71 protein-coding genes and 1 pseudogene are annotated in these 86,664 nt (G+C 62.4%); 39 read left to right on the forward strand and 33 right to left on the reverse strand.

The features are described from left to right. The first annotated feature begins 897 nt into the window (after positions 1-897). Entirely contained in the window at positions 898-1,269 is a 372-nt protein-coding gene (locus tag ACFQEY_RS09950) for a hypothetical protein (RefSeq protein ID WP_379767984.1), read from the forward strand. Positions 1,270-2,066: 797 nt separating this feature from the next. Next, positions 2,067-2,693 carry a rod-determining factor RdfA gene (gene rdfA / locus ACFQEY_RS09955; RefSeq protein ID WP_379767987.1) on the forward strand — a complete coding sequence of 209 codons (627 nt, stop codon included), beginning with the start codon at positions 2,067-2,069 and terminating at the stop codon, positions 2,691-2,693. A gap of 1,242 nt (positions 2,694-3,935) precedes the next feature. Here the strand turns inward: rdfA and ACFQEY_RS09960 are convergent. The 5 genes from ACFQEY_RS09960 to ACFQEY_RS09980 all read right to left on the reverse strand — a co-directional run bounded on the left by ACFQEY_RS09960 (position 3,936) and on the right by ACFQEY_RS09980 (position 6,482). Continuing rightward, positions 3,936-4,181, reverse strand: a complete 246-nt coding sequence (locus ACFQEY_RS09960) for a hypothetical protein (RefSeq protein ID WP_379767990.1) — start codon at positions 4,179-4,181, stop codon at positions 3,936-3,938. A gap of 167 nt (positions 4,182-4,348) precedes the next feature. After that, positions 4,349-4,702 (reverse strand): hypothetical protein, encoded by a 354-nt coding sequence (locus tag ACFQEY_RS09965; protein ID WP_379767993.1) that lies wholly within the window; start codon positions 4,700-4,702, stop codon positions 4,349-4,351. A 184-nt stretch (positions 4,703-4,886) separates the two neighbouring features. Further along, entirely contained in the window at positions 4,887-5,636 is a 750-nt protein-coding gene (locus ACFQEY_RS09970; RefSeq protein WP_379767996.1) for a GNAT family N-acetyltransferase, read from the reverse strand. Between the two features lie 118 nt (positions 5,637-5,754). Next, a complete protein-coding gene (locus tag ACFQEY_RS09975) occupies positions 5,755-5,997 on the reverse strand; it encodes a PRC-barrel domain containing protein (protein ID WP_379767999.1) in 243 nt (80 codons plus the stop codon). A gap of 167 nt (positions 5,998-6,164) precedes the next feature. Further along, entirely contained in the window at positions 6,165-6,482 is a 318-nt protein-coding gene (locus tag ACFQEY_RS09980; RefSeq protein ID WP_379768002.1) for a DUF5789 family protein, read from the reverse strand. Positions 6,483-6,722: 240 nt separating this feature from the next. Between ACFQEY_RS09980 and ACFQEY_RS09985 the strand changes: the two genes are divergently transcribed. The 4 genes from ACFQEY_RS09985 (at position 6,723) to ACFQEY_RS09995 (ending at position 8,864) form a co-directional block, all read left to right on the forward strand. Continuing rightward, positions 6,723-7,022, forward strand: coding sequence for a DUF7130 family rubredoxin-like protein (locus tag ACFQEY_RS09985; protein ID WP_379768005.1), 300 nt, complete (start codon positions 6,723-6,725; stop codon positions 7,020-7,022). Between the two features lie 251 nt (positions 7,023-7,273). Continuing rightward, positions 7,274-7,486: a dodecin family protein gene (locus ACFQEY_RS09990; protein WP_379768008.1), complete on the forward strand. Its 213-nt coding sequence runs from the start codon at positions 7,274-7,276 to the stop codon at positions 7,484-7,486. 87 nt (positions 7,487-7,573) lie between these two features. Continuing rightward, positions 7,574-7,972, forward strand: coding sequence for a DUF7972 family membrane protein (locus tag ACFQEY_RS18785; protein ID WP_465261634.1), 399 nt, complete (start codon positions 7,574-7,576; stop codon positions 7,970-7,972). A gap of 223 nt (positions 7,973-8,195) precedes the next feature. Further along, positions 8,196-8,864 (forward strand): helix-turn-helix domain-containing protein, encoded by a 669-nt coding sequence (locus ACFQEY_RS09995; RefSeq protein WP_379768011.1) that lies wholly within the window; start codon positions 8,196-8,198, stop codon positions 8,862-8,864. A gap of 419 nt (positions 8,865-9,283) precedes the next feature. Here ACFQEY_RS09995 and ACFQEY_RS10000 read toward each other — a convergent pair whose 3' ends face one another. Continuing rightward, a complete protein-coding gene (locus ACFQEY_RS10000; protein WP_379768014.1) occupies positions 9,284-11,182 on the reverse strand; it encodes a transposase in 1,899 nt (632 codons plus the stop codon). Between the two features lie 463 nt (positions 11,183-11,645). Continuing rightward, positions 11,646-12,110 carry a hypothetical protein gene (locus ACFQEY_RS10005; protein ID WP_379768017.1) on the reverse strand — a complete coding sequence of 155 codons (465 nt, stop codon included), beginning with the start codon at positions 12,108-12,110 and terminating at the stop codon, positions 11,646-11,648. A gap of 495 nt (positions 12,111-12,605) precedes the next feature. On the opposite strand from ACFQEY_RS10005, the gene ACFQEY_RS10010 reads away from it, so the two are divergent. The 5 genes from ACFQEY_RS10010 to ACFQEY_RS10030 all read left to right on the forward strand — a co-directional run bounded on the left by ACFQEY_RS10010 (position 12,606) and on the right by ACFQEY_RS10030 (position 17,893). Then, positions 12,606-13,850, forward strand: a complete 1,245-nt coding sequence (locus ACFQEY_RS10010) for a tyrosine-type recombinase/integrase (RefSeq protein ID WP_379768020.1) — start codon at positions 12,606-12,608, stop codon at positions 13,848-13,850. A gap of 529 nt (positions 13,851-14,379) precedes the next feature. Next, positions 14,380-15,261 (forward strand): ParA family protein, encoded by an 882-nt coding sequence (locus tag ACFQEY_RS10015; RefSeq protein ID WP_379768023.1) that lies wholly within the window; start codon positions 14,380-14,382, stop codon positions 15,259-15,261. After that, positions 15,261-15,728 (forward strand): DUF7970 domain-containing protein, encoded by a 468-nt coding sequence (locus tag ACFQEY_RS10020; RefSeq protein WP_379768026.1) that lies wholly within the window; start codon positions 15,261-15,263, stop codon positions 15,726-15,728. The genes ACFQEY_RS10015 and ACFQEY_RS10020 overlap by 1 nt, the downstream gene beginning before the upstream one ends. 117 nt (positions 15,729-15,845) lie before the next feature. Further along, positions 15,846-16,853 (forward strand): hypothetical protein, encoded by a 1,008-nt coding sequence (locus ACFQEY_RS10025; protein WP_379768028.1) that lies wholly within the window; start codon positions 15,846-15,848, stop codon positions 16,851-16,853. Between the two features lie 755 nt (positions 16,854-17,608). Then, complete coding sequence (locus ACFQEY_RS10030; protein WP_379768031.1) at positions 17,609-17,893, forward strand: hypothetical protein; 285 nt, start codon at positions 17,609-17,611, stop codon at positions 17,891-17,893. 296 nt (positions 17,894-18,189) lie between these two features. Here ACFQEY_RS10030 and ACFQEY_RS10035 read toward each other — a convergent pair whose 3' ends face one another. After that, on the reverse strand, positions 18,190-18,831 hold the full coding sequence (locus ACFQEY_RS10035; protein ID WP_379768034.1) for a hypothetical protein: 642 nt from the start codon (positions 18,829-18,831) through the stop codon (positions 18,190-18,192). Between the two features lie 123 nt (positions 18,832-18,954). Further along, a complete protein-coding gene (locus tag ACFQEY_RS10040; RefSeq protein WP_379768037.1) occupies positions 18,955-20,313 on the reverse strand; it encodes a hypothetical protein in 1,359 nt (452 codons plus the stop codon). Positions 20,314-20,589: 276 nt separating this feature from the next. On the opposite strand from ACFQEY_RS10040, the gene ACFQEY_RS10045 reads away from it, so the two are divergent. After that, positions 20,590-21,012, forward strand: a complete 423-nt coding sequence (locus ACFQEY_RS10045) for an arsenate-mycothiol transferase ArsC (protein ID WP_379768264.1) — start codon at positions 20,590-20,592, stop codon at positions 21,010-21,012. Between the two features lie 164 nt (positions 21,013-21,176). Continuing rightward, entirely contained in the window at positions 21,177-22,130 is a 954-nt protein-coding gene (locus ACFQEY_RS10050; RefSeq protein ID WP_379768040.1) for a halo transducer protein, read from the forward strand. A 90-nt stretch (positions 22,131-22,220) separates the two neighbouring features. Here the strand turns inward: ACFQEY_RS10050 and ACFQEY_RS10055 are convergent, their stop codons facing one another. The 12 genes from ACFQEY_RS10055 to ACFQEY_RS10110 form a co-directional block, all read right to left on the reverse strand. Then, positions 22,221-23,240, reverse strand: a complete 1,020-nt coding sequence (locus tag ACFQEY_RS10055) for an AbrB/MazE/SpoVT family DNA-binding domain-containing protein (protein ID WP_379768043.1) — start codon at positions 23,238-23,240, stop codon at positions 22,221-22,223. Between the two features lie 2 nt (positions 23,241-23,242). After that, entirely contained in the window at positions 23,243-23,911 is a 669-nt protein-coding gene (phoU, locus tag ACFQEY_RS10060; protein ID WP_379768046.1) for a phosphate signaling complex protein PhoU, read from the reverse strand. 5 nt (positions 23,912-23,916) lie between these two features. Beyond that, complete coding sequence (gene pstB / locus ACFQEY_RS10065) at positions 23,917-24,831, reverse strand: phosphate ABC transporter ATP-binding protein PstB (RefSeq protein WP_379768049.1); 915 nt, start codon at positions 24,829-24,831, stop codon at positions 23,917-23,919. Then, positions 24,828-26,396, reverse strand: coding sequence for a phosphate ABC transporter permease PstA (gene pstA, locus ACFQEY_RS10070; RefSeq protein WP_379768052.1), 1,569 nt, complete (start codon positions 26,394-26,396; stop codon positions 24,828-24,830). Before pstA ends, pstB begins: the two co-directional genes overlap by 4 nt. Then, entirely contained in the window at positions 26,393-27,520 is a 1,128-nt protein-coding gene (pstC, locus tag ACFQEY_RS10075) for a phosphate ABC transporter permease subunit PstC (RefSeq protein WP_379768055.1), read from the reverse strand. The genes pstA and pstC overlap by 4 nt, the downstream gene beginning before the upstream one ends. Before the next feature lie 45 nt (positions 27,521-27,565). Further along, positions 27,566-28,753, reverse strand: coding sequence for a substrate-binding domain-containing protein (locus ACFQEY_RS10080; protein ID WP_379768058.1), 1,188 nt, complete (start codon positions 28,751-28,753; stop codon positions 27,566-27,568). Between the two features lie 244 nt (positions 28,754-28,997). Next, positions 28,998-31,304 (reverse strand): ATP-binding protein, encoded by a 2,307-nt coding sequence (locus ACFQEY_RS10085; RefSeq protein WP_379768061.1) that lies wholly within the window; start codon positions 31,302-31,304, stop codon positions 28,998-29,000. Continuing rightward, a complete protein-coding gene (locus ACFQEY_RS10090; protein ID WP_379768064.1) occupies positions 31,301-32,386 on the reverse strand; it encodes a metallophosphoesterase family protein in 1,086 nt (361 codons plus the stop codon). The genes ACFQEY_RS10085 and ACFQEY_RS10090 overlap by 4 nt, the downstream gene beginning before the upstream one ends. Before the next feature lie 263 nt (positions 32,387-32,649). Next, positions 32,650-33,024: a hypothetical protein gene (locus ACFQEY_RS10095; RefSeq protein ID WP_379768067.1), complete on the reverse strand. Its 375-nt coding sequence runs from the start codon at positions 33,022-33,024 to the stop codon at positions 32,650-32,652. A gap of 126 nt (positions 33,025-33,150) precedes the next feature. After that, positions 33,151-34,683 carry an ATP-binding protein gene (locus tag ACFQEY_RS10100; RefSeq protein ID WP_379768069.1) on the reverse strand — a complete coding sequence of 511 codons (1,533 nt, stop codon included), beginning with the start codon at positions 34,681-34,683 and terminating at the stop codon, positions 33,151-33,153. A gap of 83 nt (positions 34,684-34,766) precedes the next feature. Beyond that, positions 34,767-37,043: an AAA domain-containing protein gene (locus tag ACFQEY_RS10105; protein WP_379768072.1), complete on the reverse strand. Its 2,277-nt coding sequence runs from the start codon at positions 37,041-37,043 to the stop codon at positions 34,767-34,769. A gap of 250 nt (positions 37,044-37,293) precedes the next feature. Further along, on the reverse strand, positions 37,294-37,962 hold the full coding sequence (locus tag ACFQEY_RS10110) for a hypothetical protein (protein ID WP_379768075.1): 669 nt from the start codon (positions 37,960-37,962) through the stop codon (positions 37,294-37,296). 593 nt (positions 37,963-38,555) lie between these two features. Here ACFQEY_RS10110 and ACFQEY_RS10115 point away from each other — a divergent pair. The 9 genes from ACFQEY_RS10115 (at position 38,556) to ACFQEY_RS10155 (ending at position 50,970) form a co-directional block, all read left to right on the forward strand. Continuing rightward, positions 38,556-38,774 (forward strand): hypothetical protein, encoded by a 219-nt coding sequence (locus ACFQEY_RS10115; protein WP_379768078.1) that lies wholly within the window; start codon positions 38,556-38,558, stop codon positions 38,772-38,774. A gap of 159 nt (positions 38,775-38,933) precedes the next feature. Beyond that, positions 38,934-39,428, forward strand: coding sequence for a metal-dependent hydrolase (locus tag ACFQEY_RS10120; protein ID WP_379768080.1), 495 nt, complete (start codon positions 38,934-38,936; stop codon positions 39,426-39,428). A gap of 154 nt (positions 39,429-39,582) precedes the next feature. Beyond that, on the forward strand, positions 39,583-42,288 hold the full coding sequence (locus ACFQEY_RS10125; protein ID WP_379768083.1) for a PD-(D/E)XK nuclease family protein: 2,706 nt from the start codon (positions 39,583-39,585) through the stop codon (positions 42,286-42,288). Beyond that, a complete protein-coding gene (locus ACFQEY_RS10130) occupies positions 42,285-45,137 on the forward strand; it encodes a UvrD-helicase domain-containing protein (protein ID WP_379768086.1) in 2,853 nt (950 codons plus the stop codon). Before ACFQEY_RS10125 ends, ACFQEY_RS10130 begins: the two co-directional genes overlap by 4 nt. Before the next feature lie 68 nt (positions 45,138-45,205). Continuing rightward, complete coding sequence (locus ACFQEY_RS10135) at positions 45,206-46,063, forward strand: universal stress protein (RefSeq protein ID WP_379768089.1); 858 nt, start codon at positions 45,206-45,208, stop codon at positions 46,061-46,063. A gap of 783 nt (positions 46,064-46,846) precedes the next feature. Next, positions 46,847-47,449, forward strand: coding sequence for an LURP-one-related/scramblase family protein (locus ACFQEY_RS10140; RefSeq protein ID WP_379768092.1), 603 nt, complete (start codon positions 46,847-46,849; stop codon positions 47,447-47,449). 224 nt (positions 47,450-47,673) lie between these two features. After that, on the forward strand, positions 47,674-48,696 hold the full coding sequence (locus ACFQEY_RS10145; RefSeq protein WP_379768095.1) for a two-component system sensor histidine kinase NtrB: 1,023 nt from the start codon (positions 47,674-47,676) through the stop codon (positions 48,694-48,696). Between the two features lie 70 nt (positions 48,697-48,766). Further along, complete coding sequence (locus ACFQEY_RS10150; RefSeq protein ID WP_379768098.1) at positions 48,767-49,546, forward strand: sulfite exporter TauE/SafE family protein; 780 nt, start codon at positions 48,767-48,769, stop codon at positions 49,544-49,546. A 656-nt stretch (positions 49,547-50,202) separates the two neighbouring features. Beyond that, the gene (locus tag ACFQEY_RS10155; protein ID WP_379768101.1) at positions 50,203-50,970 is read left to right on the forward strand and encodes an IclR family transcriptional regulator; all 768 of its coding nucleotides are present in this window, start codon (positions 50,203-50,205) and stop codon (positions 50,968-50,970) included. 365 nt (positions 50,971-51,335) lie between these two features. On the opposite strand, the gene ddh is transcribed toward ACFQEY_RS10155, so the two are convergent. Then, entirely contained in the window at positions 51,336-52,274 is a 939-nt protein-coding gene (gene ddh, locus ACFQEY_RS10160) for a D-2-hydroxyacid dehydrogenase (RefSeq protein ID WP_379768104.1), read from the reverse strand. A 146-nt stretch (positions 52,275-52,420) separates the two neighbouring features. On the opposite strand from ddh, the gene ACFQEY_RS10165 reads away from it, so the two are divergent. From ACFQEY_RS10165 to ACFQEY_RS10175, 3 genes are all read left to right on the forward strand, one after another. After that, a complete protein-coding gene (locus ACFQEY_RS10165; RefSeq protein ID WP_379768266.1) occupies positions 52,421-54,052 on the forward strand; it encodes a thiamine pyrophosphate-requiring protein in 1,632 nt (543 codons plus the stop codon). A gap of 424 nt (positions 54,053-54,476) precedes the next feature. After that, complete coding sequence (locus tag ACFQEY_RS10170) at positions 54,477-56,735, forward strand: NADP-dependent malic enzyme (protein WP_379768107.1); 2,259 nt, start codon at positions 54,477-54,479, stop codon at positions 56,733-56,735. 196 nt (positions 56,736-56,931) lie between these two features. Continuing rightward, the gene (locus ACFQEY_RS10175; RefSeq protein WP_379768110.1) at positions 56,932-59,895 is read left to right on the forward strand and encodes an FAD-binding and (Fe-S)-binding domain-containing protein; all 2,964 of its coding nucleotides are present in this window, start codon (positions 56,932-56,934) and stop codon (positions 59,893-59,895) included. 120 nt (positions 59,896-60,015) lie between these two features. Here the strand turns inward: ACFQEY_RS10175 and ACFQEY_RS10180 are convergent, their stop codons facing one another. Beyond that, the gene (locus ACFQEY_RS10180; RefSeq protein WP_379768113.1) at positions 60,016-61,221 is read right to left on the reverse strand and encodes a CaiB/BaiF CoA transferase family protein; all 1,206 of its coding nucleotides are present in this window, start codon (positions 61,219-61,221) and stop codon (positions 60,016-60,018) included. After that, positions 61,218-62,000: an enoyl-CoA hydratase/isomerase family protein gene (locus ACFQEY_RS10185; RefSeq protein WP_379768116.1), complete on the reverse strand. Its 783-nt coding sequence runs from the start codon at positions 61,998-62,000 to the stop codon at positions 61,218-61,220. Before ACFQEY_RS10185 ends, ACFQEY_RS10180 begins: the two co-directional genes overlap by 4 nt. 110 nt (positions 62,001-62,110) lie before the next feature. On the opposite strand from ACFQEY_RS10185, the gene ACFQEY_RS10190 reads away from it, so the two are divergent. Beyond that, positions 62,111-63,166, forward strand: a complete 1,056-nt coding sequence (locus ACFQEY_RS10190) for an isocitrate/isopropylmalate dehydrogenase family protein (RefSeq protein WP_379768118.1) — start codon at positions 62,111-62,113, stop codon at positions 63,164-63,166. Here the strand turns inward: ACFQEY_RS10190 and ACFQEY_RS10195 are convergent, their stop codons facing one another. Then, a complete protein-coding gene (locus ACFQEY_RS10195) occupies positions 63,167-63,598 on the reverse strand; it encodes a universal stress protein (protein ID WP_379768121.1) in 432 nt (143 codons plus the stop codon). It lies immediately after the preceding gene. Positions 63,599-63,951: 353 nt separating this feature from the next. Here ACFQEY_RS10195 and ACFQEY_RS10200 point away from each other — a divergent pair, with 353 nt between their 5' ends. The 5 genes from ACFQEY_RS10200 (at position 63,952) to ACFQEY_RS10220 (ending at position 69,169) form a co-directional block, all read left to right on the forward strand. After that, a complete protein-coding gene (locus tag ACFQEY_RS10200; RefSeq protein WP_379768124.1) occupies positions 63,952-65,121 on the forward strand; it encodes a Bug family tripartite tricarboxylate transporter substrate binding protein in 1,170 nt (389 codons plus the stop codon). A 158-nt stretch (positions 65,122-65,279) separates the two neighbouring features. Further along, positions 65,280-65,831, forward strand: a complete 552-nt coding sequence (locus tag ACFQEY_RS10205) for a hypothetical protein (protein WP_379768127.1) — start codon at positions 65,280-65,282, stop codon at positions 65,829-65,831. After that, the gene (locus ACFQEY_RS10210; protein WP_379768130.1) at positions 65,832-67,331 is read left to right on the forward strand and encodes a tripartite tricarboxylate transporter permease; all 1,500 of its coding nucleotides are present in this window, start codon (positions 65,832-65,834) and stop codon (positions 67,329-67,331) included. A 387-nt stretch (positions 67,332-67,718) separates the two neighbouring features. Next, positions 67,719-68,846: a thiolase C-terminal domain-containing protein gene (locus ACFQEY_RS10215; RefSeq protein ID WP_379768268.1), complete on the forward strand. Its 1,128-nt coding sequence runs from the start codon at positions 67,719-67,721 to the stop codon at positions 68,844-68,846. Beyond that, positions 68,843-69,169, forward strand: coding sequence for a Zn-ribbon domain-containing OB-fold protein (locus ACFQEY_RS10220; protein WP_379768132.1), 327 nt, complete (start codon positions 68,843-68,845; stop codon positions 69,167-69,169). The genes ACFQEY_RS10215 and ACFQEY_RS10220 overlap by 4 nt, the downstream gene beginning before the upstream one ends. A 26-nt stretch (positions 69,170-69,195) precedes the next feature. Here the strand turns inward: ACFQEY_RS10220 and ACFQEY_RS10225 are convergent, their stop codons facing one another. Then, a complete protein-coding gene (locus ACFQEY_RS10225) occupies positions 69,196-69,585 on the reverse strand; it encodes a VOC family protein (protein ID WP_379768135.1) in 390 nt (129 codons plus the stop codon). 131 nt (positions 69,586-69,716) lie between these two features. On the opposite strand from ACFQEY_RS10225, the gene ACFQEY_RS10230 reads away from it, so the two are divergent. Beyond that, positions 69,717-70,700 carry an NADPH:quinone reductase gene (locus ACFQEY_RS10230; protein WP_379768138.1) on the forward strand — a complete coding sequence of 328 codons (984 nt, stop codon included), beginning with the start codon at positions 69,717-69,719 and terminating at the stop codon, positions 70,698-70,700. 16 nt (positions 70,701-70,716) lie between these two features. Here the strand turns inward: ACFQEY_RS10230 and ACFQEY_RS10235 are convergent, their stop codons facing one another. The 3 genes from ACFQEY_RS10235 to ACFQEY_RS10245 form a co-directional block, all read right to left on the reverse strand. Then, positions 70,717-71,973: a CaiB/BaiF CoA transferase family protein gene (locus ACFQEY_RS10235; RefSeq protein ID WP_379768141.1), complete on the reverse strand. Its 1,257-nt coding sequence runs from the start codon at positions 71,971-71,973 to the stop codon at positions 70,717-70,719. A 188-nt stretch (positions 71,974-72,161) separates the two neighbouring features. Further along, a complete protein-coding gene (locus ACFQEY_RS10240) occupies positions 72,162-73,364 on the reverse strand; it encodes an MFS transporter (RefSeq protein ID WP_379768144.1) in 1,203 nt (400 codons plus the stop codon). A gap of 105 nt (positions 73,365-73,469) precedes the next feature. After that, positions 73,470-74,231, reverse strand: coding sequence for an IclR family transcriptional regulator (locus ACFQEY_RS10245; RefSeq protein ID WP_379768147.1), 762 nt, complete (start codon positions 74,229-74,231; stop codon positions 73,470-73,472). 910 nt (positions 74,232-75,141) lie between these two features. On the opposite strand from ACFQEY_RS10245, the gene ACFQEY_RS10250 reads away from it, so the two are divergent. Further along, entirely contained in the window at positions 75,142-75,291 is a 150-nt protein-coding gene (locus ACFQEY_RS10250) for a DUF2080 family transposase-associated protein (RefSeq protein WP_379768150.1), read from the forward strand. A gap of 3 nt (positions 75,292-75,294) precedes the next feature. After that, positions 75,295-76,520, forward strand: a pseudogene (locus ACFQEY_RS10255) (RNA-guided endonuclease InsQ/TnpB family protein). 13 nt (positions 76,521-76,533) lie between these two features. Here ACFQEY_RS10255 and ACFQEY_RS10260 read toward each other — a convergent pair. Further along, entirely contained in the window at positions 76,534-78,042 is a 1,509-nt protein-coding gene (locus ACFQEY_RS10260; RefSeq protein WP_379768153.1) for a CARDB domain-containing protein, read from the reverse strand. An 832-nt stretch (positions 78,043-78,874) separates the two neighbouring features. After that, the gene (locus tag ACFQEY_RS10265) at positions 78,875-79,060 is read right to left on the reverse strand and encodes a DUF7511 domain-containing protein (RefSeq protein ID WP_379768156.1); all 186 of its coding nucleotides are present in this window, start codon (positions 79,058-79,060) and stop codon (positions 78,875-78,877) included. Positions 79,061-79,199: 139 nt separating this feature from the next. Here ACFQEY_RS10265 and glmU point away from each other — a divergent pair, with 139 nt between their 5' ends. Further along, positions 79,200-80,408: a bifunctional sugar-1-phosphate nucleotidylyltransferase/acetyltransferase gene (glmU, locus tag ACFQEY_RS10270; protein WP_379768159.1), complete on the forward strand. Its 1,209-nt coding sequence runs from the start codon at positions 79,200-79,202 to the stop codon at positions 80,406-80,408. 30 nt (positions 80,409-80,438) lie between these two features. Here glmU and ACFQEY_RS10275 read toward each other — a convergent pair whose 3' ends face one another. Both ACFQEY_RS10275 and ACFQEY_RS10280 read right to left on the reverse strand, forming a co-directional pair. Beyond that, entirely contained in the window at positions 80,439-80,672 is a 234-nt protein-coding gene (locus ACFQEY_RS10275) for a hypothetical protein (protein ID WP_379768162.1), read from the reverse strand. 87 nt (positions 80,673-80,759) lie between these two features. Further along, positions 80,760-81,641, reverse strand: coding sequence for a hypothetical protein (locus ACFQEY_RS10280; RefSeq protein ID WP_379768165.1), 882 nt, complete (start codon positions 81,639-81,641; stop codon positions 80,760-80,762). Positions 81,642-81,774: 133 nt separating this feature from the next. Here ACFQEY_RS10280 and ACFQEY_RS10285 point away from each other — a divergent pair, with 133 nt between their 5' ends. The 4 genes from ACFQEY_RS10285 to ACFQEY_RS10300 all read left to right on the forward strand — a co-directional run. Beyond that, positions 81,775-82,053: a helix-turn-helix domain-containing protein gene (locus tag ACFQEY_RS10285; RefSeq protein WP_379768168.1), complete on the forward strand. Its 279-nt coding sequence runs from the start codon at positions 81,775-81,777 to the stop codon at positions 82,051-82,053. 67 nt (positions 82,054-82,120) lie between these two features. Next, the gene (locus ACFQEY_RS10290; RefSeq protein ID WP_379768170.1) at positions 82,121-83,524 is read left to right on the forward strand and encodes a hypothetical protein; all 1,404 of its coding nucleotides are present in this window, start codon (positions 82,121-82,123) and stop codon (positions 83,522-83,524) included. Between the two features lie 90 nt (positions 83,525-83,614). Beyond that, positions 83,615-85,453 carry a hypothetical protein gene (locus tag ACFQEY_RS10295; RefSeq protein ID WP_379768172.1) on the forward strand — a complete coding sequence of 613 codons (1,839 nt, stop codon included), beginning with the start codon at positions 83,615-83,617 and terminating at the stop codon, positions 85,451-85,453. Between the two features lie 74 nt (positions 85,454-85,527). Next, the coding region (locus tag ACFQEY_RS10300) for a carboxylate--amine ligase (RefSeq protein ID WP_379768174.1) at positions 85,528-86,664 on the forward strand (1,137 nt) is incomplete at its 3' end.

The following is an 86,664-nucleotide window of genomic DNA, read 5'->3' on the forward strand; positions in this document are numbered from 1 at the left end:
TCTCGAAAAGTAGCCTCGATAAGCCGCCGCTGTCACGTGGTCCTTCGCTTAGCTAAAGACGGATGGTTCCGAACCTCACCTAAAGTGTGTTTGTGAAATGTGAATTGTGCTGGCAGTCCGTAATTCGTTCAGGAACCACGAACAAGCGGCGATGTGGGTGTTACGTGAGATCCCTTGGAAATCTGTGCAGTCGTGAGCCGAACGAGTACTGCGGTTTTGCTATTCTCTATTTGTTTGTATTTATCAAACAAACATGCGTCTGATTTGCCGCCTCAATGCGGAGTCGAAACTGAATATAGTCGCCGAACGATGGGTCCTACAAAACATATAAGATCCACGGCTACGTTATTTTATCGCTATTCGGGATCGAGTTCGGATCAACAACTTACATTCCACGAACGATTTCATGGTACTCGTCTCATCGACTGGTGCCCGGTCCTGAGAGTTCCTGTTCCGGTCGATTGCTGTAGTATACCGAACAATTTTACCGTTATTGGTTCAGGGACAGGTCGGTGCGACATATCGCTGATAACGAATTCTATACAAGATAGGCGTTTTCTTTTCGCGTACGTTCGAGACCAGAATATCGTAGTTATCTCGCGAGGAGGACGACTCCTAATTCCGGAGAGACACAGAAGGTGCTGTCCCGAATAGTGTCTCAGTCAGTCTTTGGTACGCGAGTGAAATGTAGCCGGACGTGGAGACACCTACTCAATGATCTGAGGTCCAAGACGACCGTCCGGTATACGGTAGTCCTCGTCGCAATCAATAAGCAGTGAGAGTAGGGTAGTTCATATCGCTTTCCACGGTACCACTACGTATTAATCATTCAATTATTCCCGTATCGGACTCGTAACAATGGGTACGGAGCACAGATGGGTCGGTGGAGTTCAACATATGGTACGAAAAGAGCTCGATCGCCGAAAGTTCGTTAGCATCGTCGGTGCGGCCGGAATAATCGCCGTCGCCGGCTGTTCAGACGATCCGGAAGCGCCTTCGGATGGCCCAGAAAACGACCCCGATGGCGGTACCGACGACGAAACGGACGACGGAATGGACGACGAAACCGGAGGCGGTACCGACGACGAAACGGACGACGGAATGGACGACGAAACCGGAGGCGGTACCGACGACGAAACGGACGACGGAATGGACAACGAGACGGATGACGGTGCAGGCAATGAGACGGATGACGGTCCAGGCAATGAGACGGATGACGGTGCAGGCAATGAGACGGACGACGGAATGGACAACGAAACGGACGAGTAATCAATGCGGCAGCGAGGAACGCGCTAGAATCTTCGGTATTTTTAACGAGAAAATCTCGCTTCTTGTGGGCGGGGCCAAATCAAACAACCCTGTCACACCTCGGTCGATAGTAGATCGGATGGTTTACACGAGATCGGACGAGGCCGCGGCCGACGAAACGAGAAACAGTTTTTCGGTATCGGGGTGCACCTCCACCTCGTGCACAGGTATCTGGTTCGGCAGCTACGGAACGAGGCAAATACGGATGAGGCGGTCGCTCACAAAGGCGAGGATTCCCGAGCACCCCTCCGTCATGGCTATTTCGCCGAGAACAGCGTCTGATCGATCGAATTGCAACGGATTCTGAGCGCTCCATTTACCACATGTCGCGGGTAGGACGCAGTTTGAACCATCGAAACGGAGTCGAAGGACCAGATTGAGGAGCGGGCAGCGGCGGTTCAGGGGCCCCGCTGAATCCCGCGCTCGGTGCCGAGGAAATTGATTGCTACTGGCGCACCGTAGAGAGGAAGAGATCATAATTCCGAGCACTTAAGCGGCGGTGAGCACCCAACTTGTACGATCATATTCCATATATTTTTGATGTTTTATCATCGAGTACACTGATATTATTAGGGAGTAAGGCCGTAATAAGGTGAGTTCCGTGCCCCAATGCGTGTTGGACCAGATCCATCGACTCACCGAGCCGCTCTACGCCCACCGTCTCGACTCGCTCGATCTCCGTCCCTGTGAGTCCTAATTCCTAACAGCAGTTCTATTGTGATGGAAAGAGTTACTTGTTCGTGTCCGCACGATCGCATGTGTCCGATCACGAACGGCGTTCTTCCAAGCCCGGACGGGAATCGAAGGTGGCCCAACTGATACGGAAGTACGAGCTGGAGCCGCTGGGAGAAGAGCTCGAACACCTGTGGACGCGGGAGGCGGATCGGTGGAGTCTGAGAGCGCTCGCCGACCGATTCAACCGAGAGCTTCTGCGTACCGCGATGCGGGAGGCTGGAATGGCCGACCTCGACGGCGAGGCGGCGAACTATTACCGACTCCTGACGGACGACGACGTGACCCCAGGCGATCGAGTCGAGGCGGTTCGGTGGCTCGAGCGGGCGGGTGTCGACGTCGAACGGCTTCGGGAGGAGTTCGTCAGCTACCAAGCCGTGAGGACGTATCTGAAGACGTACCGAAACGCAGAGTACGAGCGGTCCGAGGAGGACAGGGTCGGCCGCGAAGCCGAGAGCATTCGACGGTTCGCCGCCCGAACCGAAGCGATCGTCCAAGACAAGATCACCCGGCTCCATCGACAGGGTTACCTCGAGATCGGATCTCCCACCGTTACCGTCCAAGTCCAGGTCTACTGCTCGGAGTGTGACTCGCAGTATTCCGTGGATCGGCTCCTCGATACCGGACAGTGCGCCTGTACGACCACGCAGTAAGCCGGTCGGAAGCCCGAACTCCGATGGAGACGATTCCGCCGTCGAAACGAGGGTAGTCCTCAGAACAGCGCGCGTTCGACTCCGATTCCAGAAACCGATCACCCGGCTCTGTTGCAATCATCTTATTCAGACATATTCTGTCCGAAATAGTTGGTCGCTGAACGGACCCTCTTGATCGATTACGGGAGTAAGTATGTCAATTCTGAGGTGTGGTCGTTTATAAGTGAGAAAGAGGTGTTGCTGGCGGCTATTTATAAATCGTTGCTGGCGCGGTGAACACGTTCACAGCCCCAGCCGCGACGACTCGCGCGGCTTGCTGCGCTCCTCGCTCAGTCGCTAACACTCCTTCGCTGCGGTGCTTACTGCGCCGGGCTTCGCCCTCGCGGCTGCCCCTTTGAATCCCACCCTACACAACAACAGCCCCGCACCTCACGCCTCCCCAACCTCGCCGTGGCCGCTTATAAGCGGCCACGGGCTCCCTCGCGGGCTCCTCGCGCCCTGCGGGCGCTCGGAGGCACGCCAACAGCATCGTTCATTTATAAGCAGTCGTCGCCGTCGCGCTCGCCTGTTTAAATACCACGTCGCCGACGGCGGTCTGCAATACCCACTCCCGAAATTACTCGCCGCTCTTCCCATATTGACCGTGCCCTGGGGAGGATGTGTCTCTTGTTGAGGATTTCAACAGACCCGTTCTCCTTGTTGAAGACTGAGTGACGTTTTTAGCCATAACAATAGTACTCTTGTTATTGATCACTGTTCGGTTCGGTGCGTGTGTTCGCGATCGGACTCGGATCACTGGCAGCCTGTGCATCGGCTATCCTTCGGATCGAAGCCGATGATAGGCCGGAGTACTTCTCGTCCATCGGCCAGCGGCCGATACACTCCTCCACCCTCCGTGTGCACATCGGACGAGGGGGGACGGTGGACGCGGTCGGTGTTCCGGTCGGTTGCGACACGAAGATACCGGTCCGCCCACGGGCCGGTAACCGGAGTGCACAGCGAACTGCGATCGCCGGCTGACGGCACCGGTCGCTGACGAGGGGAAAGCCGTGCTTACGGAGAGAGGACACTCTCTAACAATGTGACGGCAGCGCGAGTTGAATCCCCATTTCTCGACCGATCCTACTCGCTTCAGACGGAGGAATGCGGAAACATCACGCTCAGCGATCGGGTTCTGACGTCTCGATCCGCGATACGTTCGAGAATCACAGTGACCGACGTTTTGAGATCGGTGACGTCCCCTCATTCGTACACCTCACCAGGGCGGTCGCTGAAGCTCATCCACGTCTCCAGGGTCAGTCCGTAAATGGTGTGTCCGACGTGGAATATCACCGCCTCGTCCGGTTCGACCTCCTCGTCAAGGAGATTTCGAAAGACGAAGCGCGTGCCGAAATCGGAGAGAGAGAGGCCGTACGCGGGGGAGAGCCCGATCACGCCGAGGCTGCCCTCACGTTCGCGCTGGAGATCGAGCGCGTTCCGTGATCTCAACTATCGCTGCAAGTGCGGGGACTTTCTCCGCCAATCGAGGCTTGAGATAGACCACGCCACCGATAATGACCGCGGTGATGAGCAGTGCGCCGACGGGACCCACCCGTCTCCTCGCCAGTTTCCAGACAGTCCACGCGGTCCCGATGAGTTGAATGGGTACCATCGAATTACACCCCCGGAACCCCGAAGGCACCGATCCCGAGTCCGAGGAACCCGTTCAGGACGAAGAGGATTGCGAGCGCCGAAACCCAAGCGACGAGGCCGATGAGTACGGCTTGGAGCCAGCCGCCCGGATACCGCCAGTTGATGACGGTGATCCACACGATCAGCGCGACGATGGGCCCGAAAAGCGGGATCCAGGCCGTCAGCGCCCACGCGATGGCACCGATCAGCGCAGTGATAACGGCGTGGCTGTAGTCGTCGGTGTCTGCGATTACGCGGCCACTGATGTAGATAGCGAGCCCTCCGATCAGGAGGGCGACGACGAATGCAACTATCGAACCGATGAATCCTGTTGCCATACTTTCTTTTCGCCGACTACCTCAATAAAACCTCGCCAATATGTACTAGATCTGTCGAGAACGATCTCAAGTCTCACGCAACCCGGAGGACCGCCTACGGCCGGTCGCGACGACGAGGTCGTACGGCCGACGGATCGGGTCGCTCCGGACGCGTCGCCTGTGCGCCGTCCGTCATCAGTCGGTGTCAGAGGTACGCATCGTCCCATTCGTCGGCCAGATGAGTGTTGCCACAGTTCCCGCACTCGAGCCTGTCGAGCCCGTCGACGGAGACATCCGTACTGCCGCACTGTGAACAGAAGTACCCGTACGCTTCCTCCTCGTCGTCCGCACAGTACACCGTGAAAAATGGGGCCTCACTGCCTGGAACGCTGTCGTCGTGATCGACGGGGCGATCGACCCCGTCGACGGTGACGGATTCCGGGACGGTGACCGGAGGTTCGTTCGGCGTCTCCGTCGATTGGCCTTCCGTGAACATCGTGACAGCGAACTCCTCCCCGCCGACCAGTATCTGGTCATGGTCGCCTCGTTTAAGGCCGAATCCTTCGAGGAACTCGCCGCCCTCGACGGCGTCGTCGAGGATACACGCCGCGATCGGCTTCCCGGAAAACCGTTCGCGGACGCGTTCGAGCAGCGCCGTGGCGACGCCCCCACCTCGCGCCGTCGGATCCACGTGGAGCCACCGGATCGTCGCTTCCGTACCGATTTCGACGGTGACGAAGCCGCGGACCGTCTCCGTCCCGTCGATCGTCTCGTCGACGACGAGTACCACCGTATCGGCGTCGTCGAGCAAGTCGGACAGCGACGCGTCGTCGAACTCCTCTTCGAGTATCGTCTCGATCTGCTCGGGGCTGAGCGAGTACGACGATCGCAGCGAGTCCCGCGCGATCGCTCTGATCTGTTCCCGATCGTCCGACTCCGCGGTACGAACGTTCATGTCATTTGTTAACATTGAATTGGCAATCGTCGTCCGGTGATGTGCGTCGCCGCATCGCAATCTCGGGCTGAAAAGACGGATCCAGCAAGAGACTGACCGGTAAGGGCCGAGGGCGATGCTACCTGCTCAGGTGAATCTCGCCGTCGGAGACGCGTTCGATGCTGGAGCTGTCGAGTACGTAGTCCCCCTCGTCGGCCTCGCCCCAGCCCAGTTTGGATCGGATCCTGTCCGTCAACCCCGGATCGGGATCGACGTGAGCCTTGCCGTGTTCCACGTTGACGACGCGACCAATTTTGTCGCCGTTGGAGTTTATTACGGTCTTGCCTTCGTCGTCCTCTGTCAACGTCACACTATCTTGCATTGTGATCCCACCAACGACTGTTTCGAGGCTAAGGATTCTGCTTGCCTGTGCCGGGCGTATATGAGTGGGTAGGGGTCTGATCGAATCGAATCCTCCTGCTGTCACCATCAGAAAGTTTGCTCGGTGCTACCACTCGATTTCAGGACGCCCAGCCACGTTGCCCCAATTCAGAACGACTCCGACTCGGTGGGATCGTCGTCCGTTGCATTCCCGCCCCGATCGCTGTACCTCTCTCGGCCCACCGCTTCGTCGCCGACCATATTCAATATGGCCTGTCGGACGCTCTCGGTGTCCTCGTATTGTTGCTCATTCTCCGGGGAGAGTACCTCGCGTAGCGTGACCTGATCGTTGATGAGTCCAAGCTCGCGGTCACCGTACCGGCTGAGGAGCGTCTCGTGAGACAGCGGGTACGACTCCTCCTCGAGGTCGCTGATCAGACCGCCGAACTCGATACCGTGTTCTCGGGTGTCGTCGGGATGTGTCATAGTAGTCCTTCGACAAGTCGAGGTGGAAAGGCTTCTGCAGGCGTTTGCAAGGTGATATGTACCGCCTTCAGCGTCCGGTACTCATTCACCGGAGACCGACCGACGCGGTTGCGAGGCGATCACACACGGCACCGGGACAGCAGAGCCGCGACGGGGCGGCCGATACTCACATCACTCATCGACGGGATTCCACGTATATTGTCCCCCAAGTTGATTAGACGGGCGAACCAAAGGGAGGGTATGGACGACCAGATTGAAGTCCGGAGTGTGTCGGTCGAACCGGGAGAACTGGTGTACGACAGCGACCGCCAGGTGGTTGGACGTGTGAGCGGTGTCACCGACACTGGATTCGAAGCTGAAGCGATACCCCCCGACGAGAGCGAGGTCGAGGAAGTACCGGGACAGGAGTTCGGCGAGGGCTATCTGATGTGGCGGTGTGCCGAATGCGGAGAGATGGGCGAACTGGAGGAGGGGTTGCCGGAGTCGTGCCCGAACTGTACCGCTCCCCGGGAAGCAATTTCCGCCGTCGAAGAGGATTGATCTGGACCCGCCCACGTGCGAATCGGGGCGTGTGCTCGTCGGGAAGGACCGCGGGAGTGCGAAACGCGATTCACTCATGCGATGAGGCGATTACCAGGACTGCCGGATGCTCGAGTGAGTCGATCCCTGGGTTGAGACATCTCGCCGACGTGACCACGCGGTAGCGGCCTCTTATCTCCGGTAACCCAACCCAACGTTCAGTAGCATATTTATAATTAATAAGTCACGTCGTGTGGACGAATGCGGACAACATGACAGCAGTCAAAATTATCAAAGTGCTAGGAACCTCGTCCGAATCGTGGGAAGACGCGGCTCGCGAGGCGGTCAGCGAGGCGAGCAAGACCGTCGATGACATCAGCGGCGTCGAGATTCAGGACCACACGGCGAACGTCGAAGACGGCTCGATCACCGAGTACAAGGCCACCGTCGAAGTGGCGTTCCCGGTCCGGGACGGCGGCCAATAATCGGAAGGACGATCCCGCGTGCCGCGGAGTTCCAGTGGGATCGGTTCTCCTCGCAAACTCGACGCAAGTCCCAAATCCAACGCGGGGGTGAACACCGTCCTCGGTGCCGTTCTGGGAGTCGAGTACGCGCAAAGTATGATCGCTGTTCGATACCTTCGGAACGAGTACGCGGCGTCGATTCCCAAAGGGATTTCGGAGGGGTTCCGGATCATCGAGGAAGTCCTCGAGTCGATCACCGTCCTTCGGCAGTTCTACAAAACGATAGCCATTCAGCGAAATCTCGCGACGCTCTCGCGACTGCTGGGGACCGAACGACGAGCACTCACAGCTTTCAGGGGCCCCGCTGGGCTGCCGGCTGTTCGAGTATCGAGAGAAACACAACAATCTTCGGACGCTTACCGCGGTGGATCTGGGATCGGGGACCGGCTCACGTCGGACCGTCGCAGCGCAGTGAATCGGGTCACCCAGCCCATCGCCTCGCGGTAAGCAAGGGCACACTCTCGCTGTTGGTTTGGCAGCGAATCTCCACGAAACGGTCTCACCCCGGTCGCTCGATTCGATTTAAGGGAGCGATACAAAAGATAAGACGTGCGTATTCGATCGTGAGTTGCGGGGTCACAGATGCGGACTTTTATCCCTTCAGCGTCTCCCGACCAGAGGCTCGTCTACGCAGTTCATACTAAAACTCCGTCACGGACAGTAACTGCATATGGAGACCGTCGTCGATGCCACTATCCCAACCGACCGGTTCGTTCTCGAGGAGACCATCGCACAGGTTCCGGATGTAGAACTGGAATTTGTTCGCTTTGCCATTCACAGTTCGGCGTGTACGTCGCCGTTCCTCTGGGTATCGACGAGCCGCCCGGACCGACTGGAGGCCGCCATGCGGAACGATTCGTCTACGGAACGCGCGCGATGCTTGTCCAGAGACGACGGTCGAGATCTGTACTCGATCGACTGGACAGCACGCGCGGCGTGTCGTATCGACGGATTCGCCGAGATCGACGGTTCGGTACTCGGCGTCCGGAGAACGTCCGGTGGATGGACGTTCCGGATTCTGTTCCCCGACCGCGCGACGGCGTCCAAGACGTTTCAAACGTGGCGTGACGACGGTATCGGCCCGTCGCTCTCTCGCATCGGTAATCTCTCCTGTCGAGAAGGCGACAAGGGAGGGCTGTCGGCGACACAGTACAGCACCATCGCCCACGCGTTCCAGACCGATTACTACAGCGTCCCACGGAGCACGACGCTGAAGGAGTTAGCAATGGATTTCGACGTGTCACATCAAGCCGTCTCCGAACGCCTCCGTCGAGGCCACTCGCATCTCGTCGAGCAGATGCTTGCGGAGTCGGCGATCGGAATGGAAACTCGACAGTAAGTCTCCCGCTACGCCACCGAAGACGAGGGTGGTCCGCGGTCGTGCGTTCGGGTGATTCGGCGGCTCAGCGCACTGAAGGATGTCGTTTCAACTGCTTGCAAAACGAAGCAGGAAGCCCCGCGTGACTGATGCTCAGAGCCACTACGTATGAGTTCCTCAATATACTCCACCGCGAAAACCGACTGATCTTCCGAAACTGTGGGGTACCATATGCCGGTTAGAAGGCAGGCATTTAAGTAAATCATCGGTAGAATCGGCCCAATTTTTTGCGGTACTGATTGGCAGAAGTAACTCTCTACACGGGCGGGACGACGGTTGACGCCGATCACCGCTCACGGATCCGCTATTAACGTCAAAAATCGGGGTATAAAATGAAGCCTGTGGCTATTCAGCGAGGGAGAACACGAGGGAAAAGTGCGTCAGTCGGGCGGTTCGAGGCCGTAGAACTGCTTCGCGAGCGTGAGGAACTGGTTGGCGTCGACGCGTGGTGCGTAGTCGGGGTCATCCTCCAGAGCAATCTTCACCAGGAGGTCAACGAGCCGCCAGACGTTGTAGAGGACGCACGCGAATGCGAAGTTGAAGAAGCGGTACTGCGGGTCCTTCGATGTCGTGCGGACGCGGAACTTCTTCAACTTCTTGTAGCCGTTCTCGATGCCCCACCGCGCTGAGTAACGACTGACGACACTCCGAACCTGCTGGAGCTGCGTCTGTTTGTCGGCGTCGGAGAGTCCGTCGAGGTCAGGGTGGTTCGTCTCGAACAACGCGTATGCCCGAGTGTCGTCTTCGTTCCCACGCAGTTCGCCTTCCTCCTCATGGAGATCGTCCAGCAGGTCGCTGAACATCTCGCCCCGTTCCTCGGAATCGCCACCGATGTCCGCGAACTCGCTGATGAGTTCTTGCCGTGTGTCCAGTTCGTCGTCGGGATCGGGCGTCTCGTCGGTCGCGAATAACTCGCGGTTCCTCGCGGGGAGGTACATTCGCTTTCGGTTTGACCCCGTGAGCGATCCCTGTTCTTCGACCTTCACCTTCCTCCCCGCATCGCGGAGTTGCGTGCAGGTGGCCTTCTCGGAGGCGTGTTTCCGAGCCGGGTTGAGGTAGTAGACGCCGTGATTGCTGCAAACGTCTTTCACATCGTCGCTGTCGAATTCCCGGTCCATCATGACCAGCGAGATGTTGGTGAGCATGTCGATCGCATTCCCGAGGAGGCCGTCCACGATTTCGGCTCTCGTGTCGCCGCGTTCGACCGGAATAGCGTCGAGGACCAAGGGAACGTCCATGCCGACGACCTGAATCGTCGCCCATTGGTAATGGTACTCCGCGTTCTTGTAGCCGAGGATCACGTCTTCGTGGCCGTCACGGTCGCCCGTGAACGGGTTTCCCTTCGTAATGTCGATGGCGACTGAGATTCTCCGGTCAAGTTCTCCGTTGTGCCGCGCCCGAGCGATCAACGCGCGGGTCGTGTTCCGGAGCATCTCTCGCGTCTCCTCAACGGAGAGCTTCTTGACTTGGTGGCGGTGGTTCGACGCGGAGGGTGTCCGGTCGCGCCCAGAGTCAATTGCGAAAGAGTGCTGGCCGGACTGCGCAAACATGTCCTCACGCATGCCCATGAACGTGTGTTGCTCCCAGAATGCGTTCTCGTGAACCTGCCAGTTCTCCGCCCGCTTCAGGTAGAAAGAGTCTGTGACGAACGGCTTCGCCTGCTGCCAGACCTCCTTCGTCTTCTCGCGAACGAGCCGCTGCTCGCCGCATTCGCTCTCGATCTCGCGGTCCTCCCGCTCGAACGTGGGGTTCGGCAGCGGCAGCGCATGTTCGTATGCCTTGAGGAACAGCTTCTTCGCGAGTCTCTTCGACGCTTCGCGGACGACCGGCGTGAACTCCTCGTTCCACACTTCCCACAGTCGGGACTGCGACGGTGGGTCGGCTTGGAAGCGGTTGAGGCCCTTGCCGTCGTCAGTGAACCCGAACTCGCGGGCAAGGTGCTGGTTCTCCTCGAACCAATTGGCCAGTTTCGTCTCTTGCCAGTCGCGCGCGATCCGGTAGGCGTGCGCCCGGATCCATATCTTCATCGAGACTGTGTTGTGGTGCCAAGCCGCACGTTCATCGAACGTCGGCTGCGAATCGTCATCTTCGAAGTCGTAGATGCTGATAGATGTCTCGGCGGCCAGTTTGGCAACGCGAGGACGGTCATCGTGCTTGTACGAAAGAACGAACTCGAACGCGACCTTGCTGAACGCCTCGTCGTACTCGTCCGGGTCTGGCATCCAGTTCTTGTAGAAGCCGATTTTGCTTCCCGGTGGGGCGCTCGTGGATGCTGACACTTTGACAGAAACCAGTACCTCTGGAGTATAAAAATGACAGGTACAATTCACCGATGAAATCAAGTGATAGCGCCGTCTTTGACAGATTAGCAGCAGCTATCTCGATAAAGATGCATAGTTCGTTCAGTACAGGAGAAGAACTAATAGTGTAGGATATTTACCATCTTATATGGATGGAAGCGGTTCTGATGAAAAAGGGACGCTTGCCCCAATTTATCCAAGTGGGATACCGTATCTCCCGGATAACGCACGACGATGGGTCGCTATCTTCTTGTTGATAGCATTTATTAGTGGGTTTGCTGTCTCATCCTTAATATGGATTATTAGTCTCTTCTGAATCACTCGTCCGCCGTTCAGTCCGCAAGCGCGATCTTGCGGTTGCTTCAGCCGCGTAACCCCGGAAGTGTCCACCGTAGATCGCTTAGTGCAGGGTATATACGTCACATCACCACCGGATTGGTTTTTAAATAATCCCCGGATAGGTGGATGGATCGTCGCGCCGGAGATGTCGGTATAGTGCGCCGATACCGTAGGCAGCACTACCAAGGAAGACTCCGGCAAGAACCCCATACTGAATGCCAGCTTCAATACCCCACATAAGTTCTCCTTCTGGCCCAAGGTAAATATCTGCACTTCTGATGGTACGGTACTGGGAGGAGTCATCCCACCGAAGGTATCCGATAAGAGGTGGAAATACAGCGCGCCAGAAGATAGCGGAGAAGACGGCAACCTGTGCTATCAACAATCCACCGCACTTGACTCCTGCATACAGCGCGACCGTAAGCATACACAGCGTGATGAGCGTGCCAAAGGCGAACTCAACGTCTGCGCTAAACCCAAGAGAAAAGATAGCCAGTAGGAGGGCTGTTGCCATGAGTGTATAGATATAAAAAGGAAATTCACCAATGAGGAGGGATCGATAACGCATAACAACAAATCCTCAATACAGCGATATAAATGTCCTCCTCGTGAAATAGTCACGACGATGGCGGGGTCAACTAACTAGATGAGTACGGCTCTTTGTAACCATCTGTTCCTGCGAAGAATATGACTGAGGAAGAAGACTTCAATAGAGCCGACCAATTCGCACCCTTCAGCGACCGGCTGTTTCAGACGATAATATGTCTGAAGAATAGGATTTCAACAGAGCCGCTATTATCGATTGACGGGGGTTAAAAACCATTATAATTCAAGCGATTATCCTGTACATGCCTATCTTCAGGCCGGTGATTCTGTATAGCGATATGCGATATACTCATGTGTGGGGTGGTATCTGCCTCATAGTGCTAATTTGCTTTGTCTATAAGAGACAATGTAGTCAGCAGAAGTATTAAGGAATTGGTGAATGAGTGCTACCCATCGAAAATGGTAGTCTTGAAATCGACCTACCCCCGAGAATGCGGGCTTGTCGCGGGTGATACGCGTGAGTGACGTCATCAACTGGAGTCGCATGTCGCTCGATGAGTTGATCGAGTTTTACGAGACGGAGATTGCCGACGAGATGTATCGCGAAGGGATGAGCCCCGCGACAGAACGCCCCTCGTACGAGTGGCTGGTTAACCACGGCTACAGCGGAATCGCCTACACGCTTCGGGAGCACCACGACCTCACGCTCAAGCAGTTCATCGTCGAGAAGGTCGGCGTCGACGCCGATGCAGACGACGGAACCCCGGGGTACGAGTGGGGTATCAGCGACGAACAGACGATCGACCGCTTCGAGACCTACCTTCGTGACCGACAGCGCCGGCAGAACCTCGCCGACACCACTATTCGATCGAAGCGCACGCGCCTCGCGCGCTACGCCCGTGAGTACGAAGCCCTCCACGGCGAAGTCACGCTCGTCGATCGCGTCGGCGACCGCGACTGCCAACCCGAGGAGATCGAGCGCGTGCTCTCCGTGTTCGACGTGCTCGACGACGAACTGGCGAGCAACGACTCGAAGGCAAAGCACCACTACGACGTGAACGACTGGTACGTGTGGCTTCAAAACCGTGCTATCGGGACGTACAACCCGTCTTCGACGGTTTCTACGTCGTTCGGCGGGTGGGATACCGACACCGAGGATGGCGAGACGAAACCGGCGCTGCAACCCGATCAGCTCCGTGAGATACTGGCTGTGTGCGACGACCGGGAGGATCGCCTGCTCGTAGTCGCGCTCGGCGCGTGGGGACTCCGTCGTGGGGAGGTTGCGGCGCTGCAGGTCTCGCAGTTCATTCCGAACGCCGAACCGCCGCGGATCGAGTTTGAAGACCGGAAGAACGGCCCGTCGTCCGTCCAACTGCTGTACGGCGTCGAGGATTACCTCGACCGCGTCGAGGCGCTTGATGAATCCGGCTGGAACGGCCACCTGTTCCCCTCAAACGCCGCTGAATCGGGGCATATCGCGCCAGGAACGGTGAACAACCGCTTTGAGCGGCTCGTCGACGCCGCCGGCGTGACACTCAACGGCGAGCGACCGACACCGCACGCCTGCCGCCGCTTCTGGTACAACGCGTATCAGGACGCCATGCGGGATCTCCAAGAACAGGTCGCCCCGATGGCCGCAGATCAGGGCAGCTCGTCGGCCGCCGTCGTGGTCGACAAGTATCTAAGCGAAGAACAGGCCCGTCGGGCACGGCATGACGCCATGCACGAGCGGCTGGCCGCGGTATTTGAAAGTGAGACCTGAATCAGATTAGCGGTGGTGTTTGCGAATGAGTTTTCTCGGACAATTGTCTGAGAAACATAGCTGCGGGATGTATCGAAGACACATACCTAAAATATATACCTAAGATACATGTCTAAGATATTTATCTAAGACAGTTGCCTGAGACAGATCCTTAAGATAGATCCGTGAAATACTTGGCTGGGAGAATCGCCCAAGGTGTGCGTCTGAGAACGCTATCTGAGGCGGCGGTCGTTTTGCTATCGATATCTCACTGCCGCTCTCTCCTCCTCTCAGCTGACCGACCTGGATGGCCGTCTAAGATAACTGATTCTGTTGTCCCACTTGTCGATCTATCTTAAAGATGTTTCGTGGATTGCTTTCTTACCACACAGCCATAGATAACTTACTTAGGTATATATCTTAAATACCTGTCTTAGACATGTTTCTTAGGTATGTATCTCATACATATTCCTTAGGCAGGTGTCTGAGGCATGTGTGTTACCTATGTGTCTGACGTAATTTTATGCTCTTCGCGCCGAATTTGACCGATATGCTCTCGTACACCGTTTACAGCGAGGCCGGCGGGGTCGGGAAGACATCGCTGGCGGCGAACGTCGCGCGCGCTCACGAGCGGGCGGGGCTCGACGTCCTCGTTGTCCCGCTCGATCCGCAGGACGGGAACCTGAGTCGCCTGTTCGACGTCGATAGCGATCGGAGTGATTCGTCGTCGGACAGCCTCGTGCGGCACCTCGTCGACAATCCGGCGGGTGAGTTCGACGATCTGATCCGAACGGCGGAAGGAGTCGACATCATTCCGGAGCACAACACGCTTTCGGACCTTCCCGACCACCTCGCCCGCGAGCAGAGTCGGGCCGAGGACTTCGGTGACGCGTACAACATCTACGCGCAACTCCGCCGCGTACTCGGCGAGAACGACGTACCGGACCGCTACGACGTACTTATCTGCGACCCGCCGGCGACCGAATCCGACCACCTGTACAACGCGATCTACGCGACTCGCAACCTGCTCATCCCGTTCGAGCCCTCGGCGAAGGGGGAGGCGTCGGTCGAGGGGCTCGAAGAGCTCGCAACAAATTTCGCCGCGCAACTGAACATCGATGTCGGCGTGTTGGGCGCGATCCCGATCGGATTCAAAGGAACGAACGACCAGCGAGAAATCGTCGACGACGTTCCGTTCGAAGTGCCTGAAGTCATCGGCGACCGGACGTCCATGATGGAGGGCTGCTGGCGACAGCAGTGCAGTGCGTTCAAGTTCGTCCGGACCCACCGAAACACCCGCAGAGACTACGAAATCGAGACGCTCGCCGAGTTCGATCGGATCGCACGGTTCCTCGAAACGCAGGGCGGAATTACGCCGCCGTCACCGCCCGATCCCGGTGCGATCGAGAGGCCCGAGGAGGTGACCGTCTAATGGGGGGATTCAAAGAGGGCACCGTCAACGGGTGGGACGAGGAAGAATCGGACGACCCGGACGACTCGGAAGTCGATCGGGACGAAACTGATGCAGAGACGGACGCGACTGAATCCGCGTCTGAGTTCTCAGAGGACGAGGCCGATTTCTCAGCCAGTGACGCCGATCTCTCGGCGAGCGACGCCGATGTAGCGTCCGTCCAGCGGGATCACGGTGAGTCCACGCCGTCCGACATTCCGTGGATCCTTCGCCGGAATAGCATCACGGACGGGCGTGAGCAGACCGTTCAGCTCCACTTACAACAGGGCACGCTCGAGACACAGCGAACGCAGAAGATCGCCATCGAAAATCGCCTCGGGGAAAGCGTTCGGAAGGCCGATCTCCGGGAAGCCGCACTGCTGGTCGGGCTCCAGCGCGTCGACGACGTCGCCGACGTACTCGAAGAGTGGGGATACGCTCTAGAATAAACCACATGTGGATATATTCTTTGCACCGGGGTCAGAAGTTCACAAGTTCTGAAGGTACGGCGCTACAAGACGGTAAGGACAGAAAACAGATACCAATACCGTTGGACGCAAGACAACATGACCAAGCCCTCCCGAAGGCAGGTTCTTTCGGCCCTTTATACGGGCGGTGGTGTCCTCCTCGCCGGCTGTACGGCGGGACCAAAAGAATCGAACGACACAAACGAAACCGCGACGACGAAAGGGGACGGTGAAACAACATCACCCGGATCTAACCAATCGGTTCCGGACTTCCCCGGGAATACCATCTCGGACAAGTGCCCGTCGTTTGATAGTACGGAACGGGTTGTCTGCTACGAGGCGGTCGATTCCGAGGAGATGCCTATCGTACTCGTTCCAGAGACCCAGTCAGTCCAGTTGGATCAGTCGGTTGGGTTCACGCTCCGAAATCGGAGTGAACAACGGTTCGAGACCAATCACTATCACTGGCAACTATACAAGCGCGTGGACGGCGACTGGTACTACATCGCGCCCGAGGCCTGGCCGGAACCGCTAACGCCGCTGGAGGCCGGCGACGAACACACGTGGACCGTAACGGTAGCAACCGGTCGCGGTAGTGACGGAGATTCCATCGAACACGTAGAGGGGACAGAATCGCTCACACTCGCCGGTCTCGGTGGGGGCCACTACGCGTTTGGGACCGACGGATGGTTCGCGGCCGCCTCCTACGAGGAGAGCATCGCACTCGCAACGGGGTTCGAGTTGAACGCCGATCAGCTACAGTTGACGCCGACGGCGGCGATCTCGGAGACGGAGTGGAACGGTGAGACGCTCGTTGCGCGTTCGATGCGCGGCGAATCAGACGGTGAAGATGACCAGCCGGACAAGTTCATCCTCGAACGCATCGACGGTTCCGAGATCGACGCAGAACGGGTCATCGCCGAACAGGTTGTCCGCAACGACCAATTGCGCGACAGTATCGCACTGATCCGGAAACACGACGCCGATCGAGTTCATCTGGAGGAGTTCAGCAGTTCGGTTCCCCCATTCGGACTCCAAGATGCCCGCACATACGAGTTCGAAGGTAACCGATACCGAGTGACGGCGAGAGAGGGGCAATCGTCGTAGTGTTAGATCGCTAATATTGGCAAATGAGGCACTGCGTTCTCCAAGGACTTACGAATCGCTCAGTACATGGTGAGTGGTGAGCGATTGCGGGAGTGGTATGCAGACCGCCGCCGGCGACGTAGTATGTAAAGGTGGAGCTGAGGGAGCGACGGTTGCTTATATATGATCGAGATGGTGCGGTGGCGTCGCCGGCGGCTCCGCCGCCGGCTGCAAGCGAGAGCTTCTCTCTCGCCCTGCGCCTCTGGCAGCCGGACGTAGTCCGGCGACACCGCAACGAGGGAGCGAACGAAGTGAGCGACCGAGTGAGGAGCACAGCGAGCGTGCGCACTCCTCGCGGCTGGGGCTTTGGATGTCTTCACCGCGCTGTCAATCACTTTTAAGCAATCAGCACCAGAGACACGGCGATTCACCGCGCCGTCAACAATATATAAACAGCCGCCAGCAACACCACTCGCTCACTTATAAATGACCACATCAACCGCGTGCAATACCCACTCCCGTGATCGATCAAGAAGCAAGCGCGATCTTGCGGTAGATTCAGCCGCACAACCCGGAAGTATCGACCGTAGATCGTTCAGTACAGGAGACTCACAGATCAGATTCGGTCTACATCTCTCCTACTTCTGTTAGCAACGTCTTGCGAGATACAGAGGCTGTGTTCATGAATGGACAAGAGTTGTAAGTCCGAATCTCTGGAAACGTCTCACCGCAATCGAGTAGGAACTTTGAGGGGGATAAGAGGAGAGTGGAGAGCCATGAGTCCGACCGTCCAGGAACTTCGAAACGCGATTCGAGTAGCGACAGGCCGCTTCGAACGGGAGGTCAAGGCGTCGTTCACGAAAGAGGAGCTACAAGCGATTTGTGAGGCACTCGGAGCCGATGTCGACGAGGCGGGGCGACCGTCAACATCGCAAATGCGCCGACTCATCCGGGCACACGTCGGCATCGCAGAGTCGCTGGAGGCGGCCGACGACTCCACCTTCCGGAAGCCAAATCTCCAAGTGATTGCTGACGAACTCGGAGCATCGTTCGAACCGTAGCCGCCAGTTTCCCAATCAATCTGGCTGCTGCGGTTCCCGACCTGACTCCCCGAGTGAGGTTGCCTTCTCCTGACCGACTCACGCGGTGTATCTTACAGGACTATCGGAACACCTCTCCGATCTGGTGGAACCCTCGGCACTCAATACGCAGTCTTCAGCGAACAGCTGTTTCGGACGAGAATCTGTCTGAAGAATGAGATTCCAATAGTGGCCAGCCTATTTGTGGAGATATCCAGAGGAAGACCGCGGACGCGGTACTGATTACGGAGTAGCCGTCTCTAGAGTACCAGCCCCTTTCAGAACGGAGCGTCAGTCGATCCGCGACTCGGACCCTCGTTCTCCATCGACCGTTCCATCGGGTTCGACCCGATTTCGGTGCCGCTCTCAGGGTAGGCGGTCACGTCCCCCGTCTCGAGATACGTCTCTTCGAGTTCGACGAGCTGCTCGTTAATCGCCTCGCTCTGGTGATGCATCGGTGCTGTACGGACTCGGACGAGATCGTACTCGTGCCGCTCCGAGAGCCCGTTCCACGCCCGGAACGACCCGATCGTCAGCGTGTGTGTCTGCGGACAGAACGGTGTCGTCGGCGTGAACTCCGCGCGGAGCACGCGGTCGATGTCCTCCGATTCGACGGCGTCATCGGCGTCATCGGCGTCATCGGCGTCGTCGCGTTCGACGGCGTAGCGGTAGCCGGCGCTCGTGTGGCGGGTATCGAGGTTCAGCCGGGCAAGGTTGTAGTTGAACGTCATATCGTACACCTTTCGCTCCTCGAAGCAGTCGCGAGTGAGGCAGTGAAACGCGACGTGGTCCGCCCCGGTGAGCAGAACGTGGGGCTCGAGGAACCCCCCAGGTCTCGGGACGTGATCCGAAACGAACTCGTCGTAATCATCGAAGAGATCGCCGTCATCGGACCCGAACGGGGACGGGAAACTGGGCATACGCGTCTATTCGAGATCGGGAGGGGTACCCCTTATCCCGTACATGTTCGAGTCCAGCGGCTCGTCACTCCAAAACTGTCCGCTCTGTCGGACGTTCCGTCCGTCAAGCCCCGGCAATCAGCCTCATTCCTCGACCGCCACATCACGGCCACGCGCCCGGAGTGGAGAGAAGGACCCGAATACGATCTGATCGAGCGAGTGAGGGCTGTGACGGACCAACACGAGGACCATGTTGGACACGAACGCCACGACGCCGACGCTCACTAGCAGCCCGCCGAGGAGCGTCGGCGTTCCGGCGACATCCAGCAGGTTCGAGCCGACGATCAGTGCGCTTCCGCCTCCGAGGAGTACACCGTCGAGCGCGGCGATCCGGCCGTCATAGAGGTCGTCGATCATCGGTACGGCCGCTAATCCCAACAGACCGCTGTACCGGTTGACCCAGATAACGAAGGGAATGATGTGATAGAGCGTTCCCACGACAACGAACCCGATCGCTCCCAACAACAGCAGGTGGCCCGCGGTCGCCGCGCCGAGCAGATGATTCCGGGTCAACGGGTCGGATATCCAAGCGGGCGCTGAGACGGCGATCCACAGCGCGAGTGCGCTCACCGCCACGATGTACCGCGTGTGCATCGGTGTCCGTTCGACCCGCATCTCGTACAGTTTTCGTGCCAGGATGAGACAGAACGCCGACGCGGCGAACAGGATCAACAGGCCGCCGACCCGCGCAGCGGGGGCGTCGGCCACCAGTCGGCCCGCGGCGAGGACGACCACACCGGTGGGATGCGCGATCTCCTCAACGGATCGAAGACGGTGGTCGATCCCGTGTAGTTCCGTCTGCGTGAACATCGTTCCGAGCTGGTAAAGCGCCCCGTACACCGTCGTGAGAACGGCACCGAAGACCGCGAGGGTGGCGTGGGCTCTCGCAACCCCGGACCGGCGTACGCCGACCTGCGAGAACGTCGGAACCGTGAAATCAACCGCGAGGAGGACGCCGAGAACGGTCAACACGAGAAAGAAGCCGAGTGCACCGAGGAAGTGCCGTTCGGTGACGTCGTACGCTTCCACCGTGCCGAGCGTTCGGATGATGTTGTACGCGAAGATCCAGAAGCCGACGAGCATGAGCGCCGCGAACGGGATCAGCCACGCCGTCTTGAGCAGGAGAAGCGCGACGACGAACCCGAAAAGGCCGGAGACGACCAGCCCCAACTGCACATTCGCGAGACGCCGTGAGTGTAATGTCACTCCCGACCAGACGGGCACGAACTGCGTCATCGCCCCCATGATCGTGATACAGATCCACCCGACTAACAGGAGATGGACGTGAGCGAGCCGTCCCAGTCCCGGAACGGCGTTCAGGTGTAAGCCGATCCCGAGTCCAATTCCCGCGACGAGAAAGGCGAGCCCGACGACGAAGTGTCGTAACGGGACCGTCATCGGGGGCTGTTGGTCCGTCTCGATGTTACCCGGGATCACGCCCATGGATGGGGGTACGGTCTCCGCACACCTGACAGTACCACCGAAGATGTTCCCCTTCCGCCGGCTGTGGCTCACCTCTCCCCGGGACAGAAACCAGCGAGATATCGACGAATGAAGGCCGATTCTGCCAGATCTGCCACCGGATTCGAACATCTCGGGGATAGTAAGGAGGATTTCACACCGCTCTATAGCACTCATTATCAGTTCCAAGTAACGACTATAATGATACCGCCCGCATGACGGAGCGTGAGCCACCAGAGCGGTCAGACGGACCACCGGATCGCGTTCGTCTGCGTCCAGAATGCGGGACGGAGCCAAATGGCGGCGGCGTTCGCGGAGCGCGAGCGCGATCGTCGTGAGGTGAGTGAACAGGTCGAGATAATTACCGGTGGGACACGGCCTGCCGACCACGTTCACGATGTCGTCGTCAAGGCGATGAGAGAGTCGGACATCGAGCTCGGCGACAGACTGCCCCGAGAGGTGACGCCCGACGAGCTACGGGCGGTGGACCTCGTCATCACGATGGGCTGTTCGGCGTCAGACGTCTGCCCCGCGACGTGGAACGAGGAGAACCGCGACTGGGAGCTTGACGATCCGCACGATCGCTCTATCGAGGACGTACGTGAGATCCGGGATGAAATCGAAGGCCGTGTCGTCGAACTGTTTGACGAACTACTGTCGAAAACGGCGTCCGCGGAGTGACACGAATGGAGGAGAAGTCAGCCGACATCCGACCGGTGCCCGCTGAAATAGAGTCCGATCAACAGCGATCATCGCCGCCGCTCTTCCAGCGGTCCCTTTTCCGGTGAACATGAGAGAGAAAAGACATCGAACCACTGACAAACTGCCAGTGAGTAGTGGTAATCATGACTGAAGCGGAGTCCGACGACCATCCAACGGATCTCGATGGACTGTCCGTCGAAAGTGCGACCGACATCGTCGTCGATGATGAGAAGCGTTTCAACGAGGTGCGGGAAACGCTGGCTATCGTTGCCCGGGACGGGACCGTCTGCCGGGCGGCTGTCGATGACGCACTCGCCAACGCGTCGATGGTAGTGACAACCGCCGAGACGCGGGTAGAGATTGCGGGCGAAAAGCTCAACAGTGCACAAGAGGCGGCCACTCGGATCTCAGACTCGGATCTCGTGTCGGTACGCATCAACGAATTCGACGCATGCCTCAACGCTATCGAAGACCGAGAGAGCGACCTCGGTGACGCCATACAGGAGGTGCTCGCGATGAAGGAGGAGGGTAATCTCTATGAGATCGCACGAAAGATTAGACGGGTTACGAACGCTGCTACCGAGGTCCAACGTGCCGCTGACGACTTTCAGTTCGAGATTGATTCGTTCGAAGGATGGCTCACCGACGCTGATCGACGCGTCGAGGAACTCACCGCTGACGTCGATGCCCTCGCGGAGTCAGTGAACGAACTCCGCGACACCGTCGAAACGCTCGCCGCCGGTGACGGTGACCCCGAGAGCGAGGCGGCACACACGTGGGCCGCGGCGATGGTCCGAAATCGTGTCGTCTCGTTGATGATCGCAGATCTCCGGGCGGAGCTGGCGGCGCTTCGGACGTGGACCGAGCGTGAAGGCGGGACTCCGCCATCGGACATCGAATCCCGACTTGACGACATTCAAGCTAGCCATGAAGTTGTCGGAGAGCGGCTCACCACACGGGCTGAACCGGAATGGACTGCTCGATACACCGATCAGTTGACCGCTCTTGACGAGGCTCTCAAAGAGATGGGGCCGCCGGTCGCGTGGAGTGACGTCGAAGCCGTCGTTGAAGAACATCGTCCCGCAGCCAAGCAGTGAACAGCGACCCGGAAGCCACACCGGCTGTTCACGTCAGTTACCGAGACCGAAGTCGTGAATTTCCGTCCTGGATATCTGCGATCCGGGCAGTCAGATGTCGATGTTTTCGGCGCGGATCGCAGTTCTCGCGGCGGTGTGGGCCATACAGCGACCGCAATTAGCCGCTTGCCGCAGACGGGAGAGCGTGGTTGACAGCGCGACTGCTGTGGGCACCTCTGCTGGCACTGACTCGTCGTACAGACACTGTTCGATCGCCTCAATACCCCCGATGGCGTCGTCACATCGATCTCTCGTCTCTTGTATCTTCGTCGTGTCACCGTTGAGGACGGCGGTTACCGCGCCGTCGACGGCGAACGCAACGTCGTCGGCCACAGAACACACGTCTGCGGCTACCTTGTCTGCGGGCGGCTCGGGCAGTTTCTCGGCAGTACTCGCGATCTGAACGGCCTGATCGGTGACGGTTTCGAGACGGCGGGCGATCGCGTAGTAGGCGAACAATTCGGGCCGAGAGACACCAAGCGTGTCAAGCTCGGCGTGCGATACCAGTGACCGCGAGAAGTGTCGCGTGACCATCTCCGCGGAGCGGCGTGCTTCGCCAGCCCGGTCACGAATTCTTGCGTGTGTGTCTGCAGCGGCAACGAACGCCTCGATCGCGTCGCGGAGGAGGGAGACGACCACGTACTGCAGTTGTATTATCGACTGACAGACGGAGACTGATGAGGAATCCAAAAGGTGTCTGATCGTAATCTCCACATCTGACTCGCTAAGAATGTTCGTCCCGACGAGATCCCGAACTGTCGACCGCACAGCTTTGCGCTCTGCGGTGGAGAAGGCTCCCACCCGACGCAATGTTATTGTCTCAAACCCGACCGTATGAGCCGTTCGAACGGCACGTTGGACGGCTCTAGCGTCGCCACTATCGATAGCAACCGTTGCTTCGTCCAAGCAGTTGACGTCCGCGTCCGAGGATCGGATGAGAATTGATCCGTCACGATGAGTGTACAACTGCAGTTCCATGCCGACCTCGAAGCCGTGATTCGTCGCCCACTCCTTCGGAATTGAGACGGTGAAGGTGCCGCCACCGACCTCTTGCAGCTTTCTCGTCTCCATAATTAATAGATCAGTTTGGGGTCACCGTCGTTCATGTACAGCGTACGCGCAGCGATGTTGACGGCGTGATCACCAATCCGCTCCAGGTCGCGGATCGTGAGCAGCAATCTCGACACGTCGTCAAGCAGTAGCTCGATTTCCCAGCGATCAGATTCGCTGGCGATCAGTTCGCGAACAACGTTTTCGCTGGCATTCTGACACGACGCGTCGAGCTCGTCATCACGTGCAACGATCGCTTGACATGCCTCGGAATTGGCGTTGACGTACGCATCGACGGCCTTCTGGAGTTGACTATAGGCGGTCTCGCCGATCTTTCGGATCCGGACTTCGGAGACGGCGTCTGCGCTGCCGGCGAGAGCGTATCGAGCGAGGTTCGTCGCAAGGTCGCCGATCCGTTCCAGATCGGTAAGGATCTTGAACGACGCAGCGACGAAACGAAGGTCTGAGGCGACGGGTTGCTGGAGTGCGAACAGGTCGATACAGTCGGCTTCAAGGCCGAGGTATTGCTGGTTGATGCGTTCGTCGTCTTCGATCACCTCACGAGCCAGTCTGTGGTCGTCGCTTTCAAACGCATCGAGCGCCCGCGAGAGCTGACCCAGCACGCTTTTCGCCATCGATTCGATGTTGGCCCGCAGCTCGTCCAGCGACTCGCGATAATCCTCGCGAGGCACAAGGATCACCCGAACTTGCCGCTGATGTAGTCCTCGACGCGCTGGCTTTCGGGGTTCTCGAAGATCTTCTCGGTGTCGTCGTACTCGACGAGTTCGCCGCCGGTGAGGAAGACGGCGGTCTGGTCGGAGACGCGAGCGGCCTGTTGCATGCTGTGGGTGACGACGACGACCGTGTAGTCCTGTGCGAGGTCTTTGATGAGGTCTTCGATTTTCGAGGTGGCGATCGGGTCAAGTGCCGAGGCGGGCTCGTCCATGAGGATGACCTCCGGATCGACGGCCAGACACCGGGCGATACAGAGGCGTTGTTGTTGACCCCCGGACAGTCCAAGTGCGTTGTCGTCTAACCGGTCGTTCACTTCCTCCCACAGTGCAGCCCGTTCAAGCGACTGTTCAACGAGCGTCTCCTCGCGCTGTGGTTCTGCGCGGCCGGTCAATCGGGCGAGCAGCCCAGTCTCGATATCGCCATGCTTTCGCGGTCCGTAGGAGACGTTCTCGCGGATCGACTTGGGAAAGGGGTTGGGGCTCTGAAACACCATTCCGACCCGCTTGCGCAACTCGACCAGATCGACGCCATCCTGATAGATATCCTCACCGTCGAGCTCTACCGCCCCGTCGACGCTGGCGGCGCGGATGCGGTCGTTCATCCGGTTGAGACATCGGAGAAAGGTCGATTTGCCGCATCCAGACGGACCGATGAGCGCCGTCACGCTCTGTTCGGGAATGTCCATCGAGACGCCCTTCAGCGCGTGGTCGTCTCCGTAGTGAACGTCGATGTCTCGGACGGCGAGTTTCGTCTCGCCGCCTGCTTCGTAGCTCGTCCACACGGGGCGCGTCTCCTCGGCGGTCTCGCCGGCGGTCGTGGAGACTTGCTGGCCGTCGGTGCGGTTCGTCGAGGTCTCTGCGGTGTCTGTCTGACTCATTGGTGAAGTTTCTGTCTGAAGTAGTAACGCGTCGCGATACCGATCGCGTAGAAGACCAGCACGACGAGCAGCAGCGTCAGCGCCAGTCCCCACGCGTACTCCTGTGGGTTCTGAATGTTCCCGCTCAGGCCGGCGGTGATGAGCGCGTACAACTGGTACGGTAGTGCACTCGTCGCCTCCAACAACGCGGGGTTGCTAACGAACGGTGGCGACGCGCTCAGCTGGAAGCCGCCTAACACGTCGGGAGCAGCCGATCTCGCCGGGAGGACGCCGCCGCCCATCGTCAACAGGATGGGGGCGGTCTCGCCGGCGATACGCCCGACGCCGAGGATGACGCCGGTAGTGACGCCCGGGATCGCCGCGGGGAGGACGACGCTGCGGATCGTCTGCCACTTGGAGACGCCGAGTGCCGCGCTGGCGTCACGGTATTCGTCGGGGACCGCGAGTATCGCCTCCCGGCTCGTGATCAACACCAGCGGCAGCAGCATAAACCCGAGCGTGAACATCCCGGCTATCAGCGATTTCTGATTGCCGAAGCGCGGGATCAGGAAGGCGGCACCGAACAGACCGAACACGATGCTCGGCGTGCTCCAGAGCCCGTTGGTCGCCACCTCGACGGCCCCCGTGAACCGTCCCTGTTCGGCGTATTCGCTGAGGAACACGGCTGCGCCAACGCCGGTCGGCACGGCAAAGAGGACGGCACCGATGACTAGCCAGACTGTTCCTACCAGAGCGGGGAACACGCCCGGAATGTCTGCTAACAGTCCAGCACCGTTGGTCAGGAACGGCCAGCTGACGAGTCCAGCTCCGCCGACACCGAACCCGTTGAACAGACCGGTGAGTCCGTTCACCGTGACGAAGGCGACGAGCCCGACGAGCACGGTCAGTATCGAGCAGACGACGAGATAGATGAGCACGTACGCACCGACGTTACGCCCGCGAGCACCGAACCCGCCATATGCTTTTGCCGCGCTCCAGCCGGTTACCAGCGAGGCGAACAACACGACCACAGGAACGACGGTGTCGCCGAACAGCGTCGCGTTGTACCCGGCGAGCGCACGCTCCCATCCGGGGCCGACGACGCCGGTAACGAGGAACAGCCCGCAGAGACCCGCGACGGCCCCCCCAGGCACAGTCGCTCCGATGTCTTCGCGGGAGAGCGCGGTCGTTGCGAACGCGATTCCGCCGAGGACCGTCCCGACTCCGAGCCGGCCGCCGGTCCCGAGCCCAACTGCTCCGGACACGGTCGCGCCCACGGCGAACCAGATCCCCGTGAACGCGGCCGCGGCGACGATCCCCGCGCTGGGCTGGGGTGCCGCGTCAACGTACCCGAACCGTGAGGCGACCCCGAAGCCAACGACTGCCGCTCCGAGCGCGAGTAGCACCGCACCAAACACCACCGACAATGCGAAGCCGGCAACGGGGTCGTCGATCGCGATAACGCCCAGCAGTGCCGCCAAACCGACCGCAAACGCGACTCCGGAGAGTCCGACCGCAGTGCCAGCGACGGCCTCGTACACTGTGCGGTCGTCTCGGACGAGCGCGGTCTGCGTGGCGCGACTCATTCGACACCCCCGAGACGGCGACGCATCCGCGCCTCGATGTACTGTGAGCCGATGCTCAGACACAACACGGTCACGAACAGGACGACGCCGGCGGCGAACAGCGCGCTCTCGTGAACGCCGTTCGCGCTGCCGTAGCCGCGTGCGATGAGCGAGGTGAGCGTCTCGTAGCCGTAAAAGACGTTCACGAGCGGCTCGCTGATCCGTGGGATCCCGGCCAGCATCACCGTCGCCGCCATCGTCTCACCGATGGCCCGCCCGACACCGAGCAGGACGGCCGCCGAGACGCCCGAGAACGCCGCGGGAAGCGTGATCGAGGTCATCGACTGCCAGTCGGTCGCTCCGAGCGCGAGCGACCCGTTTTTCATCACGTCCGGGACGCTCGTTAGCGCGTCTTCGGCCACCGAAACCACGGTCGGCAACGCCATCAGCCCGACGACCATCCCCACGAACAGGTACGTTGAGCCGCCGTTGAGGGCAAACGCCCCGCTCGCCCACGGGTTGATGACGGTGAATCCGATGAACCCGTAGACGATCGAGGGGATTCCCGCCAGTATCTCGATGCCTGGCTTGACGAGTTCACGGACCTGAGGGGGTGCGATCTCAGCGATGAACAACGCCGCAGCGACGCCGAGCGGGGCGGCCACGAGCGTCGCGATGGCGGTTACCATCACCGTTCCGTGGATCATCGGAAGCAGCGAGTAGCGGACGGGCTCCGAGACGGCGTCCCAGCGAGCCTGTGTGAACATCCCGAGTCCCGGAACGGAGACGCCGAACACGCTCGCCGCCTCGTACTGAAACGCCGGGATCGATTCGGCGAAAATGAACACGACGATGAGCCCGAGTGTGACGAGCGTCACCGTCGTCATCGCGAAGGTGACCGCCCGGGCGACGAGCGCCTGATGGCGCGCCCAGCCGTAGCCGGTGACGATCAGGAACGCTCCGAGCGGGACGGCCGTCCACGGCGACGCCAGCAGGAACCCGACGAAGGAGGCCAGTAGCGACCCCATCGACGCGAGGACCACTACCAGCGCCTCCGGGTCGGTATCGTCGACGAACTCCCGCGTTCTGGTCAGCCGTCGCTCGATGCTCGCGCGCCAATCGTTTTTGCGGGTGGTGAGTGACATATAATGGGGACGGGCCGCGAAGCGAGCGTCCGCGCGACCGCGGACTTACACCTGATCGGGGAGCTTCTCGCGTTCGGCCTCGATGTCGGACGTCGGCAGCGTGATGTAGTTAACGTCCTCGACGAACACCTGCTGGCCGAAGTCGGTCAGGAACATGTTGAGGAACGCGGCCTCGCGCATGTCCGTTCCCTCGGGCGTCTCCTCGTTGATCCGGGTGTACATGTGCAGGTCCCGGTTCAGCGGGTACTCCGAATCGAAGATGGTGTTCTCGGCGTCGGGGTCCGGGCGGAAGACGGTACCCTCGAAGTCGATCGCGATCGCTTGGATTCCCGACCCGGAGAACGCCAGCGCCATGTATCCGATGGCGTTGTCGTTGTCTTGGAGGACCTGCTGGACCTGCTGGTTCTGCCCGAAGCGCGTGTCGACGTCCATCGGTGCGTCGGCGTCACCGAGCATGTTCAGCCGGAACGACGTGTCTGTCCCTGACCCCTCGGCACGGCCGACTACGTAGATTTCCTGATCGGGGCCGCCGACCTCGCTCCAGTTGGTGATCTCACCTTGGTAGATACCGCGGATCTGCTCGCCGGTGAGCTGTTCGACCCCAGCATCGTAGATCGCCTGACTGACGAAGACCGGCTGGCCGTCGCGTCCGACGACGTGGTCGACGTAGTTCTCGTCGCGCTCTTCCTCGCTGATGTCGAGCTCCGCCGTGATCGGTCCAGAGGAGTTCCCGATGTCGACGAGCCCGTCTCGAACCGCCTCGCAGCCGGTCCCCGAGTGGCTCAGCGCGACGCGGGTGGCGAACGGCGGATTCGAACGCTCTCCGGTCGGCTCGAAGCCGTACAAGCTGCCGAAGTAGTCGGCGATGTTCTGGTCGGTCTCGATCTGATCCCAACCGGGGACCGACGTCTCGTCATTGGATCCCCAGTACTCGCCGTCGCTCGCCGGCGAGTTCGAGTTCCAGTAGGAACTCCCCTTGTTCGAGATGGGATACACCGTCGACGACCCCTCAGCCGTCACCGTCGTCGGACCCGACGATCCGGAGTCTATCGTGTTGCTGCTGTCCTCATTCCCGCTCCCGCCGTCGCCACCATCACCGCCGTCGCCGCCACCGCCGCTGTTGTCGCTGGTTCCGCTACACCCGGCGAGGCCGGCTGCCCCGACCGCGGCCGACGTGAGAAGATATTTTCGGCGTGATACCGCGTCCGCCTGACGCCCCGAATCACGTGACATCAGGTGAATACAAGTGAGAATCTATTAAACACGTTTATAATAGGTTATTATACGGATACCACCTAGTGTCGTGCTGCCACTATCGAGCAATATCAGTTGCTACCGATATTGACTATTATATAGTCTAGATGATTTTTTGATGAATTAGACTGCTTTGTTGACATTCTCCCCGCGCTGAATTGCGAGGGTTTCTTCCTGCACTTCCGTAATCGCGCGATAGCGCTCGATGATTGGTTAGAACGGTTCAGCTGAGCGGGTCGAGCGTCCGACAACGTAAGTCGTGCGCCTCGACGAGGTCGGTTCCGACCTCGTCCTTGGCAGTGAAATAGAGGATCTGCCACCCGTCATCGGCAAGCTCGCGAAGCACGTCGAAGCCCTCTCGAAGCCGCGTGCGGTCCGCTGGGAGGAAGGCGTCGTCCAGAAGGAAGAATCCCGGCTCGGAGCTCAGTAACTGCTCCGCGAGCCCGACGCGAGCCGAGAAATACAACTGTTCGGTCGTCCCGTGGCTCAGCTGTTGAGGTGTGAGAACCTCCTGTCCGTCCCTGTGAACCTGCAGGGCCCTCCCGTCGGCGTCGTACGTAACGCCCGTGTATCGGTCGTCTGTGATCGTCCGAAACGCGGCTGCGGCGCGACTCTCAGCGCCGAAGAGATCCGAGATCTTCTGTTCTTCTTCCGACTGAATGCCGTCGAAGATGTCGAGCGCCTCCCGTGCGATATCGGCGTCGCGTTCGATCCGCGCTATCAACAGATCCAACTCGTGAACGACATCTCTGAGTCCGTCCATAGAGCGCGCCGGGAGCGACACGGACTCACCGAGGAAGGGCTTGGCTGAGAGGTCCTGTATCCGGTCGTCAAGCCCGCGAAGTCGCCGCTCGTGTGTCTCGAGCTGTCCGGTCAGGGTATCGCGGCGTTGCGTTAACCGCTCCCGCTGCTCGCGCAGGGTCGCGAGCCGATCCGGGTCGTACTCAGCCGCATCTCCATGTTCATCGACATCCGCGACCAATGCGTCGAGTTCCGAGGCCCAGTACCGGATCTTCACCTCCGGATCTGGTTCCGTCGTGGGCGGGGTGCCAAGGGCGTCTGTGAGGCTCTGAGCCGCTTGGTTACGCTTCCCTTCGAGCGTCTCCTGCGTGTTCACTCGCTTCCGGTATCCCTCGATATCGGCCGCGCCCACCCGTTGGAGCAACTCCCGTTTCCGCTCTCGGTTCGAACGCCGATCTTCCCGCTCCGTTTGGAGGTCGCCGTCGCGTTCGTCGACGAGTTGGTCCGTGACCTGGAGTTGTCGTTCGAGTTCGTCGCGACGGTCCCGCAAGCCGACCACCTCGTCTCGAAACGCTCCGATCGCCGGGGCAATTTCCTCGATGCCGGCCGCGTCGAGTCCCGCATCCTGCGCCCGTTGGAGCACCCGCTCCTGCTCTCGCTCCGCGGCAGTTACCGATCGATGCTGCAGGCCGTACCAGCCCGCGGCCGCGCCTCCGATCACCGCAAGGAGGACGCCCGCGATCGCGCTCCCGACGATCGCTGCGACCCCGCCCATCCCGAGCCCAACGAGTGCGGTGCGCTTCGCGAAGCGCATCCCGCGGGACGACCCGACCGCCTCACCGTGGGCCTCCCTAAACGACGCAAGCGCTCGCTCGACCTCGTCGACATCGGCTGCGCGCGTCTCAAGCGGTGTCAGTTCGGCTTCGACGGATTCCTTCTCGGTCTTGAGCTGTGTCCGCTCCTCGCGTAGCGAGGCGCGCTTGCTCTCGAGGTCGGCGATCTCGTCGTCGGCTGCAGCGATGGCGCGGTCGAGATGCTCCAACTCGTCGAGCGTCGATCTGGACACCTCGTCGTCGAGCGGTTCGGTCGCCTCCCTGTACGTGGTCAGCCGTTCCGTGAGTGTCGCGTGGGTGTCCCACGTTTCGGCGGCTTCCTGTAGTGCGAGTTCGTCCTCGCACCGCCGGAGCTCGGTCGTGACGGCGACGGCTTCTCGCTCGACCGACGCGATGTCATTCGCTTCGGCGTCGGTGATGTACGTCCGGATGTCGCCAGCGAGGTCGACCGCCTCGTCGCGGACCGCTGCAGCATTCCCCCTGCTGCGAGCCGACGACAGTCCCCGGCCGCCGACGCTGGTCAGTCGTCCGCGCTCAACGAGACGGGACTGGATCGCGTCGATCTCGTTCGTGTGAAGATCGCCGATCTGCTGGGTGACGGAATCGTAGAACTCGTGTTCGTCGCGGAGCTGCAGGTCGCTATCCCGGATGACGAAGACGTTCCGGAGGTGTCGTGGCGAGAGGTCGATCAGATCGCTGAGTACCGATCCGTCGCCGAGCTTCCGTTCGGTGCCGGCGGTTTCGACGACAATGTGGCCGCTAGGGGATTCGTCGACCCGGGAGACGTGCGGGATCGCGGTCTCGATGTCCGGTTCGAGCAATTTGAGCACGGCTTCCAACAACAGCGTCTTCCCGGACTCGTTCGGACCGTAGAAGACCTCGAAGTTGCTCTCGCACTCGTGAGCGAAGCGGGGAAGCGGCCCGTAACGGTCGATCTGGATATCGGTCAGCTTCATGTGAGTTCCCCTTCCGCGGCCAGATCGGCGAAGACAGCGAGCGTTTCTTCCCAGACGTCGTCTCGGAAGCGCTCCTCATCGTAGTCGTCTCGCTCCTCGACGGCGGTGAGCCGTTCACGTTCCTCGAGACGCCGTTGAAACGTCTCGAACAGGGGGTGTGAGAGGATATGGTCGACCGTCCGGGTGCCGTTCTCGACGGGGACGTCGCCGCTCGCGTCGGCAAGGGCCTCACCGAACGTCGTTTCGTCCATCTCCGTGAATCCGTCGACGCTGATCTCGGGGGCGACCTGCCGGTTCTCCCACGTGGCCACCCGCGACCGGATTTCGTCGAGGACGCGCTCCTCCTTTCCGGGCGTGACCCGGAGATCGAGCGCGTCGTAGTGGAACGATTCGAGGGTCTGCAGTTGGACGTCCTGAGCGGTGTCGGTATCGATGAGAGCGCTCGTCCGTCGGCCGGTCTCTTTCCGCGTTACTGACGCCGGTGTACCGGAATAGACGAACGTCCCTCCGTTCGAGAGCTCGGTGCGGTGCTGTGAGTGGTAGTGGCCGGCGAGATAATAGTCGAAATCCAACTCGGCGAGCTCCTCTTTGGTGATCGGGAAATACCGTTGTTCGCCCTCTTCACCGACGCCCCCCCGAATCGGTGCTTCGAGACTGCAGTGTAGCAGGAGGAATTCGGTACCGTCGAACGGTTCCCGGTCGCGTAATGCAACGAGTAGGTCGTCAGTTGCCTGCGGCGTGTACGGGAGAGCGGTGACCCGAGCGTCGCTGATAACGAACTGGCCGAAGGGCGTCTCGGTCGCGGGCGTGAACGACTCGCCGAAAAAGAGGTTGCTGCGGAACGCATCGGCGTCGTGATTCCCCGGAATCGTCAGGATGGGATACGAACGGTCGGAGAACAGTTCCCGGAGTGAGTCGCGTCGCCGCTCCGCTGCGACGTCACTGTCGAAGAGATCGCCGCCGATCGTAACGAGGTCGACGTCGCTGGTATCCGCTCGGGAAAGGACCGTTTCTAACGCCGCTTCGCGTTCAGCGGCGTCAGCTGTGAGATGAATGTCCGCAGTGTGGAGAATTCGTACCATCGGCTTGTCTTTGTCCCGTCTCGTTCAACCGAACGACTGGGTGAAAGGCGTTCGGGTCACGATCATCTCCACGGCGTCCCGGCGAAATCGCCGCCGTCTCGGATCGTACTGGAGACGACGCCGCCGACAGTGGACGATACAGAGCGTTCCGCCGTACCGGTCCCGTGAATCGCCTTGCACAGCAGTAGACACAGTCGCTCTCCGAGCACCGTGTCGGGAGGTGTCATCTTCGATGACCGCCGACGTGGCTCCCGGCGGGGAGTTCACAGTTCGCCGGTGTCCGAGCTCCGCGGCGAGGTGAATTCACGCCAGTGATTGATCGCCCAATACCCGAAGCCGGTTCCGACGAGTCCAGCGGCGAGGAAATAGAGGACGAGCCGACTGACGAATACCTCCTCCGGGTTGCGAACGGTGTAAATCACGCCTTCGGTAGTCAGCATGCTGAGCGCGAACGAGACGACGGCGAGAGCAAATGCCGTTCCGATGATGACGCGGCCGATCACGTCGTTACGTTCGAGAAAGACGACGGTGACGGTAAACACGAGAGCGGCAAAGACCAGATACCAGGGCGCGCGAGAGGCAATGCCGGAAATCTGATTTTCCATCACGGCGAGAATCCCGATGAAGCTCGCCGTCATGATGAGTGTCGAGACGCCAGCGAGAACGCCAGTCCGAACGAAGTACCGCTCCTTCAACTCCTCGATCATACCGGTTGTCAGCACTCACGGGGAGTATAAATAATGAGGCTGTGCAGGACTCGATGCTCAATCCGGACGGCCGCGTTGCCGCTGTTTCGCACGGTCTTGCTCGCTGTCCTCCCACAGCCACACCCGTACTTTGTACAACGAGTACAGGACGTAGTAGATCAGGACCTGCCAGAGGTACATCATGAGATCGCCAAATTCGAAGAGAATTCTCGCCGCGGGGTTGTCCACATCCTGACGAACCGGGGGTTCGGGGCGAGTCGGCGGGGTGATCGACGTCGCGTCGGAAGCCGCGTCCTGACTCGGTCCGTACGGCCGCGGTCGCGACCGTGATGCTGCCCCACTGAAGGGAGGGGAGTCGGTGAAGGGGCTCGAATCGGCCGCCGGATCGGTGTCGGAGATGTCCCTGAGTTCCTCGATTTCGTCTTTCAGGATCAGATTCTCCTGTTTCACGCGGTTCACCTTCTCGACGATCTCCCCCTCATCGAGCTCATCGAGGTCGGCCTCGCTCAGCGACTCCACGCCGGTCGAATGGGCGAGATCAGCGGAGCCCGCGTTTCCAGCTGGCGCGTCGGATCGTCCCTCGGTGTCGGCGGCAGGCGCGGCCGCTCCCGAGATGGCGTCCGATCTCGTTGATCCGGCTTCGATATTCTCGAACGGGTCGGGATCACCAGACGTGGACGTCGAGCCGTCGGTTGCAACCGGGTCGGGCGCGCTCGACTCCATCGACGTGGCCTCGCCCTGAATTTCGGAGATCAACTGCTCTCCGACTTGCTTCAAGTTCGGACGCTCGAAGGATTCGAGCCCGGGTGTCGCGCCAGCGTCGAACGTGCTCTTACGCCGGAATTTCACGCGCTCGATGGTGTCGTCCCAGTCCGTCATCATGTACGCCTCGCCCGGGTCGAAGTTCTCACACTCGTCGGCGCGGTCCTTCCCGATGACGTTGGACACCACCTTCAGGTCGCTCTCCCACGTGAACTTATGCCAGACCATCCAGTCGCACTGCGTGATGTAGTCCTTATCGACGCTCGACGGGCGTTGGGAAACGCCACACATCCCGAGTCCACGCTTCCGACCACGCTTCGCCACGCGTTCGAGTAGCTCGCCGAGCTCCCCGGAACCGCCCTGTTGGGGGAGGTACTCCTGCATCTCCTCCACAACGAGGAGGAACGGCTTGCGGACGCGTTTCTCGCGGGTGTACAACTCGTCGACGACGCGCGTAATGAGCTCCTCGGACGTTTCGGTGTCGTCGTACCCGGAGACGTCAAGGATGACCGGGACGTTTTTCTCCAGCGCGATCTCCGCGATCTTGTCCGCGTGCTCGGGGCCGACTTGCACTTCGGCAAAGTCATCTCCGCCGACGTGGAGCAGCTCGTACTCCTCTTTTAACCCGAAGTACTCGCCCTCCGTGTCGATGATGAGGAGCGTGAAGTTCGCTTCGAGGAGTTCCTCGCAGATCACGCTCACGGTGTTACTCTTCCCGCTGCCGCTCTTCCCGGAGACGAACCCGCGGCCGGTGAGTAGCTCCTGCACCGGGAGGGTTTTCGCGTCCTCCGTGGTGACGATCCACTCCTCGGGGCCATTGTCTGGCATTCGCTTGTCGACCTCTCGCGACGAAGCGGTATAGGCTTGGTGTCATCTGTCAAACGACAGAGATAGCCTTCCCCCGACCGACATCACCCCGGCGGGGGGTCGAAGGCATCCACGGATTCGAGGTGGGGCCGAAGGGATTGATAGTAAGAGGTGGCGCTCTCCCCGTTCCGCGGTGAGTCGGCCGTCAGCGTGTCCCAGTTTCCGACGAGGACGAGTCGCTTCTGGGCGCGCGTCAGCGCGACATTGAGGCGGCGCGGCCCTTCGACGGGGAAGTCGAGGAAGCCGATTGCGCCGTCCGCGTTACTCCGCACGAAGGACACGATGACGGCCTCCCGCTCGCTACCCTGGAAGGAGTCGATCGTGTTCACCTTCACGTCGGCCGCTTGCGCCGCGCTCAGCGCCGTGTTGAGTTCGGAACGAATAATCCCGATCTGACCGTCGTACGGCGTGATCACACCAATTTCGCTGGGTAGTAGACCGACCTCGAACAATCGTTCGACTTCGCGGGCGACGACGGCGGCCTCCGCGCGGTTGTAGGAGGAATTACTCGGCGTTTGGCCCTCCTCGCCGTCGACGTCGTACGCGACGAGCGGGTCGAGCGACCCGATCGTCCAACGGCGATTTCGCTGGCCGTGTGTCAGGACGCCGTCGTAGAACGCTGCGTTCGGAAAGGCCGCGATGTCCTCGTGCATCCGATACTGGGTCGTGAGCGTCGTGCTCACCGAGTCCGGGTCGTACACCGCGAGGAGGTGTTCGAACAGGGAGAACTCGGGTTGCTCGACGGTGTGTCGTTCGTCGGAGTGATACGGCGGAAGCTGCTTGTGGTCGCCCGCGAGGATCGCGGTCTCCGCTTTCGCGAAGGGGATGAACGTCGACGGAATGGTGGCCTGGGTCGCCTCGTCGATCACCGCGATATCGAACATGTCGTCGGCGAGATCGCTCGCCGCGCTCATCGTCGCGCCGACGACATCGGCCTGCCACGCGTCGCCGTCTTCGTAGCAGTTCTGGACGACGGTGTTCGTGGAGTTCGGCCCGACACGCGTGATCTCCAGATCGCCGTCCACGGCGTCCGCGTGAACCGACCGCGGGTCCGGAGTGTCCGGTGAGCTCGATCCGACGAGGAGGTTGTCGACGGCCTGATTCGAGTGGGCGCACGCGAGCACGCGCAGGTTCTCGTCCGTGGCCGCGCGGATGACTTCCGTGAGCGTCCGCGTCTTGCCCGTCCCGGGCGGGCCGTGGATACAGTAGACGTCCTCCGCGCGGAGGGCGTTTCGCGCCGCGGTCTGCTGTGCCCGGTTCAGGTCGCCCCCCACGTGCGCGTAACTCGATTTTCCCACTGCAAGCGATTTCTCGCCCGTCACGATGTCGTGCTTCCGGTCGTCCGATTCGATGGTCGAGATGGCGGCGAGCTGCCGATCGAACGGGACGGGGTTCACGAGTTCGCCAACGACGAACTCCGCGCCGCTGTCCGCGCTGAACGCTTCCTCGGCGACCGCCTTGTCGGTGGAGGAGTCCCAATACACGCCGACGTTGAGCGTGCGACCGTCCACGGAGAACAGCTCCGCCTCCACCGGGAACCCCGCGTCGTCGCCGAGTCTGTCGATAAATATCTCTGACCCGGGGTACAACGAGTACTCTCTCGGGACATCTATCACGTCCGCGTTGGGGGCGGCTGCGACGTGGAGCGTGACGATTTGTTCCCCGTACTCACCGACTTCGCGACCGAGCGGTTCGACGTCTCGCACGCCGTTGCGGTCCTCGAAGAACGCCCGCCGATTCATCGATCGGTACACGTTCCGAGTCGATTCCCGCTCGGCCTCTCGCTCTCGCTCGACGAACGAGCGGAGGTTCTCGAATAACTCGTCCCCCGCGGTCGCCACCCCGGTGTCCCTCTCGACTGACGGCGTTGGAGCCTGTCCGATCTGCGTAGTTGCCTGCGACCCGGCGTCGTCGCCGGCCTGTCTGAGGTACGACGGGACGGCGTCCGGGTTCGTGCGCGGCGACCAGAACCGTATCCGCCACGCTGGATACGAGTACCGAAACTCCTCGAAACTAAGGTCGACGAGGTCGCGCTGGGCGAACTCGTAGAATGAGACCGTCGCGGCTCCGTCACGCGCGTCGTAGAGAAGGAACTCACCGGTGAGCTCCGCGGAATCGGGCTCGTGAATCGGAATACAGAGACGCCCCTCGTCGGTCTGGAAGCCGTCTATCTCGCGAAAGGCGTCCAGGATGGCGTCGACGTCAACCGGGGAGCCTAACCACCATTGCCGGGCCTGCTGCCGAACTCGTCGATCGAAGACTGCGGGGCGCTGGGGGAGTCGCGAGAACGCCCGCGCCATCGCGGTGAGCGACTCAGTCATTGCAACTCACCGCCGAGCGGGACGCGCAGCCGTCCCCGGGCCGCGCTCCCTCGTCACCCCGGTATCCACACCCCCGCCAATAGGAACAAGAGCACCGATGCGCATGTGACACGATGTACCAGCCGATGCCTTAAACTATGCTACTTCGACGATCGGCGCTCCACCGGCGTTCGCGCAGTATTTCGGACTTGGGAGCGCCAGAAGCGCGCGGCTTTCGCCGCGAATGTTTTTCGTGATCCCCGCTAATCGCTTACGAGAAGTGCGGTTGGAGGTGATTTCGAACGAATCGCAAGAACGCTTTCGTGTCAAGATCCCGCGGTTCGTAGATCTCGAAGTACCCCGATTCCGTGATGTTCAGGTTGTGCTCCTCACCGTCAACCGTGACGCGCATCCCGAGCTGATTAAAGGACCCATCCGCCAGATACTCCGAAAATGCGGGGTCGTCCTGGAGGTTTTCGCCGTGTAGCACGCCGTTTTCTACCCCGCTGTCACGACCGTAGAACCCGACTTTCCAGAGTGACGCATCCGGGAACTCCGACAACACGCTCTCTAGCGACACGGTGACCCGATCCGGCGAGGTGCCGATCGCTCGGTCGAGGATGTCGTAGAAAAACAGGCCGTTCGAGTTCTCGACGACGACGAGGTCCCCGGGAATTGTGGCGAAGTGCGTGTGTCGAGTCACCACGTCGGACTCGCTTTCCACCGAGATCGCGTCGAACTCGATGGCAGCGGCTTCCCTCGTCGCTAACTCCTCGCGAGCCGCAACGCCCTCATTGATATCGATTCCGTCGGCCGTGCGAGCGACGCTCGTGACGTCGATCTGGTCGGTGAGATCGTGGCCGTCCACGTTCCGACCGCCGCGGTACGGTTCGAGTCGCGAGAGATCACCGTCGACTACGCCGAGCACACCGGCTTTCATATATCGCTTCCATTTCAAGACGCGTTTAAAAATCATCCGAGTTTTCCCCAGTGGAAGATGGGATCCGGAACGTGTACTATTGTTTGATAATATCTGAATGCGTATGGTACTGTGATTGAGCGGGAATTCCAGCTATGACCACTTTGACCCGGGTGACCATGCGAATGAAATCAGCTCCTTGACTATTCCGTATTCTTATGCTACTGGGTGCAGAATCATCAGTTCCCGATTGAGATGTGGCTGAGGGTCATCATGGAGTGTACAAAATGTGAAGATCTCGGGCCCCACCGAGTGATAATCGGTGTTCAGTACGGGGATACGCTTGGAGGTCTTTGTGAAAGCGGCGTTTTCAGTGAACAGCACAGTTATCCGGGAAATGAGGATTCGGAGGAGAGCCGCGACCGTGTTCACTGCCCTCGACCAGCTCATATCGAATTTCTGTCAGTAACGTGTGAGATCGAACACGAGGACGAATCGCTTCTCGGAGTCGACCTGGCGGGGTGGCCCCCACACCGCTTTACTGATCGCGCGCCGATCTCGCTCATCGATCCGGGGCTGGTCTCGAATCCGCTCGGTGACAGGGCCACCTGACGATGAATTCCCGCATCGACTACGAGCGCCTCATCATGACGGGCGTGCTGATTGTGGCGCTCATCCTCTGGGGTGGGATCATCGCGGAATCGGTCGGTCTCTACCCGAACGGTACCACCGTAGCTGCATCCGTCCTCGGAGCGTTCATCGTCGTCTTCTCCGCAGCGGTCATCGCGCTCAGTTACCTTACGGGGCGGACCGGGGAAGAGCCGAACGGCTAGGCGACGGCGTCCGAGGTACAGAGTCGTCAGCAAAATCCGAACACTGAGTGCCAACTGGACCCGTCAACAGCCTTCCCGGGACGTGGCACAGGTCACCCGAGCCGACCATGGTACACGTCAAGTATATGCGTGAGTGGTGTTCTCATCGAAAACACCATAATGAACAAAGCCGATCACGTTATCAACGCCGTCATCCTCAGCATCGGCGTTGGCGTCCTCCTCGCCCCCGGAATGAACCAATCTCCGTACAGCGCAATTATTCTCGTCGGGGTTCCCATCGTCATCGGCGCACTCTTCCCCGACATCGACACCGAGTTCGGAACCCACCGCGAAACCTTCCACAATATCGTGACGCTTGCCGTCTTCATCGCGTTTCCGATCTACTTCGAGAATCTCTTTTTCGTCTGGATCGGTATTCTCACCCACTACGTGCTCGATCTCCTCGGGACGAAGGGCGGGCTCGCACTGTTTTACCCGGTGACGAAGCATGTGAGCGTCCCGGTCGGAGTGAACGTCGATAGCTCACTGGCTCGCCTCGTCACGCTCGCCGTGACGGCGTTCGAACTCGGTGTCGTTTGGCTCCTCGTCGAATACGGGTACGGCTCCCTCCTCCGCGCCCCCGGCGTCTGGAATCTCTTCACGTCCACCTTTTAAGTATCGGGTGGCCCCGTTGAGATCCGCAGCAGGCGAGATGGTTTGACCTGGTTGCGGTCAGTACAGAAATCGTTGACGCAAAAACGCGGCGTCCATGTCGGTGGCCAAACCCTTCTGACAAAGATTTAACCGGCAGCGCTGAACGTCTCTGCACGTGTCGTTTCCCCGTGCCAAATCGCCACGCCAACTCTACGACGAAGTCAGATCGTACGATCGGGTGATCACTCCTGACGGGCCGCTCGCGAGTGCCCTGAACCGCCACCTCGATCGCACGCACCTCGGTCCGTTCGCGATTCCGCCACGCCGCCTCGCAGCCGGTCGTCGACAGGAGTCGGAAGACCGCCTCGCGTTCCTCGGAATGATCGACCACGAGGACGTGTCGTGGAAGCGCTGCGCGTACGCGGTCGGGAACATCCTCCAGTGTTGGGAACATCAAGGGTCTCACGACGCCATCTTCGAGTACGACGCCTACGTCGACGACGCCACCGAGCGCGCCGTCGAGCGAATCGCGGACCTCGAGACGGCCTCGATGAAGCTCGCGACCGAGACGATCGATCCGGATCTCGACGTGGTCGTCGTCGAACCCGACATGCTCACACGGCTCGAACGAGCGTATCTGCCCGCCGAGTACGACGCGGTCGACCTCTTCACCGACGCGCGGTTCGAACTGCCCCCGTTCCGGATTCACGATTCACCGGCGGCGATCGTCGAGACAGTCATCGGTGCCGTCTCCGACGCGAACGCCGACAACGTCGGGATCGTCCTCGACCGGGAAAGCGAGTACTCGCCCCTCATCGAATCCGCGCTCGAAGCGGCCGAGATCCCGTTTTTCGGCGGACCGGGATTCACCGACCGCAGCGAGCACCGACTGTTCGTTCACCTGCTTCGGACCGCCCACCGCGGGACCGACACCCGATTGAGCGAAATCCGATCGCTGCTGACGGCGTTCGGTGTCGACGTCGACGTCGCCGACGAAGACAAGCGACTGCACGAGCTCGACGACGCGGAACTCGCGTGGCTGAACGACTTCTGCCGCGACATCCGAGAGTACACGTTCTCGGACGCGCTCTCGGCGTTTGAACGTCGCGTCGACGGCGCGCTCGACTCCTTCCGCGCCGAACTGGAGAAGCTCGGCATCGTCGACGAACGCGTCACCGAGGCCCGAGTCGACGACCTATCGTTCTACCTCCAGACCTACGACGTTCCGGTCGAGCGGGAGAACGAAGGCGTACTGCTCGCCGACGCGAAGTCGGCGTCGTACGTGGGGCGCGAGGTCGTCTTCTACCTCGGACTCGACGATCGGTGGACGCACTCGGCACCGCGGCGTCCGTGGGTCGATCGGGACGCTCAGTTCACGCGGAATTTCGAGAGTTTCCAGCTGCTGTTACAGAGTGGCGGTCAGCAACACTACCTCGTCCAAGACTCGACCGGCGGATCGCCCGTCACACCGTGTCTGTACTTCGAAGAGCTGCTGGACACCGAGTACGACCGCTTCTCCGATCTGCCCGCAACGAGCCATCAGATCGGATCCACCCAGCGACCCGATGACGGCTTCGAAAAGTCATCGATCGACGCGCCGGTCGAGACGGTCGAGACGATCAGCAAGTCGAGTCTCAACACCTACGTGAACTCGCCGCGCGACTACTACTTCAGCCGGATCGTCGACGGCCCGGAAAAGGCGTACCTCACCGAGGGCGACTTGCTCCACGACTTCGCGGAGTTCTACGCGAACCACCCGAAGGCCGTCGACGAGACGGTGCTCGCGGAAGTCGTCGACCTCATGCTCGATGACGTCCGCCCCTTGATCCGCTCCGTCGACGAACGCACCCGTCGCACCGAATACCGTGCGAGCCTGGAAACGATCGTCTCGTATCTCGACGCCAACCCGCCGACCGACGGGGCGTTTCTCACGCCATCCAGCGGCGGTGACAACGCCGTCGCCGCCCACTTCGACCGGGACGTCGATTCCCCCGTGACCGAACGCCGATTCACCGACGAGGAGCTGGGGATCAACGGGATGATCGACCTCGTGCAGTCGACGTCGGCGCTCCTCGATTACAAGAGCGGCAGCGAGCACAGCGCCAAATCGATCGTCAAACACGCCGCGCTCTCAGAGCCGACCGACGAGCCTGACTTCCAAGCGTTGCTCTATCTCACCTACTGGCGGTCACAAACGCCGGACGAACGACTGTCGTTCACCTTCTTCTACGTGACCGAACTCGTCGATGAGGTGATCGCCGGCAGCGATTCCGGCGACAGCGACTCCGACGACAGCGACTCCGCCGGCAGCGACTCAAACGACAGTGGCTCCGCCGACACCGCCAGTGACGTCGCTGTCGGCGACGACGGCGACTCCGTCAGCGATGTCGACCTCGATGACGCGCTGACGACGGTGACCTACTACCCGGAATCTCCCACGGAGCACGTTCGTCGGGAGGAGTTCTTCGAGTACCTCCGCGAGGAGGGGGCACAAAAATGTCGGAAGGTCCTCTCGAAGATCGACTATCAGACGTACGCCGCCCTCTTCGATGCCGCGCCACTCGTCGAGACGACGGACAGCGACGAACTCATCGAGTCGGCGTTCGGGGAGACGATGATCGACCGGTTCAAGGCGGAGATCGGCGAGTACAAGTACGTGACGACGGGGAGCGAGCAGGTCATGCGGAAGATCACCGAGCGACAGCAGGCGGCGTTTTTCAAAAGCGATCTCGACGCGTTCGAGTCGTTCGTCGACGAGCGACTGACGGAACTCAACCGACGCCGCGCCGGCGACGAACCGTTCCCCGTCGAGGGGCTCGCGGGCGAGCCGAACTACCGGCGGGTGGACAACCGGGACCTGCTCCTGGAGGGCGAGCGATGAGCGGCGTCGAGCCGAACCCGGAGCAACGCGAACTCATCGAGGCCACCGACGGACTGTTCCTCGTCGACGCGGGTGCCGGAACCGGGAAGACGTTCACCGTCACCCGGCGGTACGCGAACATCGTCGCACAGGACGGGATCGATCCCTCAGACGTGCTGTTGGTCACGTTCACCAACAACGCGGCCGAGGAGATGCGGGACCGGATCGTGCGCCACAGCGAGTACGGGATGCGCGAACTCGCGGACGCGCCGATCCAGACGTTCCACTCGCTGTCACACGATATCCTCGACGAGCACGGCCACGACGCCCCGAAATATCTCGGGCTCGATGAGACGATCACCGGATCGACGCGGATCGTCGAGGACGACATCATCGAACGGGCGCTGTTTCGCGAGTTCGTCGGCCAGTTCATCGACGACCACCCGGAATACGACGGGTTCTTCACGGCGATCTCGGAGACGGGGGAGCTGCTCGATCTCATCAAGGAACTGTCCGCGAAGGGCGCGTTCCCCGACGCCGAGGGCTGGTACCGCGACGGCGAATCACACCTCGACGGCGACTTCGAGGCGTTCGAGACGCTGTTTTCCGAACGGAACGAGCCCCGTAATGGCGGGAGCAAACAGTCGGCGCTCCGGTCGAAACTCTACGTGTACGGCGAAAACAAGACGTACCTCCCGGAAGCCCCTGAAAAGTGGGAGATTCGCGGTAACGGCAAGCAGGTCCCGACGGACGTCGCCGAACGCGTCTTCGAGGACGACCGAGCGGCCCTCAAGCGGTTCGTCCACGACGTCTACCATGCGTACCTCGAGTTCGCGCTGCGGCGGAACTACCTGAACTTCGGGTTCCTCCAGCTGTTCGCGTTCGTCCTCCTGTGTGAGGACCACGACCTTCGGGAGGGCCTCGCGTACGAGTACGTGATGGTCGACGAGTTCCAGGACTCCAGCGAGATCCAGTTCAAGCTCACCCTCCTTCTGGCCGGCACGAACAACGTCTGCGTCGTCGGGGATTGGAAACAGAGCATCTACGGCTTTCAGTACGCCGACGTCGACAACATCCGCGAGTTCGACGATCGACTCCGACGGTTCGCCGAGGAGTTGAACCGGGACGCCGACCGAGTCACGTTCCCGACGACGCCCGTCGACGACAAGCGACTGACGCGAAACTACCGGTCGACGCAGTCCCTCCTGGACTTCTCTGAGCACGCGCTGACGACGCCCGCAACGAAGAGCGAGTCGCTCGACGTGGACGCAATTTCCGAGACGATCACGCCACTAAACGCGGACACGAACCGAGACGACAGCCGCATCGAGGCGCTCGCGAGCGAGGACGAACACGAGGCGATCCTCGCGAAGATCGACGCGATCGTCGGCAACGACGCCTACGCCGTCGGCGACGACGGCGACAGCGGCGAGTACCGCGCGCCGGAGTACGGTGACATCGCCGTCTTGACGCGCACCCGCGATTTCGGCCGGGATCTGCTCGATGCGGCGAGCACGTACGATCTGCCGGTGGCGTACGAGGGCGGGATCGAGGTCTTCCGGACCGACGCCGCGAAGTTGCTGTTGGCGTGGCTGCGCATCCTCGAACGCAACGCCGACCGAGGGTGGGCACTCGTTCTGGAGGAGGCCGGCTACGCGATCGACGAGGCGAAGGCGATCATCGACCGCGAGGCGTACCCCGAGTCGATGGGTTCCTTCCGAGAGGAACTCCGAGATCTGGAGACGGTCGGCGGCGTCGCCCGACGCGTGTTCGACCGGTACGGCCGGAGCGATCCGGCCGCCGACGTCGTCCTCGACACCGTCCAGTCGGTCCACGGGACGACGACGTTCACTCGCGGGCAGCTGATCCGGTTCATCGAGGAGGCGATCGCGAGCGGGAGCACGCACGACGTCGACGCCGGGGGCGGGACGAACGCGGTGACCGTCCAGACGATCCACGCGACGAAGGGGCTCGAATACCCGATCGTCATCCTCGCGAACATGAACGCCAACAAGTTCCCCTCCACCGGCGGGGGAGGGAGCGATATCGCGTACGCCGACCCGATCGGCCTCCGGCAGCGGACGGTGTACTCGGCTGACGCACACGGCGTTCCACACGTCTACGACGACTGGAAGACGGACGTTCTCAACCGGTGTCTCCCCCAGAACTACGACGAGGAACGTCGGCTCCTCTACGTGGCTATTACGCGCGCTGAGAGCCACCTCGTCTTGACCGGCGGCGCGAATCCGAATTCGTTTCTCGACGCGCTTCCCGTCGACGTTGAGGACGTCGATCCCGACTTGTCGGCATTCGATACGGCGGACGACGAGCACGCTCCGTTCACGGTCGACATTCCGGATCCCGACGGGCCGGCGAGCTACTCGCCGCACACGTTCATCGACGACGACGTTTTCGAGGGGAACACCGGCGGTCGGGGGATAGAGTACGGATCGGCGGTTCACGAGTTCGCGGAACGATACGTTCTCGATGGGGCGGCCGAAGCCGATAACGCTGATAAGAAGAACGTGAAGGCGTTGATCGACTCGCTCGACGGTGACACGGACGCGGAGATCGACGCCTTCCTCCCGCTTACGGTTGACGGCGAGCGGGTGACGATAGGGGGCGTGATCGACCTGCTCCACCGCACGCCGGAGCGCGTCGAGATCATCGATTACAAGACGGATCGCAGCCGGCACGCGGAGGAGGAATACGAGAAGCAGCTCAGTATGTATTACCACGTCGTTGCCGACCGATACCCGGATCGGTCGGTCACCGCATCGATTTTCTACACCGACGGTGGCAACCGCCGCAAGATTAATCCCCTCAGTAAGACGGAGATCCGAGAGCTAGTGCGAAGGTATCGCAGATAAGCTCGTTTGGTCGCTATCCAGAAGCGAGTGAGGGGAGTGTTAATGTCTCCCACGCCAAAAGAATAGCTATGACCTCGAAGACACAGACCGAGACGCTCTTGGTCCCCGTAGCGAATCCAGAGACCACCGCACGAGTACTCGACACGGCGATCGATATCGCACGTGGTCAGTCCACACGAATCGTCGTGCTACATGTTGTCGAGGTCCCGCCCCAGGTTCCCCTCTCCGCGGGTGACAGTCTCATCGAAGACGACGGTGAAGCGGTACGACTCCTCGATGAGGCGGTCGAACAAGCCGAAGATGCCGGCGTCGCAGTCGAATCACGGATGCGCTATGCGCGGGATATCGCCACGGGAATCGTGGGGGCCGTCGACGTACATAGCGCTGACGCCCTGCTCGTCGGATGGCGGGGACGACCTCGTCGGCGCGACATCATCCTCGGGAGTTTTCTCGACCGAATCCTCGGTGAAGCACCGTGTGACGTCTTCGTCAAACGCATCCGTACACCATCGCGAGACGTGGACTCGATCCTCGTTCCGGTCGCAGGTGGTCCGCACTGTGAGGTGGCCGTCGAACTCGCCGGGACGATCGCATCACAGCGCGACGCAGCCGTTCATCTGCTTCACGTTACGCATCCTGATGCAGATGACTCGACGCAGGAGGATACTTCATCCCTTCTCCGTGGCTACGATTCACTCCTCACCGACTTTGATATTAGCGTTGAGTCAACGACGATCCGGAGCGACCACGTTGCGGGCGCGATCACCGACGAGACGCCGAACCACGAGCTCACTATCCTCGGCGCGACGCGCGACCCGTTCCTCAAGCGAATGCTCGTCGGGTCGGTCGCCGAAGGCGTCGGGCGGGCGGCTGCCAGTTCCGTTATATTGACGCGCAACGCCCCGCAAGATAAAACCGATGAGTGATTTCGGATACCAGGTATCGCCCGCTAGTCCACCCGCCGTCCAGACAAGCGATTCGTCGGTACCGTAACTCGCTAGATCACTTGCGAGGACTGTCGCAGCAGCACCAACATCAGTCGTGCGTCGTAGGCGGCAACGGCGTTTTTGATTCGGTTGGCGAGGATCGCGTACTGGCCGGACCCCGTTCCCTTCTGAAGGGAATCAGTGACGCCAGCGGAGATTGCCTCACTTGCGACCCAACGGGAGTAGGTATTGCAAACCACCGCCGGCGACGCAGTATTTAAAGGTAGAACTGAGGAGGCGACGGTTGCTTATAAATGATCGAGGCGGTTGGCGCGCCTCCGAGCGCCTGGAGGGTGCGAGGAGCCCGCGGCCGCTCATAAGCGGCCGCGGCGAGGCTGGGGAGGTGTGAGATGCGGCGCTGTTCGGGTGGGACTCAAAGGGGCAGCCGCGAGGCGGACGCACGCTCGCTGCGCTCCTCAATCGCTCGTTTCACTCGCTCTTTACGGTGCTTACGTCGCCTGCACCCGCCTCGCGGCTGGGGCTTTGGACGTGTTCACTGTGCCAGCAACAATCATTTATAAGTAATCATCACCAGAAACACAGCGATTCACCGCGCCAGCAACAATATATAAACAGCCGCCAACAACACCACGTATTCACTTATAAACAACCACTCCTCCGAATTGACATACTTACTCCCGCTCTCAATCGGGCGGGATCGTTCAGCGACCAACTGTACGTGAAGTAGAAGATTTTTTCCGCTACGTGGTCCACCAGCGATCAATGGCAGACCCCTCCACAGTCGATTCGGCGGCAACCCCCTACGACATTTCTACGGTCTCGCTCGACGACGACCGCTACGAGGTCAAACAGTCCGCGATTCGGAACAAGTACGTCGTCCGCGACGGCGCTGGCGACGTCGTCCTGCGCGGGAAACAGAAGATGTTCAAAATGAAAGAGGAGTTCCCGTTCCTCACCGGCGACGGCGAGGACGCGTTCACGGTGAAAGCCGGGGGCATCATGGACGTCGCGGGGAACTACGCCATCACGGACGCGGGCACCGGCGAAGCGGTCGTCATCCTCGACGAAGAGTTCTCGCTGTTCGTGGAGAACTGGACCGTTCGAGATCCCGAGACTGGCGAGCCGCTGGCAACCATTCGTTCGAAGAGCAAGCCGCTCGCGGCGCTCCGGCACCTCATCTCCGTTGCGAACCTCGTCCCGAACAAATACGAGATATTCGATGCTGACGGCGACCACGTCGGGGACATTGCGGGCCGGTTCTCGTTGCGGGACGCGTACACGGTCAGTATCGACGACGCCAGCACGATCCCGAGAGAAGCGGTGATCGCGGCCGCATGTGTCCTCGACGCCCTCGAAAACCAGTGAGTTGGGCTCCGAACGAACGACGCCCAGTCAATGCAGTTCGTGTGACGCGTTTCGATCCGCAGCAACGTATTCGCCGAGCGTTCCGTCACAACACTTGCAGGGTGGTGTGTCTCCGAAGCGGAACCCGAAATGAAATTTCCCAGACAGCTACCCGGATCGGTTCGGATCGGACGCGGCAACAACACCATTAACACGTCGGATCGCCATATCTCGGCAGGGACGACATGGATCCATCCTCACCTCCGATTCCCAACGACGATTTCTATCAGACGCTCGTCGAGAACGCCGCGGAGGGGATGCTCACGATCGATGCGGAGAGCAAGATCGTCTACGCCAACGCTGCCGTGGAGGATATTCTCGGATACGCTCCCGAAGAGCTGATCGGGAGTTCGAAGATGAAGATCATCCCGGAGCGCCTCCAGTCGGTGCACGCATCAGCGCTCGGATCCTACGTCCAGACCGGCGAACGAAACATCGATTGGGACGGCATGGAGCTCCCCGCTCGACACCGGGACGGTCACGAGGTTCCGGTGCTCATCAGCCTCCGCGAACACGAACACGGCGGCGAGCAGTACTTCACGGGTATCATCCGTGACATCACGGAGCGTCGGCGGCGAGAAACGCAGCTCCGCGATCAGAAGGACCGGCTCGACGACTTCGCCGACATCCTCACTCACGACATCCGGAACCCGCTCTCAGTCGCACAGGGGTACACCGACCTCGCCCGAGAAGGTCACGACGTTCCCGAGCTGGAGACCGTCTCGGAGTCGCTCGACCGCATCGATAGGCTCGTCGAGGACGTGTTGGAACTCTCGAAAGAGGGGCAGTTCATCGGGGCGACCGAACCCGTGGATATCGAAGCGAGCGTCCGCGAGTCGTGGGCGAGCGTCGACACGCACGACGCGACCCTCCGAATCGATTCCGATCTGAGTGCGGTGGAGGCCGACGAGAGCAGGGTTCGAGAACTCTTCGCGAACCTCTTCCGTAACGCCGTCGAACATGTGGGAAAGGACGTCACGGTTCGTATCGGACGGCTCGACGATGGCGACGGGATCTACGTAGCCGACGACGGGGACGGAATCCCGGAGTCGACGCGCGAATCGGTGTTCGAGCACGGGTACTCGACGGCGATGGGGGGAACGGGATACGGACTCTCGATCGTGTCGCAGATCGCGACCGCACACGGCTGGAATATCTCGGTTACGGAAGGGACGGACGGCGGTGCGCGGTTCGAGATTTCGTTTTGATCGATCGCCCGACGGAATGCGAAGCGCCGGGCAAAGAGGCTATATCCCGTCCGAGAGACGACGCCGATAGATGTTCGTGAGCACTCTCGGAATTCCGCTCATTCCCGTGCTCGTGGGGATCGCATTCCTCTCCGGGGTGGGGATCACGACCGTCGGTCCAGGCGGGATATTCGTGACGATCGCGTTGTACTCGTTGACGGGGATCCCGTCGGGGACGGTCGCCGGAACCGCACACGCGACGTTCGTCGCGACCGGCGTCGTCGGAAGCGCCGCCTACCTGCACTCCGGAGAACTGAAGACCGGCGACGCGCGGGTACTGGTGCTCGTGTTGAGCCTCTCCAGCGCCGGCGGTGCCCTCATCGGCGCGCACGCGAACGCCTTCGTTCCGAGAGCGACGTTCGGGCTCCTGCTCGGCCTCGTCGCGACGGTGACCGGCATCACCATCGTCTATCGCGAGAAACGAGGCCTCAGTCCGCTGTACGAGGTGGATGCGTCGAGCCGAACGGGACGAGTCGCTCTCGGCGTCCTCGGCCTCGCTCTCGGGATCGCGAGCGGCGTGGTTGGCGTCGGGGGGCCGGTGATCGCGGTTCCGGCGCTGATACTGATCGGCGTCCCGATGCTGCCCGCCGTTGCGGTCGCTCAGGTGCAATCGATATTCATCGCGGCGTTCGCGACGGCCGGATACGGCTTCCGCGGGGACGTGTCGGTCCCGCTCGCCGTGCTCGTCGGCCTGCCGTTGCTCGCGGGCGTCGTTGTCGGGTGGCGGGTGGCACACGTCGTGGATCCGAGGAGATTGAAACTCGCATTGGGCGTCGTTCTCATCGTCGCTGGGGCGTATATTGCATTATAAAATGATTACGAAAACAATACTATTTTAAAACATACACGATATTAGATATGTTTGGCGGCGGTCGGCGTTGCGTGAGATACGACCGATGTCTGACTCGAACTCATAAGGAGGATACGTGGCTCGGTATCGCGAAAAATTGATCGGAGAATCGACCGAGGGAGGCGCGATTCTCGTATGTCGAAGCGTCAGTACGCGCGCCGCTAATTGCGAGTGCGCTCGATCGAGTTTCGAGTTGGCGATCGCGAGGCAATCTCGGCACTCATCCCGCTCCGTGCCGTCGTCAGTCCGTATCTCAGCCACTCCGCGAGCCGTCGCGCAGACGGCGCTTGCTCCGATCGTGATGCGTGTCGTTACGGATAAACTACTAGTTAGCATATGTGTGTGGGAAACTGACATAGATATAGATGATCGACCGAGAGCGTGTCAGCCGGGAACCGTCGCTCGCCGCGGGCGACGCGTCACGTCGTACGATCTGGTCGTGTGATCTGGTTCGAATATACGAAACTATCGTGCGGGCCTGTTGTGCGGGCCTGTCGTGTGGGATCTTCTAGCACAACTGCGGACACCGCGATCGCCGGTGACGCCCTCGCGACCGAACGCGTTCGTCCGTCAAACCGGCCCACAACCCTTATTACTCGTCTTCGTCCAGGATCGGTATGGAGAGGCCGAAAACGAAGTCCGTGCGGGCGACGGGGACGTCGATGCGCGTGCTGACCGCGATCGCGGAACACGGGGGCGGCGTCTCGATAGCGGAGCTGGTCGATCGCCTAGAGTTGGCCAAGAGCACGGTGTACAAGCACCTGATCACGCTCGAAGAGCACGGCCTCGTCGTCAACCACGAGGACGGCTACCGGCTCGGCCTCCAGTGCCTGGAGTTCGGCGGGATGGCTCGGCAGTACGACGGGGTCTACGACGTCGCGAAGTCCGAGGTTCACAAACTCGCAGAGGAGACGGGCGAACTCGCGAACCTGATGTTCGAGGAGCGCGGAATCGGCGTCTACGTCTACACCGCCCGCGGCGAGCAGGCGATAACCTTCGACATCCACCTCGGTCGACGCGTGTACCTCCACACGACAGCGCTCGGGAAGGCCCTGCTCGCGAGCCTCTCGGACGAGCGCGTCGACGAGATCGTCGATCGACACGGGCTTCCGGCCCGGACCGACGAGACGATCACGACACGGTCGGATCTGTTCGAGGAGCTCGACCAGATTCGCGAGGAGGGGTTCGCGTACAACGAGGAAGAGCGTCTGGGCGGACTCGGGTGCGTCGGGACCCCGCTCGAAACGGGCGACCGGCGAAACGCCGCGATCAGTATCATGACACCGATCAGTCGCCTGAAACCGGAGGAACAACGCCGCGAGTACACGGAGACCCTCCACCAGACGGCGAACGTGATCGAGGTCAACCTCGCGCACGGGCAGTAACGAACGGTCGAAGTACAATTACAAAAGTAGTAATGTAATATCTGCCGCCGGAGCGCGACGCTCTCGATCGAGTCTCGCCGAACAGGATCGATTACGGACGGCGAAAGTTCGAATATACGAAACTGCCGTCGGAATGCCGATTCGCCCCGAAGCCTCCGTCGCCGGCGCGCGTGAACGCGTCATTCCTGGATGTTTCGTCGAAATAGCTGACCGTTCAGCCGATAGTATGCCGTGGTATTGGAACAATATCCACTCGATATCGAGTGCTCGTCAGCGATCGAGACGCTTCGAGTCATTTCTTCGCAAAAACACGTTCGCAATGACGAAACCGGTAGAGTCGCATCGCGGCGGAAACGGTCGCCGACTCAGGCCACGCGGTTCTTCAGCGGTTCGTCCGACTGGTACCGCTCGACGTTCTCGCTGACCAGATCGGCGATATCGAGGTGGTACCGGTTGGTGGCGGAGCCCTTGTGCGGGGAGATGATGACCTCCTCGAAGTCCCACAGCGGCGAACTGTCGGGTAAGGGTTCGGTCTCGAAGACGTCGAGTCCCGCGCCCGCGATCGCGCCGGCCTCGATCGCGGCGGCGAGGGCGTCCTCGACGACCAGCGGACCGCGGGCGACGTTGATCAGGTAGGCATCGTCGCGCATCACCTCGAACTCCGGTTCCCCGATCAACCCCTCGGTCTCAGGCGTGTGCGGGAGCGCAAGAGCGACGAACCGCGCGTCGGCGATAGCGTCGTGGAGGTCCGACGGATCGAAGATTTCCGACACGCCCGGCACGGGCTCGTCGGACCGGCGGACCCCGACCACTTCCATCCCGAGGCCGTCGGCCCGCTCGGCGATCCCGCGCCCGATCGTGCCGAGGCCGACGACGCAGATCCGTTCGTTCTCCACCGTGAACGGACGCTCGTAGTCGGGGGTGTACCAGTTCCGCTCGTTCTGGTTGTCGCGGTACACGTGGAGGAGTCGCGCGAGCGACACCATGTATCCGATCGCGACTTCGCTAACGGTGGTGTCGTGGATGCCCGTGCTGTTCGTGAGGGGGACGCCCGCCGCCTCGTACGTGTCCGTGTCGAACTCGTCGTAGCCCGCGCGGATGCAGTGAACCCACCCCGCGTCGAGGAACTCCGGCCGCGGCACGTAGGTGGCGACGGCGTCGGTCTCGTCGTAGCTCTCGCCGTCACCGACCAGCTCGGCGTCGATGCCGAGCCCCTCGAACGCCTCGACGAAGGCCTCGGGGGGGATGACGTTCTCTACGGACTCGTGGACGTACAGGTGATCGAGTTGCGCTCGCTCGGACATGACTGGGACGTCGTCGCAGCGGGTTATCAGTCCTTCGGGAGCCGGCAAAAAAAGGTGGCACCCGACCGACCCGACCGAGGCATTCCCGGTGGTGACGATACGGGGCCTCACAGATACTTTTATCTCCCCCCGGACTAGAGTCGACCATATCCGCGAGACAACTAGAGATGAACGTAACTGAAGCCATCGCGCAAGCACTAAAAGAGGAGGGAGTGGAGTACGTATTCGGGTTCCCGAGTAACCCGCTGTTCGACACCGGCGCTGCGGAGGACGCCGGTCTCCGAACGATAATCACCCGTCAGGAACGGACGGCGGTTCACATGGCCGACGCCATCGGCCGGCTCACGTCCGGCGACGACGTCGTCGCGTTCGCCTGCCAGCACGGGCCGGGGACGGAGAACTCTATCGGTGCCGTCGCACAGGCGTACGGCGAGTCCGCGCCGCTCGTGGCGATTCCGGCGGGGTACGACCGAGCCAAGACCGACGTGGATCCGAAGTTCAACTCGCTGGTGAGCTACCAGAGCGTGAGCAAGACCTGCGAGCAGCTCACCGACCCCGACGCGGTCGGGGAGACGTTCCGCCGCGCGTTCACCGCGGCGCGCAACGACCGTCCGCGTCCCGCCGTCGTCGAGGTGCCGAAGGACGTCTTCTGGGAGGACGCGCCCGAGGACTTCGAGTACATCCCGTCGAGCGCCAACCGTGCGGGCGTCGATCCCGACGCGGTCCCGGCCGTCGCCGACGCCCTCGTCGACGCGGAGAACCCGGTTATCTTCGCCGGACAGGGCGTCCACTACGCCGAGGGGTGGGACGAGCTGAAGGAGCTCGCCGAGACGCTCGAGGCCCCCGTCGCTACGAGCCTCAACGGGAAGAGCGCCTTCCCCGAGAGCCATCCGCTCTCGCTGGGGGCCGGCAGCAAGAGCGAACCCGGACAACTCGCGCACTTCCTCGACGAGTGCGACGTGCTCTTCGGCGTCGGCTGCAGCTTCACCGAGACCGCGTACGGGATCACCGTTCCCGAGGGGAAGACCGTCATCCACTCGACGCTCGACCCCACCGACATCGACAAGGACGTCGATTCGGAACTCGCCCTCGTCGGCGACGCGCAGATCGTCCTCGACGCCGTCGGCGACGCGGTGGAATCGCGCGTGGACGACGACCGCGGTCGCTTCGACGACGTCGCCGACGAGATCGCGGCGGTGAAGGGCGACTGGCTCGACGAGTGGGAGGGGAAACTCACGTCCGACGAGACCCCGATCAACCCCTACCGCGTGATCCACGAGATCACGAACGTCGTCGACCCCGCAGAGACGATCATCACGGCCGACGCCGGCAACCCGCGCGACTTCCTCGCGCCCTTCTACGAGACGGACGAGCCGCTCTCGTACATCGGCTGGGGGAAGACGACCCAGCTCGGGTACGGTCTCGGGCTCGCACTCGGTGCGAAGGTCCGGTTCCCCGAGAAGCTCTGTATCAACATCATGGGCGACGGTGCCATCGGCATGACCGGGCTTGACTTCGAAACGGCGGCCCGCGAGGACGCGCCGATCCTCACCATTCACCTGAACAACTACGAGATGGCGTCGTACGACACGCCGTTCAGCGGCGACTTCGCGGACGTCGGCGAGGCCCTCGGCGGCTACGGTGAGCGGGTCGAAGACCCCGAAGAGGTCGCGCCGGCGCTCGAACGCGCCATCGAGAAGACGGAAGAGGGCACGCCGGCCTTACTGGAGTTCATCACCTCGAAGGAGACGGAACTCTCCCGCCCCGACCTCGACTGAGACGACCGACGAACCACGGCGCATTTTTCAGAGCGGAGACGGGGAGAGAGCCCGCATCGACGGTGTCCGGAAGGTGACAAGTACGGAACCGTGTGAATCGATCGTGAGTCGATCGTGAGCCGATCGTCGAGTGCTGGATCGCCGCATTGTCCCTCGGTTCGATATGTTCGGATACGACCGGAGCTGTTCGAACGCCGCCGATTTTGCCTGTCGATTGAACGGATCTGGGACGGCGACCGCGCTGAGAGGCGCGCTGTCGTCGATTCCGAGAGCGAAGCGCGGATCGACCGTGTCGTCCCCGTGAACGCCGATCCGACATATTCGTATCGGTTCGAGGAATCGGCGAGGATCGCCCCCGCGTGGGATGAAACTATCTGCAGGGCGGTCCCCATAAATATAAATACGGCTCGGATAACAGATCGGTATGACACTAGAAGACGACTCATTGGAGTATCACGAGGCCGACCCTCCGGGGAAGATCGAGATCGCGACCACGAAGCCGACCAACACGCAACGCGACCTCTCGTTGGCGTACTCGCCCGGCGTAGCGGGTCCGTGCCGAAAGATCGCGGAATCGCCCGAGAAGGCGTACGACTACACCGCGAAGGGGAACCTCGTCGGCGTCGTCTCGAACGGGTCGGCGGTCCTCGGACTCGGCAACATCGGCGCAACGGCGTCGAAGCCGGTAATGGAGGGGAAGGGCGTGCTGTTCAAGCGGTTCGCCGACGTCGACGTGTTCGACATCGAACTCGACATCGCGGACGTCGACGCCTTCTGTGAGGCGGTCGCCGCGATGGAGCCGACGTTCGGCGGGATCAACCTCGAAGACATCAAGGCTCCCGAGTGCTTCGAGATCGAGGACCGCCTCCAGGGCGAGATGGACATCCCCGTGTTCCACGACGACCAGCACGGTACCGCCATCATCAACGGCTCCGGACTCATCAACGCGGCCGACATCGTCGACAAGGATCTCGGCGACATGAAGGTGGTGTTCTCCGGGGCCGGCGCGTCGGCGCTCGCGACGGCGCACTTCTACGTCTCGCTGGGGGTCGACCCGGACAACATCGTGCTCTGTGACTCGACGGGGATCATCACCGAGGAGCGCGCAGAGGCGGGCGACGTCAACGAGTACAAGCGAGCGTTCGCCCGGGACATCGAGGGCGGCGACCTCGCGGACGCGATGGAGGGCGCGGACGTGCTCGTCGGTCTCTCGGCCGGCGGTATCGTCTCGCCGGAGATGGTCCGCGCGATGAACGACGACCCGATCATCTTCGCGATGGCGAATCCGACCCCCGAGATCGGCTACGATGAGGGGAAGAACGCCCGCGACGACACGGTGATCATGGCCACGGGCCGCTCGGACTACCCGAACCAGGTGAACAACGTCCTCGGGTTCCCGTTCATCTTCCGCGGGGCGCTCGACGTGCGGGCCTCCGAGATCAACGAGGACATGAAGGTCGCCTGCGCGGAGGCGCTGGCGGAGCTCGCTCGCAAGGACGTCCCCGACGCGGTGTTGAAGGCGTACGGCGACGAACCGCTGCAGTTCGGTCCGGAGTACATCCTGCCGAAGCCCGTCGACCCGCGCGTCCTCTTCGAGGTCGCACCGGCGGTCGCGGAGGCGGCAATGGAGTCCGGTGCGGCTCGCGAAGAGGTCGACCTCGAGGAGTACCGGAACGACCTGGAGGCTCGCGTCGGGAAGTCCCGCGAGATGATGCGGATCGTCTTCAACAAGGCCAAACAGGATCCCAAGCGCATCGCGCTCGCCGAGGGCGAAGACGAGAAGATGATCCGCGCGGCCTATCAGCTCTCCGAGCAGGGGATCGCAGAGCCCGTACTGCTGGGCGACAGGGACGCGATCATGGCCACGATCGACGACCTCGGGCTCGGCTACGAGCCGGCCGTCAACGACCCGACGGCCGGCGAGTACGACGAGTACGCGGACCGGCTGCACGAACTCCGCAAGCGCAAGGGAGTCACGCGTAGCGAGGCCGGCGAGCTGGTCCGCACCAACACCAACTACCTCGGTAGCGTGATGGTCGATCAGGACGACGCGGACGCCCTGTTGACCGGGCTGACTCACCACTACCCCTCGGCGCTCCGTCCGCCGCTACAGGTCATCGGGACCGCGGACGACGCCGAGTACGTCTCCGGCGTCTACATGCTGACGATCGGGAATCGCGTGGTGTTCTTCGCCGACGTCACCGTCAACCGCGACACCGACGCCGACGTGCTCTCCGAGACGACGCGACACACCGCGGAGCTGGCGCGGCAGTTCAACGTCGAGCCGCGCGCGGCGCTCCTTTCGTACTCCAACTTCGGGAGCGTCGAGGGCGAGGAGACGCAGGCGTCGCGGGACGCCGCCGCCATGCTCCGTGAGGACCCCGAGATCGACTTCCCGGTCGACGGGGAGATGCAGGCCGACACGGCGCTCGTCGAGGAGATGCTCACCGACACCTACGAGTTCTCCGAGCTCGACGAGGCCGCGAACGTCCTCGTGTTCCCGAACCTCGAATCCGGGAACATCGGGTACAAGCTGCTCCAGCGGCTGGGCGACGCCGAGGCGATCGGCCCGATGCTCGTCGGCATGGACGAGCCGGTCCACGTGCTCCAGCGCGGCGACGAAGTGAAAGACATCGTCAACCTCGCCGCCGTCGCGGTCGTCGACGCACAGCAGCGCGAGTAACCGCGCTCCGTCCTCGCCGCCTTCTCTCATCTCCCTCCTCGTTGTCTTCGCATCTTTCCCGTTCGTTCTCCGTCCACTCTCTCCCCGTTCTCGTCCGTGTCGCGTCCGGCGGTCCGGACCGTCGGAGATCCCTGTTGACGCGTAACATTCATTGTGCAGCCATGCCGAGGGCACGTATCTAGCGAATCGAAGACACATGGGATCTAAAAACACACCAGTCGATCCGTCCACGGACCCTCGGGCGAACTACGATTTCCAGAGCGACGATCGACGCGACTCGGCGCTCGTATCCGACCTCGACGCGCTCGTCGACGGAGACGTGCGGTTCGACGAGTACTCGAAACAGATGTACGCGACCGACGCCAGCGCGTACGAGGTGACCCCCATCGGGGTCGTCTATCCGACCTCCACCGACGACGTCGCCGCCGTGATGGAGTACTGCGCCGACGAGGAGATTCCCGCGTTGCCTCGCGGTGGCGGGACGAGCCTCGCCGGACAGTCGGTTAACGAGGCAATAGTCCTCGATTTCACGCGGTACATGACCGACATCCTCGACGTCGACCCGGAGGCTCGCCACGCCCGGGCCCGGACGGGGATCACGCTCGGCGAACTCAACCGAACCCTCGAACCGCACGGCCTGAAGTTCGCTCCCGATCCGTCGACCGCGGATCGGAGCGCGCTCGGCGGCGCGATCGGCAACAACACGACCGGCGCGCACTCGTTGAAGTACGGCAAGACGGACGCCTACGTGGAGGAGGTCGAGGCGGTGTTGGCCGACGGGAGCGTCGAGACGTTCGGCGAGATCTCGGTCTCGGAGCTTCGCGAGGAGGCCGATCCCGACGGGGTCCTCCTCGAACGGATCTACGCCGAGATCGTGCGGATCATCGACGAGGAGACCGAGGAGATCGAAGACCGGTATCCCGACCTCAAACGGAACGTGTCGGGGTACAACCTCGACGTGCTGATCGAGGAGGCGGAAGCGGGGACCGTCAACCTCGCCAAGCTCCTCGTCGGTAGCGAGGGAACGCTCGCCATCGTCACCGAGGCGGAAGTGAGCCTGGAACCGATTCCGGAAACGAAGGGAGTCGCGCTGCTCACCTACCACGACCTGCTGGACGCGATGGAGGACGTCGGTCCGATCCTCGAACACGACGCGGCCGCGGTCGAGGTGCTCGACGGCGTCCTCGTCGATCTCGCGCGCGACTTGGAGGAGTTCAAGGACGTCATCGGCCTGTTGCCGGACGAGACGGACACGTTCCTGCTGATCGAGTTCTACGCAGACGACGAGGAGGAGGCCAAACGGAAGGTCGACGAGCTCCTCGAAGAGCGAGTCGGCGACCTGGCGTTCGACGGGATGGCGGCGTACGACGAGGAGACCCAGAAGAAGTTCTGGAAGATGCGGAAGGCGTCGACGCCGATTCTGCTGTCGCGGACGGGCGACGAAAAGCACATCGCGTTTATCGAGGACCTCGCGATTCCGCCGGAGCACCTCCCCGAGTACACCAAGGAGTTCAAACAGATATTCGAGGACCACGACACCTTCGGGAGCTTCTACGCGCACGCCGGCCCGGGCTGTATGCACGTTCGCCCGCTGATCAACACGAAGACCGCGGAGGGGACCGAGACGATGGTATCCATCTCCGACGCCGCCACGGATCTGGCGGTTCGGCTCGGCGGGAGCGTCTCCGGCGAGCACGGTGACGGCCGCGCACGAACCCAGTGGAACCGGAAGCTGTACGGCGATCGGCTCTGGAACGCGTTCCGGGATCTGAAGAGCGCCTTCGACCCCGACTGGCTGCTCAACCCCGGGAGCGTCTGCGGCGATCACGACATGAGCGAGAACCTCCGATTCGGGGAGGAGTACGAGTTCGACGCCGGGTTCGAGCCCGCCCTGGAGTGGGAAAACGAGAACGGATTCCAGGGGATGGCCGAACTCTGTCACGGCTGCGGCGGCTGCCGGAGCAGTCAAGACGGTACCGGTGGCGTGATGTGTCCGACGTACCGCGCGTCACAGGAGGAGATCACCAGCACGCGCGGCCGCGCGAACCTGCTCAGGCAGGCGATGAGCGGGGATCTCTCCGAGGACGAACAGTTCGATACGGAGTTCATGCACGAGGTGCTCGACCTCTGTGTCGGCTGTAAGGGCTGTTCGATCGACTGCCCCAGCGAAGTGGACATGGCGAAGATGAAAGTCGAGGTCGAGCACGCACACCACGAGAAGCACGGCGCGGACCTCCGATCCAAGCTGTTCGCCAACGTCGACGCGCTCTCGAAGCTCGGGAGCGCGACGGCACCGCTGTCGAATCTCGGTACCAAGGTCCCCGGCGCGCGGTTCGCCATGGAGAAGGTCCTCGGGATCGCCCGCGAGCGCTCGCTGCCGACGTTCCACAGAGAGACGTTCGTCGACTGGTGGGCGGCCCGCGGCGGATCGGCGGTGGACGAGTCGGCCGCCGACCGCCGCGTCGTCCTCGTGCCCGACACGGTCACGAACTACAACAATCCGAAGGCCGGGAAGGCGGCGGTCGAGGTGCTCGAAGCCGCGGGAGTCCACGTCACGGTCGCCGACGAGATCACCGACAGCGGCCGACCGGCGCACTCGAAGGGGCTGCTCGGCAAGGCGCGAGAGACCGCGGAGGCCAACGTCGCCGCCCTGAAACCACACGTCGACGACGGGCGAGAGGTCGTCGTCGTCGAGCCGTCCGACGCCGTCATGCTCCAGTCCGACTACCTCGACCTGCTGTCGTCCGACGCGGCGGCCGGCGTCGCCGAGAGCGCCTACGGCGTGTTGGAGTACATCGACGCCTTCCGGCTCGACGAGTCGCTCGACGCCGACGGGGCCGCGGAGCGGCTCACCTACCACGGGCACTGCCACCAGAAGTCGGTGAAAAAGGACCACCACGCGGTCGGCGTCCTCCGCCGGACCGGCTTCCGCGTCGACCCGCTGGACAGCAGCTGCTGCGGGATGGCCGGGACGTTCGGCTACGAGGAGGAGCACTACTCGATGAGCCAGGCCATCGGATCGATGCTGTTCGACCGGATCGACGACAGCGACGGCGAGAGCGTCGTCGCGCCGGGCGCGTCCTGCCGGACGCAGATCGGCGACGAGTACGACGAGAAACCGCCGCACCCGATCGAGAAGCTCGCGGACGCGCTCGCGTAGGGCGTGTCAGCGTGCGGGCGCTGTCGAAATTTCGGTCTGCACCCATCGACCTATATAAATAGTGACGAGTGACGGCGGTTGGAGCTTATAAACAACGGAGGCGAGAAAATGGTTTGCGGCCTAGTCGTCGCCGAACGCGCCGTCCGCCCGCCACTCGTCGAGCGTGGTCTGATCGCCGGCGACCTCGGCGAAGACGGACTCCGTGTGCTCGCCGAGTCGCGGCGCGGGCGAGCGCACGATGTCGTCGTGGTCGGGGAAGTTGATCGGGTGTCCCGGGAGGAGGCACTCGCCCCAGTCGGGGTCGTCGTGTTCGACGACCAGGTCGCGCGCGAGAGTCTGGTCGTAGTTGACGACGTCCTCGACGTCGTTGATCGGTCCGCAGGGGAACCCGTAGTCGATGAGTCGGTCGAGCCAGTATTCCGTGGACTCGGCCTCAAATTCCTCCTGGATGATCCCGACGACGGTGTCGGCGTGTTCGAACCGATCGTCGTTCGTCGGGTACTCGGCCAACTCCTCGCGGCCGACGAGCTCGACGAAGGCGTCCCACCGGTCGTCGCTCGGAACGCCGGTGATGATCGCGCCGTCGGCGGTCTCGAACCGCTGGTAGGGTACGAGCGTCTGGTGGGAAGTTCCCTGTGGTCCGGGGACGGACCCGTCCATCGAGTACGACGTGAGGTACTCGTTCATCAGCGTCACGATGGAGTCGAACAGCCCGACGTCGAACTTCCCGTTGAACGACTCGGCGTCTGCTTCGCCGAGGTGTCCACGCTCGTAGAGGCGGGCGAGTAGGCCGATTGCAGTGAACATCCCGGTCGTGAGATCGCCGATCGCCTGTCCGACCTTGACGGGCTCGCCGCCCGCCGGTCCGGTGACGCTCATTATCCCGCCTTCCGCCTGCAGGATGAGGTCGAGACCGGCCTGTTTCTTCCGCGGGCCCGTCTCGCCGTAGCCCTTGATGCTGGCGTACACGATGTCCGGGTTTCGCTCGGTCACGTCGTCGTAACCGACACCGAGCTTGTCAGTGACGCCGTATCCGAAGTTCTCGATGAACACGTCGGCCGTCTCCAGAAGCGACAGCGCCGCCTCGGTGCCGGAGTCGGACTTGAGATCGAGCGTGACGGAGCGCTTGTTCCGGTTGTTCGCCATGAAGTAGCCGGACTTCCCGTCGGGACCGATACCCTGGTGGCGGGCCGGGTCGCCGACGCCGGGGCGCTCGATTTTCACCACGTCGGCCCCCATGTCGGCGAGCAGCGCGCCACAGAAGGGGCCCGCGCGGTGGCCGGTCATCTCCACGACGGTCAGGTCGGCGAGTGGTCCTCCCGTCATTCTTCGTTGAACTTGTCGACGAGCCGCTGCCGTTCGTCGGTCGCGAACTGGTCCCACCAGACCTCGGCCTCGAACTCGCGATTCTCCTGCGGATCCGTCGCGTCCACGGCGTGGTTGATCGCGCGCTTGGAGTTCTTCACCGCAGACCGACCCGTCCCCCGGATCGCCTCGACGATCTCGTCGACCGTCTCGTCGAGCGTATCGCGGGGAACGGCGTGGTTGACGAGGCCGATCCGTTCGGCTTCGTCGGCCTCTATCATCCCGGCCGTGTAGACGAGCTCCTTCGCTTTCGCCTCCCCGACGAGGTCGATCGCCCGCCACGTGGAGTTTCCGGTCGGGATTTGGCCGATGTCGGTGACGGGGACGCCGAACTTCGCGTCGTCCACGGAGATACGCATGTCACAGTACATCGCGAAGATGAGCCCGCCACCGACGCAGTACCCGTTGATCTTGGCGATGACGGGGGCGTGACAGTCGAACGGTTTGCGGTACATCTCGTAGAACAGCTCCTGTCTGTCCCGCTGGCGCGGGTCGTGTTCCTCGGCGGTGCCCGCGTACTCGGAGATGTCGGCACCGGCGGAGAACGCGTCGTCGCCCTCGCCCGTGATCACGACCACGTCGACGGAGCGGTCGAGCTGAATCTCGTCGAACGCGCGGAGCATGTCCAGCATGACCGTGTCGTTGAGCGCGTTGTACACCTCCGGCCTGTGGAATTCGATCGTCGCGACGCCGTCGTCGACGTCGACGGAGATACTGTCGTACGCTGTCTCGCCTACCATGGCTTGTCCTACCATGAAGGGAGTGAAAAGCATTGTGAGTCCCGAAAGTCCGGTGGGCAAACCGTGTCACGTACCAAAGAGTTTACTTGATGTGACCGAATTCCGGAACCATGTCGTACGAGATAGCGACGATACCAGGCGATGGTATCGGTCCGGAAGTCGTCGACGAAACGCTCCCACTCCTTCACGAAGCGGCGTCCCGACACGGCGTCGAGATCGAGTTCACGGAGTACGATTGGGGAACCGAACGATACCTGGAGACGGGGCAGATGATGCCGGACGACGCGCTCGATCAGATCGTGGACGCGGACTCGATCCTACTCGGTGCCGTCGGACATCCTGACGTACCGGACCACATTACGTTACACGGACTGCTGCTGCCGATCCGAAAGGAGTTCAACCAGCAGGTGTGCAAGCGCCCCTCGATCCTCTTCGACGGCGTCGAGAGCCCGCTGCGCGGGTACGAGAGCGGGGACATCGACTTCGTCGTGTACCGCGAGAACACCGAGGGCGAGTACTCGGACGCGGGAGGGCGCGTACACCAGGGATTCGACCACGAGGTGGCCGTACAGAGCGCAGTGCATACGCGCGAGGGGACGGAGACGATCGTCCGAGCCGCGTTCGAGGCGGCGCGCGAGCGCGAGGGACACATGACGAGCATCACCAAGTCCAACGCGCAGGCGTTCAGCATGACCTTCTGGGACGACGTCGTCGAGGACGTCGCCGAGGAGTTCCCCAACGTCGAGGTCGAGTCGCTGCTCATCGACGCCGGGAGCATGGACCTCGTGCGGCGACCGGAGGAGTTCGACGTGTTGGTCGCGTCGAATCTGTTCGGCGACATCCTGACCGACATCGGAGCCATCGTCAGCGGCAGCATGGGGCTCGCACCGTCGGGGAACATCAACGTCGACGACGAGTATCCCTCGATGTTCGAGCCCGTCCACGGGAGCGCGCCCGACATCGTCGGACAGGGGGTCGCGAACCCGATGGCGACCGTACTCTCGGCCGCCATGCTCTTCGAGAATCTCGGCGAGGACGACGTCTCCGACGCCCTCTGGAGTGCCGTTCGAGAAGTGCTCGCGGACGACGACGCCCCCGCGACGCCGGACCTCGGTGGCTCGGCGTCGACGGGCGACGTCGTGGCCGCTATCGAAGACCGACTCTGATCACTCGCTTCGAACCGAGACGACCGGGACGTCGGAGTTCAGCATGACGGACTGCACGACGCTGCCGAACAGCGCCTTGCCGACCGGCGATCGTTTTCTGCCGGCGATGACAAGATACGAAGCGTCGTTGTCCTCGGCGTAGTTGACGACCTCGTCCGCCGGATCGCCGAGGAGCCCAACCGGGGTCGCGTCGTCGGCGGACGACTGATCGATCACTTCCTGTGCGAGATCCTCGGCTATCTCCAAGATATCGTTGGTCGGGATCGAACTCCCGGTGTCGTTCACGCTTGTTCGTTCGAGATCGACGAATTTTGATCGTGTCAGTACGTGGATGACTTCGACGGATTCGTCGAACGCCTCTCCGAGCTTGTGCGCCTCTTCGACAATTTTCGGTGCCCTTTCGGACCGATCGACGGCTGCGACGATCACCATATCAGTCGTATTCACCCCCCTGATATAAAAGATTCCTCCCGAGTGCCGACGTCCCGGACCGACGGCACCGGCCCCGGATCTGTGTCGCACGCCACGCGAGAGCGAACGTGTCAATAGTGAATGAACAAACAGCGATACCGCACTGAGTATCACCGCTCCTGTACGGGCGTACTCGGGTGGAGTCCGGCGATTGAGGGGGAACGATATCCGGACATACCATCAGGGAGAATCCGGTCGGAACTGAGGGAAACATTTATGATATTGCCATCTAATGTCACGCATGGAGACGGCAAAGGCAATACCCCAGTGAGACAGGTACGGGAGAAAGAACCAAAAAACCAAACTGTGACAAGATGACTGAAGAACCAACGGACGACCCGGTCGAATCGAGCGGAAATAATGGACGACGACGGTTCCTGCAGGCAGTCGGAGCCACTTCTGCGGTGACGCTCGCCGGGTGTTCCGGCAACGGCGGCGACGGTGGCGACGGCAGCGACGGTTCCGACGGTAGTGACGGTTCCGACGGCTCAGATGGGAGCGACGGCGACGACGGCTCAGACGGGAGCGACGGCGGAGACGGTGGCGACGGCGACGACGGATGGTCCCCCGACGGGACGGTCCGATACATCGTTCCGTACGACGAGGGTGGCGGAACAGACACGTACGCCCGCGGTATTCAGGAGGGGTTCCAGGAGGAACTCGGCGAGTCGGTACAGATCGACAACATTCCGGGTGCCGGTGGCCTGAACGGGCTCGGCGAGCTCTACCGCGCGGACCCGGACGGCATGACGATCGCCGGGAACGCCGGTCCCCTCGAAGTCGCGCCGCAGCTGCTCAACGAGCCGGACTTCGACATCCGAGACCTCAGCGGTATCGGCGTCTTCGGACGCTCGACGTGGACCCTCGTCGTCAACGAGGAGTACGAAGGCGAGGTCGAGACCTTCGACGACGTCCTCGAGAAGTACGACAGCGGCGAGTGGGAGAACATCGGCGTTCAGTCGTCCGGGAGCTCCCAGGACATCATCGTCCTGCTGTACAAGTACCAGTACGAAGACGAGGTCGGATGGAACTGGCAGAATCGCGTGCAGTTCACCGGAACCGGTCCGGTCGCGCAGGCCGTCGCGAGCGGTGAGGTCCCCTGTGGTATCGGGACCGACGCCGGAACGCAGTCCGTCGTCAACACGGGTCGGATCTACCCCGTGACGACGTTCTTCGGACCCGGCACGGACGTGTACCCCGACATCGACTCCGTCACGGACCTCGGCTACCCCGAGATCGACTTCGTCGGCGGTGTGTGGCGCGGCATGTACGCTCCGCCGGACACGGACCAGGAGATCATCGACTTCTACGCGGACGTGCTGGAACGCACCAGCGAGAACGAGTCCGTGCAGGCGTGGAGCGACGAGACCGGGAACCCGATCGTCTTCGAGGGACCGGACGCCGCGGAAGCGAACTTCGAGGACTCCTTCGCGCAGTACGAGGACCTCGGCGTGCTCGATCTCGTCAACGAACACCAGCCCTGAGCCGATTGGTCCGCAATCGGCGCACAGTGCTTAATTTATTTATACTCGGAGTACGCCCAGTGAGACAAGACTAAACCAACATGGTTGATTACTCAGAAAGACTTGACGGAATCACAGCCGAACACGTACTGCTCGTAACGCTCTTAGGACTGTCCGTGGTGTTCTACGTCGACCCGATCATCAAGGACTACCCGGACAACGCGACGATATTCCCGCAGTTGATGGCGCAAGTCGTCGGGATCGGATCGTTCCTCATCCTCATACAGAACTACCTCCCGGGACCGCTCCAGCGGTTTGTCGGGGAGAGTGTGAGCATGACGGAGAGTTTAGAAGAGAGCCGCACCGAAGGTGTCGACGTCGTTCAGGACGGCGATGACACCGATATCGACGAGAAGTACGTCGACACCAGTGACGACGATGCCGAGGAGATCGATCAGAAAGATCCACCGCTACACCAAAAATGGGGTGTTGACATCAACAACACGGTTATCATGATCATCTTCTCCAGCGTCTACTTCGCGCTCGGATGGGCCGCCGGGTTCCTCTACGTGACCCCGCTTTTCGTCGCCGGATACACGCTGTGGTTCAGAGTCGATCTGTACAAGAGCGTCATTCTCGCGGCGTTGGCGACGGCCATCGTGTACGGGTTCATCGTCTTCCTCCTCATGCCGTTCGATGAGGGTGCACTGATCTTCACGGGGGGACTCTAAATGGCGGTTGCAAGCCTCGTCGAGGGGATACAGATCGCGGTCAGCTGGCCGGTCATCGGCTGGATGGCGGCCGGACTGCTCGCGGGGATCATTCTGGGGGCGCTGCCGGGGATCGGCTCGCCGGTCGGCATGGCCATCGTTCTGCCGCTCACCGTGCCCCTCGATCCGACGCCCGCCCTCATCCTTCTGATCTCCATTTACAGCGGCGCGATGTTCGGTGGGAGCATCGCCGCGATCCTGTTGAACGCTCCGGGGACCGAATCGGCCGCCGCGACGACGCTCGACGGGTATCCGATGGCGAAGAAGGGGCTCGCGAAGAACGCGCTCGCGATCGCGACGACGGCCTCCGCGCTGAACGGGTTCGTCGCCGCGATCCTGTTGGTCCTCATCTCACCGATCCTCATCGAGGTTGTCCTCCTGTTCGGGTCGGTGGAGTACTTCCTGCTCGCGATTCTCGGGATCTCGCTCATCACGATCGTCGCGGACGGGTCGGTCGTAAAGGGGATCGTGGCGGGCGCGTTCGGCTTCCTGGTCTCGACGATCGGCGTCGCGATCATGGCACCGACACCGCGCTACGCGTTCGGTCAGCTCCCGCTGTACGACGGGCTCAACTTCGTCGCCGCCCTGATCGGGATGTTCGCGTTCGCTGAGATGATGAAGCTCGCGGTCCAAGATCAGATCGCAGAGGACGCGGTCGGTATCACGGGGAGCATCACCGACGGGATCAAAACGGTGTTCCAGTACCCCAAAACGACGTTCAAAGCGGGCGTTATCGGAATGCTGATCGGAGCGGTTCCCGGGTCCGGCGCGACGACATCGACGTTCGTCGCGTACGCCGAGGAGGCGCGCTCGTCGGCCGCCGACGGGATATTCGGCGAGGGCGACCCGCGGGGAATCATCGCCCCGGAAGGTGCGAACAACCCAACCGTCAGCGGATCGCTCGTCCCGACGCTCTCGTTCGGTATTCCCGGGAGCGGCTCAACGGCGGTGTTCCTCGGCGGCATCCTGATGCACGGTCTCCAGCCCGGGCCGCAGCTGTTCGGTGAACAGCTCCACATCACGTACGCGCTGTTCGTCTCGGTGTTCCTCGGCAACATCCTCATCCTCGCCGTGGGATACTCGGTCATCCCGTACGCGAGCGCGATCACGAAGATCGACACCGACATCATCATCCCGATGGTGATCGTGCTCTCCTTTATCGGAGCGTTCAGCCTCAGGCGGAACTGGTTCGACGCCTTCGGCGTGCTCGCACTCGGGATCTTAGGCTACTACATGGTGAAGTACCGCTACTCGGTGATCGCCTTCGTCCTGGGGATCGTTCTGGGGCCGATAGCCGAGGAGAACTTCTTCCGCTCGCTACAGCTATCGGGCGGGGAGTACACCATCTTCGTGTCGCCGAGTCGGCCGCTCACGCTCAGTATCTCCATCATGATCGTGGTGGTGTTGATCGGTCCGTTCGTTGGACCGTACCTGAAAGAGAAGGTGAACAACTTCCGGTAGCACGTCGCCGATCGCACCGCTACCGGCGTACCGTTCCGTCGGTCGGCCTCGTTGTCGACCGAACTTCGATCGATTTGAATTCGGTTTTTTGATCCCGCGGGAACTTCGATTCGCGTGCCGATTGGTAGTTCCGAGGCCGATAACCGCGTTCAGGGACGGCTTCGGTCGTCGTTCCGCGCTCCGTCGACGGTCGCGATGACGGGGCAGTACGAACGCTCGCGATGAAGGGTAGCGTGGACGTCCGCGGAGAGGAAACGGCGGGAACAATACTTATATACATACTTGGTCGCTATTCGCATACGTACGATGACCGCCCAGAATCGGGAAGCGCGGGCACCAGACGCATCACCGTCTCGCGACTCGCCACCGGCGATAGCCGGCGTCGGCATGACCGAGTTCGCGAACGCCGACGATCGCTCGCTCGTCGAACTCCTCCTCGCCGCCGCCGAGCGCGCGCTCGACGACGCCGACAGCGACGCCGCCGCGGTCGATTCGGTCCACGTCGGGAACATGGCCGCCGAGGCGTTCAACGCTCGCTCCGGGTTGGCGAACGCCCTCGCCGGCAGCCTCGGGATGACCGGCGCGGCGGCCCGTCGGATCGAAAACACCAGCGCGAGCGGTGCGAGCGCGTTTCAGAGCGCGTTCGAGGCGGTCGCGAGCGGACGGAGCGAGCGGGCGCTGGCCGTCGGCGGCGAGAAGATGTCCGACGCGGACACGGCGACGGCCACCGAGATCATCAGTCGGATCACCCACGATCGCGAGTACGAGCAGGGGGTCACGCTGCCCTCGTTCGGGGGGTTGGCGGCGGCCGCCTACCTGCACGAGTACGAAGGCGACCGACGCGACCTGGCGCGGGTCGCCGTGAAGAACCACGCCAACGCGTTCGCCAACGAGTACGCGCAGTTCAGAAAGCGGATCGACGTCGACGACGTGCTCGACTCCCCGGCGATCGCGTCGCCGCTGCACCTCTACGACTGCTGTCCGACCAGCGACGGGGCCGCCGCGGTCGTGATTTCGGCCGATCCGACCGATCGGACGGACGGCGCGGTGACGATCGCCGCCTGCGAGAGCGCCGCCGGCACGCACGCCGTCGCGGATCGGGAAGATCCGCTCGAGATCGAGAGCGTGCGAATCGCCGGTCGGCGCGCGTACGACGCCGCGGGGTTCGGTGCGAACGCGATCGACGTCGCCTGTATCCACGACGCGTTCACCGTCCTCGAGTGGTTGGAGATGGAGGAATTGGGGCTCGCACCGGAGGGGAAAGCGTGGCGGCTCACCCGCGACGGAGAGACGGAGATCGACGGCGAGCTTCCGGTTAACCCCGGCGGCGGGCTGAAGGCCCGCGGGCACCCGCTCGGTGCCACGGGGATCTCGCAGGTCGTCGAACTGGTCTGGCAGCTCCGCGGTGATCTCCCCGACGATCGGGCGGTCGAGCGGGCGAATCGGGGGCTCGCCGTCAACGTCGCGGGGTTCGGAAACAACGCCGTCTGCACGCTCCTGGAGGCGGGCGCATGACGGAGCTGTACGAGTGCCGCGACTGCGGACGCCGAACCAACTACGAGAAGCGCCGATGTCTGAGCTGTGCCGGGAGGGAGTTCGACCGCGTCCCCGCGGGAACGGGGACGCTGCTGTCGGTGACGACCGTCCACGTCACGCCGGACGGGGTTCGCGAGCCGAACGCGCTCGGCCTTGCGTCGTTTTCCGGCGGGGCGAACGTCGTCGCCCAGCTCGACGAGGACCTCTCTATCGGCGACGCGGTGCGACTGAGCGCGGACCACGAGCTTCGGGTCGCCGACGACGGACCGATGCGTGGCGTCCGCATCGTCGCCGCCGAGTGATTCCTCGCGAAGCGATCGGACGGAGGTCACTTGGTCGCGTGATATCGCGCCAGCTCCACTAGGTTGCCGTCGGGGTCGCGGACGTACACCGACTCCATCCGCCCTCGCGCGCCGATTTTCTCGACGGGACCGTGGACGATGTCGACGTCGCTTTCGCGGAGCGTGCGGCGGATCGCATCGACGGAGTCGTCGACGAGGAGACAGAAATCCCCGCTTCCCGATCCCGGACGCGTCGCGTGGGGCGTGTAGACGTCGGCGGCAGGATGAAAGTTGATCTTCTGATCGCCGAACGAGACCGCGCGCCGGCCGCCGGCGAAGGTTTCGGCCGTCCCGCCGAGAATTGACGTGTAGAAATCGACCGCGCGCTCCACGTTCTCGACGGTCAACACGAGGTGATCGAGTCCAGTGACGTGCATACGTCGCCCTCGGCGGGGAGGTAGAAAAGCGCTCGCCGAGATCGGACCGTCGCGGACGTGGAGCGTGCCATCGGTCGAGCTTGCGAATCGATAGCACAATGCTTTATGTATCGTTCCCGCTTCGAATCGGTATGCGTGCCGTTCGATACCACGAACACGGCGACGAGAGCGTACTGACCGTCGATACCGTCGATCTGCCCGATCCCGGGCCGGAGGAGGCGCTGGTCAGGATCGAAGCGGCGAGCGTGAATCCGATCGACACGTACGTCCGCGAGGGATACGTGCGCCCGCCGTCCGGGCTTCCGCACGTCGGCGGATCAGACCTCGCCGGCGTCGTCGAGGCGGTCGGCGAGGACGTCACCGAGGTCGAGGAGGGCGACCGCGTGTTCGCGACGGGGCTCGGGCTGTTCTCGCCCGGCACGTACGCGGAGTACACCGTCGCGCCGGCCGGGCAGCTCGCGCCGCTCCCGGACGGCGTGTTGTTTCGAGACGGAGCCGCGGCGGCGATGGCGTTCGCGACCGCCTGGCGGGCGCTCGTGACTCGCGGCGATATCGAACTCGGCGACGTCGCGCTCGTTCACGGCGCAGCCGGCGGCGTGGGCCATGCCGCGGTCCAGGTGGCGAAGGCGGCGGGAGCGACCGTCGTCGGCACCGCCCGCGACGGCGAGCCCGCGGAGTTCGCTCGTTCCGTCGGCGCTGACGCGGTCGTCGACTACCGGAGCGAGGACCTCGCCGCCGATATCTCGGAGGCGGCGGACGGACGAGAGGTCGACGTCGTGTTCGAGCCGCAGGCCGACGCGCACCTCGACGCGAATCTGGCCTGTCTGGCTCGCGGCGGTCGGATCGTCATCATCGGCGAGAACGGACCGATCACTCTCGAGGGCGGCCTTCCGATGGAAGCGAAGAAGGCCGACGCGGACCTCCGATTCATGTCGATCATGGCATCACCGGGCGATCAGGCCGCGATCCTCGAACGTGTCGGCGAGCGCCTCGCGGACGGGACCTTCACCGTGGAGATCGATTCCGTCTTCGGACTCGATCAGGTGCCCGATGCGCTGCGGGAGCTGATGTCCTCGGGCACGCTCGGAAAAGTCGTCCTCGATACGTCTCGTTGAGATCCTCCCCGCGTAATTAGGGCTCCGGGATCACGCCGTTCTCTATCAGTTCGTCGATGCGGGCGTCGTCGTAGCCGACCGCCTGCAGCACCCGGACGGTGTCCTCACCGAGCAGCGGCGGTGCCTTGTCGAACCCGGAGTCCGACTCGGCGTAGTTAAGCGGGTGTTCGATGACGGGGATCTCCCCCGCCGCGGGGTGGTCGATCGAGTCGACGACGCCGCGGGCCTGCACCTGTTCGTTGTCCAGCGCCTCGTCGACGTCGAAGACGGGGCCGACCGGGAGGCTGTTCTCGTCGGCCAGCAGGTCGACCCACTCGTCCGTCGTCCGGGTCTGGAGGACGTCGGCGAGCTCCGTTTCGAGTTCGTCCATGTTGTTCACCCGCGCTGAGTTCGTGGCGAAGCGGTCGTCCGTCGCGAGGTCGGCTCTGCCGATCGCATCGCAGAACTCCTCCCAGAGCTTCTGGTTCCCGCAGGCGACGTTGAGGTGGCCGTCGGCGGTCGGGTACATCTGGTAGGGCGCGAGGACGGGGTCCTTCGTGCCCATTCGCGTCGTCTCCTCGCCGACGAAGCTCTTTCCCGCCTGCTTCGTGAGCCACGGGAGCGCGGCGTCGAGCATGCCGAGTTCGACACGTTCGCCCTCGCCGGTCCGCTCGCGGTTGTACAGCGAGGTGACGATGCCGAACGCCGACCACATGGCGGTGATGAGGTCCGTCTGCGGGAGCCCGACCTTCGCCGGCGGCGCGTCCGGGTACCCGGTGACGCTCATCATCCCGCTCATCCCCTGCACGAGCAGGTCGTACCCCGGCCGATCGCTCCACGGTCCCGTCTCGCCGAACGCGGAGATCGAACAGTACACGAGGTCGTCGTTGTACTCTTGGAGCGTCTCGTAGTCGACGCCGAGCCGTGCCGCGGTCCCCGGCCGGAAGTTCTCGACGACCACGTCCGCCTCGGCCACGAGGTCGTACAGCGCCGTCAGCCCGTCCTCCTTTTTCAGGTTCAGCTCGATGCTCTGTTTCCCGTAGTTCACCGTCCAGAAGTACGGCGATTCCCCTTCGTCGGCCGCCGGCCGACCGGGGCCCTCGTAGCCGTCGACGTCGACGAACGGCGGGCCCGAGTAGCGGCTGTCGTCGCCGACGCCGGGACGCTCGACTTTGATCACTTCCGCGCCCTGGTTCGCCAACATCATCGTCGCGAAGCCGCCGGTGACGAACGTCGTCAGGTCGACCACGACGATCTCCTCGAGTAATCGCTGCTGCTTGCCGTCGGAGCTCATACTACATACTCCGATGACGGAGTGATAAATCTTGGGAGCAGCAGCGCGCTCCGCGTGTCGAAATCGCAGGATCGCACGCGGTCAATCAGTAAACGGGCGAGCGTGAGCGGGGGACGTGAACGGGCGAGCAAGACAGACGTGGGAGATTTCCGAGCGAGACGATCGAAGGGGACGAGCGCACGGCGTCGCTACAGCCGCTTTAAGAGAAGAACTGCGACGCCGCCGAGTCCGGCGATCCCCGCGAGCACGAAGAACAGCACGGCGCTCGTCGAGTGCGTGAGGACGAACCCCGCGAGGGATGCGCCGAGCGCCCCGATTCCGAACATCGCGAGGTAGGTGAATCCGTACGAGAGTCCCTGAACGTCGTCGCCGGAGTTCTCCGCGATGACGACCTGATAAATCGGTGCCGTTCCGTACACGAAGAATCCGAGCAGGAGGCAGATCCCGACGAGCGCGACGGTTCCGAGCTCCCGCACGAGCGGGAAGGCGAGGGCGAGACCGGCCAGCATCGCGAAGAAACCGAGGAGCGCGGTCGTGCTCGGAACGCGATCGGTCAGTCGTCCGCCCGCGTACTGGCCGCCGATACCGACCGTCAGGAGCGCGGTGTAGACGTACTGTGCCGGTTGGATGGTCTGATCGAGCAGTTCGAAGGGCTGGAGAGCCGACGACTCCGCGAGGACGTCGGGCAGGAACGTCAACAGCCCGCGGTAGTACGTCCCGTACAGCAGCACCGCGACGAACGCGACCGTGAACGCCGCGGCAAACAGGGTTCGGGACTCCAGAAACGTCTTTCGCAGCTCGTCGGCGATCGATCCCGTCTCACCGCTCTCTTCAGCCTCGCCCACCTCGAACTCGATGCGCACACCCGCCAGCCCGACGAACAGGGCGACCGCCGAGAGCACGGCCGCCGCGATCCGCCAGTCGACGAACAGGAGCAGCAGCGCCGTCAGGAGCGGACCGAACGCCGTGCCGACGTTGCCGCCCGCACCGTGGTACGCGAAGACGGTCCCCCGAGCGTCCGCGGTCCGGCTGATGAGCGAGAGTCCGGCCGGGTGGTAGATGCTCGCGAAACAGCCCCACAGCAGGACGGCGACGGCGAGCGAGACTGCGCCGCGCGCGAGCGACACGATAGCGAATCCGGCCCCCATCCCGAAGATCGACAGCAGGATCAGTCGTCGAGAGCTGAACCGGTCCGAGAGCACGCCGCTCACCGGTGCGCCAATGCCGATGAAGCCGTATCCGACGCTGACGACGGCTCCGATGACCGCCGCAGACACGCTGAACTCCGCCATCCAGAGTCCGACGAAAAGCGGGATGGAGAGTTCGTACGTGTGAAACATCGCGTGGGCGAGGGAGGTGAACTTCACGAGCGCCCGGTCGTTAGTCTTCATTGACCGGAATTCCGCCGAGGAGGTAAATAAAACGAAGGGGCAGATTGGGGTGAACTGGGGACGGGCGAGCCGCCGTCCCGGATTCCGCGAGCGACGGCGATCGGCCTACACCGAGTGCTCGATGTGCAGCTCCAGCTCGTTGACCGCGCCGAGGACGCGCTCGGGAAGCACCTCGGTGAAACGGTCGTCCGTGATCCGGTTCGCCGGGCCGGACACGCTCAGCGCGCCGATCACCTCCCCGCCGGCGGTCACGGCCGCGCCGACCGCGTGGACGCCCGCGGTGGTTTCCTGCCGATTGAACGCGTATCCCCGGTCGCGGATCCGCTCTAGTTCCTCGAAGAGGTCCGCCCGGGTCGTGATACCGTCGTGACCGTCCTCGAGCCCGTGAGAGTCGATGATCGCCTCGACTCGGTCTCGATCGTAGTTCGCGAGGATAGCCTTGCCGGCGGCGCTCGTGTGGATCGATCCGCGCTTACCCACGTGAGCGCCGGTCTGGACCGCGCTCTGGCCGACTTCGGTGTAGAGGTACACCCGTTGGCCGTTCTCCTCGATGAGGAACTGGGCGCGCTCTCCCGTCTCGTCGGCGAGGGTGTCGACCTTCTCTTTTATCATGGGATACGCCGTCACCCGCCGCTGGATCCCGCCGCCGATCGTGAGGAACTTCAGCCCGAGCGCGTACACGTCACCCTCGCGAACGATATATCCGTGTTTTTTGAGCGTCGCGAGGTGGCGGTGAATTGTGCTCGGCGCTAATCCGAGATGTTCGGATAATTCACCGATCGTCATGCCGTCGGTTCCCCGCAGCACGTCGATCACCTCTAACGACGTTTCAGTTGTCTTTGCGACCGATTTGAGCTCTTTTGTCATACGACGACATTCGTACCGAATCACTTAACTTCCCTGTAACTCGGAATGAGAGAAATATTCGGCCAAATTTGCACCTCGAATTCGACGATTTGGCTCAGTTAGGTGGTGATTTTCCGAATTTTCGAATCGGAAATTTTGGTGAAGGATGCAGTTTAAACACCACACGACGGCGTATGACGGGGTTATCGACCCGTTGTGGTTGATCCGGATATTTCGGAGCAAATCGACTGTGAGCCGTCATTACAAACATAGTATTGTAAGAAAAGTGTGCACATCTTTCGGACATCAATCCCATACCGGTGAACTCGGCACGAAGTTCGCGCCAGAGTCAGAGATCTGATACAGATTCGATTTTTTATATGCGCTCGTGCGGGCTTCGAGTGCGGTTTGAGCCGTCGCCTCGACATCGAATCACACGTACCAACCTGTGCATGCGGCAGGTTCATTCCGATTGGGTCTGTATATCATCAATTATCACGATCGAGTATCCGCTCAGGGCGCTTCGGTCGAGATCACCGCGTTAGGAAGTGAATACTTGCACAATGTAATAGACAGTACATACTCACGGACGTAACGGCGTGAAAAGCGGGGAGCAATCGTATTCCGTGACGGGGGTGCAACGCCATCACTCGCCTCGCTTCGACACCGCGTTCCGTTTTCGACGGGTTTTCTGCCGATTTTACCCGAAATTACCTGAAGATAAGCGCTAAGGCCCCTCCCTCAACGACCGGCCGGAGGGAGCGAGTAGGAAGGGGATACAGCGTCCCCAGAAATCTTTGATTTCTGGTGTGCGAATGAATCGCGGAGCGATTCGTCAACGCCGTCATCGCCTGTTCATACGCCCGATACACTCGGCCCGCAGGCCAACGGTCCAGCATCTTTATGTCCCTACAACGTCTATATATCGTCTATGGAACAGTTCGAACTCAACGGCCACGAAGTCGTAGACGGCGACGCTCGCGCCACCGGCAACGGCGCACACGTCTACGTCCCGCGACGGTGGCTCGGCGCGGATGTAAAAATCGTTCGCGTTTCCGAACCCGACCACGACGACGAATAGGCCATGAACTACAACTACAGGTATCGACTCCGGCCGTCGGACGCGCTCGAAGAGCGGTTAGCGTGGACCGTCGATACCTGCCGGCAGGTCTACAACCACTTTCTCCACCGACTCAACCGAGTAGACGACACGTCGTCCTACTCAGAACAGAAGCGCCTGCCGGACCTCAAGGACTGGTGGACCGACCTCAAGCAAGTCCACTCGAAAGTCCTACAGTCGTGCAACGACTGTACGACAACCTTTCAACGCTCCGAGGGCGAAAAGAGAACGGCTACCGCATCGGGACGCTCAACTGGAAAGCACCGGGCGAGTACCGCTCGTTCACCTACAGTCAATCCGGCTTCGAACTCAAGAACACGAGTGGTCGGACGCGGCTGTGGCTCTCGAAGGTTGGCGAGATACCTCTCACCTTCCACCGCGACCTCCCCGACGACGCCGAAATCAAGACCGTCACGGTGAAACAAGAGCCGACGGGCGAGTGGTTCGCCATCCTCGGCGTCGAAACGCCGAACGACCCACCCGCGAAACCCGACGAGTTGGCCGACGTAGTGGGCATCGACGTGGGTATCCTGAAGTACTCCCATGACACCGATGGAACGGCGGTCGAGTCGCCGGACCTACGCGACGAACGGGAGCGGTTGGAACGCGCCCAACGCAACCTCTCGCGGAAAGAACACGGCTCGAACAACTGGAAGGAACAGCGCAAGGCCGTCGCGCGGCGGCATGCCGACCTCCGACGGAAGCGCCGGGATTTCCTCCACAAGCTCTCGAACTACTACGCCCGGGAGTACGACCTCGTTGCGGTTGAAGACTTGGACGCGAAGGGCTTGGTCGAACTCCCCGGCAACTCCCGAAACCGCGCGGGGGCGGCGTGGGGAACGTTCCTGCGGATGCTCGAATCCAAGTGCGAGCGGGAAGGCACGTACTTCGTGGCGGTCGAACCAGCGGGAACGACCAAGGAGTGCGCGGCGTGCGGTGTCTCGACGGACAAGCCGCTTTGGGTCCGCAAACACTCGTGCCCGTCGTGCGGGTTCACCGCCGACCGGGACTGGAACGCGGCGTACAACATCTTGGTACGCGGTCTGAAGCAAGTAGGGACGGGCTGTCCCGAATCAACGCCTGCGGAGACCGCGCTCCCTACGGGGACCGATTCGGTTCCTGCAAAGCGCGTCGTGGAAACAGGAAGCCCCACCCTCAAGGAGCGAGCCGCGAACGCGGCGAGCGAGTAGGGTGGGGAGGAAGTCACTCCATCAGGTCGCGGCGAAATCTCGCGGCGGCAAGCGTCGCGAGGAGCGCCGACAGCGCTGCGACGGCACCGAACCCGGGCGTGGAGTCGTCCGTCGTCCCGTCGTCTTCGGTGGCCGACGACGAATCGGACGAGGAGTCGGTGGTCGACGCGTCAGAGATCGACGTCGAGGAGTCGGACGGGGTTTCCGGGGTATCGGTCGTCTCCGTCGTCTCTTCCTCGACGACGGCGACGAACGCCTCGCGGTCTTCGCCGGTCGCCGCGGAGAGGTTCAACTCGCCGGTTGTCCAGCTGTTGCTCCGGTACGCGAGCGTCACCGCGATCGATTCGTTCGGTTCGAGAGTCACCGAGCGGGCGTCCATCCGCTGATCGTCGAGGTACAGCGCGACGGTCTGATTGCCGGCGATGTCGCCGGTGTTCGAGACGTTCACCGTCGCGTTGAGCGTCTCGCCGGCCGTCACCGGACCGTTCGTCTCGACGGCGTCGATCGTGATGTTGCTGTGAAGCTCCAGGACCTCGGTCGATCGGTCGACCTGATCGTCCGGCGTGTGCGCGGAGAGGTTCCAGACCCCGTGGCCCTCGACGGGCGTTTCGTGCACGTACGAGACGTTCAGTTCCTCGCCGCGGTCGAGTTCGATCACCGTCTCGTTTAGCGTCCGATCGTCGAGGGTGAACCAGAGGAGCCGCTCGCCGTCCGCCGAACCGGTGTTGGTCACGGTCGCGTTCATCCGGAGCGGCTCCCCCGCCTTGACGGGACCGTCGATATCGAACGCGTCGATATCGAACGCGGGATCGCCGTGCGAGACGGTGGACCCGCCGCCGTGACTGGAGGACCCGTCACTCCCGTCGTCGCCGTCGTTCCCGTCATCGGTGTCGTTTGAGTCCCTCGACGGTTCCTCTACCGTGACGGTCTGCGTGTCGGTGTCGTCGGGCGTCTCGACTGCCAGCGTCCAGTCTTGTGCGTCACCGCTCTTGGTCACGTACGAGAGGTCGACGATTGTCGATTCGCCGGCGTCGAGGGTGACATCCGCCTCGTCCTTGAGGTACTCGTCCAAGCTGAACGAAATCTCATTCGTGGCCGCCTCGTCCCCCGTGTTGGTCACTTCGACAGTCACCGTGACGGTTTCGCCGATCACGGTCGGCGTGTTCGTCTCCACGCTCGTGATTTCGAATCGTGCGGGATCGGTATCGTCGCCCGAATCGGTGCCATCGTCCGTCGAGTTGTTGTCGCCGGTGCTGCCATCATCTTCGGAGCTACCGTCGTCCGTCTCACTGTCGTCCCCTGAGCTACCGTCGTCCGTCTCACTATCATCTCCCGAGCTACTGTCGTCCGTCTCACTATCATCTCCCGAGCTACCGTCGTCGGTCGCGTTCGACTCGACGTCGGGGGCCCCTCCGTCGAACTCTCCCGTCGTCGCCGCGCCGACGGATCCGCTCACCGCCGCGACACCGACGAGCGCGACGGCGAGTACCAACACCACTGCCCACAGTTGTAATCGTGGCATAGTCGTGTGGGGGGAAGCTTACTCCAAAAGTATGGAGCAGATACTGAGAGTACGCTGCTCTTACCGGTCGAAATCCAACGATTTTTCGATTTGACGTGCGAACAGATTCGAGATGGGCCCTCAAACGAAACAACCGTTCGGTGACGATCGTCATCCGATACAACGCGGGAGTGGGGATCGCAGTCCGCCACCGCGGCGTGGTATTTAAAAGGAGCAAGCGCGAGAGCGGCGACTGCTTATAAATAAACGCGCTGTGCGGTGGCGTGCCTCCGAGCGGCCGACAGGCCGCGAGGAGCCCGCGAGGGACGCGGTGAGCGCTCGAAGGGCGCGAACCGCGAGGCTGGGGAGGTGAGAGGTGCGGTCGCTGTGCGGTTGGGGTGGGATTCAAAGGGGCAGCCGCGAGGCGGGCGCAGGCGACGTAAGCAGAGAGGGACCGTAGGTCCCTCATGAAGCCGGTGCTCCGCGCCGGCGACACCGCAACGAGGGAGCGTGAGCGACCGAGTGAGGAGCGAAGCGAGCGTGCGCCCGCCTCGCGGCTGGGGCTTTGTAAGTGTTCACCGCGCCGTCAACGACGTATAAGCGAGCGGCTGGGGCTTTGGAGGAGTTCACCGTCCCGTCCACGACTTATAAGCAATCAACACCAGAAACACAGCAATTCACCGCGCCAGCAACGATGTATAAACAGCCACCGGCAGCATCACTCGTTCACTTATAAACTATCACCCCAACACACTGAGATCCCTACTCCCGAACTCCGTCACTGCTGTTCTCGTACTGATCGCGGGCGCGACTGCACGTGGTACTTACTCGATCAACGAAGCCCGAGATCCCGTCATCGAAGCTCCCGGACCGATAGGAACGATCCCGTCTCGGCGGAGATCCACGCCGTGAGCCGCTCATCGTCATTCGGTTCGATCGGATGGATCGTGCAGACGTCGATGTCGCCCTCGTATCGCTCGATGGTCGCCGTCAGTGGCTCCGAGTCTGTCGTTTCGGACGGCGATTTCGGTCGTGACATCGAATCGAACGGTGTCACGAGGGAGGTATTGTTATGACGCTGATACCCCTCGGCAGTCCGTGAACCCGACGACCGGCGGAACGGTGTCGTCGGTGCCTAGCCGGTGTATACTAAACCGACCGGTCGGCCGATCCGGGGCATGCAAGTCGTCATCCTCGCGGCGGGACGAGGCACCCGGATGGGGCCGCTCACCGAAACCGATCCGAAGCCCATGCTGCCGGTCGCGGACCGACCACTGGTCGGTCACGTCGCCGACGCCGCGGTCGCCGCCGGTGCCACCGAACTCATCATCACCGTCGGGTACGGTGGTGACCGAGTCAGGGAGCACGTCGGCGAGCGGCGCGGCGGCGTTCCCGTCCGCTACGCGGAGCAACCAACGCAGCTCGGCACCGCCGACGCCCTGCAGGCCGCAGCCGAGCACGTCGACGGGGCGTTCGCCGTCCTCAACGGCGACAACCTCTACGACGCCGACGACCTCGCGGTCCTGTTCGAGTCTGTCCCCGCAGTCGGGGCGTTCCGCGTCGACGACCCGTCCTCGTACGGCGTCCTCCGATCCGTCGACGGCGTCCTTACCGAAATCGTCGAGAAGCCCGAGAACCCGGCCACGAACACGATAAACGCCGGTGCTTACGCGTTCCCCGCGGACGCCCTCGATCTCCTCGACGTCCCGCGGAGCGAGCGCGGCGAGCTGGAGCTGACCGACGTGCTCGATCGGGTCATCGAGCGGAACGAGGTCGGTATCGTCGCCTTCGGGGAGTGGCTGGACGTCGGCCGCCCGTGGGAGCTCCTCGAAGCGAACGAGCGGCGGCTCCCGGCGGCCGGGAGCGAACGCCTCGACGGCGGGACTCGACCGGATCCCGGCGGCGACGTACACCCGAACGCGACGCTGCGCGGCGACATCGTCGTGGAATCGGACGCCACGGTTGGGCCCGGAGTCGTGATCGACGGACCCGTGCTGTTGCGCTCGGGGTGCTCGATCGGGCCGAACGCGTACGTCCGCGGCCCGACCCTCGTCGGGCCCGACGTCCGGATCGGCCACGCGGTCGAGGTGAAAAACAGCGTCCTCATGCGGGGCGCGACCGCCGGCCACCTCTCGTACGTCGGCGACAGCGTCGTGGGAGCCGACGCGAACCTGGGCGCGGGAACGAACGTGGCGAACCTCCGACACGACGGTGGACCGGTGTCGCTTACCGTCTCCGGACGTCGGGTGTCGACCGGCCGCCGAAAGTTCGGGGCAGTCATCGGTCCCGGCGTGAAAACCGGGATACAGACCGGGATCGCGCCGGGCGTCACGCTCTCGGCCGGGACGCGAACGACGCCCGGTGAGATTGTGACGCGAGATCGATGAAAAAATCGTCGAGCCGTGCGGTCGTTCGCGCTATTCGAGGTAGATTCCCGTGTCGTCGATGCGCTCGACCGACGAGTGCGGGAGCTCGTACACCTCTTCGTCCTCCGCGGTCCAGCCGAGCGTCTGGCGGATCGCGGTGTCGAGATCGGTCTCGGGCGTGACGTGGACCATGTCGCCGTCGACCCCCTGCACGTGGCCGATAGTGGTTCCGTCCGCGGTCAGTACGCTTCGTCCTTTGTCGCTGTCTTGGAAGTCTCGAACCATTGTTTCACACGGGTACTCCCCGTAGGGGACCTCAGACGTAGAGCGGTGATTGTTATTCCGTGTGATATTCCCGGAAAGCTCATCCTTTCATCGGTCGTCGGCGAGGCGATCGGCGTCGAGATGGTCGTCGGCGAGATGGTCGTCGGCGAGATGGTCGTCGAGACGATCGGCGGTGAGGCGATCGGCGGCGAGGCGATCGGCGATCGGGTCGAGGTGGGCGTGTCCGACGACGGCGACCACCGGTCCCTCCCGGCGAAGCGCGCGGAGCTGATCGGCCATCGACGCCTCCCGCGCGCGGTCGAACGCCTCCATCGACGGCGGTCGGGTGAACGATCGGAGCAGCGCCGTACCGGCGGCGACGGCCTCGCGCTCCGCGGCGGCCTGCGCCGCGGGCGACGATCCGCGATCGGCGGACCGTCGCCGGTCGAGTCCGGGATCGACGTCGATCCCGAACCGGCCGGCGACGTGTGCGACGCGGCACCTGGCGGCGTGAGCGGTCTGTTCGGCGAGCGCGTACCCGGCACGTGCGATGCCGCGCGGAGAGAGCGACGCCGACCGCGCGGCGTCGAGTGCCGCACCGAGCCCGGACGCGTTCGGGAGGTCGATACCGACGACCCGCGCGTTGTCGGAGGCGGCCATCGCCGCCGTCATCTCGCCGCCTGGAAGCGGACCGCCGGCGAGATCGGCGTCGACCGCGTCGATACCACCCGCATCGATATCGCGGGCGTAGGACGCGAACAACGGCAGCGCGAGCGGTGCGAGTTCGACCGCGACGACCGCGGGATCGAGCGTGTCAACGGTCGAAGCGGCCCGAAACGCGCTCGCTGGGTTGCCGTGTACGACGCCGACGAGGGTCACGCACTCGCCGTCCGCTCCGGCGGGCGAGCGGCGGTAATCATCGTGAGACACGCGCGGGTCGTCGAGGGCGGTTACGAGGCGAGAGATCGGTTGAAACGTGCGCTGTCCCATCAGTAATCGTATCGTATCGAACGGTAGGAACCGTGTACTATAAAAGAGTTCCCGCGGACCGCGGCGTCACGGGCTCCGAAAACATCCGATTACTGGGCTCGTACTTAAGCGGTCGGCCGGCGTCGCCCGTAACATGTCCGCACGCTGGGACGACGTCGGCTACGTCATCAGCTCTGCGTACCGGCTCGCGGTGATCCGAGAGCTGTCGGACGGCGCGGCGACGCCGACGGAACTGGCATCGGCGATCGAAACGTCGACGACGCACGTCTCCCGGGCGCTCCGCCAGCTCCGCGATCGGGGGCTCGTCGCACTCGCTGTTCCCGGCGACCGAGCCAAGAATCGGCGGTGCGAGCTGACCGAGCGCGGCCAGTCGGCCTGGGAGACGATTCGAGCGAACGATTTGACGGGGTGACGGCCGGGATGACCGCGGTGGTATCGATTCCATTACAAAGACCGTTTCCGCCCGTGTGAGTCAATACATGAAGCGACGCTCGTTTCTGAGGCGGACCGCCATCGGCGTCGGTGGCGCGGTCGTCCTCGCCGGCTGCGGCGGGGATCCCGGCCCGGGGACAGATGATCGGAGCGACAGGGACGGGGACGACGGGAGCGACGGCGCGGACGCCCCCGACGACCCGCCGGTTCCCGACGGGTTCGATCGCGTCGTGAACGTGGTCAATCGGGGAGCGGACCCGTCCGGAGAGGAGTCGCTGGTGCCGATTCTCGAAGACATCGATCCCGACGGATCCGTCGTGTTCCTCCCGGCCGGGACGTACAGGATGGACGACACGTGGCGGGTGACGGATTTCGAGCGTCTCGCGCTGGTGGGGCGGGACGCGACCATCGTTCCGAGCCCGGAACAGTCGGTGCAGCTGTTCAGCTTCGACGGAGAGGGCAGCGGGACGGAACTGCGCGTCGAGGGGCTCGACTTCGATTACAGTCACGAAGACGCCAGAGGACGGATGCTCCACCTGAAAATTCGCGACGGGCTGCTCGTCAGGAACGTCACGGCGTTCGGAACCGTAACCGAGCGACCGAGCCTCGTGCGCGTGGACGTGACCGATTCCGACGGCGAGGGACTGGTAGACAGACTCCGACTCCCCGACGGTGCCGCGGCGGACACCGGGATCACCGGCTGTTACGTCGGCAACGACAGCCGCGGCGACATCACGTTCCGCGACTGTCGCATCGAGGGGTTCCCCGACAACGGCCTGTACGCGGACCCGCCGGCCGGGAGCATCACCGTGGACGGCGGCTACTTCGCGAACTGCGGGATCTCGAACGTCCGGGTGCGGGGGGATTCGACCATCCGCGACGCGTACGTCCGTTGTGACAGCGACCACCTCGGGTTCGAAAACATGCGCGGTATCAGACTGACCGACTACGAGCCGCAGGACACGCCGGAGCCCGCAGTCGTGGAGAACTGTCGGGTCGACATGCTCGAAGTGAGCCACAGCGACGGCGCTATCGAGCTCTCCGGCCAGTTGGCCCGTGCCGTCGTCCGAGACACCCACGTCCGCGTCAACGCGGACGACGTCCCCGCGTTCAACGCGAAGGAACCGGACTCGGTGTTCGAGGAACTCGGAATTCTCCCGAGCGTCGAGTTGGAGAACGTCACCGTCGAGGGGTCGGCCGGCGAAGGAGACGTGATAGGAATCACGGGGCGCAGCGAGTGCGCGTTCTCCGGGCTCGACATCCACCAGACCGGCCCGAACCGCGACGGAGTCACGTTCAGCGATTCGCGGGACAACGTGATTCGGAACGCGCGCATCGACGTCACCGGAGACGCCATCGTCCTCTCCGACAGCGAGACGGACACGTTCGACGTCGACGTGGTCGAGGACGCGAACGAGAACGACCCGGTGGCGGACGACGACGCCGAGTAATGAGTGCATACCAGCCCGGTACGCTCGTCATAACAAAGCCCGAATCGGCCCCCCGTACCGTCGTTCCATCCACGGGTGGCGAGAGCACTAATGACTGACAACACCGCGGCGGTCGTCCACAAAGCCGCACTGACGGTCGGGTTCCTCGCGTTCGCGTTCGCTATCGTCTCGGCGCACACGACGCCGGCGACAGGCTACGAACTCTCGATATACCGCGCGACGCCGCTCCGGTTCTGGGGCGGCGTCGGCGTCGGGTTCCTCGTCGCGGCCGTGGTCCTGTTCGGTGCCCGCTCCCGCCGGCTCGTCGACGGCGCGGCGCTGCTCGCGGGAGGGTGTCTGCTCGCCGTGGTCTCGATCCCGCTCCTCCGGTCGTACGCCTTCTACGGCGCGGGCGACGCGATGACGCACCTCGGCTGGGCGCGCGAGATCCAAACTGGCGTCATCGGCCCGGACGCGGTGTTGTATCCGGCTATCCACCTGATCGCCGTCGAGCTCGGCGCGCTGTCCGGGCTCGATCTCACCGAGACGCTGCAGTTCGCTCCCGCGTTGTTGTTCCCCGGGGTGTACCTCGTCTCGATACCGCTCTGTCTCGAGGTCCTCTCCGGGTCGCGGTGGGCGGTCCCCACGGGAATCGCGGTCGCGGTGCTGCTCCTCCCCATCAACAAGGTCAGCGTCCACATCCTCGCGCACCCGTCGAGCCAGGCGATCCTCTTCACGCCGTTCGTCCTCTACCTGCTGTTCCGCTACCTCGGATCGCCGGGAAGGGGATTCTCCGCGACGTCGGCGACAGGTGCGGCCTTCGGGCTCGCCGCGCTCGGGATGGTGTTCGTCCACCCGCAGGAGACGATGGCGCTCGTCTCCGTGCTCGTCGCCGTCGCGGGGCTTCAACTCGTCGTCCGCCGCTATCGACCGACCGCGGCAATCGCGAGCCATCGACCGATCGGCGTCCACACCGTCGTCGTCGGAACGGTGCTCGTGGCGTGGCTCCTTCGGCACGAGCGCGCGACGAGTCGGTTCGAGGGCGTCGTTTCGAGCCTGGTGACGAGCGGCGCGACCACGGGCGACGGCACGGCCGAGCGGGGTGCCTCGCTCGTCGCGCTCGGCGGCAGCGTCGAGGAGCTGTTCCTGAAGCTGTTCGCCGTCACCACGATATTCTGCGTGCTCGCCGGTGCGGTCGCGCTGTACAGGGTCGCGGGACGGCCCGATCCGGCCCGGCCGTGGCGAAACGCGGCAGTCACGTACCTATCGATCGGGTTGCTCCCGCCGACGGGGATCTTCGTCGTGGTCTTCCTCGCCGAGCAGGGCGATCACTACTTCCGGTTTCAGGGGTTCATCATGGTGATCGTTACCATACTCGGCGCGCTCGGGATCGTGGCGCTGCTCGAACGGATGACGGTTGACGATCGCCGTCGCGCCGCGTCCACCGCCGGCGCGGTGGTCCTCGGCGTCGTCGTGTTCGCGTTCGTGCTGGCGGTCGCCCTCCAGCTCGCCGCCGTCCACCAGTCGCCGTACATATACCAGGCGAACCAGCAGGTGACGGACGCCGACTTCGACGCCCGCGCGGTCGCCTTCGAGTTCCACGACGGCGAGACGGTGATCGCCGGGATCCGAAGCGGACAGGGACGCTACATCGACGCGCACTTCGGCCGCGAGACCGCCGTGTGGGAGCTGTCGTTCCCGGGCTACGGCGACGACGACGCCGGCGTGACCGGGGAGACGTTCAACACGAACCTGACGACCCGCTACGAGTCGGATCGGTACCTCATGGTCGGCGACCGCCACGAGCGACAGGAGGTCGATCTGTACGACGGGTTCAGATTTTCGCAGGCCGGGTTCGATCGCCTCGATACGGATCCCCGCGTGGAACGAGTACAGGACAACGGCGGGATCCGTCTCTACCGGATCGAGGGAACCGACGAAGACGCCTAAATCGGTGAACGGACGGCGGCCGCGGGCGACGTTAATGGTATCATAACAATGCCCTCGACCGCGTAGGAAGTCGCATGGTAGAATCCGGCAGTTCCCGAGAGGCCGCGGTGATTCCCGTGGGGTTCGAGCCGGGATCGTACGCCTGCGTCCGGTCGCTTTCGCGGCGCGGCGTACACACGATCGTCGCCTCCGAGCGCGAGAACACGCCGGCGGCGGCCTCGCGGTTCTGCGACGAGTTCGTCTCGATCCCGTCCCCGTACGAGGACGTGCTGGCGTACCGCGACGCGCTCGTCGGCCTCGCCGCGCGCGACGACGTCGAGACGATCTACCCGCTCCGCGCGCAGGACGCGTACGTGTTCGCCCGCTACGCGGACGCGTTCGAGCCGTACGTCTCGCTGGTCACGCTCGATTCTGACCTGCTCAAGACCGTGTTCGACAGGGTCGCGCTCGTCGAGGCCGCCGGCGAGGCCGGCGTGCCAGCGCCGGAGACCCGACTGCTCTCCGACGTCGACGCGTGGGACGAGGACCTGATCGTCAAGTCGCGGTACAACCTCCTCACCGAGGAGACCTGCCCGACGTTCGGCCCCCGCGACGCGGCGACGGCGAAGTCGGTCACGCACGTCGCGCCCGGCGAGCGACCGAACGTCGAGGCGATCGAGTCCGAGATGCGCCACACACCGATCGTCCAAGAGTACGTGCCGTCCTCCGACGAGTACCTCTTCGGCGCGCTGTACGACCGCGGCGAGCCGGTGACGACGTTCCAGCACCGGCAAGTTCGAGGCGACTCCTACACCGGCGGCGGCGGGGTCTATCGGGAGGCCACGCGAGACCCCGCGCTGGAAGCCACCGGACGGGCGCTGTTAGACCACCTGGACTATCACGGGATCGCCTGCATCGAGTACATGAAACACGCCGACACGGGCGAGTACGTCCTCACGGAGATCAACCCCCGACTCTGGCAGTCGCTGGCCACCGCCGTGCGGGCCGGAGCCGACTTCCCCGCGAGCTACTGGGAGGTGGCGAGCGACGAGCCCGTCCGGTCGGCGTTCGAGTACGAGGTCGGCGCGGGGACTCACCTGCTGTACGGCGAGCTGGGACACCTGCTGAGCGTCGTGCGAGACGAATCGCCGCTCGTGGATCCCCCGTCGTTCGCGCGGACTGCGGTCGAGATCGCCGCGTCCTGCGTCGAGAACCCGCACTTCGACGTGCTT

Source organism: Halorubrum trueperi (assembly GCF_042662525.1).
Classification (GTDB): domain Archaea; phylum Halobacteriota; class Halobacteria; order Halobacteriales; family Haloferacaceae; genus Halorubrum; species Halorubrum trueperi.

Excerpts from the sequence above, each read along its gene's own strand:
- ACFQEY_RS09950 (WP_379767984.1), top strand. The coding sequence starts at position 898 with ATGGTACGAAAAGAGCTCGATCGCCGAAAGTTCGTTAGCATCGTCGGT.
- ACFQEY_RS09965 (WP_379767993.1), bottom strand. The coding sequence starts at position 4,702 with ATGGCAACAGGATTCATCGGTTCGATAGTTGCATTCGTCGTCGCCCTC.
- ACFQEY_RS09970 (WP_379767996.1), bottom strand. The coding sequence starts at position 5,636 with ATGAACGTTCGTACCGCGGAGTCGGACGATCGGGAACAGATCAGAGCG.
- ACFQEY_RS09975 (WP_379767999.1), bottom strand. The coding sequence starts at position 5,997 with ATGCAAGATAGTGTGACGTTGACAGAGGACGACGAAGGCAAGACCGTA.
- ACFQEY_RS09980 (WP_379768002.1), bottom strand. The coding sequence starts at position 6,482 with ATGACACATCCCGACGACACCCGAGAACACGGTATCGAGTTCGGCGGT.
- ACFQEY_RS09985 (WP_379768005.1), top strand. The coding sequence starts at position 6,723 with ATGGACGACCAGATTGAAGTCCGGAGTGTGTCGGTCGAACCGGGAGAA.
- ACFQEY_RS09990 (WP_379768008.1), top strand. The coding sequence starts at position 7,274 with ATGACAGCAGTCAAAATTATCAAAGTGCTAGGAACCTCGTCCGAATCG.
- ACFQEY_RS09995 (WP_379768011.1), top strand. The coding sequence starts at position 8,196 with ATGGAGACCGTCGTCGATGCCACTATCCCAACCGACCGGTTCGTTCTC.
- ACFQEY_RS10005 (WP_379768017.1), bottom strand. The coding sequence starts at position 12,110 with ATGCGTTATCGATCCCTCCTCATTGGTGAATTTCCTTTTTATATCTAT.
- ACFQEY_RS10015 (WP_379768023.1), top strand. The coding sequence starts at position 14,380 with ATGCTCTCGTACACCGTTTACAGCGAGGCCGGCGGGGTCGGGAAGACA.
- ACFQEY_RS10020 (WP_379768026.1), top strand. The coding sequence starts at position 15,261 with ATGGGGGGATTCAAAGAGGGCACCGTCAACGGGTGGGACGAGGAAGAA.
- ACFQEY_RS10025 (WP_379768028.1), top strand. The coding sequence starts at position 15,846 with ATGACCAAGCCCTCCCGAAGGCAGGTTCTTTCGGCCCTTTATACGGGC.
- ACFQEY_RS10030 (WP_379768031.1), top strand. The coding sequence starts at position 17,609 with ATGAGTCCGACCGTCCAGGAACTTCGAAACGCGATTCGAGTAGCGACA.
- ACFQEY_RS10035 (WP_379768034.1), bottom strand. The coding sequence starts at position 18,831 with ATGCCCAGTTTCCCGTCCCCGTTCGGGTCCGATGACGGCGATCTCTTC.
- ACFQEY_RS10040 (WP_379768037.1), bottom strand. The coding sequence starts at position 20,313 with ATGGGCGTGATCCCGGGTAACATCGAGACGGACCAACAGCCCCCGATG.
- ACFQEY_RS10050 (WP_379768040.1), top strand. The coding sequence starts at position 21,177 with ATGACTGAAGCGGAGTCCGACGACCATCCAACGGATCTCGATGGACTG.
- ACFQEY_RS10055 (WP_379768043.1), bottom strand. The coding sequence starts at position 23,240 with ATGGAGACGAGAAAGCTGCAAGAGGTCGGTGGCGGCACCTTCACCGTC.
- pstB (WP_379768049.1), bottom strand. The coding sequence starts at position 24,831 with ATGAGTCAGACAGACACCGCAGAGACCTCGACGAACCGCACCGACGGC.
- pstA (WP_379768052.1), bottom strand. The coding sequence starts at position 26,396 with ATGAGTCGCGCCACGCAGACCGCGCTCGTCCGAGACGACCGCACAGTG.
- pstC (WP_379768055.1), bottom strand. The coding sequence starts at position 27,520 with ATGTCACTCACCACCCGCAAAAACGATTGGCGCGCGAGCATCGAGCGA.
- ACFQEY_RS10080 (WP_379768058.1), bottom strand. The coding sequence starts at position 28,753 with ATGTCACGTGATTCGGGGCGTCAGGCGGACGCGGTATCACGCCGAAAA.
- ACFQEY_RS10085 (WP_379768061.1), bottom strand. The coding sequence starts at position 31,304 with ATGAAGCTGACCGATATCCAGATCGACCGTTACGGGCCGCTTCCCCGC.
- ACFQEY_RS10090 (WP_379768064.1), bottom strand. The coding sequence starts at position 32,386 with ATGGTACGAATTCTCCACACTGCGGACATTCATCTCACAGCTGACGCC.
- ACFQEY_RS10095 (WP_379768067.1), bottom strand. The coding sequence starts at position 33,024 with ATGACGGCGAGCTTCATCGGGATTCTCGCCGTGATGGAAAATCAGATT.
- ACFQEY_RS10100 (WP_379768069.1), bottom strand. The coding sequence starts at position 34,683 with ATGCCAGACAATGGCCCCGAGGAGTGGATCGTCACCACGGAGGACGCG.
- ACFQEY_RS10105 (WP_379768072.1), bottom strand. The coding sequence starts at position 37,043 with ATGACTGAGTCGCTCACCGCGATGGCGCGGGCGTTCTCGCGACTCCCC.
- ACFQEY_RS10110 (WP_379768075.1), bottom strand. The coding sequence starts at position 37,962 with ATGAAAGCCGGTGTGCTCGGCGTAGTCGACGGTGATCTCTCGCGACTC.
- ACFQEY_RS10115 (WP_379768078.1), top strand. The coding sequence starts at position 38,556 with ATGAATTCCCGCATCGACTACGAGCGCCTCATCATGACGGGCGTGCTG.
- ACFQEY_RS10120 (WP_379768080.1), top strand. The coding sequence starts at position 38,934 with ATGAACAAAGCCGATCACGTTATCAACGCCGTCATCCTCAGCATCGGC.
- ACFQEY_RS10130 (WP_379768086.1), top strand. The coding sequence starts at position 42,285 with ATGAGCGGCGTCGAGCCGAACCCGGAGCAACGCGAACTCATCGAGGCC.
- ACFQEY_RS10135 (WP_379768089.1), top strand. The coding sequence starts at position 45,206 with ATGACCTCGAAGACACAGACCGAGACGCTCTTGGTCCCCGTAGCGAAT.
- ACFQEY_RS10140 (WP_379768092.1), top strand. The coding sequence starts at position 46,847 with ATGGCAGACCCCTCCACAGTCGATTCGGCGGCAACCCCCTACGACATT.
- ACFQEY_RS10145 (WP_379768095.1), top strand. The coding sequence starts at position 47,674 with ATGGATCCATCCTCACCTCCGATTCCCAACGACGATTTCTATCAGACG.
- ACFQEY_RS10150 (WP_379768098.1), top strand. The coding sequence starts at position 48,767 with ATGTTCGTGAGCACTCTCGGAATTCCGCTCATTCCCGTGCTCGTGGGG.
- ACFQEY_RS10155 (WP_379768101.1), top strand. The coding sequence starts at position 50,203 with ATGGAGAGGCCGAAAACGAAGTCCGTGCGGGCGACGGGGACGTCGATG.
- ddh (WP_379768104.1), bottom strand. The coding sequence starts at position 52,274 with ATGTCCGAGCGAGCGCAACTCGATCACCTGTACGTCCACGAGTCCGTA.
- ACFQEY_RS10170 (WP_379768107.1), top strand. The coding sequence starts at position 54,477 with ATGACACTAGAAGACGACTCATTGGAGTATCACGAGGCCGACCCTCCG.
- ACFQEY_RS10175 (WP_379768110.1), top strand. The coding sequence starts at position 56,932 with ATGGGATCTAAAAACACACCAGTCGATCCGTCCACGGACCCTCGGGCG.
- ACFQEY_RS10180 (WP_379768113.1), bottom strand. The coding sequence starts at position 61,221 with ATGACGGGAGGACCACTCGCCGACCTGACCGTCGTGGAGATGACCGGC.
- ACFQEY_RS10185 (WP_379768116.1), bottom strand. The coding sequence starts at position 62,000 with ATGGTAGGCGAGACAGCGTACGACAGTATCTCCGTCGACGTCGACGAC.
- ACFQEY_RS10190 (WP_379768118.1), top strand. The coding sequence starts at position 62,111 with ATGTCGTACGAGATAGCGACGATACCAGGCGATGGTATCGGTCCGGAA.
- ACFQEY_RS10195 (WP_379768121.1), bottom strand. The coding sequence starts at position 63,598 with ATGGTGATCGTCGCAGCCGTCGATCGGTCCGAAAGGGCACCGAAAATT.
- ACFQEY_RS10200 (WP_379768124.1), top strand. The coding sequence starts at position 63,952 with ATGACTGAAGAACCAACGGACGACCCGGTCGAATCGAGCGGAAATAAT.
- ACFQEY_RS10210 (WP_379768130.1), top strand. The coding sequence starts at position 65,832 with ATGGCGGTTGCAAGCCTCGTCGAGGGGATACAGATCGCGGTCAGCTGG.
- ACFQEY_RS10215 (WP_379768268.1), top strand. The coding sequence starts at position 67,719 with ATGACCGAGTTCGCGAACGCCGACGATCGCTCGCTCGTCGAACTCCTC.
- ACFQEY_RS10220 (WP_379768132.1), top strand. The coding sequence starts at position 68,843 with ATGACGGAGCTGTACGAGTGCCGCGACTGCGGACGCCGAACCAACTAC.
- ACFQEY_RS10225 (WP_379768135.1), bottom strand. The coding sequence starts at position 69,585 with ATGCACGTCACTGGACTCGATCACCTCGTGTTGACCGTCGAGAACGTG.
- ACFQEY_RS10230 (WP_379768138.1), top strand. The coding sequence starts at position 69,717 with ATGCGTGCCGTTCGATACCACGAACACGGCGACGAGAGCGTACTGACC.
- ACFQEY_RS10235 (WP_379768141.1), bottom strand. The coding sequence starts at position 71,973 with ATGAGCTCCGACGGCAAGCAGCAGCGATTACTCGAGGAGATCGTCGTG.
- ACFQEY_RS10240 (WP_379768144.1), bottom strand. The coding sequence starts at position 73,364 with ATGAAGACTAACGACCGGGCGCTCGTGAAGTTCACCTCCCTCGCCCAC.
- ACFQEY_RS10245 (WP_379768147.1), bottom strand. The coding sequence starts at position 74,231 with ATGACAAAAGAGCTCAAATCGGTCGCAAAGACAACTGAAACGTCGTTA.
- ACFQEY_RS10250 (WP_379768150.1), top strand. The coding sequence starts at position 75,142 with ATGGAACAGTTCGAACTCAACGGCCACGAAGTCGTAGACGGCGACGCT.
- ACFQEY_RS10260 (WP_379768153.1), bottom strand. The coding sequence starts at position 78,042 with ATGCCACGATTACAACTGTGGGCAGTGGTGTTGGTACTCGCCGTCGCG.
- ACFQEY_RS10265 (WP_379768156.1), bottom strand. The coding sequence starts at position 79,060 with ATGTCACGACCGAAATCGCCGTCCGAAACGACAGACTCGGAGCCACTG.
- glmU (WP_379768159.1), top strand. The coding sequence starts at position 79,200 with ATGCAAGTCGTCATCCTCGCGGCGGGACGAGGCACCCGGATGGGGCCG.
- ACFQEY_RS10275 (WP_379768162.1), bottom strand. The coding sequence starts at position 80,672 with ATGGTTCGAGACTTCCAAGACAGCGACAAAGGACGAAGCGTACTGACC.
- ACFQEY_RS10280 (WP_379768165.1), bottom strand. The coding sequence starts at position 81,641 with ATGGGACAGCGCACGTTTCAACCGATCTCTCGCCTCGTAACCGCCCTC.
- ACFQEY_RS10285 (WP_379768168.1), top strand. The coding sequence starts at position 81,775 with ATGTCCGCACGCTGGGACGACGTCGGCTACGTCATCAGCTCTGCGTAC.
- ACFQEY_RS10290 (WP_379768170.1), top strand. The coding sequence starts at position 82,121 with ATGAAGCGACGCTCGTTTCTGAGGCGGACCGCCATCGGCGTCGGTGGC.
- ACFQEY_RS10295 (WP_379768172.1), top strand. The coding sequence starts at position 83,615 with ATGACTGACAACACCGCGGCGGTCGTCCACAAAGCCGCACTGACGGTC.